Source organism: Burkholderia sp. WSM2232, assembly GCF_000472545.1.
In the GTDB taxonomy this organism is placed as follows: Bacteria; Pseudomonadota; Gammaproteobacteria; order Burkholderiales; family Burkholderiaceae; genus Paraburkholderia.
Genome location: NZ_AWZV01000003.1, coordinates 115,344 through 230,686, shown reverse-complemented (window position 1 = coordinate 230,686; position 115,343 = coordinate 115,344). Strand labels below are relative to the sequence as shown.

The 115,343-nt window shown below is 63.6% G+C and carries 95 protein-coding genes and 2 pseudogenes (2 of these 97 cut by a window edge); 32 read left to right on the top strand and 65 right to left on the bottom strand.

The features are described 5' to 3' along the window. Window positions 1-356, bottom strand: partial view of a hypothetical protein gene (locus F757_RS0101015; RefSeq protein ID WP_027209738.1) — the start only. 628 nt of this gene lie to the left of the window's left edge; only the first 356 of its 984 coding nucleotides appear in the window; the start codon lies at window positions 354-356; its stop codon lies off the left edge, out of view. Between the two features lie 389 nt (window positions 357-745). Here F757_RS0101015 and F757_RS0101010 point away from each other — a divergent pair, with 389 nt between their 5' ends. Further along, on the top strand, window positions 746-1,414 hold the full coding sequence (locus F757_RS0101010) for a hypothetical protein (protein ID WP_027209737.1): 669 nt from the start codon (window positions 746-748) through the stop codon (window positions 1,412-1,414). A gap of 58 nt (window positions 1,415-1,472) precedes the next feature. Next, window positions 1,473-2,639: a DNA polymerase IV gene (gene dinB, locus F757_RS0101005; protein WP_027209736.1), complete on the top strand. Its 1,167-nt coding sequence runs from the start codon at window positions 1,473-1,475 to the stop codon at window positions 2,637-2,639. Here the strand turns inward: dinB and F757_RS0101000 are convergent. From F757_RS0101000 to F757_RS0100975, 6 genes are all read right to left on the bottom strand, one after another. Beyond that, the gene (locus F757_RS0101000) at window positions 2,606-4,183 is read right to left on the bottom strand and encodes a heavy metal sensor histidine kinase (RefSeq protein ID WP_027209735.1); all 1,578 of its coding nucleotides are present in this window, start codon (window positions 4,181-4,183) and stop codon (window positions 2,606-2,608) included. The two genes, dinB and F757_RS0101000, sit on opposite strands and share 34 nt — an antisense overlap. Then, window positions 4,180-4,866: a heavy metal response regulator transcription factor gene (locus F757_RS0100995; RefSeq protein WP_027209734.1), complete on the bottom strand. Its 687-nt coding sequence runs from the start codon at window positions 4,864-4,866 to the stop codon at window positions 4,180-4,182. The genes F757_RS0101000 and F757_RS0100995 overlap by 4 nt, the downstream gene beginning before the upstream one ends. Window positions 4,867-5,017: 151 nt before the next feature. Beyond that, complete coding sequence (locus tag F757_RS0100990; protein ID WP_232221328.1) at window positions 5,018-6,478, bottom strand: efflux transporter outer membrane subunit; 1,461 nt, start codon at window positions 6,476-6,478, stop codon at window positions 5,018-5,020. Between the two features lie 56 nt (window positions 6,479-6,534). Next, window positions 6,535-7,758 carry an efflux RND transporter periplasmic adaptor subunit gene (locus F757_RS0100985; protein ID WP_027209732.1) on the bottom strand — a complete coding sequence of 408 codons (1,224 nt, stop codon included), beginning with the start codon at window positions 7,756-7,758 and terminating at the stop codon, window positions 6,535-6,537. 117 nt (window positions 7,759-7,875) lie between these two features. Further along, window positions 7,876-11,052: an efflux RND transporter permease subunit gene (locus tag F757_RS0100980; RefSeq protein WP_027209731.1), complete on the bottom strand. Its 3,177-nt coding sequence runs from the start codon at window positions 11,050-11,052 to the stop codon at window positions 7,876-7,878. Window positions 11,053-11,265: 213 nt separating this feature from the next. Continuing rightward, on the bottom strand, window positions 11,266-11,700 hold the full coding sequence (locus tag F757_RS0100975) for a VOC family protein (RefSeq protein ID WP_027209730.1): 435 nt from the start codon (window positions 11,698-11,700) through the stop codon (window positions 11,266-11,268). Between the two features lie 149 nt (window positions 11,701-11,849). On the opposite strand from F757_RS0100975, the gene F757_RS0100970 reads away from it, so the two are divergent. Next, the gene (locus F757_RS0100970; protein WP_027209729.1) at window positions 11,850-12,725 is read left to right on the top strand and encodes a LysR family transcriptional regulator; all 876 of its coding nucleotides are present in this window, start codon (window positions 11,850-11,852) and stop codon (window positions 12,723-12,725) included. Window positions 12,726-13,103: 378 nt separating this feature from the next. Continuing rightward, entirely contained in the window at window positions 13,104-13,742 is a 639-nt protein-coding gene (locus F757_RS0100965; RefSeq protein ID WP_027209728.1) for a LysE family translocator, read from the top strand. A 6-nt stretch (window positions 13,743-13,748) separates the two neighbouring features. Here F757_RS0100965 and F757_RS0100960 read toward each other — a convergent pair whose 3' ends face one another. The 3 genes from F757_RS0100960 to ftrA all read right to left on the bottom strand — a co-directional run bounded on the left by F757_RS0100960 (window position 13,749) and on the right by ftrA (window position 18,268). Further along, the gene (locus tag F757_RS0100960) at window positions 13,749-15,473 is read right to left on the bottom strand and encodes a SulP family inorganic anion transporter (protein WP_027209727.1); all 1,725 of its coding nucleotides are present in this window, start codon (window positions 15,471-15,473) and stop codon (window positions 13,749-13,751) included. Between the two features lie 562 nt (window positions 15,474-16,035). Further along, window positions 16,036-17,238 (bottom strand): DUF2252 domain-containing protein, encoded by a 1,203-nt coding sequence (locus tag F757_RS0100950; protein ID WP_027209726.1) that lies wholly within the window; start codon window positions 17,236-17,238, stop codon window positions 16,036-16,038. 64 nt (window positions 17,239-17,302) lie between these two features. After that, window positions 17,303-18,268, bottom strand: coding sequence for a transcriptional regulator FtrA (gene ftrA, locus F757_RS0100945; protein WP_027209725.1), 966 nt, complete (start codon window positions 18,266-18,268; stop codon window positions 17,303-17,305). A gap of 128 nt (window positions 18,269-18,396) precedes the next feature. Between ftrA and F757_RS0100940 the strand changes: the two genes are divergently transcribed. The 5 genes and pseudogenes from F757_RS0100940 (at window position 18,397) to F757_RS0100920 (ending at window position 24,884) form a co-directional block, all read left to right on the top strand. Further along, window positions 18,397-18,861, top strand: a complete 465-nt coding sequence (locus F757_RS0100940; RefSeq protein WP_084530668.1) for a rhodanese-like domain-containing protein — start codon at window positions 18,397-18,399, stop codon at window positions 18,859-18,861. A 186-nt stretch (window positions 18,862-19,047) separates the two neighbouring features. Continuing rightward, window positions 19,048-19,911: a KPN_02809 family neutral zinc metallopeptidase gene (ypfJ, locus tag F757_RS0100935; protein WP_027209723.1), complete on the top strand. Its 864-nt coding sequence runs from the start codon at window positions 19,048-19,050 to the stop codon at window positions 19,909-19,911. Window positions 19,912-20,290: 379 nt separating this feature from the next. Further along, complete coding sequence (gene oxlT, locus F757_RS0100930) at window positions 20,291-21,625, top strand: oxalate/formate MFS antiporter (RefSeq protein WP_027209722.1); 1,335 nt, start codon at window positions 20,291-20,293, stop codon at window positions 21,623-21,625. A gap of 202 nt (window positions 21,626-21,827) precedes the next feature. Beyond that, window positions 21,828-23,912, top strand: a pseudogene (locus tag F757_RS0100925) (putative bifunctional diguanylate cyclase/phosphodiesterase); the annotation flags it as partial. Window positions 23,913-24,077: 165 nt separating this feature from the next. Beyond that, window positions 24,078-24,884 carry a hypothetical protein gene (locus tag F757_RS0100920; protein ID WP_027209720.1) on the top strand — a complete coding sequence of 269 codons (807 nt, stop codon included), beginning with the start codon at window positions 24,078-24,080 and terminating at the stop codon, window positions 24,882-24,884. A gap of 282 nt (window positions 24,885-25,166) precedes the next feature. On the opposite strand, the gene dapA is transcribed toward F757_RS0100920, so the two are convergent. Then, window positions 25,167-26,057: a 4-hydroxy-tetrahydrodipicolinate synthase gene (gene dapA, locus F757_RS0100910; RefSeq protein WP_027209719.1), complete on the bottom strand. Its 891-nt coding sequence runs from the start codon at window positions 26,055-26,057 to the stop codon at window positions 25,167-25,169. Window positions 26,058-26,475: 418 nt separating this feature from the next. Between dapA and F757_RS0100900 the strand changes: the two genes are divergently transcribed. Continuing rightward, window positions 26,476-27,768 (top strand): aspartate carbamoyltransferase, encoded by a 1,293-nt coding sequence (locus tag F757_RS0100900; protein WP_013341603.1) that lies wholly within the window; start codon window positions 26,476-26,478, stop codon window positions 27,766-27,768. Window positions 27,769-27,860: 92 nt separating this feature from the next. Here the strand turns inward: F757_RS0100900 and F757_RS0100895 are convergent, their stop codons facing one another. After that, entirely contained in the window at window positions 27,861-28,637 is a 777-nt protein-coding gene (locus tag F757_RS0100895; RefSeq protein WP_027209718.1) for an NAD(P)H-dependent oxidoreductase, read from the bottom strand. A gap of 76 nt (window positions 28,638-28,713) precedes the next feature. On the opposite strand from F757_RS0100895, the gene F757_RS0100890 reads away from it, so the two are divergent. Continuing rightward, entirely contained in the window at window positions 28,714-29,622 is a 909-nt protein-coding gene (locus F757_RS0100890; RefSeq protein ID WP_027209717.1) for a LysR family transcriptional regulator, read from the top strand. Window positions 29,623-29,744: 122 nt separating this feature from the next. Here the strand turns inward: F757_RS0100890 and F757_RS0100885 are convergent, their stop codons facing one another. Then, a complete protein-coding gene (locus F757_RS0100885; RefSeq protein ID WP_027209716.1) occupies window positions 29,745-30,626 on the bottom strand; it encodes an aldo/keto reductase family oxidoreductase in 882 nt (293 codons plus the stop codon). Window positions 30,627-30,736: 110 nt separating this feature from the next. On the opposite strand from F757_RS0100885, the gene F757_RS0100880 reads away from it, so the two are divergent. Further along, window positions 30,737-31,633, top strand: coding sequence for a LysR family transcriptional regulator (locus F757_RS0100880; RefSeq protein ID WP_027209715.1), 897 nt, complete (start codon window positions 30,737-30,739; stop codon window positions 31,631-31,633). A gap of 106 nt (window positions 31,634-31,739) precedes the next feature. Continuing rightward, the gene (locus F757_RS0100875) at window positions 31,740-32,960 is read left to right on the top strand and encodes a sensor histidine kinase (protein WP_027209714.1); all 1,221 of its coding nucleotides are present in this window, start codon (window positions 31,740-31,742) and stop codon (window positions 32,958-32,960) included. 21 nt (window positions 32,961-32,981) lie between these two features. On the opposite strand, the pseudogene F757_RS34810 reads toward F757_RS0100875, so the two are convergent. Next, window positions 32,982-33,245: pseudogene (locus F757_RS34810) on the bottom strand (hypothetical protein); the annotation flags it as partial. 519 nt (window positions 33,246-33,764) lie between these two features. Here F757_RS34810 and F757_RS0100865 point away from each other — a divergent pair. Next, the gene (locus F757_RS0100865) at window positions 33,765-34,142 is read left to right on the top strand and encodes a DUF2917 domain-containing protein (RefSeq protein WP_027209713.1); all 378 of its coding nucleotides are present in this window, start codon (window positions 33,765-33,767) and stop codon (window positions 34,140-34,142) included. Window positions 34,143-34,262: 120 nt separating this feature from the next. Here F757_RS0100865 and F757_RS0100855 read toward each other — a convergent pair whose 3' ends face one another. The 9 genes from F757_RS0100855 to F757_RS0100815 all read right to left on the bottom strand — a co-directional run bounded on the left by F757_RS0100855 (window position 34,263) and on the right by F757_RS0100815 (window position 43,752). Next, window positions 34,263-34,859: a hypothetical protein gene (locus F757_RS0100855; RefSeq protein WP_027209712.1), complete on the bottom strand. Its 597-nt coding sequence runs from the start codon at window positions 34,857-34,859 to the stop codon at window positions 34,263-34,265. A gap of 286 nt (window positions 34,860-35,145) precedes the next feature. Continuing rightward, complete coding sequence (gene pcaF, locus F757_RS0100850; protein WP_027209711.1) at window positions 35,146-36,348, bottom strand: 3-oxoadipyl-CoA thiolase; 1,203 nt, start codon at window positions 36,346-36,348, stop codon at window positions 35,146-35,148. Between the two features lie 389 nt (window positions 36,349-36,737). Beyond that, window positions 36,738-37,718, bottom strand: coding sequence for a D-erythronate dehydrogenase (denD, locus tag F757_RS0100845; protein WP_027209710.1), 981 nt, complete (start codon window positions 37,716-37,718; stop codon window positions 36,738-36,740). Window positions 37,719-37,752: 34 nt separating this feature from the next. After that, the gene (gene otnI / locus F757_RS0100840; protein WP_027209709.1) at window positions 37,753-38,538 is read right to left on the bottom strand and encodes a 2-oxo-tetronate isomerase; all 786 of its coding nucleotides are present in this window, start codon (window positions 38,536-38,538) and stop codon (window positions 37,753-37,755) included. 80 nt (window positions 38,539-38,618) lie between these two features. Further along, entirely contained in the window at window positions 38,619-39,953 is a 1,335-nt protein-coding gene (locus tag F757_RS0100835; RefSeq protein ID WP_027209708.1) for an MFS transporter, read from the bottom strand. A 97-nt stretch (window positions 39,954-40,050) separates the two neighbouring features. Continuing rightward, window positions 40,051-40,737 (bottom strand): 3-oxo-tetronate 4-phosphate decarboxylase, encoded by a 687-nt coding sequence (otnC, locus tag F757_RS0100830; RefSeq protein ID WP_198021328.1) that lies wholly within the window; start codon window positions 40,735-40,737, stop codon window positions 40,051-40,053. Further along, window positions 40,734-42,044: a 3-oxo-tetronate kinase gene (gene otnK, locus F757_RS0100825; protein WP_027209706.1), complete on the bottom strand. Its 1,311-nt coding sequence runs from the start codon at window positions 42,042-42,044 to the stop codon at window positions 40,734-40,736. Before otnK ends, otnC begins: the two co-directional genes overlap by 4 nt. A 14-nt stretch (window positions 42,045-42,058) precedes the next feature. Continuing rightward, complete coding sequence (gene ltnD, locus F757_RS0100820) at window positions 42,059-42,949, bottom strand: L-threonate dehydrogenase (protein ID WP_027209705.1); 891 nt, start codon at window positions 42,947-42,949, stop codon at window positions 42,059-42,061. Window positions 42,950-43,047: 98 nt separating this feature from the next. Beyond that, window positions 43,048-43,752 (bottom strand): FadR/GntR family transcriptional regulator, encoded by a 705-nt coding sequence (locus F757_RS0100815; protein WP_027209704.1) that lies wholly within the window; start codon window positions 43,750-43,752, stop codon window positions 43,048-43,050. Window positions 43,753-43,965: 213 nt separating this feature from the next. On the opposite strand from F757_RS0100815, the gene F757_RS0100810 reads away from it, so the two are divergent. After that, entirely contained in the window at window positions 43,966-44,790 is an 825-nt protein-coding gene (locus tag F757_RS0100810; protein WP_027209703.1) for an IclR family transcriptional regulator, read from the top strand. A gap of 72 nt (window positions 44,791-44,862) precedes the next feature. Here the strand turns inward: F757_RS0100810 and F757_RS0100805 are convergent, their stop codons facing one another. From F757_RS0100805 to F757_RS0100790, 4 genes are all read right to left on the bottom strand, one after another. Continuing rightward, window positions 44,863-46,053, bottom strand: coding sequence for a M20 aminoacylase family protein (locus F757_RS0100805; protein ID WP_027209702.1), 1,191 nt, complete (start codon window positions 46,051-46,053; stop codon window positions 44,863-44,865). Window positions 46,054-46,119: 66 nt separating this feature from the next. Further along, window positions 46,120-46,671: a phosphonate metabolism protein/1,5-bisphosphokinase (PRPP-forming) PhnN gene (gene phnN / locus F757_RS0100800; RefSeq protein WP_027209701.1), complete on the bottom strand. Its 552-nt coding sequence runs from the start codon at window positions 46,669-46,671 to the stop codon at window positions 46,120-46,122. Between the two features lie 148 nt (window positions 46,672-46,819). Continuing rightward, complete coding sequence (locus F757_RS0100795; RefSeq protein ID WP_027209700.1) at window positions 46,820-48,643, bottom strand: diguanylate cyclase domain-containing protein; 1,824 nt, start codon at window positions 48,641-48,643, stop codon at window positions 46,820-46,822. Then, on the bottom strand, window positions 48,643-49,791 hold the full coding sequence (locus tag F757_RS0100790; RefSeq protein WP_027209699.1) for an extracellular solute-binding protein: 1,149 nt from the start codon (window positions 49,789-49,791) through the stop codon (window positions 48,643-48,645). The genes F757_RS0100795 and F757_RS0100790 overlap by 1 nt, the downstream gene beginning before the upstream one ends. Before the next feature lie 619 nt (window positions 49,792-50,410). On the opposite strand from F757_RS0100790, the gene F757_RS0100785 reads away from it, so the two are divergent. Both F757_RS0100785 and F757_RS0100775 read left to right on the top strand, forming a co-directional pair. Beyond that, entirely contained in the window at window positions 50,411-51,193 is a 783-nt protein-coding gene (locus tag F757_RS0100785; RefSeq protein WP_027209698.1) for an ABC transporter substrate-binding protein, read from the top strand. Window positions 51,194-51,555: 362 nt separating this feature from the next. After that, window positions 51,556-52,671: a succinylglutamate desuccinylase/aspartoacylase family protein gene (locus F757_RS0100775; RefSeq protein ID WP_027209697.1), complete on the top strand. Its 1,116-nt coding sequence runs from the start codon at window positions 51,556-51,558 to the stop codon at window positions 52,669-52,671. 83 nt (window positions 52,672-52,754) lie between these two features. On the opposite strand, the gene F757_RS0100770 is transcribed toward F757_RS0100775, so the two are convergent. After that, the gene (locus tag F757_RS0100770; protein WP_027209696.1) at window positions 52,755-53,570 is read right to left on the bottom strand and encodes a MetQ/NlpA family ABC transporter substrate-binding protein; all 816 of its coding nucleotides are present in this window, start codon (window positions 53,568-53,570) and stop codon (window positions 52,755-52,757) included. Window positions 53,571-53,875: 305 nt separating this feature from the next. Between F757_RS0100770 and F757_RS0100765 the strand changes: the two genes are divergently transcribed. Beyond that, window positions 53,876-55,039: a porin gene (locus F757_RS0100765; protein WP_027209695.1), complete on the top strand. Its 1,164-nt coding sequence runs from the start codon at window positions 53,876-53,878 to the stop codon at window positions 55,037-55,039. Between the two features lie 143 nt (window positions 55,040-55,182). On the opposite strand, the gene F757_RS0100760 is transcribed toward F757_RS0100765, so the two are convergent. The 3 genes from F757_RS0100760 to F757_RS0100750 form a co-directional block, all read right to left on the bottom strand. Further along, complete coding sequence (locus F757_RS0100760) at window positions 55,183-55,797, bottom strand: pyridoxamine 5'-phosphate oxidase family protein (protein WP_027209694.1); 615 nt, start codon at window positions 55,795-55,797, stop codon at window positions 55,183-55,185. 121 nt (window positions 55,798-55,918) lie between these two features. Continuing rightward, window positions 55,919-56,302, bottom strand: coding sequence for a VOC family protein (locus F757_RS0100755; protein ID WP_027209693.1), 384 nt, complete (start codon window positions 56,300-56,302; stop codon window positions 55,919-55,921). Between the two features lie 52 nt (window positions 56,303-56,354). After that, window positions 56,355-57,269 carry a LysR substrate-binding domain-containing protein gene (locus F757_RS0100750; RefSeq protein ID WP_027209692.1) on the bottom strand — a complete coding sequence of 305 codons (915 nt, stop codon included), beginning with the start codon at window positions 57,267-57,269 and terminating at the stop codon, window positions 56,355-56,357. 109 nt (window positions 57,270-57,378) lie between these two features. Here F757_RS0100750 and F757_RS0100745 point away from each other — a divergent pair, with 109 nt between their 5' ends. From F757_RS0100745 to F757_RS0100710, 7 genes are all read left to right on the top strand, one after another. Beyond that, window positions 57,379-58,500, top strand: coding sequence for a tartrate dehydrogenase (locus tag F757_RS0100745; RefSeq protein WP_027209691.1), 1,122 nt, complete (start codon window positions 57,379-57,381; stop codon window positions 58,498-58,500). A 155-nt stretch (window positions 58,501-58,655) separates the two neighbouring features. Next, window positions 58,656-59,963: an MFS transporter gene (locus F757_RS0100740; protein ID WP_035466019.1), complete on the top strand. Its 1,308-nt coding sequence runs from the start codon at window positions 58,656-58,658 to the stop codon at window positions 59,961-59,963. 88 nt (window positions 59,964-60,051) lie between these two features. Continuing rightward, on the top strand, window positions 60,052-60,585 hold the full coding sequence (locus F757_RS0100735; RefSeq protein ID WP_027209689.1) for a DUF4142 domain-containing protein: 534 nt from the start codon (window positions 60,052-60,054) through the stop codon (window positions 60,583-60,585). Then, on the top strand, window positions 60,578-60,934 hold the full coding sequence (locus F757_RS0100730; RefSeq protein ID WP_027209688.1) for a cupredoxin domain-containing protein: 357 nt from the start codon (window positions 60,578-60,580) through the stop codon (window positions 60,932-60,934). Before F757_RS0100735 ends, F757_RS0100730 begins: the two co-directional genes overlap by 8 nt. 13 nt (window positions 60,935-60,947) lie before the next feature. Then, complete coding sequence (locus F757_RS0100725; protein ID WP_027209687.1) at window positions 60,948-61,661, top strand: RNA polymerase sigma factor; 714 nt, start codon at window positions 60,948-60,950, stop codon at window positions 61,659-61,661. A 329-nt stretch (window positions 61,662-61,990) separates the two neighbouring features. Further along, window positions 61,991-63,001, top strand: a complete 1,011-nt coding sequence (locus F757_RS0100715) for an ABC transporter substrate-binding protein (RefSeq protein ID WP_051376639.1) — start codon at window positions 61,991-61,993, stop codon at window positions 62,999-63,001. A gap of 114 nt (window positions 63,002-63,115) precedes the next feature. Then, window positions 63,116-64,822 (top strand): GMC family oxidoreductase, encoded by a 1,707-nt coding sequence (locus F757_RS0100710; protein WP_027209685.1) that lies wholly within the window; start codon window positions 63,116-63,118, stop codon window positions 64,820-64,822. Here the strand turns inward: F757_RS0100710 and F757_RS0100705 are convergent. The 6 genes from F757_RS0100705 to F757_RS0100680 form a co-directional block, all read right to left on the bottom strand. Further along, window positions 64,810-66,237, bottom strand: a complete 1,428-nt coding sequence (locus F757_RS0100705; RefSeq protein ID WP_027209684.1) for an aldehyde dehydrogenase family protein — start codon at window positions 66,235-66,237, stop codon at window positions 64,810-64,812. The genes F757_RS0100710 and F757_RS0100705 overlap by 13 nt on opposite strands. A gap of 33 nt (window positions 66,238-66,270) precedes the next feature. After that, complete coding sequence (locus F757_RS0100700; RefSeq protein WP_027209683.1) at window positions 66,271-67,065, bottom strand: ABC transporter permease; 795 nt, start codon at window positions 67,063-67,065, stop codon at window positions 66,271-66,273. After that, the gene (locus F757_RS0100695; protein WP_035466012.1) at window positions 67,062-67,973 is read right to left on the bottom strand and encodes an ABC transporter permease; all 912 of its coding nucleotides are present in this window, start codon (window positions 67,971-67,973) and stop codon (window positions 67,062-67,064) included. Before F757_RS0100695 ends, F757_RS0100700 begins: the two co-directional genes overlap by 4 nt. After that, window positions 67,970-69,319, bottom strand: coding sequence for an NAD(P)/FAD-dependent oxidoreductase (locus F757_RS0100690; protein WP_027209681.1), 1,350 nt, complete (start codon window positions 69,317-69,319; stop codon window positions 67,970-67,972). Before F757_RS0100690 ends, F757_RS0100695 begins: the two co-directional genes overlap by 4 nt. A 4-nt stretch (window positions 69,320-69,323) precedes the next feature. Next, entirely contained in the window at window positions 69,324-70,034 is a 711-nt protein-coding gene (locus F757_RS0100685; RefSeq protein ID WP_027209680.1) for an HAD-IA family hydrolase, read from the bottom strand. Window positions 70,035-70,105: 71 nt separating this feature from the next. Beyond that, window positions 70,106-71,191, bottom strand: a complete 1,086-nt coding sequence (locus F757_RS0100680) for an ABC transporter ATP-binding protein (protein WP_027209679.1) — start codon at window positions 71,189-71,191, stop codon at window positions 70,106-70,108. A gap of 100 nt (window positions 71,192-71,291) precedes the next feature. Here F757_RS0100680 and F757_RS0100675 point away from each other — a divergent pair, with 100 nt between their 5' ends. Further along, complete coding sequence (locus F757_RS0100675) at window positions 71,292-72,263, top strand: LysR family transcriptional regulator (RefSeq protein ID WP_027209678.1); 972 nt, start codon at window positions 71,292-71,294, stop codon at window positions 72,261-72,263. 245 nt (window positions 72,264-72,508) lie between these two features. Here F757_RS0100675 and F757_RS0100670 read toward each other — a convergent pair whose 3' ends face one another. Further along, window positions 72,509-72,829, bottom strand: coding sequence for a hypothetical protein (locus tag F757_RS0100670; RefSeq protein ID WP_027209677.1), 321 nt, complete (start codon window positions 72,827-72,829; stop codon window positions 72,509-72,511). A gap of 673 nt (window positions 72,830-73,502) precedes the next feature. Between F757_RS0100670 and aspT the strand changes: the two genes are divergently transcribed. Further along, window positions 73,503-75,185 carry an aspartate-alanine antiporter gene (gene aspT / locus F757_RS0100665; RefSeq protein WP_027209676.1) on the top strand — a complete coding sequence of 561 codons (1,683 nt, stop codon included), beginning with the start codon at window positions 73,503-73,505 and terminating at the stop codon, window positions 75,183-75,185. A 273-nt stretch (window positions 75,186-75,458) separates the two neighbouring features. Here the strand turns inward: aspT and F757_RS0100660 are convergent, their stop codons facing one another. The 4 genes from F757_RS0100660 to F757_RS0100645 all read right to left on the bottom strand — a co-directional run bounded on the left by F757_RS0100660 (window position 75,459) and on the right by F757_RS0100645 (window position 79,140). Next, window positions 75,459-76,319 (bottom strand): anti-sigma factor family protein, encoded by an 861-nt coding sequence (locus F757_RS0100660; protein WP_027209675.1) that lies wholly within the window; start codon window positions 76,317-76,319, stop codon window positions 75,459-75,461. A gap of 131 nt (window positions 76,320-76,450) precedes the next feature. After that, complete coding sequence (locus tag F757_RS0100655) at window positions 76,451-77,524, bottom strand: catalase family peroxidase (protein ID WP_051376638.1); 1,074 nt, start codon at window positions 77,522-77,524, stop codon at window positions 76,451-76,453. Window positions 77,525-77,632: 108 nt separating this feature from the next. Then, window positions 77,633-78,595 carry an anti-sigma factor family protein gene (locus tag F757_RS0100650; RefSeq protein ID WP_027209673.1) on the bottom strand — a complete coding sequence of 321 codons (963 nt, stop codon included), beginning with the start codon at window positions 78,593-78,595 and terminating at the stop codon, window positions 77,633-77,635. Continuing rightward, complete coding sequence (locus F757_RS0100645; RefSeq protein WP_027209672.1) at window positions 78,592-79,140, bottom strand: RNA polymerase sigma factor; 549 nt, start codon at window positions 79,138-79,140, stop codon at window positions 78,592-78,594. The genes F757_RS0100650 and F757_RS0100645 overlap by 4 nt, the downstream gene beginning before the upstream one ends. A gap of 401 nt (window positions 79,141-79,541) precedes the next feature. Between F757_RS0100645 and tssA the strand changes: the two genes are divergently transcribed. Beyond that, window positions 79,542-80,627, top strand: a complete 1,086-nt coding sequence (tssA, locus tag F757_RS0100640) for a type VI secretion system protein TssA (RefSeq protein WP_027209671.1) — start codon at window positions 79,542-79,544, stop codon at window positions 80,625-80,627. 619 nt (window positions 80,628-81,246) lie between these two features. On the opposite strand, the gene F757_RS0100635 is transcribed toward tssA, so the two are convergent. From F757_RS0100635 to tssB, 19 genes are all read right to left on the bottom strand, one after another. After that, the gene (locus F757_RS0100635; protein ID WP_232221315.1) at window positions 81,247-81,669 is read right to left on the bottom strand and encodes a hypothetical protein; all 423 of its coding nucleotides are present in this window, start codon (window positions 81,667-81,669) and stop codon (window positions 81,247-81,249) included. Next, a complete protein-coding gene (locus tag F757_RS0100630) occupies window positions 81,666-84,578 on the bottom strand; it encodes a protein kinase domain-containing protein (RefSeq protein ID WP_027209669.1) in 2,913 nt (970 codons plus the stop codon). The genes F757_RS0100635 and F757_RS0100630 overlap by 4 nt, the downstream gene beginning before the upstream one ends. 10 nt (window positions 84,579-84,588) lie before the next feature. Next, window positions 84,589-85,305 (bottom strand): PP2C family protein-serine/threonine phosphatase, encoded by a 717-nt coding sequence (locus F757_RS0100625; protein WP_027209668.1) that lies wholly within the window; start codon window positions 85,303-85,305, stop codon window positions 84,589-84,591. Continuing rightward, on the bottom strand, window positions 85,302-87,020 hold the full coding sequence (gene tagF / locus F757_RS0100620) for a type VI secretion system-associated protein TagF (RefSeq protein WP_027209667.1): 1,719 nt from the start codon (window positions 87,018-87,020) through the stop codon (window positions 85,302-85,304). The genes F757_RS0100625 and tagF overlap by 4 nt, the downstream gene beginning before the upstream one ends. After that, the gene (gene tssM, locus F757_RS0100615) at window positions 87,017-90,580 is read right to left on the bottom strand and encodes a type VI secretion system membrane subunit TssM (protein ID WP_027209666.1); all 3,564 of its coding nucleotides are present in this window, start codon (window positions 90,578-90,580) and stop codon (window positions 87,017-87,019) included. Before tssM ends, tagF begins: the two co-directional genes overlap by 4 nt. 4 nt (window positions 90,581-90,584) lie before the next feature. Next, entirely contained in the window at window positions 90,585-91,925 is a 1,341-nt protein-coding gene (gene icmH / locus F757_RS0100610) for a type IVB secretion system protein IcmH/DotU (protein ID WP_027209665.1), read from the bottom strand. Beyond that, window positions 91,922-93,262, bottom strand: a complete 1,341-nt coding sequence (tssK, locus tag F757_RS0100605; protein ID WP_027209664.1) for a type VI secretion system baseplate subunit TssK — start codon at window positions 93,260-93,262, stop codon at window positions 91,922-91,924. The genes icmH and tssK overlap by 4 nt, the downstream gene beginning before the upstream one ends. Before the next feature lie 71 nt (window positions 93,263-93,333). Continuing rightward, on the bottom strand, window positions 93,334-94,974 hold the full coding sequence (gene tagH, locus F757_RS0100600; protein ID WP_027209663.1) for a type VI secretion system-associated FHA domain protein TagH: 1,641 nt from the start codon (window positions 94,972-94,974) through the stop codon (window positions 93,334-93,336). Next, window positions 94,971-95,519, bottom strand: a complete 549-nt coding sequence (locus F757_RS0100595) for a DUF6931 family protein (RefSeq protein ID WP_027209662.1) — start codon at window positions 95,517-95,519, stop codon at window positions 94,971-94,973. Before F757_RS0100595 ends, tagH begins: the two co-directional genes overlap by 4 nt. Next, a complete protein-coding gene (gene tssI / locus F757_RS0100590) occupies window positions 95,516-97,405 on the bottom strand; it encodes a type VI secretion system tip protein TssI/VgrG (protein ID WP_027209661.1) in 1,890 nt (629 codons plus the stop codon). The genes F757_RS0100595 and tssI overlap by 4 nt, the downstream gene beginning before the upstream one ends. 82 nt (window positions 97,406-97,487) lie before the next feature. Further along, window positions 97,488-98,168 (bottom strand): hypothetical protein, encoded by a 681-nt coding sequence (locus F757_RS0100585; RefSeq protein ID WP_027209660.1) that lies wholly within the window; start codon window positions 98,166-98,168, stop codon window positions 97,488-97,490. 175 nt (window positions 98,169-98,343) lie between these two features. Next, entirely contained in the window at window positions 98,344-99,354 is a 1,011-nt protein-coding gene (locus F757_RS0100580; RefSeq protein ID WP_027209659.1) for a TcdA/TcdB catalytic glycosyltransferase domain-containing protein, read from the bottom strand. Window positions 99,355-99,417: 63 nt separating this feature from the next. After that, window positions 99,418-102,240: a type VI secretion system ATPase TssH gene (gene tssH, locus F757_RS0100575; RefSeq protein ID WP_035466007.1), complete on the bottom strand. Its 2,823-nt coding sequence runs from the start codon at window positions 102,238-102,240 to the stop codon at window positions 99,418-99,420. Between the two features lie 91 nt (window positions 102,241-102,331). Next, window positions 102,332-103,348, bottom strand: a complete 1,017-nt coding sequence (tssG, locus tag F757_RS0100570; protein ID WP_027209657.1) for a type VI secretion system baseplate subunit TssG — start codon at window positions 103,346-103,348, stop codon at window positions 102,332-102,334. Continuing rightward, window positions 103,312-105,225: a type VI secretion system baseplate subunit TssF gene (tssF, locus tag F757_RS0100565; protein WP_027209656.1), complete on the bottom strand. Its 1,914-nt coding sequence runs from the start codon at window positions 105,223-105,225 to the stop codon at window positions 103,312-103,314. The genes tssG and tssF overlap by 37 nt, the downstream gene beginning before the upstream one ends. Before the next feature lie 5 nt (window positions 105,226-105,230). After that, on the bottom strand, window positions 105,231-105,734 hold the full coding sequence (gene tssE, locus F757_RS0100560) for a type VI secretion system baseplate subunit TssE (RefSeq protein WP_027209655.1): 504 nt from the start codon (window positions 105,732-105,734) through the stop codon (window positions 105,231-105,233). Window positions 105,735-105,788: 54 nt separating this feature from the next. After that, entirely contained in the window at window positions 105,789-106,292 is a 504-nt protein-coding gene (locus F757_RS0100555) for an Hcp family type VI secretion system effector (RefSeq protein WP_013341669.1), read from the bottom strand. 110 nt (window positions 106,293-106,402) lie between these two features. Further along, window positions 106,403-107,896, bottom strand: coding sequence for a type VI secretion system contractile sheath large subunit (tssC, locus tag F757_RS0100550; protein WP_027209654.1), 1,494 nt, complete (start codon window positions 107,894-107,896; stop codon window positions 106,403-106,405). 8 nt (window positions 107,897-107,904) lie between these two features. Next, a complete protein-coding gene (gene tssB, locus F757_RS0100545) occupies window positions 107,905-108,426 on the bottom strand; it encodes a type VI secretion system contractile sheath small subunit (RefSeq protein ID WP_027209653.1) in 522 nt (173 codons plus the stop codon). 505 nt (window positions 108,427-108,931) lie between these two features. Here tssB and F757_RS0100540 point away from each other — a divergent pair. Genes F757_RS0100540 through F757_RS0100530 form a run of 3 tightly spaced genes read left to right on the top strand, consistent with a single transcriptional unit; the run spans window position 108,932 to window position 112,277 of the window. Further along, entirely contained in the window at window positions 108,932-109,849 is a 918-nt protein-coding gene (locus tag F757_RS0100540) for a hypothetical protein (protein WP_232221314.1), read from the top strand. Then, window positions 109,846-110,766, top strand: coding sequence for a c-type heme family protein (locus F757_RS0100535; protein ID WP_027209651.1), 921 nt, complete (start codon window positions 109,846-109,848; stop codon window positions 110,764-110,766). The genes F757_RS0100540 and F757_RS0100535 overlap by 4 nt, the downstream gene beginning before the upstream one ends. Then, on the top strand, window positions 110,763-112,277 hold the full coding sequence (locus tag F757_RS0100530) for a serine/threonine-protein kinase (RefSeq protein ID WP_084530663.1): 1,515 nt from the start codon (window positions 110,763-110,765) through the stop codon (window positions 112,275-112,277). The genes F757_RS0100535 and F757_RS0100530 overlap by 4 nt, the downstream gene beginning before the upstream one ends. A gap of 67 nt (window positions 112,278-112,344) precedes the next feature. Here the strand turns inward: F757_RS0100530 and F757_RS0100525 are convergent, their stop codons facing one another. Further along, complete coding sequence (locus F757_RS0100525) at window positions 112,345-113,265, bottom strand: ketopantoate reductase family protein (RefSeq protein WP_027209649.1); 921 nt, start codon at window positions 113,263-113,265, stop codon at window positions 112,345-112,347. Between the two features lie 157 nt (window positions 113,266-113,422). Continuing rightward, the gene (locus tag F757_RS0100520) at window positions 113,423-114,091 is read right to left on the bottom strand and encodes a response regulator transcription factor (RefSeq protein ID WP_027209648.1); all 669 of its coding nucleotides are present in this window, start codon (window positions 114,089-114,091) and stop codon (window positions 113,423-113,425) included. 186 nt (window positions 114,092-114,277) lie between these two features. On the opposite strand from F757_RS0100520, the gene F757_RS0100515 reads away from it, so the two are divergent. Beyond that, on the top strand, window positions 114,278-114,616 hold the full coding sequence (locus tag F757_RS0100515; protein WP_027209647.1) for a hypothetical protein: 339 nt from the start codon (window positions 114,278-114,280) through the stop codon (window positions 114,614-114,616). A 110-nt stretch (window positions 114,617-114,726) separates the two neighbouring features. On the opposite strand, the gene F757_RS0100510 is transcribed toward F757_RS0100515, so the two are convergent. Both F757_RS0100510 and F757_RS0100505 read right to left on the bottom strand, forming a co-directional pair. Next, on the bottom strand, window positions 114,727-115,062 hold the full coding sequence (locus tag F757_RS0100510; RefSeq protein WP_027209646.1) for a DUF4148 domain-containing protein: 336 nt from the start codon (window positions 115,060-115,062) through the stop codon (window positions 114,727-114,729). A gap of 263 nt (window positions 115,063-115,325) precedes the next feature. Continuing rightward, window positions 115,326-115,343: the end of a M81 family metallopeptidase gene (locus tag F757_RS0100505; RefSeq protein WP_027209645.1), read on the bottom strand. 1,494 nt of this gene lie beyond the right edge of the window; 18 of the gene's 1,512 nt are visible here — the last part of the coding sequence; the start codon falls outside the window, past its right edge; its stop codon occupies window positions 115,326-115,328.

Here is a 115,343-nt window from a genome sequence, read left to right as displayed (position 1 = left end):
CCGACCGTCGCGGTTTCCCCGGTTTGCAGGCCGTTCTGACCAGCGCCCTGCGTGACGACGCTAATCGAGCCGCTCGCGGGACAGGCCGTCGTGGTATTGGCCGCGCCGGCCGTCACGTCCGTTACGAGCGATTGCACGACCGACGTATAGATCGCCGCGACGCCCGGCCCCGACAGCATGCCAAACGCGCCTGCGTAACGCGCGACGTGCTCGCTCTGCAGCGCGGACGACAACTTCAATACACTGCTCCCGCCGCTGCTGCTGCCCGAGCCGCCGCCGCCGCATGCGCCAAGCGCAACGGTTGCGGCAAGCGCGAGCGCGGCGCCGAATGATCGGAACATCGGGGAGGAAAACATAAAACGACTCCAGATTCGAAAAGGCCGCCGCGTCAGTCGCGGCGTGGGTAACGGATGTGGACGAGGCGCGAGGCGCCGCGTTGGTTCGGCTGGGTAAGAAGCGGTTGCACGCTCAGGGGCGCGGCGAAGTGCTCTTGAATGCACCCATTATCGAAGCGAGCCGAACTGCGCGATTCAACGAATAGCCCATGAAAACAGGGCTATTCTGTCGAGCCGCACCGCTTAGCCCTATTAATCGGCACAAGTTACGGGGCGTTTTTTCCGCTTTTCTCCGGCAACGAACTTGAGCGGGAAGAGCCGCCACAATTGCCCGTTATTCATGCATTTGAACGGCATGGTCAAACCGTAAAGTCCCCGCATGCAATTGATTTTTTGTCGGGAGACAAACGGTGTTGAAGGTGAAACGGCAGGTAAAAAGTGCGGCTGCAGCGGCGATTGCCGCAATTGCCGCGTTCGGTGGCGCGGCTCACGCGCAGGAAATTTATGTGCACGGCGGCACGCTCGGCGCAGGCCTTGGCGCAGCCATGCCGCTCAATTCATGGACGGGCGTGCATGCCGAATTGGAGGGGCTCGGCTTCTCGCATTCGGTCACCGTCAACGAAAATCAGTACGACGGCCACCTCAAGCTGCTGCAAGGCGGCCTCTATCTGGACGTGTTCCCGTTCCGCTCAAGCGGCTTCCGGCTCACGGCCGGCGCGCTGATCAACGGCGACGAACTGTCGGCCCATGCGGTGCCGAACGCGCAAGGCAACTACAAGATCGGCGACGACTACGTGCCGGCTGTCGGCCCGGCACCGTCGGCCACGGTTACGCTGCCGCGCGTAATGCCGTATGTGGGCATCGGCTACGGACATAAGCCGGTGGCGAAGGGTTTCGGCCTCACCTTCGACGTTGGCGTCGCGTATGGCCGCCCGCGCACGCACTACAACGTGCCCGCCATTTACTCGATGTTCACCTCCCAGGCGAACATCGACGAGCAGGAGCAGAAGATCAACGACAAGGTCGAGCGCTACAAGCTCTACCCGGTCGTGCAACTCGGCGTGACCTATCGCTTCTAGGCGGCACCCGGAAGGCCGGGCAAGGTACTATTACGGGTGCCATCCGTTCTAGCCTTCCATGAGTTCAGCAAGCCGCCGTATCGCGCATCTCGACATGGACGCGTTCTACGCGTCCGTTGAGCTATTGCGTTATCCGGAACTGCGCGGCAAGGCCGTGGTAATAGGCGGCGGCCGCAACAGCGCGCCCGAAGCCCTGCCAGACGGCAGCCGCCGTTTTGCGAGGCTGCGCGATTACGCGGGGCGCGGCGTGGTCACCACGTCCACGTATGAAGCGCGTGCGCTCGGCGTGTTCTCGGCGATGGGCATGATGAAGGCCGCGGTGCTCGCGCCGGATGCCATCCTGCTGCCTACCGATTTCGACTCCTATCGCCATTACTCGCGGCTCTTCAAGGCCGCGGTGGCAACGTTCACCGATCGTATCGAAGACCGTGGCATCGACGAAATCTATATCGACCTCACGGACTTGCCGGGCGAGGCGCGCGACATTGCCTCACGCATCAAGCAGGCGGTGAATCAGGCCACCGGCCTCACCTGCTCGATCTGCGTGGCACCCAACAAGCTGCTCGCGAAGATCGGCTCGGAACTCGACAAGCCAGACGGCCTCACGATTCTCACGCCCGCCGACGTGCCGCTGCGCGTGTGGCCGCTGCCGGTGCGCAAGGTCAACGGTATCGGCCCGAAGGCAGCGGAAAAACTCACGGCGCTCGGCATCGCCACGGTCGGCGATCTGGCGGCGGCGGACGCGGGGCTGTTGCAGGACCACTTTGGGCGCAGCTATTCCGCGTGGCTCACGCGAGTCGCGCAAGGCGAGGACGAACGCCCGGTGGTGGTCGAATCGGAACCGAAATCAATGAGCCGCGAAACGACCTTCGAGCGCGATCTGCACCCGCGTCACGACCGCCCGGCGTTGTCGAGTTCATTCACCGGATTGTGCGTGCGGGTCGCCGAAGATCTCGTGCGCAAGGGCTATGTGGGCAAGACGGTCGGCATCAAGCTGCGCTATGACGATTTCCGCACGGTCACTCGCGACCTGACGCTCGATATGCCCACGGCCGACGCCGCCGAAATACGCCGCGCGGCCACCGAATGCCTGCGGCGCGTGGAGTTGAACCGCAAGCTGCGCCTGCTCGGCGTGCGCGTGAGCGCACTGAGCCTCGCCAGCGCGCAGCCGCCGCAGCGGCGTCTGCCGGTTCAGGCGGACTTGCCCTTTACCAGCGACGAGTAGGAAGCCGGGGCTGGACCGCAGGCGCCGGCCGGGTTCACAGCACTTGCTGCTGCATTTCCTGTTGCATTCGATGCTGCATTTGCTGCTGCCTTCACAGGCGCATTCACAACCGCACTTTCAGGCGCACGCGCAGCCGCACTCACCGCCGCATTCGCACGCACAGGCTGCGTAGCGCCCTCGTCGCGCGAAGCGGCAACCGAGAACGCAAACGTGTTCACGCCATTTTCGCTGCGCACGGACACGCTGCCCCGATGCATCTCCGCAATTGCCTTGACGATGGCAAGGCCCAGGCCGTGATTCTCGCGGCTATTGGTGCGCGACGCTTCCGCGCGATAGAAACGGTCGAACAGATGCTCCAGCACGGCCGCCTCGATAGGCTCACCGGGATTCGCGACCTCTATGCACACCTGCTGCGCTTCGCGTACGATCCTCACGCTGATCTGCGCGCCCGGCTGGCAATGCTGGATCGCGTTCATCAACAGATTCGCGCAGGCGCGCCCGAACAGCGACCGGTTCACGTGCGCGACGGCGTCGCCATGCAGACGCGCATGCACTCGCGCTTCTTCGAGCGGAATCTCCAGAAACTCCAGCGTATGCGCAACCTCCGCTGCGAGCGACACTTCCATCAGGCCCGTAGCGCGTTCGCCCTGGTCGGCGCGCGCGAGGAACAGCATGTCGTTGATGATCGCGCGCATGCGTTCGAATTCCTCCAGATTCGATTGCAGCGTGTGGCGCAAATCGTCGACGGAACGATTGCGCGTCAATGCGACTTCGGTCTGGCCGATCAGAATGGTCACGGGCGTGCGCAGTTCATGCGCGACGTCGGCATTGAACGATTCGAGCCGGCAATATGCGCCGTCGAGCCGTTCGAGCGCGCCGTTGAACGAATTCGCGAGATCGTTAAGTTCGAGCGGCAACGACGCGGTGTTGAGCCGCTGCGAGCGATTGTTGGGACTGACAGCGGACGCGTCGCGCGTGAGGCGCGTGAGCGGCGCAAGGCCGATGCGCGTGACGGAATAGCTGAGCAGCAGCACGGCGAGACTGCCGAGCGCCGACAGCGCCGCGAGCGCGAAGCCGAAAGCCCGCATGGTGCGAATGTTGGGCAGGTAGCTCGACGCCACCTGCAACTGCATTGGCGGACGCGTCGAATAGCCGGGAATGAACACGGTGGTGGTGAGCATGTCCGCGCCGCCGCCCGCCGGCTTCACGCGCGCGTAACCGCCAGGCAAGGTCTTGACTGTCGTGCCTTCGATCGGTTTGCCGTAGTTGTACGACGGCTCGATGCTGGTCACCGCGTAGACGGTACTGCGGTCGTGCGGCGTCATGTCGGTCAGTTTTTCCCGCGACATACGCCACTTTTCGGGCGTCAGCCCGTGATTGCAGATGAGCCGCGCGATTTGCGCGCGGTCGTCGAGCGACTCGCGCAAGTGGCTTTCGAGCTGCGAGCGCAACACGGCAAAAAGCCCCGCGCCCACGATCGTAAACACCGAAAGCGCGACGAGCGCGAACATCAATGCGAGGCGCCGCGCAATGGAACGGTTCATGACTGCTCCGCCTCTTCGCGCACTTCGAGCACATAGCCCATGCCGCGCACGGTATGCAGCAGCTTCGAGGGAAACGGGCCATCGAGCTTCGCGCGCAGTCGTTTGATTGCCGTCTCGACCACGTTCGTATGGCTGTCGAAGTTCACGTCCCACACGAGTTCGGTGATCGCCGTCTTCGACAGAATATCGCCTTGCCTGCGGGCCAGCACGCTTAACAACTGGAATTCCTTCGCTGTCAGATCGAGCCTTATGCCGTCACGCGTGGCGCGCCGCCCGATCAGATCGACAAACAGATCGCCGACGGAGATCAGCGTGGATTCCTGCGAACGCGTACGGCGCGCCAATGCATGCAGACGCTCGACCAGTTCGAGGAAGGAGAACGGCTTGGTGAGGTAGTCGTCGGCGCCTTCGCGCAGGCCGCGCACGCGGTCGTTCACATGATCGCGCGCGGTCAGCATGATGACCGGCGTCGACTTGCGCATGCGCAGCGCCTTCAGCACGCTGAAGCCGTCGCGCTTTGGCAGCATCACGTCGAGCACGATGACGTCGTAGTCGAATTCGGTAGCCAGGTACATGCCCTCCTCGCCGTCGAGCGCGACATCCACGACCCAGCCCTGCTCTGTCAAACCGGAGCGCAGGTAGTCCACCACCTTGTGCTCGTCTTCAACGATCAGCAATTTCATGCGCGCCTCCTCGTGTCTGCATTATACGAAACGCCCTGCATGGCTTTTTCGACCGGTTTTGTCGACCGGCTTTTGTCGACCGGCTTTTGTCGACCGGCTTTTTTGACCGGCTGTTTCAAAACGCTTCATGCCTCTGCCATCGTGCCGTTTGTCACGGCGCCGCCGCGCGGGCCTGCATCGTGCCGCCCGTGTGCGCTTCTTGCCGGTCGGTACCCGGTGCGGTATCGGCAACGCCGGCGTCCGCTTGCCAGCCGCCGCCCAGTGCCTTGACGAGCGCGACAGACAGCGTCATCTGCTGGCCGCGAATCTGTGCGTCCTGCCGCTTGCTGTTGAGCAGCGACTGCTGCGCCGTAATCACGTTCAGGTACGCGACAAGGCCGCCCGAATAGCGGTCGTTAGCGAGCCCGAGCAGGCGTTGCGCGTCCGCCACCGCGTCTTCCGACTGCTTCGCCGCGCCGTCCAGCACCGCAAGCCCCGTAATGCCGTCCTGCACCTGCTGGAACGCGTTCAGCACCGTCTGACGATAGTTGGCCTCCGTCTCCTTGTAGCCTTCGCTTGCGAATTGCACGTTGGCCGCGCGGCGGCCGCCGTCGAACAGCACCTGGCTCGCTGCCGCGCCGAGTGTCCACATCAACGTCGGCGCGCTCAGCAAGCTCGCGAACTGCGTGGCTTCCCAGCCGATGCCCGGCGTCAGCGTGAGGCTCGGAAAGAACGCCGCCTTCGCCACGCCGATCTGCGCATTGGCAGCCGCCATCGCGCGCTCCGCCGAGGCAATGTCGGGCCGGCGCTGCAGCAGGTCGCTCGGCACGCCGAGCGCAATGGCCGGCACCTGGAAGCTCAACACCTTCGGTTCGATCGCGAATTGCGGAGCGGGCACGCCGACGAGCGCGGCGATTGCGTGCTCGTATTGCGCGCGCTGGTTCAACAACAGTTGCGCCTGCACGCGCGTCGTGTCGAGCAGCGACTTCTGCTGCAATACGTCGAGGCCCGATACAGCGCCGAGATCGTGCTGCGTGTTCACGTAATCGAGCGCTTTTTGCTGCAGCGTCACCGATTGGTTCAGCACGTCGATCTCGGTGTCGAGTTCACGCAACGCGAAGTAGTCGGTGGCAACCTCGGTGGTGAGAATGAGCCGCGCGTTCGCGAGATCGTCCGCCGCCTGGCCCGCGGAAGCCGTCGCGCCTTCCACCTGGCGGCGGATGCGGCCGAACAGATCCGTGTCGTAGTTGATCGTGGGGCCGATTTGCAGGTTGTTCTGCACGGTCGAGACAGTGGGCGTTGCGTAATTGGTGCGTGGCCTGTCCTGCGAGATGCGAAAGCGCGCTGCCGAAGCCGCGAGGTCCACCTCGGGAACCTGTTGCGCGCGCGTGTTGGCGAGCGTCGCCTTTGCCTGCTGATAGTGCGCATTGGCGGCGACGAGCGTCTGGTTCTGTGCGAGCGCCTGCACTTCCAGCGTGGCAAGCGTGGCGTCGTGATACACATTCCACCAGTCGGGGTCCATCGGCGCATGTGAGGGCGCGGCAACGCGCCAATACGAATCCGTGTTCCATGCCGGCGGCACCTCGGCCTGCGCTCGGGTGTAGTCAGGCCCCACGGCACAGGCGGCCAGCATGACCGCGCTCGCCGTCACGGCTAGTACAGGTGCGGCCCGAGCGACGCGTGGCAGCTTCACGACGCCCCCCTGGTGTTCTTCTGAGGCTGTGCGATCTCCACGTGATCGCCGTCCGCAATCGAATCGCTCGGGTTGATGATGACTTTGTCGTTGCCGTCGATTCCGCTTTCTATTTCGAGCGTCTGTCCGAGATCCTGGGCGATCACGATCTTGCGCAACTGCACGTTGCCGTTCGCGTCGACCACGGCAACCCGCGGCCCCTCGGCGCGAAACAGCAATGCGTTGCCGGGCACCATCCATTGTGCGCGGGCGACAGAAGGCAGAGCGACTTGTACATATGCGCCGGGACGCAGCGTATTCTCAGGGTTCGGCAAGGTCACCTCGACCTGCAACGAACGGGTGGGTACGTCGATCGCGCCCGAAATGTGCGTGACGGTGCCATGAAACTGCTGACCGGGCAGTTCGGCCTGCGTGACGACTACCTTCTGCCCCACCGAAACATTCTGCGCATACGCCTGCGGCAACTGCACATAGACGCGCAGCGGGTCTGACTGCGCGAGTGCGAACAGCGCGCGGCTCGTGCCGCTGCCAGCGTCGATGAGGTCGCCCACATCCACGTTGCGTTGCGTGATCACGCCCGCAAACGGCGCGACGATCCGTTTGAACGATTCAAGCTGACGCAGGCGCTGCACGTTCGCGTCAGCGGCTGCGAGATTGGCGACGCCTTGCGTATAGGTGCTTTGCCGCTCGTCGAGCTCCTGCTGCGATACGGCATCGCGCTGACGAAGCTGCTGCCAGCGCTCGAGCGAGCTCTTCGCCAGTGCGAGGCTCGAACTGGTCTGCTGGCGCTGCGCCAATGCCTGCGCGAGCTCCTGGTCGATTTCGGGCGTATCGAGTTCTGCCAGCAACTGGCCCTGCTTCACCCGCGCGCCGATGTCCACATACCAGCGCAGCAGATAGCCGGTGGAGCGCGCATAGATTGGCGATTCGACGCTGCCGCGCAGCGTGCCCGGCAGTGTCGTGGTGCCGCCGCCCTCGGCGGGCGTCGGGCTCACCACGTTCACGTACTGTGTGGCGTTGAGCTTCGTCGTTTGCTCGACGGCGCGGTTTTCCATGAGGTTGGCGATCACGGTGCGCAACGCGCCGAGTGCGAGCAAGCTCAGCACGATCCAGATGGCGATCTTCGCGCGCTTCCATTCGCGATTGCGCGGCGGCAGTGCGTGGCCGCTTTCCGTCTCTCGCGATGGAATCGCCAGCGATGCATGAGTTTTTTCGGTCATCTCAGTTAGCAATCTCGGTTAGCCAGCTCCGTCAGTGCGGGCAGCCGTTCTGTTCGGGTGGTCTTTCGCTGTGTGTTTTGCTTGTTTCGCTGCATGTTTCGCAGTCTCTATCGAGCCTCAGGCCGGCTCGCCGACGCTGCCTTCATGATCGTTGCGCTGCCGCCGCGCGAGCCGCGTGTGAATGCCCGCGAACACCAGCGGCACGAAAAACAGCGTGGACACTGTTGCAAACAGCAATCCGCCAATCACCGCGCGGCCGAGCGGCGCGTTTTGCTCGGCGCCTTCGCCCAGACCGAGCGCCATCGGAATCATGCCGATGATCATTGCGAACGCCGTCATCAGCACCGGGCGGATGCGGCTCGCTCCCGCTTCGAGCGCGGCCGTGAGCGGCGGCGCGCCGGCAGAGAGCCGCTGTCGCGCGAACGCGACCATCAGAATGCTGTTCGCCGTGGCGACGCCCATCGTCATGATCGCACCCGTGAGCGCAGGCACGCTCAGATGTGTGCCGGTCAGAAACAGCATCCACACGATGCCGGCGAGCGCCGCGGGCAACGCGCTCACGATGATGAGCGGATCGACCCACGACTGGAAATTCACCACGATCAGCAGATACACCAGCACGATGGCCATCGCCACGCCGAGCCCAAGGCCCATGTATGAGGTGCGCATGGTCTGCACCTGGCCGCGCACCGTGATCTGACTGCCGCGCGGCAGCGTTGCCCGTGCTTGCTGCACGAGCTTGTCGACCTGACTGGCGACGCTGCCCAGGTCGCGCTTGTCGACGCTCACGTACAGGTCGATCACGGGCCGGATGTTGTAATGCGTCACCACCGCGAACTGGTTTTGCGCAGCCACGCGCACCAGGTTGCCGAGTAATTGCGTCGGGCCCGTGGCAGTTGCCGATACCGGCGTGCGCAACAGATCGTCGATGGAAGAAATGCGGTACTGCGGCGTTTGCACCGCGACGTTGTACTCGACGCCGTTGCGGTCGTTGTACCAGAAGCCGGGCGAAGTCTGTGAGCTCCCCGATAGCGAAACCAGCAGGTTTTGCGCCACGTTGCTCGCGGTGAGATTGAGCTGCTGCAAACGCGTGCGGTCCATCTGCAGGTTGATGGCGGGCTCGTCCAGTCTCTGCTGGATGTGCGTGTCGACGGTGCCCGGAATCAGGCGCACCTGCTTGAGCAGCTTGCGCGCGACTTCGAAATTGCCTTGCTGGTCGGCGCCGGATATCTGCACGTCGACGGCGGCGGGCAGGCCGAAGTTGAGAATCTGCGTGACGATGTCGGCCGGCTGGAAGAAAAACTCGACGCCCGGAAAGCGCTGCGGCAGCAGCGCACGCAGCTTTTCGACGTAGCGCTGCGTGGGCTCGTGCCCTTCCTTCAGTGCGATCTGTATTTCGCCGTCGAGCGTGCCGATGGTCCCCGAGTTGCTATACGAGAGATTGATGCCGCTGTACGGCAAACCAAGATTGTCGAGAATGGTGCCGAGTTCTTTCTCGGGCACCACTTCGCGAATCACCTTCTCGACTTCGTCGGCGAGACGCGCGGTTTCTTCGATGCGCGTGCCGGTCGGCGCACGCATATGCAAGCGGATATTGCCCGCGTCGACGCTGGGGAAAAAGTCTTCGCCGAGTGCGAATGCAAGCGCCATCGACACCACGCAAAAGCCGAGAAAAATGCTGCCGAAGCGGCCGCGGCGCACCAGCAGACTACTGAGTATCACGATATACGCGGCCCGCATGCGCTCGAAGCCATTGTCGAAACGCCGATAAAGACGCTGGAACGGACTCGCCTTTGCCTCGGGCTTCGGCTTGTGCGCGTGGCCCATCAGCAGCATGGCGAGTGTGGGCACCAGCGTGCGCGAGAGGATGTATGAAGCCAGCATAGCGAACACCACGGCCTGCGCAAGCGGCACGAACAGGTAGCGCGCCACGCCGGTCAGAAAGAACATCGGCACGAACACGATACAGATGCACAGCGTGGAGACGAGCGCGGGAATCGCGATTTCGCCGGCGCCTTCGAGAATCGCATCGTGCAGATTGGTGCCCATATGCAGATGCCGCTCGATGTTCTCGATGGTCACCGTCGCATCGTCGACCAGAATACCCACCGCCAGCGCAAGGCCGCCGAGCGTCATGATGTTGATGGTCTGCCCGAGCGCATGCAGTGCGATCAGCGAAGAGAGAATCGACAGCGGAATCGAGATTGCGATGATGCAGGTGCTGCGCCAGTTGCCGAGAAACAGCAGGATCATCGCGGCCGTTAGCGCGGCCGCGACGACTGCCTCGCGCACCACGCCCTCCACTGCCGCCCTGACGAACACCGACTGGTCGAAAAGCGTCGTGATGTTAAGGTCCGGTGGCAAGGCCGCGCGCGCGGCAGGCAGCAGACCATGCAACGTGTTGACGATGGAAAGCGTCGATGCACTGCCGTTTTTCAGCACCGAAATCAGCACGCCGCGATGGCCGTTCTGCCGCACGATATTCGTTTGCGGCGAGAAGCCGTCGCGCACGTGAGCGACTTCACGCAGATAGGTCGTCGCGCCGTTCACGGTGCGCACCGGAATATCGTTGAGGCCCTCCAGCGTAGACGGCGAGCCGTTCATGTTGATCGTGTATTCCTTCGGCCCGATTTTCGCTGTGCCGGTGGGCAGGATCAGGTTCTGCGCGTTGAAGGCGCTGACCACGTCAAGCGGCGTGAGGCCCTTGGCGAGCAACGCACGCGTATTGAGGTCGACGGAAATCAGCCGCGATTTGCCGCCATACGGATAGGGCACGGCCGCGCCGGGAATCGTCACGAGTTGCGGGCGCAGAAAGTTCAGCGCCGTGTCGTTGAGCTGCTGCTCGGAGAGCTTCGTGCTCGACAGGCCCAGTTGAATCACCGGAATGCTGGAGGCCGAATAGCTGATGACGAGAGGCGGCGTGGCGCCGGGCGGCATCTGCTTGAGCTGGGCTTGCTCGACGGCCACCGTTTGCGCAATGGCGCTCTGGATATTCGCGTCCGGCTGCAGAAATACCTTCAGGATCGTAATGCCCGCGAGCGATTGCGACTCGATATGCTCGATGTCGTTCACGGTCGTGGTGAGACTGCGCTCGTTGACGGAGGCGATCCGGTGCGCCATGTCTTCGGCAGACAGGCCGTTATATGTCCAGATAATGCTGACCACCGGAATGTTGATTTCCGGCAGTACGTCGACCGGCGTGGTGAACAGCACGAAGGGCGTCGCCAGCACGATCAGAATGGCCATTACGATGAACGTATACGGCCGCTTAAGCGCAACGTTGACAATCCACATGAAACGCGCCTGGGTGAAGTGCGGGTGACTGCAAGTGAGCAGAGGGACGATGAACTGGCGCTTATGCTAGATCGCTCGTGCCAACACCTGCATGGCGCGAAAATGGCACGCTTGTCAGGAAGGAAGTTGTAAGGCAAAAGCCTTGCAAGGCGGCCATGCGCCAAGCGCAGGCCGCCACTTTTATTTCAGTTTGCCTACGAATTTCGTGCGCTTTTACTTCGCGAACAGCGACGCCATGTCGGCAAACGCTTTGAATTCCAGTGCGTTGCCCGACGGGTCCAGGAAGAACATGGTGGCCTGTTCGCCTACTTCGCCCTTGAAACGCACGTGCGGCTCGATGATGAAGTCGATGCCCGCCTGTTGCAGCTTGTCGGCCGCAGCCTGCCATTGCTCCATGGAAAGCACGGCGCCGAAGTGGCGCACCGGCACGGCGTCGCCGTCCACCTTGCTGGTTTGCCGGTGGCCGACTTCTTCCGGCGCGAGATGCGCGACGATCTGGTGCCCGTAGAAATTGAAATCGACCCACTGCTCCGAGCTGCGGCCTTCGGGACAGCCGAGCAGTTCGCCATAGAACTCGCGCGCGGCGGCAAGGCTGTGGACGGGAAACGCCAGATGGAACGGCGGCAACGCGGTTTGAGTAACGCTCATGATGTAAGGGACTCGCTGTGAGTGATGCGGTTGACGGATACGGCGCTTCGTTGCGGCGCTTCATTTCCGCAAAGTCTAACCACAAGTAAAAATGATGGAAAACGATATATATTGGAGCTGACCATCACCAGAATCGATTAATCCAAAACATGCTTGCCGAGCTCAGAACCCTGATCGCCGTCAGCCAGTACGGCACGTTTTCCTCTGCGGGTGCGCGCATCGGACTCACTCAATCGGCAGTGAGCGCGCAGATGCAGCGGCTCGAAGATGAACTGGGATTTGCGCTCTTCGACCGCACCGGCCGCTCCGCGACGCTCAACGAGGCCGGGCGCGAAACGCTCGCGCTCGCCGAGGAAATCATCGCGATGTACGCGCGCCTCTCGCAGCGCGGCGCGGTCGCGGCGGAGAGCGGCATGCTGCGCGTGGGCGCGATCGCGTCGGCGCAAGTGTCGTTTCTCGCCGACGCACTGGCGCGTTTTCGCGAGGACCGTCCAGGCTGGCGCATTCGTGTGGTGCCTGGCGTGTCGCTCAACCTGCTCGGCCAGGTGGACTCAGGCGAGCTCGATCTTGCCGTCATCATCAAGCCGCCGTTTGCGTTGCCCTCAGAACTGGAATGGCGCACGCTCGTCACCGAACCGTTCGTGCTGCTGGTGCCCAAAGCGCTCGCGCGCGGCAAGCGCTCGTGGCGCGAGCTGCTGAAAAGCGAACCGTTTATCCGCTACGACCGCACTTCGTTCGGCGGGCGGCTCGTCGAGCGCTTTTTGCGGCGCGCGCGGCTCAACGTACAGGACGTGCTGGAGCTCGACGAGTTGCAGGCTATCGCGCAACTGGTCGCGCGCGGTGTCGGCGTGGCGCTGATTCCGGACACCGCAGGCCTCGGCAAGTGGCCCGCCGGCGTGGCGGCGTTACCGCTGGAAGAGGCGACGTTTCATCGCGAGATAGGGCTCGTGCAGCGCCCGCGGCACAACCGGCAAGCGGTGGCCGAAGCGCTGGCCGATTGCATTGTGAGCGCGGCGCAGCAGTGAGGACGGCTGGGCCGTTGAGCCGTTGAGCCGTTGAGCCGTTGAGCCGTTGAGCCGTTGAGCCGTTGAGCCGTTGAGCCGTTGAGCCGTTGAGCCGTTGAGCCGCTGAGCCGCTGAGCCGTTGAGCCGTTGAGCCGTTGAGCTAGCGTAACGTTGTAGCGCTTCTGCCTCTTCTGCCTCTTCTGCCTCTTCTGCCTCTTCTGCCTCTTCTGCCTCTTCTGCCTTTTCTGCCCTTCTGCCTCTTGCGCCCCTTCTGCCCCCACTGCCGCTTTTCACCCCAACCGCCGAATTGTGCCGACCGGCGCTCGCGCAACTGTATCTGTGCGCTCGCCACGGCGGCGCGCAGAATCGTCATTCCCTGCCCGCCCGCGAGCTTAGCCCATGACGCCCACCGCCTTTCTCACCGCCGACGTTTTGATCGCCTACAGCGCCTACTTCGTCGGCACGGCCAGTCCCGGTCCGAGCAATCTGGCCATCATGTCCCTCGCGATGAGCGCGGGCCGCCGCCCGGCGCTCACGTTTGCGTTGGGCGTCGTGTCCGGCTCGTTCTTCTGGGCGCTGCTTGCGTCGCTCGGATTGTCGGCGGTGCTGGCCGCTTACTCCGGGTGCCTCGTCGCCATCAAGATTGCGGGCGGGCTTTATCTGCTGTGGCTCGGCTTCAAATCGGCGCGTTCAGCGCTTGCGCCTGCGAGGCTGCCGGATGCGCACGCGCGAGCGGACGAACCGCTCAAGCGGCTCTATCTGCGCGGCCTGCTGCTGCATCTGACCAATCCGAAGGCCATTCTGGTGTGGATGTCCATCGTGTCGCTCGCCATGTCCCCGGCGGGCGGCCGCACGCATACCGCGCCCGTCGTGCTGGGCTGCATGTGCATCGGCGTGTCGGTGTTCAGCAGCTATGCGCTGCTGTTTTCGACGGCCTCGGCGCGACGGGCTTACATGGCGGTCCGCCGCTGGCTCGACGGCTCGCTCGCAATCATGTTCGGCATTGCCGGCATCAAATTGCTGAGTTCGAAAAGCTAAAGCGCGCTATTTGCTGACGGGGTCCGCCACTCCCGCCGCACGCAGCGCTTCGTGCAAGGTGCCGAAAATACAGCTTGCGCCGATAATCGGCGTGATGCCGTGCCGGTCCATGTCGGCGCGCAAATAGCCGTTCGCGCGCGCGAAAATCACCCTGATGCCGCTGCGTTGCAACAGGCGGCACAACTCGCCGACCGAGCGCGCCGCCGAATAATCGAGATCCGTAATCGCGCTTGCGTCGATCACGAACCAGCGCACCTGGCTCGGCGCGTGGTCTATCAGGTTGCGCGTATCGTCGACGAAAAAATGGTCGTTCGCATAGAACAGGTCGGCCCCGAAGCGATACACGATGAGCCCAGGCGCGGTCTGCGTGCCGGCAACCGCGGGCACCGGTACCCACATGCCGTCGTCGCCCGGCGCAAGAATCATCGTATGCGGGCGGTAGCTGTGGCGCACGTGCCGCAGCAGCGACACGGCCACCGCAATCAGAATGCCGTGCTCTACGCCGATCAGCACCACGGCCGCGGCGGTGAATACGGCGAGTGCGAATTCGCCCGGACTTTCTCGGCGAATCGCAAAGAGCGTCTTCAGATCGACGAGGCCCACGGCAATCGTGAATACGATGCTCGCCAGAATGCAGCGCGGCAAATACTGCAGAAAGCGGCTGAAAAACAGCAGCACGACAACCACCACCAGCGCGAACACAATCTGCGCGAACTGGCTGCGCGTGCCGGCGCGGTCGGCCATTGCCGTCTGCGTCGGGCTGCCGTTCACGACAAAAGCGCCGGAAAACGCGGCTGCGGCGTTGGCCGCCGCAATGCCTAGCAAATCCCGATTGGTGTCGGCCGCTTCGTGATGCCGCTCGGCGAATACGCGGCTCGCGGCGGCGCTCTGCGCGACGATCATCACGAAACACGAGGCGGCAACCGGCATGAGGTCGAGAAACTGTTGCCACGTGACGGAAGGCACGCGCAGCGCGGGCAGGCCGCCCGCCACCGGACCCAGCACGGCAATGCCATGCGCGGCCCAACTGTACATATCGCTGGCAGCGATTCCCGCCACGACGGCAATCAACGGCACCGGCAGGCGCGGCAAGATGCGTTTGCAAAACAGCACGGCGGCCACAACCAGAACCGAAACGAGCAGCGTGGGCACGTTCACTTGCGCTGCCTCGCGCACGACCAGAAGCAGTTGGTCCATGCTGCGCGACGCATGACCGGGTAGGCCGAACATATCGCCCAGCATCGCGATACCCACCTGCACGCCGACTCCGGCAAGAAAGCCCACCAGCACCGTGCGCGACAGGAAGTCGGCGAGAAAGCCCAGTTTGAAAATGCGCGCGACGAGCAGCAGCGCGGCGGTCAGCAATGCGACCATCGCGGCAAGCGACGCATAATCGGTGCTCGAAACGCTTGCCATGCTCGACACGCGGCTGGCGAAGATGGTGGCGGTGGCAGAATCGGCCGCGACCACGAGGTGCCGCGACGCGCCGAACAACGCGAACGCGACAAGCGGCAGAAAGACGGTGTAAAGGCCCGTAACGGCAGGCATGCCGGCAATGCGGGCGTAACCGAGCACCTGGGGAATGTCCATCGCGGCGAGCTGTACACCCGCCAGCGCGTCGCGCCATGCAGCGGCGCTGTTTAAAGGCAGCACGCCCTTGAGCATACCGGCGCGCGCCGTTCTCTTGAGCAGGTCCGCCCGCGCCGTCCAATTCGCCAGAAAGTCTCGCATACGCGATGCCGCTTCAAACCCGGGTTGTTGCGCATCGTGCCGCGCCACGGCACTTCAACGCAAGACCTGCGGCCGCGGGCGGCGATGCACGAAGGAAACCGGCAGCGCCATTCGGCTGCCGGCTGTGCGCGAAATTGCAACGTTGAAAATCAACGCTTGAAATGACCTGTCTGCGGATCGACATGCCGCGCGAAACCGAAGAGCGCCGCAATGCAGATCGGACAGGCGATGAAGAAAACGGCCAACATCCCGCACCCCGTAACCATTTGTTGTTACTGGCAAGTCTACGCCATAAGAAGGTGAATTGAATGAGGGAAAACCGCAAAGCACTGTTGCTGGTTATTACACCATCGTCAGGCAGCGGCGCGTTTCAGGCGCTGAAATAGCGGGTAAAAGCAATGAACCCGGAGGAAAGCTGTGAGCGGCAAATGCCTCGTTCGGATGCGCAAACGTTGTCGTGCCGTTTTGCTTTGAAGCTGCCACCGCTTCGTGCAAGGCGACAGTCTCGCCTCGCATGTGTCGATGCCTGCTCGACGAAGCCTCGCGCCCGCCACGCACGGTGCTACACCGCGAACGCACCGCTATCGTAAGCCTCGCAATAACTTTTCCAGTCCACCGCAACTTGCGCCGCGCAGTGCGTCGCCAGTTCGATCAACGGCGCTTGCCAGTCCGCGCGATTGCCGAACGCAATCATGTCGTCCGCAATCGACGAATTTTGCCGGCCGCCACTGCGCAAATGCGCCCAGGCACTCAACTCCGCCATGCTGCCGACCACGCCTTCGAGCCTCGGCAACTTGCCGTTCCAGTCACGCAACGCGACGCGGTCCTCCGACGGCTGCAGGCTGCGCAGCACATACGAGCGCTGATTGAAGTCCACCGCGTGCAAGAACGCCTGCGAAACCGCCTGATTACGCCGCTGGATTTCGACCACGCGCTCGGCTTCGCTACGCCATGCCGGTTGCGGCGTGCGCAGATGCGGCACGAGCGAAGAAGGCAGCGCTTCCTTCAGGTCGATCAGATAGTTGCCGTCCGGCGAGCCCTTGCCTTCCACCAGAATCACATAACGGTCTACGCCAAGGCTTCCTGTACCCGCAATGCGGCGCGCAACGTCGAGCACACGGTAAAAGTCCGGATCGCTTTCGCCGGCCGCGAACCGCTGCATGAAGAACGTGACCGCGGCGCGCCGTTCATCGCTTACGGGCAGTGCTTTTTTGCCGTCTACCTTTAGCTTGCGCGTTTTGCCTTTCAGAACGGTGCGGCGCTCGAGGTGGGCGACGCGCGTGCGGCCGGCCAATGCATCGAACAGATCGCGCACCATGCCCGAGGACGTCTCGCGCTCGACCCAACGCGCCTTGCCGTAGGCGAGCGCCGCACCATACGCGTGCGCGGCTGTATGACAGAGCGCGAGCGCCTGCGCGCGGCTCAGTTCGAGATCGGCCGCGCCGACCTGCACGCTGGTCAGCAAACGCACCAGTTCGTACAGATTGGGCGCGAGGCACGCTTCGTCGAAATCGTTGTTGTCGAAATAGACAAGGCCGTTGTCCGCCTTGTAACTGCCAAAGTTCTCCAGATGCATGTCGCCGCAGATCCACACGGGCGGCGCGGCGTCGAATAGCGGATCTTGCCGCAGGCGCTCGTAGAACAGATGACACGTGCCGCGCAGGAGCACGAATGGCGAGGTGCGCATCGCGTTGTACTTCATGGTCAGCCGTTCGGGATCGCGGCCTGCGTTAAAGCGTGCGATGGTCTGTGCGATGTCGGTCATCTAGATTCCTTGCAGACGGCATGGTGCGTCATCGCGCCGGGAAGAATGCGGCACGCCGGCGCCGTTAGGCGACTGGCGGCGCGCCGAACTTCTTGCGATACGCCCCTGGGCTCGTGAGCGCAATGCGCCTGAAATGACGACGCAGTGACTCTTCGGAGCCGAAGCCCGCGAGTGCCGCGACGCGTGCCATCGGCAACGGTTTGGGCGTCTCCAGCAACTCGCGCGCCACGGCCACGCGCTCGCGCACCAGCCACTCGTACGGCGCCATGCCCGTGGCGTCATGAAACTGCCGCTGCAACGTGCGCGGACTCATAGCCGCGCGTTCGGCCAGGGAGCGCAGCGTGTGCGGCAATGCCGGATGAGCGCGCACCCAGTCCATCAGACGCGCGAGGCGGCCACTTTCGTCTTGCGGCATGGGACGCGGCACGAATTGCGCCTGACCGCCCTCGCGATGCGGCGGCACCACGAGGCGCTGCGCGACGCGGTTTGCGACGGCGCTGCCATGATCGCGCCGCACGAGATGCAGCAGCATGTCGAGCCCCGCCGCCGATCCCGCCGACGTGATGATCTGCTGCTCGTCGACATACAGCGCGTCGGGCCGCACTCGCAGATGCGGATAGCGCTCCTGCAACCTGGCGGCGTAACGCCAGTGCGTGGTGACCGTCTTGCCGTCAAGCACGCCCGCAGCCGCGAGCACGAACACGCCTGAACAGATCGAGCAGAGACGCGCGCCGCGTTTGTACGCGGCGCGGATTTTCTTCAGCAGCGGCTCGGGCGGCAGTTCGTCTGCATCGCGCCAGCCGGGTATCACGATGGTATCGGCGCGATCGAGCAGCCTGAGCGTATACGGCGCTGCAATCGTAATGCCGCCCGCCGCGCGAATCGGCCCCGCCTCTGCCGCGCAGACGGCGAAGCGATACCAGTTCACGCCGAGCTCCGGCCGTTCGAGCGCGAACACCTCGGTCACGCAGCCGAATTCGAAAGTGCAAAGCCGGTCATAAGCCAGCGCGACGACAAGATGATTGTGCATGGCGTGATGTTACCGAAGATTGACGATTGCGCCACTTACCCGTTGCAGGCCCAGGCAACACAATGGGCTGCCTCAATTGCAAAGCAGCCGGCACACTTCACTCACACGCCTTCAAGGGAGACCCCATCATGTCGGAGTTCAACGCCATGGACACCATCGGCAAGGTAGATGCGGACCGCCACACCAACGCCGTGACTGCCGTGCCCGCCGCGCCAGGCCCCGTAGCCGTTGCGCATTTCGAGGCCATGTTTGCGTTCGAAACCGATTGCGCCGACGTATTCGCCGCGCTGCAAAGCGGCACGCCGGGCTTTGTGCTGCTCGACGTGCGCAGCCCCGCGCTCTTCGCAGCGGGGCACGTGCCTCGCGCGGTTAACCTGCCGCATGGCAAGATCGTCGCGTCAAAGCTCGCCGGCTATCCGGACGATACGCTCTTCGTCACCTATTGCGCGGGTCCGCATTGCAACGGCGCCGCCCGCGGCGCGCTACGGCTTGCGCGCCTGGGGCGCCCCGTCAAGCTGATGGCCGGCGGCGTCACCGGCTGGCTCGACGAGGGCTATACGCTCTCGTCCGCTGCGTGCGAAGAGAACCGCTAGCCGGTCCTGCATGGACGCGCGTCTTCAGGGTCGACCAACTTTTTAGTCAGGTCTGAGCCAACCATCGCTATCCGGAACGTGGGCGAGCGCACATAGCGACGCCGCGCAGGTATGCTAACTGCTCCATTGCGGCAGTAGACCGCAATGGGTCACAACCTGTCGCGAACGGATCACGGAGAACACGCCATGCGCCTTGATGATGAAGTGGAAAGCCAGAACGTCGAAGACCGGCGCGGCGGTGGAATGCGCGTGGGCGGCGGCATCGGCCTTGGAACGATTGTTATCGCGCTGGCGGCGTCGTACTTCTTCGGTATTAATCCAATGACCATTATCAACGGTGCGCAAGTGCTGCAAGGCAATGCGCCGCAGGCCAACACGCCGACCAACGCGCGTCCCGCCGACGACCCCGGCAGCCACTTCGTGCGCCGCGTGCTCGGCAACACGGAGCGGACCTGGCAGCACATCTTTCGTACGCAGTTCAATCAGGACTATCCGGCGCCCAAGCTCGTGCTGTTTAGCGACGCGACGTCGACTGCCTGCGGCACCGGCCAGTCCGCGATGGGCCCGTTCTACTGTCCTCCGGACCGCACCGTCTATATCGACCTGTCGTTTTACCGTGAACTGCGCGAGCGTTTCGGCGCGGGTGGCGACTTCGCGCAAGCCTATGTGATCGCACACGAGGTGGGACATCACATCCAGAACGTGCTCGGCATCTCGGACAAGTACGAAGCCGCGCGTGCGCGCGTATCGCAGGCGCGCGGCAATGCGTTGTCCGTGCGCCTGGAATTGCAGGCCGACTGTTTTGCGGGCGTGTGGGCCGCGGTCGCGCAACAGATGAACGCGAAGCTCATGGAACCGGGCGACTTCGAACAAGGACTGAACGCAGCCGGCGCGATCGGCGACGACCGGTTGCAGCGGCAATCGCAAGGACGCGTGGTGCCGGAGGCATTCACGCATGGCACGAGCGAGCAGCGTCAGCGGTGGCTCAGGCGTGGCATGACCACGGGCGACGTCCGCCAGTGCGATACGTTCTCTGCACAGTCGCTGTGAGCTTCGCCTCGCGCCGATTCGCGCAATGAGCGCCCTCGTACAATCACTACCCACAAAAACCTAACATTACATTCAACTTTCAGCTATAAAGGCGAGACATGCGGTGAACAGCCTTGTCTCGCTGCATGCCTCAGCCCGCCGGCCTTGTCGGCGGGCTTTTTTTGACTCTTTTGCATGAGTCGCACGCACTCCTTCATTTCCCTTTCATATCAGGAAAGTTGTCAGCAAACGTCGGGTTTCTTTCGCTTGACTTACTTGATATATCACATACTGTATCGATTCGACCACCGACTTCAACACGCATCGAAGACGTCCAAAGGTCGTTGCGAAGCGTCATCGCTTCGCAATCACAAGACAAGGCATGTCAAAGGAGACAGTGATGGAAACGGATCGTCAGGAAGGAGCGTCGTGGGTAGCGTCACCGTGGGTGCAACTCGTATTCGGCGTCATCTGCATGGCAATGATCGCCAACATGCAATACGGCTGGACTTTGTTCGTCAATCCGATCAACGAAAAATACCAATGGGGCCGCGCGGCAATTCAGGTCGCGTTCACGATCTTCGTGGTGACCGAAACGTGGCTTGTGCCCATTGAAGGGTATCTCGTCGACAAGTACGGGCCGCGTCCGGTGGTGGTCGGCGGCGGCCTGTTGTGTGCGCTTGCGTGGGCGCTCAACTCGGTGGCGTCGTCGCTGCCCCTGCTTTACGTAGCGGCGGCCATTGGCGGCGTCGGCGCAGGCGCGGTCTACGGCACCTGCGTGGGCAACGCGCTCAAGTGGTTTCCCACCCGTCGCGGCCTTGCAGCGGGGATCACGGCAGCCGGCTTCGGCGCTGGATCGGCGGCGACCGTCATTCCGATTTCGAACATGATCAAGAGTAGCGGCTACGAAGCGACCTTCCTGTGGTTCGGTCTCGGCCAGGGGGTGATCGTAATCGTGCTGGGACTCGCACTGCTCGCGCCGCCCGCCAGCCTGCTCGCCACCGCAAAGAGCGCCGTGCGTCGCGTCGTGTACAACGCGACGCCGCGCGAAGTGGTCAGCTCGCCGGTGTTCTGGGTGATGTATCTCATGTTCGTGATGATGGCTGCCGGTGGTTTGATGGCGACCGCGCAACTCGGGCCCATCGCCAAAGACTTCGGCTTGCACGAATCGCCCGTTTCGTTGCTCGGCCTGACCTTGCCGGCGCTCACCTTCGCGTTGACAATCGACCGTGTGCTGAACGGTTTGACCCGGCCGTTCTTCGGTTGGATCTCGGATCGCATCGGCCGCGAAAACACCATGTTTCTTGCCTTCGCGATCGAAGCAGTCGGGATTCTGGCCTTGTCGAAATACGGCCATAGTCCAGTGGCGTTCGTCGTGCTGACCGGCATCGTGTTCTTTGCATGGGGCGAAATCTACAGCCTGTTTCCGGCGACCTGCGGCGACACCTACGGGCCGAAGTTCGCGGCTACCAATGCAGGCTTGCTGTACACGGCAAAAGGCACGGCCGCGCTGCTGGTCCCGTTCACGAGCATCATTACAGCGGCAACCGGCAGCTGGCACGCGGTGTTCATGCTCGCGTCGGGTATGGCGGCCGCGGCCGCCCTGCTCGCGCTCTTCGTGCTCAAGCCGATGCGCCGCGCCCATGCTGCGCGTCACGCGAGCCCGGTTAGCGAAAGCCCTTATAGCAGCCCGATTATCAGTGAATCGGCGCGTGTTTCTGTCGACGGAGGTTGATGGAATGTGAGCCGACGGGCGGCAGCAGCGATGGCAGGAACTGCACGCTCGCTGCCGCGCGGCTTCGTGGTTCGTGAATCGTGAGTTCTGATTCGTGACCGCGGACGGCAGCGTGTATCGACCGCTAACATATTGAAAATCAATTAAATAAACGCGCTGAAGTGTCGATAACAAGTTCAACCGCTTCTCCCTCGCGGTTGGACTTCACATGCAGAGCTCATACAACCCCTGGCTGGTCGTCATGTCGTTTTTCGTGGCGACGCTCGCGTCGTACACGGCACTCGATCTGACCGGCCGCATCTTCGTGCTGGCGTCGCCGCGGTTGCGGCACATCTGGCGTATGGGCGGCGCGGCAGCGTTGGGCATTGGCATCTGGTCGATGCATTTCGTCGCCATGCTCGCGTTTTCCCTGCCTATTCCGCTCGGCTACGAGTTCGCGGACACAGCGTATTCGCTCGCGCTCGCCATCGGCGCATCGTATCTGGCGCTCTGTCTGACCACACACGCACGTTTGACGGCCACACGCCTTGTCGCCGGCGGCGGTTTCATGGGCCTCGGCATTGCGGGCATGCACTACAGCGGCATGGCTGCGTTGCGCATGTCGCCTGGCATCAGCTATCGGCCGACGTGGTTTGCGGCCTCGCTTGCGATCGCGATTGTCGCCGCGACTGCCGCGCTGTGGATGGCCCGCGCGCTCAGCAACGACGACGCGCGGCATGTGCTGCAAAAGCGCTTCGGCGCGGCGCTCGTGATGGCGGTTGCGATCAGCGGCATGCATTACGCGGGCATGGCCGCGGCCAAGTTCGCCCCCGGCGCCATCTGCGGCGCGGCGGCCAGTGTGCATGCCGGGTGGCTCGCGACCTCGGTGATTCTCTTCACACTCGCGATTCTGATCGTCACGTTGCTGCTGTCGCGTTTCGACGCGCGCACCAGTTTCCTCGTTGGCGCCGTGTCGAAGCTCAACGGGCAGATCGTGCGGCTTGCCACGCTCGACACACTGACCGGACTACCCAACCGCGCCACGCTGACAGAGCGCATGGAGCGCGCGATTCATGCAGGACGTCGCCAGCGGTCGCTCGTTGCGGTCCTCTTCATGGACATTGACGGCTTCAAGACGATTAACGATTCGCTCGGTCATTCGGCCGGAGACCAGGTGCTGTCCGCGTTCGCGCAGCGTCTGCTGAAATGCGTGCGCGCGGGCGACACCGTCGCGCGCCTCGGCGGCGACGAATTCGTCGTGCTCACGGAGCAACTCGCATCGCGCAAGGACGTAGCAGCACTTGCGGAAGGCGTGCTCGAACGCATGCGGCGCGGCACATGGGCCGATTCGCAGCCTTTGCAGGTCATGCCGAGCATAGGCATCGCATTGTTTCCGGAAGACGGCGATACGGTCGAGACGCTGCTCAAGCACGCGGACGCCGCGATGTACGAAGCGAAGCGCGCGGGCCGCAGTACGTACCGCTTTTTCGAGCGACGCATGAACGAAGCAGCGATGCGTACACTGCAGATCCAGAACGCCTTGCGCGAGGCGCTTGACGAGCGACATTTCACGCTGCACTTCCAGCCTAAATTTCATGGCAGAAACGAGTCGCTCGTGGGCGCCGAGGCGCTGATCCGTTTGCATGATCCGCAACTTGGCACGCTTGCGCCACTCGAATTCATTCCAATTGCCGAGCGTTCCGGACAGATCGTGCAGATCGGCTACTGGGTATTGCGCGAGGCGTGCCGGCAGATTCGTCGCTGGACCGCGCAGGGTCTGCCTGCGATCAAGGTGGCGATTAACCTGTCGCCGCGCCAGCTGTTGCAGGCCGATCTCGTGCCGACCATGCTCGGGATAGTGAACGACGAGGGCATCAGCTGCGAACAGATCATGTTCGAGATTACCGAAACCGTGGCGATGCAGGACGCTGCGAGAACGATCGAGATGCTGCGCGAATTTCACGCAAGCGGCTTTGAAATTGCCATTGACGATTTCGGCACCGGCTATTCGAGCCTCGCGTATCTGCAACGATTCCGCGTGAAGCAACTGAAGATCGACCGCTTCTTCACCAACGGTCTGGACGCGCACGGACCGGAAGGCAGCGCGATCGTTTCGGCGATCATCGCGCTCGCGCACTCGCTCGAAATGGATGTGGTGGCCGAAGGCGTGGAAACCGAATCGCAGCTTCATATGCTGAAGGCCATGCGGTGCGACGAAATGCAAGGCTTCCTGCTGGGCAAGCCGCTAACCGCGGAGGCCTTCGGCGATCTGCTGAGAGGACGGACCATGACTGCAGACGCCTGCTGACTGTTTGCGCAGGCACGGCGACACGATCCGGGACGCACCGCACCACATCGCACAACATCGCGACGCGTTGGGCACGCGCGAGTCCCGCGCAATCGCGCAAACGTTATCGCGCGGCCGTCCGGTCGAACAATAAACAATAAAAGCTGCATAGGTGCTGGAGACTTCATGAAATTCGACGTAGCAACGTTTACCTCGTTGTGGCTGATTACGTTTCTGTGCTGCGCACTCATCGCCACGGTGCTTGCGCGAATGTTTGCGCAAGTCGGCGCATTCCGCTTGTGGGCGGCCGCGTTCTACCTGGTCGCCGCGGCCGCAGCATGCTTTGCGTTGCATCTGACATGGCAGACCAACATCCTTCTTTTTGCAACCGCGACGCTGGCGCTGCAAAGCCGCATTCTGATCTGGCTCGGCACATGTGCGTTATTCGGCGTCCGAATCAAATGGCGCGGCGCGCTCATCGTCATGTGCCTGTTTTGCGTGATGTACGGCGGTGCGCTGCTCCTGAAACTGCCAATGGGCGCACGCGCCGTGCTGCTCGCGCTGTTCTTTGCGCCGTACCGCGCAGCCACGCTATATGAGGTCTGCCGCCGACGCCGTCCACACCTGGGCCTCGCGCGAACCATCGCCGTGATCGGCGCCGGCATCGCTACACTGAGTGCAATTGTGCCGCTCACGCTTGTGCTGCTCGACCGCGCGAATCTTGCGCTGCTGATCGGCAACCCGCAGACCACGTCCGCGGTTTACGCGGTGGTGTTCGCGGGCGACGTGCTGCTCGCGAGCGGACTGATCGTGCTGGCATTCAAGCTGCTGATTCTCGAACGCGACATGCTAGCGACGCTGGACCGCAGCGCGAGCGAACGTCTTGCCCTCTCCTGGAAGACGCGGGCCGGCGCGGGCCACGCAGCGGCTCGCGACACATTGCCGGGTCAAGACGAACCCGCGCAACGCCGGTCGCTGTCGGGCATGGTATGAGCCTCGCATGCGGCGGCGCTCGCGCGCACTGCGGCGCGCCCGGGCTGTCGCTGGCTCTTGCTGCTTGCGTTGGCTGCGGCTTGCCTGTGCTGCCGTTCGCCTGTGCTGCCGTTCGCCTCGGCTGCCGCTCGCCACGGCTGCCGCTCGCCTCTGCTGCCGCTCGCCTCTGCCGCCGCTTGCCTCTGCTGCCGTTCGCCTCTGCTGCCGCTCGCCCCTACTGCCGCGCGCCTCCGCTGCCGCCCGCCAACGCAGCCATCGCCGCCCGCGCGCCGGCCGCTTCGCTCAGGCGCGCTTCCACTCAGCAAGACGCTCCACTAACGTATCGCTTGCACGTGTCATCGGCAGACGAAGTCCGTCGCGTATCAGACCTTGCTGCGCGAGCCACGCTTTGACCGGCGCGGGATTCGGCTCGGCGAACAACGCGTGGATCAGCGGCACAAGCGCCTGAAAAATGCGCCGCCCTTCGTTGAGCGCACCTGCCGTGAGCGCGCGATAAAGCGCCACGAACTGTTCCGTACACACGTGAGCAGAAGCAGCAATCGCGCCACTGCCGCCGAGGCAAAGCGTGTTGAACATCTGCACGTCTTCGCCTGCCAGCACCTGCAAGCGGCCGTCATGAATCAGCGCGAGCGTGGTGTCGAGGGAACCGGCGCAATCCTTTACCGCCTGAATCCGTGGATGCGCGGCTAGCGTGAGCAGCGTATCGAGTTCAAGCCGCACGCCGGTGCGATACGGAATGTCGTAGAGCACCACCGGCTTTTCGCTGGCATCGGCAAGTGTCATGAAATGACTGACTATGCCGGCCTGCGAGGGCCTCACGTAGTACGGCGCGGCCATCAGCACACCGGCAATGGGCAGCGCATTCAGTTGCTCGATGCGATTGCGCATGCTGTCCGTGTGATTGCCCGATACGCCCACCACCACCGGCAACGCCGGCTTGGGCTCAGCGCTTTGGTTGCTCTCTGCCCCAGCCGCCTCAAGAATGGTTGCGAGCACAGCGTCCTGTTCGCGAGCGTCGAGCGCGGCCGGCTCCCCGGTCGTGCCCAATGCGACGATGCCGGCGACACCCGCGTCGGCATAGCGGCGCACGAGCGCGCGCAACGCGGCATGGTCAACCGCGCCGTCGGCGAAAGGCGTGATGAGCGGAATCCAGATACCCGAAAAAATAGACATGTCCTTCCTCTTGCGTCGATGAGCGACCGTATCGATTCCGGCAGCGTGCGAAGGAGAAAGACAGGAAAGACCGCCGAAGCGCGTGACCCGCTGTTCCGTCGCATCTGACGGAACAGCGTGCTCCGGTCAGATGAGCGGCTGTTTTTTGGCTTTGGCGCCGAACGCCGGGCGGCAGTGCGCGTCGCGCTCCGTAGCGGTGAGCGAAGCGCGCGCGCGTGCAGCCACGCGTTCTGCAGATACAGAACGAGGCGCGGTAGACAAGCAGAGTCGGAAAACGGGGCCGTAGAGCATGAAGCGCAGTGTAACCGCGCCCGATGTGCATTGGCAAAGTGCATCCCGAAATTGCTTGACTTCTGTGGCAGTCGAACTAATATACGCACCGCGTATATCCGGCGCATACATTTCGGCAGGTACCCTCATGAGCGTCCCCCAGCAAGCCTTCCTCCGCGACGCCATGCGGCGCCTGAACATGACCCGCGACACGTTCGCCGGCCGCATCGGCGTGTCCCGCCGGGCGCTGGATACATGGCTGCTGCCCGACGATTCGCAGGAATCGCGCGCGATGCCCGAGATTGTGGAGCGCTTTGTCTCCGAAATCGTCGTGCACGGCGAGCCGGGCGAAAAGTATACGCAAAGCGTAGACTCGCAGTCTCTGGCGAGTCAGATGCTGTGGGAAGGCAAGCCGCAATTACTGTCCGTCGACCAGTTCTCGCGCGACTCGGTGGAAGCGCTCTTTCGTGTCGCGGACATCATGCAGCCCATCGCGCGTCGCCGCAAAATCTCCCGCGTACTGGAAGGCGCGGTGCTCGGCAATCTGTTTTTCGAGGCCAGCACGCGCACCCGCGTGAGTTTCGGCGCGGCGTTCTGCCGGCTCGGCGGGTCCGTGTGCGACACCACGGGCTTCACGTTTTCGTCTATGGCCAAGGGCGAATCCATCTACGACACGAGCCGCGTGATGAGCGGCTACGTGGATGCGCTGGTGATCCGCCATCCGGAGCAAGGCTCGGTCGCCGAATTCGCGCGCGCGACCAACGTGCCCGTGATCAATGGCGGAGACGGCCCGGGCGAACACCCGAGCCAGGCCCTGCTCGACCTGTACACCATTCAGCGCGAGTTCTCCCGGCTCGGCAAGATCGTGGACGGCGCGCACATCGCACTGGTCGGCGATCTGAAATACGGGCGCACGGTGCACTCGCTCGTCAAACTGCTGGCGCTTTATCGCGGCATCAAGTTCACGCTGATCTCGCCGCCCATGCTGGAAATGCCGGGCTACATCATCGAGCAGATTTCGCGCAACGGCCATGTGATCGAACAGACTCACGACCTGCCGAGCGGACTGCGCGGCGCCGACGTGGTGTACGCCACGCGCATCCAGAAAGAGCGCTTTACCGACGAATCGTTCGAAGGCTACACACCCGACTTTCAGATCAATCAGGCGCTGGTGGACAGCGTATGCGGCAGCGATACGCTAATCATGCACCCGCTGCCGCGCGACAGCCGCCCAGGCGCCAACGATCTGAGCGTGGACCTCAATCACGATTCGCGGCTCGCCATTTTCCGGCAGACCGATAACGGCATTCCCGTGCGGATGGCGATATTCGCGGTGCTGCTCGGCGTCGAAAAACTGGTTCAGCATTCAATGCGCGACGCGGCCTGGCGCCCGCCCGCGTATCTCGGTCCGGACGACGCGGTGTTTCATGGCATCGACTGAAGTTTGTTCAATCAATCCGCTTATCGAAATAAAATGCGGCAGCGTCCAGGCCTGCACGCTGCCGCCGTTGCTTGTGTGCGTTCGCGCCACCACTATCTGACGTGTACGCCCAGGCCCTCGCGGCCTGGCGCGATGTCCTCCTTCAGCGTCAGTTCGGGAATCCGGTAGTCGCCGCCGTTTTGCGGACGGAATGGTATAGGCTGCGTATTCCACAGATTGTCGAGGCGCTCGCCGAGCGCGTCGCGCACCTGCAGGTACTTCTGTTCGTCAATGCGGCTCGTGCGATACACCACGAACGGCGGCAGCACGTCAAAGCCCGGGTAATACAGTATGCCGTGCTGGATCGGGAACAACACGTCGTCAATCGGACCGTTGATGCCGCGCGCACTGTAGTGCGATTCCCAGCCGCCCGTGGTGACCAGCAGCATCGCACGCTTGCCGGCGAAATTGCCCTCGCCATAGCGGTCGCCCCAGCGCGCATCGGAGTGCTCGCCCACGCCGTACGCGAACCCATACGCGTACACACGCTCCACCCAGCCTTTCATGATGGCGGGCATTGAGAACCACCAGAGCGGAAATTGCAGAATGAGCGCATCCGCCCATTTGAGCTTTGCCTGTTCAGCGGCGATGTCCGGACTTTGCAGCCCGTTTTCGAACGCATGCTTCGACGCGCGCGAGGGCTCGAAGCGCTCGCCGGTTACGGGCGCGAGGCTGTCGTGCGCATCGAGTGAGGCCTTCCAGTTCATTGCATACAGATCGGAAACCTGAACCGTGTGCCCCGCCTCCTGCAGACGCTTGACGGAAAAATCTCTCAGCGATCCATTCAACGAGCGTGGTTCAGGATGAGCATAAACAATCAGAACGTTCATTTCGGCTTGCCTTCAATCATGTGGGAATAAACACACGATAGGCGCCGTCGCGGTATATTGGAAATGAATTACGGAAATGGCAGGTATAACCGTGAATAATCTGCGCAAACTCGACCTGAACCTGCTCGTCACACTGGACGTATTGCTCGCGGAACTCAACGTGACGCGTGCTGCGGAACGTTTGAATTTTTCGCAGCCTTCGGTGAGTGTGCATCTTGCCAAATTGCGCGAAGTGCTTGGCGATCCGCTGCTGCTGCCGGGGCCGCGAGGCATGCGCCCGACCGCGCGCGCCGAGGCGCTACGCGAGCCGCTGCGGCAGGCGCTCGAAGCATTGGAGCAGGCCGTGGCGCCCGCGCGAGCCTTCGATCCGGCAGAGGCCACGCAAACGTGGCGCATTGCCGCGACGGACTACGCAGAGTCCACGATCATTCTTCCGGTGCTGCCCAGGCTGCGCGCGGCAGCGCCTGCCACGCGGCTCGCGGTTGTGGAGGCCGCGCCGCCGCGCCTCGCGAAGCAGGCCGAAAGAGGCGAGATAGACCTCGGCTTTCATACGAGCGAGGGCGCGCCCGTCGGCCTGCGCCGGCGAGTGCTGTTTGCAGAGCGTTATGTGCTGGCGTGCCGCGCGGACCATCCGCGTCTGAAACGGCGCCCTACGTTGGCGCAGTTCTCGAAGTTCGAGCACGTGATCGTTTCGCCGGACGGCGGCGGCTTTGCGGGCGTGACAGATGAAGTTCTCGCCAAAGCCGGTCTCACGCGCCGGGTCGTGCTGTCCGTTCCGCACTTTCTCTTCATGATCTCGGCGCTTGCCAGCACCGATCTGATCGCGATGGTGCCCGCCCGGCTCGTGCGCAACCACCCCGCGCTACGCGTGGTCGAGCCGCCCGTCGAGGTGCCCGGCTATGAAATGGCCATGCTGTGGCATGAGCGCTCGCATCGCGATCCGGCGCATCAGTGGTTGCGCGCGCAGATCGCGGACGCGGTGTGAGGCGTCATGCCGGGCCGATCCGACGGCGGGCCTGAGCCTCTGCATGCGCGCCTGCTTATGTGCGGGCATGTGTGCGGCTCGCATGTCGCCTTGCGGGCCTCCTTGCGTGCCTCGCCCGAGCGTCATGCCTGAGCGTCGGCACGCCCAACCGCGTCCAGTCGCGCGAGGATCTCGCCGCTCAGCTCGAGCCTTGCCGCCGCGAGATTCTCACGCAAGTGCTCGACCGATGACGTCCCCGGAATCAACAGAATATTCGGCGCGCGCTGCAGCAGCCACGCGAGCGCCACTTGCATCGGCGTGGCGCCGAGGGTTTGCGCAATGTCAGTAAGCGTCGAAGACTGGATCGGCGTGAAGCCGCCAAGTGGAAAAAACGGCACATAGGCAATGCCCTTAGCTGCGAGGTCGTCGATCAGCGAGTCGTCGGCGCGGTGCACGAGGTTGTAGTGGTTCTGCACACAAACGATCTTCGTGATGCGCTGCGCCTCGGCAATCTGCGCAGAGGTCGCATTGCTCAGGCCGATGTGGCGAATCAAGCCGCGTTGCTGGAGCTCGGCAAGCGCAGTGACCTGCTTTTCGATGGAGCCTTCGCGAGGCGCATGCACGTCGCCCATCAGCCGCAAGTTGACGACCTCCAGCGCGTCGAGGCCGAGGTTGCGCAGGTTGTCGTGGACGCCGCGCTCCAGATCCTCGGGCGCCTGCGCGGGCAGCCACGCACCGTCGCTGCCGCGCACCGCGCCCAGCTTGGTGACGAGCACGAGATCGGCGGGGTACGGGTGCAACGCCTCACGAATCAGCTGGTTGGTAATGTGCGGGCCGTAAAAGTCGCTTGTGTCGATGTGATTGACGCCTTGCGACACCGCTTCGCGCAGCACGGCAAGCGCGGCGTTGCGGTCCTTCGGCGGGCCGAATACGCCGGGTCCCGCGAGTTGCATTGCGCCGTAGCCCATGCGCCGAACCGGGCGCCCGGCGAGAGGAAAAGTCTGGGTGATGTTCGGATTCGGCATGTTGCTCTCCTTGCTGTTAAGACCAAGCCCAGTATGGCCGGGATTGCATCGTTCAATAAAGAGGACTAACGTGCACGGGTTGTTCAAATTTTCGAACAGTCAAGAGAGCTATGGAATTAAACGACCTCACGGCCTTCATTTCCGTTGCGCGCGCGGGCGGCTTTCGCGACGCGGCGCGCAGCAGCGGCGTTTCCGCGTCGAGCCTGAGCGTCGCCGTGCGCCGGCTGGAAACCCGGCTCGGTTTGCGCCTGCTGAACCGCACGACGCGCAGCGTCGCGCCCACCGAAGCGGGACTGCGTCTGCTGGAAAAACTGACTCCGCTCTTCAGCGAAATGGAAGCGGCGCTCGACGTGCTCAACGTATTCCGCGAGCAACCGAGCGGCACGCTCAAACTGAACGTACCGGCAAGCGCCGCGCGCATCGTGCTGCCGGGTATCATCGCGCCGTTTCTGAAGGCCTATCCAGACATTCGCGTCGAAGTGCTCGTCGAGGACGGCTTTGTCGACGTGCTGTCCATAGGCTGCGACGCCGGCATCCGCTACGACGAACGGCTCGAGAAAGACATGATCGCCGTGCCGATCGGCCCGCGCGTGGAGCGCTTCGCGACCGCCGCCGCGCCCGGCTACCTCGACGCTCGCGGACGCCCGCAACATCCGCGCGAGCTGCTCGCGCATGCTTGCGTGCGCGTTCAATTCGGCGGCGGCGCGACGCCGACCTGGTACTTCGAACGCGACGGCGAAGTGGTGCAAGTCGATCCGTCGGGGCCTCTCGTCGTGCGGCCGGGCGCCGCGATGGAACTGCTGATCGAAGCGGCCGTCGCGGGCGTGGGCGTGATCCAACTGTTCGAAGACATACTCCGCCCACATCTCGACAGCGGGGCCCTCGAGCCAATACTGGAGCCGTGGTGGCAACGTTTTTCCGGCCCGTTTCTTTACTACCCCGGCCACCGTCACGTGCCCGCGCCGCTGCGCGCGTTCATCGATTTCGTGAAAGAGCGCAACGGATGACCTCGCCAGTCCGCAAATTCGACGCCACGCCGTCGATTTGCGGTGATAATGAATTGCCGTTTTATGGGCACGCGCACAATTCCGAAACTTCATCCACCGCGCTACTATGAATGAGACACGCGTAAGCCCGCTTCGCAACTTCGCCGATTTTGTTCGTGCCGAGCGGGTTCAATTGACCGAGCAATGGATGGACGCGGTTTTTGGCGACGTAGACCTCGTGGAAGCCGACAAGCTCACTTACCAGCAACTCGCCGACCATCTGCCGGAAATTCTCGAGGGCTTGTGCTCGGCGCTCGATGTCGAAGACCTGGAACGCGTCGAACCCGACATCGAACGCGATGCGCGCAAGCATGGCATGGTGCGCTGGCGCCAGGGCTACCGCATCGAAGAACTCGTGCGCGAGCTGGATCTTTTCCACCAGGTGCTTGCCGACGCGCTCGACACTTATGCTGCGCGCGACAACGCGTTCACGCGCCGCCACGAAAGACGCGCGCGCCGCATGATTGCGGAAACGCTCAGCGTGGTCACGCTGACGTCGATCAGGGAAGTGGTCAGCGAACGCGACCGCAAGATCGACGAATACACGGGACGGCTCGAGCGCGCCAATCATGAGTTGAAGCTGAAGCAGCGGCTTGTCGGCGAATTGTACGAGTCGCGCATGCACATCACGCGCAGCGTGGTTCATGATCTGCGAAACTTTTTGAATGCGTTTTCGATGGCGCTGCAACTCATTGCTCGCGCGCCCGCGAAAGCCGACACCGCGTTGACGCTCGCCAACCGGCAGGCGGAGGACATGAAAGCGCTCGTCGAGCAGATGGTCGAGTACTCCGTGGTACTCGGCGACGGCGCACCGCTCACGCTCGAACAGGTCGATCTGCGTGAGCTCTACGAGGAACTCGTGGCGTCGTCGCGGCTCTCTATCGAGGCGAAGGGACTGACGTTGCGCACCGCGTTCGATCCCGCGCTTTCTGCGGTAACGTCGAACCGTTTGAAGCTCAAGCAGATCGCCGTGAATCTGCTTTCGAACGCAATCAAGTACACGCAATCGGGCCGGGTCGACCTGCACTTCGCCATGGCCGGTCCGGAACATTGGTCCATCCGCGTGTCGGATACCGGCGTGGGCATCGCGCCGGCGGATGCGGACCGCGTGTTCCATGAATTCGAGCGCGCCGCCGACGAGAATATTCCTGGCACGGGGCTCGGACTCGCCATCGTGAAAGAACTGTGCCGCGTGCTGGGCGGACACATCGACTTCGCGTCGCGCGAGGGCGTGGGCACCAGTTTCACGATCCGCTTTCCGTTGACGCTCGCGGCGGAGCCGTCGTAGCGGCGTGAGCGCGTGGGCGCGTGAGCGCGTGAGCGTGCCGGTGTTCGTCGCGAGACCGTCGTAGGGACCGACGACGCCTCCCGCATGCGAACAACTGCCGCCGCCACAAGAGCCGACATGGCCTTAGTAATAGACACCGCGCGACGTGTAAGCGGTGCCGTGCTGCGACCAGGCAAATGCGGACGCGCTGCCGAAGGCGAGCATCGCTGCGCCCGCACCGAGCACGAGCTTGCGCAGCGCGCGCTGCGCGCCCAACGAGGTGACGGCCGCGCGGTGCGCACCGATGGCTGGGACTGCGAAGGATTGAGTTTCACGGTATGTCCTTTCGATTCGGGCCACCTGCTGCGCTGCGTGGCGATGAATGGACTATAGAAGGACGCGCCGTAACAATCATCAGCGAAGATATGTCGCGCTATTTCACCGCGAAAGAAGCTTTCTGGATAAGACTTCGCGAGCGATTGTCAGGTGCCGTGACATAAACCGACATGGTTTGTTGCGGGGGAACGCGCAGGGTGCGGATCTCTGCGCGAGCAAAGCGCCCGGCGCCACAGCTACGGAAAAACAGCGTCTGAATTCTGTTGACAAGGTGTGCGGCAAAACGGCACACTCAATTCATGTTGACGCACACCTCCATCGCCGTAGCGATTAATCACCCGAAGCGAGCCTTGATCGGCTGGCCTATGGGAGCATGTGCGCGTTAGCAGTCTGAGTCTGTAAAACAAGACCCCCAAGGCCCCGCCGGTAACGGAAGGGGCCTTTTGTTTTGTGGGCGCCTCCGCCAGCCGGCTCATATCGGAGAGCATGATGGATCAGGCAAGCCCGCAGTGCATGGACGACGAAGCACCTCTGTTTGCGTATCCGCAAAACGGGCGTCTACCAAAGGTGGTGGTGCATTTCCCCGTCGCGTCTGGCGCGACGCTGACCTGGCGCGTCGAGGCGGACAGCACGCTGGCGGTGAACGGTGCGCGTCTTTGGCTCACACGCATCAGCTCGCCATATGATCACTGGCTCGTGCCGGGTCAGACAATCAGCCTGCAGCGCGGCGAACGCATCTGGTTGAGCACGGACGGCGAGCGCACCGCGCATGTCTCGTTGACTTACCTGTTGCCCGCGCCAGGCTTTTTCAGGCGTTGCTTGAGCCGGCTCGCGTCCCTGAGCCTCGGACCACCGGCGCCGCGTTGAGAGTTGTCAACCGCCCAAGGGCATGTAACGGGTTTCTCGTCGCATGCCCTGCGAACTCATGAACGAAATCCACGGCGCGGCGGCAAGCAAGGCGATCGCGCCGTGGAAGCGAACGGTGCCCTACTGAGCCGCGCCTTGCGCCGCCGCTTGCGGTGTGATCTGCACGGCCGCAGCGGAAACGAAGACCGCGTGGATCGTGTCGCCTACCTTCACGCCGCTAAGGTCGACTTGCGGACCTGCTTCGAGCGTCTGCGTCTGGTACGCGCCGCGCAGGGTGACGAGGCGCCGCTTGCGGTCGATTTTCTGCACGGTGGCCAGCACTTCGACCTGGCGCGCCGATTCAAAACCACCGGAGGCCGGCGTGTATGTCTGCGTATCGACCCGCTCGCGAACGCCCTTACTCTTGCCGGTGACACGCTCGGCCTTTACGAGCAGTGCATTCTTATAAAGCGCATCAACACGGTCGCCCACTTTGAGCTGATCGAAACCGGCAACTTGCTGGCCCACGAGCACGATCACCACGTTGCCGCCCTCGCCTTTCAGCGTCAGCGCGCGGCTTCCCGGATCGATGCCCACAATCGTCGCCTTCATATGTACCGGCTCGACTGCGCCGACAACGCCTTGCGCGGCGCTGGCCAGCGAATCTTGCGCCCATGCGGGCTGGGCCGTGGCGAGCACCGCTGTCACCCATGCTGCTCCAATTGTCGCTGCCTTCATTTACGCTCTCCTTGATGAGTCGCCGTGTATGAGTGCAGACTCGCATTACGCCGAACCTGCACTTATTGAGGACGCTTGAATAAAGGTAAGGCGCTTAATTCTACATGTCTGGTGAGGCGTGCCAATCCCGCGCATCGTCGCATGCGGATTGAGTAGTTCTACCGCGTTGATCGAATCAGGGCAGCGCAAAAAACAAACAGCCTCTTCGCTTTCGCGAAGAGGCTGTTGCCCGTTGTATTGCATGACGCCGTATGCAGATGCATTCAACCGCATCTGCGGGGCACTCTTAAACGCGTTCGATGGCGATCGCGATGCCCTGTCCCACGCCAATGCACATAGTGCACAGCGCAAAGCGCCCTTGCGTGCGCTGCAATTGATACATCGCCGTAGTCACGAGCCGCGCGCCGCTCATGCCAAGCGGATGGCCCAGTGCAATCGCGCCGCCGTTCGGATTGACGCGTGCGTCGTCGTCGGCCACGCCGAGCGTACGCAGCACCGCAATGCCTTGCGAGGCAAACGCCTCGTTCAGCTCGATCACGTCGAACTGATCGATGCTCATGCTCAGGCGCGCCAGCAGCTTTTGCGTGGCCGGCGCCGGACCCATGCCCATCACGCGCGGCGCGACACCCGCGGTTGCAATGCCCAGCACGCGGGCGCGCGGCGTGAGGCCGAAGCGCTTCGCGGTCTCTTCGTTGGCGAGCAGGAGCGCGGCCGCGCCGTCGTTGACGCCCGACGCGTTACCTGCCGTCACCGTGCCATCCGGGCGCACCACGCCCTTGAGTTTCGCGAGCGCCTCGAGGCTCGTTTCACGCGGATGCTCGTCTTGCGACACGGTAATCGGATCGCCCTTCTTCTGCGCGATCGTCACGCCGACAATTTCCTGCGCGAGCGTGCCGTCCTTCTGCGCGCGGGCCGCTTTCTGCTGGCTGCGCAGTGCAAATGCGTCCTGATCGGCACGGCTGATCTTGTAGTCGGTGGCCACGTTTTCGCCGGTCTCGGGCATCGAGTCGACGCCGTACATCTGCTTCATCAACGGGTTGACGAAGCGCCAGCCAATGGTCGTGTCGTAAATGTCGGCCTGGCGCGAGAATGCGCTCGCCGCCTTGCCCATTACGAACGGCGCGCGACTCATGCTTTCCACGCCGCCCGCCACCATCAACGCGGCCTCGCCCGACTTGATTGCCCGCGCGGCGATGCCGACCGCGTCCATGCCCGAACCGCACAGACGGTTCACCGTCGAGCCTGGCACGCCTTGCGGCAAGCCGGCCAGCAGCAGCGACATGCGCGCGACGTTGCGGTTGTCTTCGCCGGCCTGGTTCGCACAGCCGTAGATCACGTCGTCAACGGCGTTCCAGTCGACGTTCTGGTTGCGCTCCATCAGCGCCTTGAGCGGCACCGCGCCCAGGTCGTCGGCACGAACCGACGACAGCGAGCCCGCATAGCGGCCAATGGGGGTGCGAATCGCGTCGCACAGAAATGCTTCGGTCATGTGTGTCTCCAGTGATGTGCTGCTTGCGCCGCGTCGTCAGCATGGGATGCGCGCGCCACGCGCCGCTTCGGACGGACGAGTCGGGCATCGGCCGGACGGGCTCGACGAGGGGTGGCCTCATACGGTTTCAGCTTAGCGCAAGACACTGAGCGATGCGCTTGCGCCGCCGGGCGATTTGTTCTTTATACGAACAATAGGTCGTATATCGAACATCAAGGCTCGATAATAGGCGTGTGGCGGAAACGTTGTCAAGCGTGCGCTTGTCCAGAGCAGGCAACGTCAGGACAGACGCGCAAGATGCCGGCAGTGCCGTAAGGCGTCGGACGAAAGAAGCGCTCGCGCCGCGCGCCTTGTCCACCAAGGCCGCGGCGCGAGGCTGGGGGAAGTTTTCAGCGCGTCTGAATGCCTTCGTCGGCGATATAGCCGCGAATCACGTCGGCGAAATTGCGGTCGCCGCGCAGGCCGAGCTGCTCGGCGCGCGAGGTATCCCAGCGGCCGGGCCAACTGCCGACAATTTTTGCCACGCGCGCGTCCGGCTGCCAGACAATGCGTTTCGCGACTTCGTCGCCAGCTACTTCGCGCAGCGCCGCGACCATTTCGTCGACGCTGACGGAAATGCCCGGCAGGTTCAGCACGCGCTGGTTGCCGAGCGCGGCGGCGTCCAGTTCGAGTCCTGCGATCAGACACTCAATTGCTTGACGCGGCGACAGCAGCCACAGGCGCGTCGCGCCGTCGACAGGACACACGGCCTCTTCGCCGTTCAGCGGCTCGCGGATAATGCCGCTCGCAAACGAGGACGCCGCTGCGTTGGGTCGGCCCGGCCTCACGCTGATGGTGGGCAGACGCAGCACGCGCCCGTCGACAAACCCGCGCCGCGAGTAGTCGTTGAGCAGCAATTCGGCAATCGCCTTTTGCGCGCCATAAGACGACTGCGGATTGAGCGCCGTATCGTTCTGCACGACCTCGGGCAGGTTGCCGCCATATACCGCGACCGAACTGGTGAACACAACGCGCGGCCGATGTCCGCGATGGCGGCATACATCCAGTAACAGGCGCGATGCGTCCAGATTGATGCGCATGCCGAGATCGAAGTCCGCTTCGGCCTGGCCGCTGACAATCGCGGCCAAATGAAAAATGGCTGCCGTATCGCCGTCGATCACGCGCTCGAGCACGCTGCGCTCCGCGATATCGCCCACTTCGGTCCGCACGCGGCTGTCGCCGAAATCGTGCGCCTGCACGACGTCGAGCAACACCAGTTCCGTGAGTGCTTGCGGCGTGCCTTGCGCGTCTTTCAGCGAGCCGCGCGCGAGCAGTTCACGTGCGAGGCGCTGGCCAAGAAATCCCGCGCCGCCGGTAATCAGTACTTTCATGATTCGATTGTGCCCTCGTGTTGGTCGTTTGCTGTCACGCTGCGTTCAGATAGGGCTTGAGCCAGCCGAGTCCCGCCGAAGTCGCGGCGCGCGGCCGGTATTCGCAGCCGATATAGCCGTCGTAGCCGAGAGAGTCGATCACCTCGAACAGATACGGATAGTTGATCTCACCCGTGTCAGGCTCGTGCCGCTCCGGCACGCCCGCAATCTGAATGTGGCCGATGCCCGCGTAATCGCGCCTGAGTTTCATTGCCAGATCGCCTTCGACAATCTGGCAGTGGTAACAGTCGAACTGCACCTTCAGATTCGGCGCGCCGACCTCCGTGCAGATGGCCTGTGCTTCGTCCTGCCGGTTGAGGAAAAAGCCCGGCATGTCGCGTGTGTTGATAGGCTCGATCACGATCGTGATGCCCTCGGCTTGCGCGACTTGTGCAGCATGCGCGAGGTTGCGCAGATAAACCTCGCGATGCCGCTCGCGGGACTGGTCCGCAGCGATCAGACCCGCCATGACATGCAGTTTGCGGTTGCCGATCACTCGCGCGTAGTCGAGCGCCGTGTCGATGCTGCGGCGAAATTCGTCTTCGCGCCCTGGCAGCGTTGCAATGCCGCGCTCGCCGCTTGCCCAGTCGCCCGGCGGCGCGTTGAAGAGCGCCTGCGTCAGGCCGTTCGCATCGAGCCGTGCCTTGATTTCTTCGGCACGAAAATCATACGGAAACAGGAACTCCACTGCTTTGAAGCCATCTTTCGCGGCAGCGGCAAAGCGGTCGAGGAACGCGTGCTCGTTGTACATCATCGAGAGATTCGCGGCGAAGCGAGGCATGGCGGCAACTCCTATGAAGCGAGGTTCGGGGCGCGGCACGCAAAGCCGTGACAGCTATGCGTACGCCGCGCGCCACGTGATTAACGGTTGACCATTTTCGCAGGCGTGAGCCACGTGGCAAGCGCGCCGATTACCAGCATGCCGGCCAGCACATACATGCCGGTTTGCGTGCTGTGCGTGAGGTCCTTCAGATAACCGATCATATAAGGGCTTGCGAAACCCGCCAGATTGCCGATCGAGTTGATGATCGCAATGCCGGCTGCGGCAGTCGCGCCCGACATGAACGCCGTCGGCAGCGACCAGAAGAGCGGCGCGCAGGTCAGCACGCCGGCTGCGGCAAGCGAGAGAAACGCAATCGACACGACCGTGTTGCTCGCAAACGATGCCGCTACCGTGAAGCCCACCGCGCCGAACAGCGCCGGCACGATCAGATGCCAGCGGCGTTCGCGATGTTTGTCGGCGCTGTGGCCGAGCACGTTCATCACGACGATCGCGCAGACAAACGGAATGGCGCTTAGCAAGCCGATGTTGAATGCGCCGCTCACGCCTGTCGATTTGATGAGCGTCGGCATCCAGAACGTGAGCCCGTATTGGCCGGTCACGAACGCGAAGTAGATCAACGACATCCACCACGTGCGCGGATCGCGGAACACCGCGCGCAGCGAATGCGCGTTGGCCTTTTCCTTCGGCTGCGAGGCGGCGATTTCGTCGCTGAGCAAGCGCTTTTCCGGTTCGCTCAGCCATTTCGCGCTGGCAATGCCGTTGTCGAGATAGAGGATCGTCGCAATGCCGATAGCGACCGCCGGCACCGCTTCGATCAGGAACATCCACTGCCAGCCCGCGAGACCTGAGCTATTGTGGAACGCCTGCATGATCCAGCCCGAGAGCGGATTGCCGAAAATGCCCGACACCGGAATCGCCGACATGAACACCGCAATGATTTTCGCGCGCCGATGCGACGGAAACCAGTAAGTCAGATACAGAATCACGCCAGGATAAAAACCGGCTTCGGCGAGCCCGAGCAAAAAGCGCAGGATATAGAACTGCGCCGGCGTCTTGACGAAGACGAACAGCGCCGACATTACGCCCCACGTAATCATGATGCGCGCAATCCAGATACGCGCGCCGATCTTGTGCATCAGAATATTGCTTGGCAGTTCAAACAGAAAATAACCGATGAAAAACACACCTGCCCCCAGACCGAACACCGTCTCGCTGAACGCCAGATCTTGCGACATCTGCAGCTTGGCGAAACCCACGTTCACGCGATCAAGATAAGCGACCACGTAGCACAGCATGAGGAACGGGACGATGCGCCAGAACACTTTCCTGTAGGTACGCTCGACTTGCGCGGCGCCGGGTTGTCCCACGGCCGCCGCGATCGGCTGGCCCGATACGGCCTGATACGAACTCATGCAATGTCTCCTTGACTGGAAGGGTGATACGTCGCCTGCGGCGATCTGGGTTTGTGTGGCTCGAACGTGACCGATTGTGCTAGTCGACCGCGGGCAGCTACCAGCGTGCGCCGAACACGTTGCGTAGTTCTGCAAGCGCGGCTTCGTCGAGCGGTGCGGGCCGCGGGTTCGTCATGAGCCACAAACGCGCGGTTTCCTCGAGCTCTTCGAGCGCATAGGAGGCATGCGCAACCGACCGCTCCCACACCACCGGACCCAGGCGTTCGAGCAGCACGGCACGCACGCTGTCGGCCAAAGCCTCGATTTGCGCGGCGACCTGCGGATCGCCCGGCCGGCTGTAACGAATCAGCGGGACGTGGCCCACTTTCATCACGTAGTAGGGCGTAATGGGCGGCAGTACGTCATGCTCGCTCCAGACGCCCGCGAGCGTCAGCGCAACCAGATGGGTCGAATGCGTGTGGACGATGCCGCGCGCTTCTGCGTTGCGGGCATAGATGCCGCGATGCAGTGCCAGCGTTTTCGACGGCTTGCCGCCCGACACCGCATTGCCCGCGAGATCGACCTTGGCGATATCGGCCGGATCGAGCCGGCCGAGACAGGCGTCGGTTGGCGTGATGAGCCAGCCGTCGTCCAGCCGTGCGCTGATATTGCCCGCGCTGCCCACCGTATAGCCGCGCTCGTAAAGACTCGCGCCGCTCACGCAGATTTCCTCGCGCACGCGCGCTTCCTGCGTCGCGTGGATGGCCGGCGTGCCTGCCTTTGCGCTGTCCATTGAGTTGCTCATTGAGCGCCTCCGTTCAGATGGCGCAGCGCTTTTTCGAAGAAGTCAGTGGTGCCGAAGTTGCCTGACTTGAGCGCAAGCGCGAGCGGCTGTGCGCCGGTTGTCGCCGTAGCGGGCACGCCCGGATCGATCTGCGCGCCGATGCGCAAGCTGCGCACGTTCAGCGCCTGCACCACGGCCCCCGAAGTCTCGCCTCCCGCCACCACGAACTTGCGCACCCCGCGCTCATGCAGGCCGCGCGCAATGGAAGCCAGCGTGGCTTCGACCAGATGCCCTGCCCGATCGACGCCGAGTTGGTTCTGCACCGCCTTCACCTCGTCGGGCGTGGCGGTGGCGTAGATCAGCATCGGCTCGGCTTTGTCGAGATGCGTCTGCGCGAATGCAAGCGCCTGTTCGACCACTGCTTCGCCGCGCGCCGCCGCGAGGGGATCGACGCGAAACGCGGGCCGCGTTTCGCGCCATGCCGCCACTTGTGCATTGGTCGCTTTCGACGCGCTGCCCGCCAACACCGCAGACAAGCCCTCGACACGCGGCAGTTGCGCCGCATTGTCATGTGACTGAAGCAAGCCCGCGCGGCGAAAGTTGCCCGGCAAACCGAGCGCGATACCCGAACCGCCTGTGATCAGCGTGAGGTCGGCGCATGCTTCGCCGAGCACGTAGAGGTCCGCGTCGCAGACCGCATCGGCAATAGCCATGCGGACCCCGTCGTTGCGCAATGCGTCGAACGATTCGCGCACCGCATTGACGCCCCTCGCGACGGCGTCATAACGTACGAGCCCGACCTTCGATTGCGTCTGACGCTGCAGCACACGCACAAGGTTCGCGTCACGCATCGGCGTGAGCGGATGGTTTTCCATCCCCGACTCGTTGAGCAATGCATCGCCGACGAACAGATGCCCGCGAAAAATCGTGCGGCCGTTCTCGGGAAACGCCGGACACGCAATTGTGAACGCGCTTGCCTCGTCGCCGTCGGCGAGCGCATCGAGCAGCGCATCTGTGACAGGGCCGATGTTGCCCGCGTCGGTGGAATCGAAAGTGGAACAGTATTTGAAAACGAACTGGCGGCACCCTTGCGCACGCAACCAGTCGAGCGCCGCGAGCGATTGCGCGACTGCTTCGGCAGCAGGGATGGTGCGCGACTTTAGCGCGACGACGATTGCGTCGGCCTCGATCCCTTCGCCCTGCCCGGGCACGCCGATAGTCTGAACGGTACGCATGCCGCCGCGCACCAGCATGTTGGCGAGGTCGGTTGCGCCGGTGAAGTCGTCGGCGATGCAGCCTAGCAGCGCGCGTTGTGTGGAAGCCGTCATGGCAGCGCGCTCCGTTACTTCGCCGCCGGCACATCAATGCCGGGGAAAATCTTGATGACCGCGGAATCGTCCTCGCCGCCGTGACCGGCCGTGGACGCCATCATGAACATCTGGTGCGCCGCCGCTGAAAGCGGCAACGGAAACTTCGAGCGGCGCGCGGTATCCAGCACGAGACCGAGATCCTTGACGAAAATGTCCACGGCCGACAGCGGCGTGTAATCGCCATTCAGTATGTGCGGCACGCGGTTTTCAAACATCCATGAATTGCCCGCGCTGTGCGTGATCACGTCATAGAGCGCAGCCGGGTCCACGCCTTCGCGCAAGCCGAGTGCCATCGCCTCCGCCGCCACCGCGATATGCACGCCCGCGAGCAACTGGTTGATGATCTTTGCCTTCGACCCGGCGCCGTGCGCCGAGCCGAGGCGGTAGACCTTGCCGGCCATCGCCGCCAGCACGTCTTCGCACGCCGCGTAAGCCGCTGCGGGGCCGGAGGTCATCATCGTCATTTCGCCGGACGCGGCGCGCGCCGCGCCGCCGGAAACCGGGGCGTCGAGCATCTGCAAGCCGGCGGCCTCGATGCGCTTGCCGAGTTCGATCGCGAAGTCGGGCGCCACCGTCGCGCTTGCGATCACGAGGCCGCCCGGCTTCATCGCCGCCACAGCGCCCTGTTCGCCGAACAGCACGGCTTCGGTTTGCGCTGCATTCACGACCAGTGTGACGACCACCTCGCATTGCGCGCCGAGTTCCGCAGGCGATGCACAACCCACGCCGCCCTCGTTGACGAACGCCTGCAGCACCTCGTCGCGCAGGTCGCAGGCGTGAACGCGAAAGCCCGCGCGCAGCAACGAGCGCGCGACGCCCAGGCCCATTGCGCCAAGACCGATGACACCGACATTTCTGGACATGCTTGAACCTCTCTGGAATCTGTTACGCACTAGCACCGACTAGCGCGAGGCGTGCGGGAAGCGCGGCGTGCGCAGCTTGTATGGACCGTGGCGACCCATCAGCGAATGCCTGCTTCCGCAAGCCGCCGCGCCGCGTTGTACATGTGGGTGCGCGCTGCATTGCGCGCGGCCATCGGGTCGCCCGCGCGGATCGCGGCGGCAATGGCCGCGTGCTCCTCACGCACCTGGCGCGAGAAGTCCTCGCGCAATGCCTCGTTGCGACGGGTAACCACCGTGCCCGCCTCGAGATACTGGTTCAGGAACGTCAGCGTCTTGAGGAAATACGGATTGCCGGTGGCCGCCGCAATCGCACGGTGGAACGCGACGTCTTCAGTCACGCCGTCCTCGCCTTCGGCCACGGCCTCATCGATCTTTGCGAGCGCCGCGTCGATGGCGACCATGTCCGCGTCGCTACGGCGCATCGCGGCCTCGGACGCGACCTCAGCTTCGATCGCCCGCCGCAGCGCAAGAATCTGCACGACCGAGCCCGGCTCCACCGCTTCCGCGTAGTCGATGCGCAGCGGCCGGACGGTCCCGTGCGCCGCGACGAACACGCCGCTGCCCTGGCGCGGCTCGACCACGCCCTCGTTCTTCAGCCGCGAGATCGCCTCGCGAATTACCGTGCGGCTCACGCCGAACTGCTGCGCGAGCACTGCTTCGGTCGGCAGCTTGCCGCCGCGCTCGAAGGCGCCCTTGTCGATCTGCTTGAGAAGCTGCTGCGCGACCGTGTCGCTCAAGGCGCGCGCTGGAATCTTGTCGAACATCCCATGCCTCATTGTCATGTCATCGGGTCATCATACAAATTTTGCATGCGTGCTGCATCCGCGCAAACCCTGGGTTTGGCGCTCCGGCGTCCGAAGGCCGGCGAAGTTGGCGAAACTGAGGGCTTAAGCTATCGTCACGCCTTCATGCACCGCTGTGACGATCCCGTCGGCCCCAGCGGTGTCCGAGTTCTCCGAACGCATTCTTCCAGGTCCATGAGCAAAGCCTTGCCGCCGTCTTCCGACGTTCCCGCCAACGCCGAACCGGCCCCGGACAAACCGGGCGACTCCTACGTCCAATCGTTCGCGCGTGGCCTCGCGGTGATCCGCGCGTTCGACGCGAAACGCCCGGAACAGACGCTCACCGACGTGGCCGCCGCCACTGGCCTCACGCGAGCCGGCGCGCGCCGGATCCTGCTGACCTTGCAGACGCTCGGCTACGTGGAAGCCGAGGGGCGCCTCTTTCGCCTCACGCCGAAAATTCTCGACCTGGGCTTTGCGTATCTGACGTCGATGCCGTTCTGGAACCTCGCCGAACCGGTCATGGAAGAGTTGTCCGCGCAGGTGCACGAAAGCTGCTCGGCGGCCGTGCTGGACCGTACCGAGATCGTCTATGTGCTGCGCGTGCCGACTCACAAGATCATGACGATCAACCTGTCGATCGGTAGCCGCTTGCCGGCCTATTGCACGTCGATGGGCCGCGTGCTGCTCTCCGCACTCGACGACGACACGCTCGACGCCACCCTGAACTCGTCACCGCTTTATGCGCACACGCCGCGCACGGTAACCGACAAGGAAGAGTTGAAGAAGCTGATCGCGCAGGTGCGCCGCCAGGGCTGGGCTATCGTCGATCAGGAACTGGAAGGCGGTTTGATCTCGCTGTCCGCGCCGATCCGCAATCGCCAGGGGCGGGTGATCGCGGCCATGAACATCAGCGGCAATGCGCAGCGCAATTCCGCGAAGCAAATGGTCAAGGCGTTTCTCGAGCCGCTGCAACAGGCGGCGCAAACCGTGTCCGAGATGGTGGCACGGCGCGGTTGATGTCGCCGCGGTCTGCCACGCCAAAACGAAAAAAGCGCGCGCGCACGGCCGGCGCCGCGGCCGTCGCACGCTTTAACGGCTGAGATACCGCTCCACGAGCCGCGTCCAGAACGCGGCGCCCACCGGCAGGTTGCGGTCGTTGAAATCGTAATGCGGGTTGTGCACCATGCAGCCGTCCTCGCCCACGCCATTGCCGATACGCAGAAAGGTCCCCGGCCTTTTTTGCAGCATGAACGCAAAGTCTTCGCTGCCCATCAGTAGGTCGGTCTGTGCGACGACCTTGTCATCGCCCACCAGTTCGCGCGCAACCTCAATCGCGAAATCTGTTTCGTCATCCGAATTAATGACGACCGGATAGCCTTCGATATATTCGACAACGGCTTTGGCGCCGTAACTCGCGGCCTGTGACTCGGCAAGCTCGGCAATGCGCTTTTTCAGCAGCGCGCGTACTTCCGCGCTGAACGACCGCACGCTCAACTCGAGCGTTGCCGTACCGGCGATCACGTTGCTAGCCGTGCCTGCATGCATAGAGCCAACCGTCACCACCGCCGGTTGCGACGGATCGACATTGCGCGCAACGATCGTCTGCAATGCCATGACAATGCTCGCGGCCACCACGACCGGATCGACCGTCAGATGCGGGCGCGCCGCATGGCCGCCCACGCCTTCGATCGTGATGACCGCCTTGTCGCCCGCCGACATGAACGGCCCCTTGCGGAACAGCAGCACGCCGGGCTCCGCGCCCGGATGATTGTGCAGACCGAACACGGCGTCGCACGGAAAGCGCTCGAACAGGCCGTCTTCGATCATTTTCTGCGCGCCGCTGTCTACGCCGCTCTCTTCCGCCGGCTGAAAGTACAGATGCACCGTGCCCGAAAAGTTGCGCGTGTGCGCAAGGCGTTGTGCCGCGCCCAGCAGCATGGTGGTATGGCCGTCGTGGCCGCACGCGTGCATCTTGCCGTGCGTGCCGCTCGCATAAGGCAGGCCGGTCTGCTCGACGATCGGCAAAGCGTCCATGTCCGCTCGAATGCCGATGCTGCGCTGGCCGTCGCCTACCTTCAGCGTGCCCACCACACCGGTTTGACCGACGCCGCGCGTGACCTGCCAGCCCCATTGCTCGAGCCGTTCGGCCACGAGCGCAGCGGTTTCCAACTCTTCGTAAGCGAGCTCGGGATGGCGATGAATGTGATGGCGAATCTCGCGCAGGCTTTCGGCGGCGGGAATCAGGTCGGCTACTTCAGTGAAACGCGCGGTTTCGCTCATTTTGCAAAAGACTCCGTAATGGGAAGCTCAAGGCTGGCAGGACGACACGACGACACAGGCACACGCCTAGCGCCTTCCTGCGGCCTGGAGAAAGGCGATAAACGCATGGCCCGCGTCTTCCAGCTCGCCGGAATTGTCGATGGATTCGCAGCGCACACCGTCGGGCAACGAGAATGGCGCGTGGCGCGCGAGCCTTGCGGCCACCTGTTCGGCCGATTCGCGAGCCCGCGCGCCGAGACGCGCCTCGAGAATATGCGGCGCGGCATCCACATGCACGACTTCGGCGCGCGGATAGCGTGCGAGCGCGTGATGCAGATACTGGCGCGAGCCGTTCACGACCACCGTGCAGCCGCGCGCGAGCCACGCGTCGAGTTCGATACCGATGCCGTAGCGCAGCGAATGGCTCGACCACTCGAGCGCGAAGAGACCGAGCAGCGAGCGGGCGGCGAACTCTTCGACACTAAGCGCGATATGTTCCTCGCCATTTCCGCTTGGCCGCGTAATGTAGCGATGCACGAACAGAATCGGCTCGCCCGCAAGACGCTTGCGCGCGAACCCAAGCAACGCGTCTTTGCCGGCGCCGGAAGGCCCCATCACATAGACCAGGCGACCTGTCATTGGCCCCTCACCTCGTGGCTGTAAAACGGCACACTTTGCCACAAGACGGTGTTTTTTGGGCCTCTTCATTGCAAGCCGCAGCCGCTGCAAAGCCCGCGCGCGCACAGCGGCAGCGGACTTGCACCTACTCGTGAGACGCGGCGCGTCTTCAAGCCGTGGGCTCGGCTTCCTGTCCTTCGGTTGCTCCCTCGCCGGTCTGCGCGTGCACCGCTTCGGCACGCTCGGCCTGCTCCCGCCGGCGCGCTTCGAGCACGTCCTGATAACGCAGATAGGCGCACCGTCCCCCGGATTTCGCCACGTACATCGCAGCGTCTGCATTGAGCAACAGTTCTTCGGCCGTACCGCTGTCGTCGGGAAACTGGCTGATGCCGATGCTCGCGCCCACCGTCATGCCCTGGCCGTCCATCACGATTTCTTCGTTGAGCGTCGTCATGATGCGCGACGCGACGCCCGGCGCCGCTTCCGCCGAACGCGGCCCTTCTATCAGCACGATGAATTCGTCGCCGCCGAGTCGCGCGACAACATCCGCGGAATGGAGCACCTGTTTGAGCCGCCGCGCCACCGCAACGAGCACCTTGTCGCCGACGGAATGGCCGAACTGATCGTTGATCTGCTTGAAGCGGTCGAGGTCCACGAACAGCACCGCGAGTCCCTCGCGGCGGCGCGTCGCGTCCTGAATCGCACGTTCGAGCTTCTCCATGAACAGCGTGCGGTTCGGCAATCCGGTCAGCACGTCGTGCGTGGCCAGATGCACGAGCTCGCGCTGCTTGACGTGCAGCGCGTCCATTTGCGAGCGGATTTCACGGCGCAGGCGATCAAAGCAGCGCGCGAGCACGCCGATTTCGTCAGTGCGCTTGAGCGGCAGCGTTTCCATCGCATGTTCGGCGAACAGATGAGTCGCCGCGTACGCGAGCATATGCAGCGGCCTCGTGAGCGCGCGGGCGAAGAGAATCGCGAGCAGCACGGCCAGCACGCTGAAAATCAGCACCATATGGACGATGCTGTCGCCCAGCAGGTGCGCGCCGGACAGCACGTCCTGGAGCGGCTTGCCGAGCCCCAGCACGATGAAACGGTTGCCCTCGGATGCGCCGAACGGTCTGCGTACAAAGGCGAGCACCTGACCATCCGTCTGCCGGGGATGCGCCATGTCGTCCACCAGTACCTCGCTTTCCTTCTGATCGAACAGCGGCCTGGTGACAGCGAAGCTATCCTGCATCAACACGCGGCGGCCCACGTCGAAGCCGAAGGTTTTGGCCGGGTCGGGATGAACGAGAAAGTCGCCCCATTCGTTCGCGAGATAGACCTGATAATCGCTCGGCAGATCGCTTTGCAAGCGCTTTAACAACTCCCCGAGATCCACGTCGATCACCACGACGCCCACCACCACACCCTGCGCATTCGTCACGGGCGTGGCGACCCGCAGCGTCGGCCTGCCTTGCGCCGCGTGCGCGCCGTATTCGTGATTGACCAGAATAGGCGACGTGTAAATGCGCCCCGGAGAAAATGCGAGCGGCTCGAATACGTATGGAAACTGTCCTTTTTCCTGCAAATCGACGCCTTGCACACGCATGAGTCCGTCGGCGTCGCGGTCGAATCGAATGATCTCCAACCCATGATGCGCGCGGCTGATCAGACGGACTTGCAGGTATTGAGCGTGATGAACCATGATGCTCGAATACACCTGCGCGAGCCGCTCGCGCAGCAGGTTCTTGCCGAAGCCGTCGTCGCTCGCCGCGACTTCCGCCGACGAGGGGAGACTCGCGAGCACAAGCGCGTCCGCGCCGACATCGTCGATGGATGCGGAAATGCGCTCGCCGAGCAATTCCGTCGAGGTCAGCAAGCTGCGCCCGGCCTCCTTCACGAGCATGGTGCGATTCGAGTGGTACGCGTAATAGCCGGTCGCGCCCGATGCCAGCACCCCGATGCAGGCGAGCAGCACAGACAGTTTGAAGGTGAGGCCAGGGCGGAACATCAGAAGCGCTCCGAGCGGTCACCGGACGCAATTCTGGCCCACAGGTCCTCGCGCCGCTGAATGTTCTCGACCGGACGGATCCACACGATGCGCGCGTTATCGTTACTCGCGGTGGGCGCGGTCAGTGTATTGGCGAGCCCCTGCCGCTGCGTCAGCAGCCGGCTTACGTCCGGTTCGAGCATGTAGTTGATCCATGCGAGCGCGAGCGCGGGATCGGCCGCCGCGCGCGTCATCGACCAGCAGTCGAGCCACGCGAGCACACCTTCGTCTGGAATCACGTAGCCGACATCGGCGCCGGCGCGGCGCAGCAGTTCCACTTGCTGCGTGCCGTAGTTGCCGAACATCAACGCGACCTTATGCTGGATGAAAAACGCAGTGGCCTCTTCGGGCAACGTGTAATACGTCAACAGATTGCGGCGCAGTTCGACGAGCTTGTGAGCGATCGCCCGCATCTGCTCGTCGTTCAGATTGAAGGGATCGCGATAACCCAACGCCAGCGCCGTGAAAGAAAAGTTGTGCTGCGCGCTGTTGAAATCGAGCACCTTGCCGCGGTAGCGCGGGTTCCAGAGTTCGCGCATGGAGCGCGGCGCAACCGGCACCTGCTTGCGGTCGTAAATGAGGCCCATCGACGAATAGGTAAACGGAATGGCGTAGACCTTGCCGTTTGTCACGAGTCCCTGGATCGCCGCGCGCGCCTGGAATCGCGGCAACTGTCTTGCCGTATTCGGCAAGCTTTGCAGATCGAGCGGCGCGAGCAGATTGGCGCGCGTATAGCGCTGTACTTCGGCCGTGTTCGCAGCGAGTACGTCGAAAGGCGGGGCGTTTTTCGCATGCAGTTGCGCCCACAGTGCTTCGTCGGAATCGACGAGCGTAACCTCCACCCTCACGTTGTAGCGCGATTCGAAAGTTCTGACCACGTCGGCATCGGCGTAACCGGGCCATGCGAGAACATGCAGGACTTTTTTCGTGGCCTCGGCCGACGCTGCCGAAAACATCCCAACGCAAAGAAGCACGCTCAGCAGGAGTCGCAGCAAGACGCCGCAGCAGCGAGGCGCCGCCGACCGCGAGCGCCGCGCAGCCGCCGTCATTCGCCGCTGGCCGCGCCGCGCGTTGCAGCACTTTTTATCTGCCGTCGAAATCTTGTGCATACAACACCGTTGAGCAGAAGGCAGTTCGGGCGAGCCTATGTCCGCGTAATGAATCGCGAATGAATACCGGAGAACGTTTCCTCAGACAGGACTGCTGTGTTTTTGCGCCGCATGGCGAACGAGAGGAGCAACGATGATAGCGCCAAGCAATATGTTTTTGGTTTCCTTACTGCCTGAATGCCCAGAAATAACTCGGCCTAGGCGGGACACGGCGAGCAATCATCACGTCTTAACGGCACGCACTTTAACTTTCTTTAATCTTGCGATGAATTAAATAGACGCTGCCAACGCAAACACTATTTAACGATTCGTATTCAGGGTGGTATCACAGCATGATGGAATGCGGCATAACGTCCTGCGTCGATGGCGGCATATTGATGCGGCATACATCGCCTGCGGCGGCAAGCAGGCAGGAGCGCCTTTGTTTTAGAGGCGTCCGTCGTCCGCCATCCGGTGTTTCACTAACTACCCAATCTTTTTGAACTGATAAGCTTGGCGCGCGTTGCTGGCCGCCCCGGCCGGCAGCTTCAACCCAGGCCCGGTCGTGAGTCGCGCCGGGTTTCCCGCCAGCGGCACAACCGCATGTGGGAGTATTTGAACTACACCGAGGAGTTAAACAGTGAAAAAACTGCTAGCGGCTTTGACGGTTGCTCTGCTTGCCACCGTCTCGATTGGCGCACACGCTAAAGATTGGTCCACCATCCGTTTCGGCGTCGATGCCAGCTATCCCCCGTTCGAGTCCAAAGGCTCCGACGGCAAGCTCGTTGGCTTCGATATCGACCTCGGCAACGAAATTTGCGCGCGCCTGAAAGCCAAGTGCGTGTGGGTGGAAAACGACTTCGACGGCATGATTCCGGCGCTGAAGGCCAAGAAGTTCGACGGCGTGCTGTCGTCGATGTCCATGACGCCGCAACGCGCCGAACAGATCGCCTTCTCGTCGAAGCTGTTCAACACGCCGACGCGCCTCGTCGCGAAGAAGGGTTCGGGCATCCTGCCGACGGCTGAATCGCTGAAAGGCAAGACGGTCGGCGTCGAACAGGGCACGATCCAGGAAACCTACGCGAAGGCTTACTGGGAACCGAAGGGCACCAAGGTCGTGCCGTATCAGAACCAGGACCAGGTGTACGCGGACTTGCTGTCGGGTCGCCTCGACGCAGCGCTGCAGGACGCCGTGCAAGCTGAAATCGGCTTCCTGAAAACGCCGCGCGGCGCAGGCTTCGACTTCGTCGGCAAAAACCTGGACGATCCGAAGATTCTCGGCAACGGCGCGGGTATCGGCATGCGCAAGGAAGATACGGACCTGAAGGCGAAGGTGGACAAGGCCATCGCCGACATCATCAAGGACGGCACGTACAAGAAGCTCGAGAAGAAGTACTTCGACTTCGACGTGTACGGCAGCTAATACGCCGGACTCCACGTCCACGCGCCCGCCACGCGTCTAGCGGCGCGCTGAACGGCCCCGGAACGGGCTCCGCCACACGCGGAGCCCGTTTTGTTTTGTGCCTGCCTGATGATCTGCCTGATGATCTGCCTGGTGTTCTGCCTGGTGCCACGCTATTGCCGCGCTATTGCCGCGCTTTCGCCCCGCTTTGCGCCCCGCTTTGCGCCGGGCAAACACGCGCATCGCCGTATCGGCTAAGATCGTGCGATCGAGGTGCCGCGGGTCTGCCGCCAGTTTGTGCCGCCGGCGCCTCGCGCCCTGCAAGCTTCTCCCTGTAATCAACGACATAGCGGCGCGCCGCCTTCCCCGCGAAATCGACAACCATGCAAACCCAATCCCATCCGCTGATTGCCCCGACACTCGGGACCGCCCGCAGCCTGACCAGTTTTCATTACGGTCCGGCCGGCGGACAAAAGATTTATATCCAGTCGTCCCTGCATGCCGACGAACTGCCGGGCATGCTCGTTTCGTGGGCACTGCGTCGCAAGCTCGCCTCGCTCGAAGCTGCCGGCAAGCTGCGCGGCGAAGTCGTGATCGTGCCGGTAGCGAACCCGATCGGCCTGAACCAGCACTTCCTCGGGCACCTGACGGGGCGCTTCGAAACCAACACCGCGCAGAACTTCAACCGCAATTTCCACGATCTGTCCGCGCTGGTGTTGCCGGTTATCGAGGAGCGCCTCACCGATAACGTCGACGCAAACCGCACGGCGATCCGCACGGCGATGCGCGAGGCTCTCGAAGCGCAACAGCCCGCGACAGAACTCGAATCGCAGCGTCTCGCGCTGCAAAAGCTCTCGTACGACGCGGACGTGGTGCTCGATCTGCATTGCGACTGGGAAGCCGCCATGCACCTGTACACGAATCCGGACCTGTGGCCGGAGGTGGAGCCGCTTGCGCGTTACCTCGAAGCAAAGGCGTCGCTGCTCGCGCTGAACTCCGTCGGCAATCCGTTCGACGAAATTCACAGCTTCTGCTGGTCGGATCTGCGCGGCCGTTTCGGCGAACGTTTCCCCATTCCGAACGGCTCCATTTCGGTCACCATCGAATTGCGCGGCCAGCGCGAGGTGTCCTACGAGTACGCCGAGCGCGACGCCCAGGCGATCATCGAATATCTGACCGGGCGTGGCGTGATCGAGGGTACGGCGGCGCCCTTGCCGCCGCTCGAATTCGCGGCCACGCCGCTCGCCGGCGCGGAGCCGATCGTGGCGCCCATCAGCGGTGTGCTGGTGTATCGCTGTGAAGTGGGTACATGGATCGACGCAGGCACTGAAATCGCCGACATTGTCGATCCGCTGACCGACCGCGTCGTCACGTTAAAGAGCAGCGTGGCCGGCGTGCTGTACGCGCGGCACCTGACGCGCTTTGCCACCGCCGGCATTGAGTTCGCACGCATTGCAGGCGCAACCGCGTTTCGCAGCGGCTCGCTGCTGAGCAATTGATTGGGCCGCAGCAAATAAAGGAGGCGCCGTAAGGGCGCCTTCCGCACTCGCTTCGCGTCAGAACGAAGCGTCAAAGCGAAGCATCAGAACGCGGGAACAATCGCGCCCTTGAACTGCGTGTCGATGAACTTGCGCACTTCATCGGACTCGTACGCGGCAACCAGTTTTTTCACCCACGGCTGGTTGCGGTCCTGATCGCGCACGGCGATCAGGTTCGCGTAAGGCCCTTTCAGGTCTTCGATTGCAATCGCGTCTTTAGTCGGCTGCAGTCCCGCCTTCACGGCATAGTCGGTATTGATGGATGCCGCGTCCAGGTCACCCAGCGCACGCGGCAGTTGCGCGGCGTCCAGCTCGACCAGTTTGATCTTCTTCGGATTTTCGGCCACGTCGAGCGGTGTCGCATTGACGCCGTTCGTGCCGACGCCCGGCTTCAGCCGGATCACGCCGTACTTCTGCAGCAGCAGCAACGCGCGGTTTCCGTTCGAGGGATCGTTCTGAATGCCCACCTTCGCGCCCTCCGGCAGATCTTTCAGCGATTTGAGTTTCTTCGAATAGAAGCCCATGGGCGACACATACGTCAGCCCGACATTGACAATCTTGTAGCCGCGCTGCCTGATCTGGCTATCGAGAAACGGCTGATGCTGAAAGCCGTTGGCGTCGAGATCGCCTGCATCCAATGCGGCGTTCGGCTGCACGTAGTCGTTGAATTCGATCACTTTGAGGTTCAGCCCTTCGCGCGCCGCCACCTTTGTCACGACCGACCAGATTTGCGCGTCCGGGCCGCTCATCGTGCCGACCTTGAGCTGCTTGCCGTCGGCATGTGCAAACGTTGTCGTCAACGAAAGAGCGGCGGCGCTCGCCACGGCAAGCAGATTCCTGATGATGATCCGGCGTTGCATGCATTTCCCCATAAACGGTTGGATTGACAGGCGCGCATCGTCGCACGCGGCGGCGGCGCTCTGAAACCAATCGTTTTTCACAGGCTTATATCGGCGAAGCAGAAAAAGCTTATGCACGCGAGGCAGCGCTCAATGCCGCGCAATGATTCGCCGCATTAACTGGACTGTGGCGTATGCGCGACACATCTAAAAATGAATGTGCCTGTCATATGCCTTACCCAGCGTTCCCTTAAATTTCCGGCCATCGCGCGACCTTGCCAAAGAGCATGGCGCCGCGATCGCTTAATTTTTAATCGGAGAACGTTTTGAACAAGAAACTATTGACCGCCGCTACCCTCGCAGTCTTCGCAAGCGCAGCACATGCACAAAGCAGCGTCTCGCTGTATGGCGTGATCGACGCCGGCATCAGCTATGTCAACAACTCAAAGACCACCACGGGTCACGACAATCTCTTCAAGTACGACGACGGCGTTGCTCAAGGCAGCCGTTGGGGCCTGCGCGGCACGGAAGACCTCGGCAACGGTCTGAAGGCGCTGTTCGTGCTGGAAAACGGCTTTAACAGCGGTAACGGCACGCTCGGCCAGGGCGGCGCGCTGTTCGGCCGTCAGGCGTATGTGGGCCTGTCGCAAAACAACGTCGGCTCGCTGACGTTCGGCCGTCAATACTCGTTCTCGACCGATTACCTCGGCGGCGCGTATTCGACCGGCGGTCAAACCGTTGCAGGCAACTACGCCTATCACATCAACGACATCGACCAGTTGACGTCGAGCCGCATCAACAATTCGGTCAAGTTCAGCAGCGCGAATTTCGCGGGCCTGACTTTCGGCGCAATGTACGGCTTCTCGAACCAGGCGGGCGCATTCGCAGGCGCACCGGCATCGGGTACGACCGCTGCGCCGGTCGCGGGTTCGTCGCGTGCGTACAGCTTTGGTGTGAACTACGCGAACGGCCCGTTCGGCGTGGGCGCGGCATACACGGACATCCACTACCCGAGCCAGGCTACTCCCGCATTCTCGACGACCATCGCGAACGTGACGACGGGCAACATCCGCGATCTGCGCACGTTCGGCGTGGGCGGCCGTTACACGATTGCAGCGGCCACGCTGTGGGCGTTGTACACGAACACGCGCCTTGCACCGATCACGGGCGGCGCGACCACGTTCGCTGCGTATGAAGCGGGCGCCAAGTACGCGTTCACGCCGGCGCTGACGGCAGGCGCGGGCTACACCTACATGCACCTGAGCAACGCCAACCGCGGCCATTGGAACCAGGTCGACCTGAGCGTCGACTATGCGCTGAGCAAGCGCACCGACGTCTACGCGCTCGGCATCTATCAGATTGCAGCAGGCCGCAACGGCACGCAGGATCTGCAGGCGCAGATCGGTTCGAGCACCAGCTACTTCAACACGTCGGGCACCGGCGCGGACAATCAGCTGGCGTTCCGCGTGGGCATTCGCCACAAGTTCTAAACGCGGCGTTCAGAACCCGCCAGGGTTTGTGCTGTAGACAGCGTGACCTGTACAAATGCCCCTGTTTTTCAGGGGCATTTTCGTTTACGTTCTCTGCGGCTGCGGCTGCGACTGCGGCCTCGGGCAGGTTTGCTCGCTATCGCTCAATAAAGCCCCTTCATGACCCGCTCCGGCGCCTCCTTATCGTACTGTGCGCCATCGAACGTGCCTCCGCTCAGACGCCTGTGCATATCGCCTGCGCTCGGCAAACTCGCGCGGTCAGCCTGCTTTTGCGGGTCCCACAGCGCGGAGCGCACCAGTGCCTTCGAGCAGTGAAAATATGCCGCCTCGACATGCACAATGAGCACCGTACGCGGCAATTTTCCGCGGACTTCGAACCGCTCGAGCAGCTCAGGGTCGATGGAAATCTCCGCACGCCCATTCACCCGCAACGTCTCGCCAACGCCCGGCACCAGGAACAGCAAAGAGACGCGCGGATCAGTCACGATGTTCTTCAAACTGTCGATGCGGTTATTGCCCGGCCTGTCCGGCAACGCTAGCGTGCGCTCGTCCAATACCTGAACGAAGCCGGCCGCATCGCCTTTCGGCGAGCAATCGGTGCCACCCGCGCCCACGGAAGACAGCACCGCGAAAGGCGAAGCGCGCACGAACGCCTGATAGTCGCTGTTGAGGCAGTCAATTTCCTTCCACACGGCGCGCTCGTGCGGCTCGCCGTAAATCTGCTCCAGTTGCTCTACGCTTTTCACCGTGAATGTCATGGCCGACGCTCTTGCCTGGAAACGGTTGATGAAATCGGAACATGCAGTATAAGCAGCGCAATCGTGGTGCGCCTGGTCGCTTTGCGCTGGAATCGCGCACATTCTGCCCGCTGCGGCAAAGCTAGCCGCCCACTGCATAAGGCCGCGTCATCAACTCCAGCAAATGACCGTCCGGGTCGTCGAAGTAAAGCCCGCGGCCGCCGTTGTGCAAATACGTTTCGCCCGCGCGTTGTTTGCCGGGGTCGGCCCAATACTGAATGCCTCGCTCGCGAATGCGCACGAACGCCCGCTCGAATTCTTCGTCGCCGATCAGAAACGCGTAGTGCTGCGAGGAAATCGGTTCATCGCTGTCGAAAAAATCCAGCGACACGTCATTGGCCATCTGCACGACCAGCATTTCTCCGAATGGAACGGGAGCCGGCAGATCGAGAATATCCTGAAGAAACCGGGTCGACGCCTGCTTGTCGCGGCACCAGACGATAGTATGGTTCAGTTGCACGTTCACAGTTGCGCCTCCATGCAGTAGTACTGTGCCAATCAATACAGGCGACACTGGGTCACCCCACCTCCGCCAGATCCCGCGCGACAAAATCCACGAACGCACGAATGCGGTTCGACATCTGATGCCGTTGCGAGTAAACGGCGAAGATGTCCGCATTCGGCGTGTCATAACCGGGCAGCACGACCACGAGCGAGCCATCGGCCAGGTACTGTTTGATATCCCACTCCGCGCGCAACAGAATGCCGTGCCCTTCGAGCGCCCACTTCACCGCTATCTCGCCGTCGTTCGTGGTCAGCGTGCCTTTGATGCGCACCGCTTCGGTCTTCTGCGACGCACCCTTGCCCGAAGTCAGACGCCACACGCCATATGCCTCGTCGCCCTGACGAATGCCGATGCAGTTGTGCCGCGTGAGATCGTGCGGCGTCATCGGCATGCCGTGCGAAGCGATGTATGAAGGCGCCGCGCACAACAAACGCCGGTTGCCCGCGAGGCGCCGCGCGATTACGCGCGTATCGGGCGGCTCGCCAAAACGGATGCAAACGTCGAACGTATCGTCCGTGAGCGGCGGCGGCGTGACCGACAACTGAAGCTGCACCGATACCTGCGGATACTTTGCGACAAAGCGCGAAATGGCGGGCCCGACATGGCTGCGCCCAAAGCCGAGCGTGGCATTCACGCGCAGCAGTCCCTTGGGGCTCTTCTTCGCCGAACCGAGCAACTCGGCGAGTTCGTCGATCTCGTCGAGAATCCTGCGCGCATGCTGCAGATACAAGTCGCCTTCGGGCGTGAGCATCATGCGGCGCGTCGTGCGGTTGACGAGCGCGACGCCCGCGCGGCTCTCCATTTGAGTGAGCCGCTTGCTCACGGCCGCCGCCGTCAAACCCAGTTCGCGCGCCGCCGCGCTCAGGCTGCCGGATGCCGCCAGCGTCGAGAAAAAGCTCAAATCGGCTGGCTGGACGGTATCTGGCATGGGCTGCACTTATGAATTGAAGTTAAAGATGCTTTGAGTCTAGCACCGGTTTTTGCGCGCAGATGTGCGTACAGTCGTCGCAATCGCACAACATTTCCGGAGACGCAGCATGAAGACCTATCGCATCGCTACCATTCCCGGCGACGGTATCGGCAAAGAGGTGGTGCCGGCCGGCGCCCAGGTTCTCGAAGCGCTGGCGAGAACCACGCAGTCGTTCGCATTCGAATTCGAAAATTTCGACTGGGGCGGCGACTATTACCGCAAGCACGGCGTGATGATGCCGGCGGACGGACTGGATGCGATCCGCGACAAGGATGCGATTCTGTTCGGCTCAGCGGGCGATCCGCACATTGCCGATCACGTCACGCTGTGGGGCCTTCGTCTGAAGATCTGCCAGGGTTTCGACCAGTACGCGAACGTGCGCCCCACGCGCATCCTGCCGGGCATCGACGCACCGCTAAAGCGCTGCAAACCCGAGGATTTGAACTGGGTGATCGTGCGCGAGAACTCGGAGGGCGAGTACTCCGGCGTGGGCGGCCGCGTTCACCAGGGCCATCCAATCGAAGCCGCAACGGACGTGTCGATCATGACCCGCGCCGGCGTCGAACGCATCATGCGCTTCGCGTTCCGGCTCGCGCAATCGCGTCCGCGCAAGCTGCTGACTGTCATCACCAAGAGCAACGCACAACGTCACGCCATGGTGATGTGGGACGAAATCGCACTACAGGTCTCGAAGGAATTCCCCGACGTCACATGGGACAAGGAACTGGTGGACGCGTCGACCGCGCGCATGATCAACCGTCCCGCCAGCCTCGACACCATCGTCGCGACCAACCTGCACGCCGATATTCTCAGCGATCTGGCAGCCGCGCTTGCCGGCAGCCTCGGCATTGCGCCGACCGGCAATATCGACCCGGAACGGCGCTTTCCTTCGATGTTCGAGCCGATCCACGGCTCCGCGTTCGACATCATGGGCAAGGGACTCGCGAATCCGGTGGGCACGTTCTGGTCGGTCGTGATGCTGCTCGAGCATCTCGGCGAAGTCGATGCGGCGAACCGCGTGATGCAGGCAGTGGAAACGGTGACCGCCGATAAATCGCTGCATACGGGCGACCTGGGCGGCACAGCGACCACCGCACAGGTAACCGCTGCGGTTTGCGCGTTCATCGAACAAGCCGCAGCGAACAGCGCGAACGCCTCGAAAGGAATGCCCTTGGGCAACGCCGCGTAAGCGGCGCAAGCCTTCACTGCGCGAAAGTTTTCGCGCCGCGCCGCCCGCCCGCCGGCCAGAAAAGAAACGGCCCACATACGGCGGCTGCGGCGCGCTTCGCACTCTGCCGCATTCACAAGAGCACAACGCTCGAGCCTCCAGAGGAGGAGACAATCATGACGGACCTCGAAACCCGGGTGTCCCGCAAGCTGATGCTGCGGATCATCCCGTTCGTGATGCTGTTGTATTTCGTGAGCTTTCTGGACCGTGTCAACGTGGGCTTCGCCGCGCTGACGATGAACAAGGCCATTGGCCTTTCGCCAACCGCATTCGGATTTGGCGGCGGCCTGTTCTTCATCGGCTACTTTCTGTTCGAGGTGCCGTCGAATCTCATTCTTCACAAGGTCGGCGCTCGCCGCTGGATTGCCCGCGTGATGGTGTCGTGGGGCATCGTTTCGCTGGCGTCGGCATTCGTCGTCGGGCCGAACAGCTTTTACGCGCTGCGCTTTCTGCTCGGCGTGGCTGAAGCGGGCTTCTTCCCCGGCATCATCCTGTATCTGAGCTTGTGGTTTCCAACCCGTCAGCGCGCCGTCGCGGCCGCGTGGTTCATGGCTGCCGCGCCCATCTCCACCGCCATCGGCTCGCCCATTTCCGGCGCGATCATGAAGCTGCCGTCGTTCGCAGGTCTCGCGGACTGGCAAATGCTCTACATTCTGGAGGCACTGCCGGCGGTGATCCTCGGCTTCTTGGTACTGAAGTACCTGACCGACACGCCGTCGAAAGCGCAATGGCTCGCGCCTGATGAACGCGAATGGCTGATCGCGAAGCTGAAAACGGAAGCCGACGCGCGGCAGTCCCATGCGGGGCACACTGCGGGCGCCTTGAGCGCGCTGCGCGACCCGCGCGTTCTGGCGTTGGCGCTGATTTACTTCGGCACCTCCGCGGGCTTGTACACGCTCGGCTTGTGGGCGCCGCTCATCATCAGGCAGTACGGCTTCGACGCGTTTCAGACGGGCTTGCTGGCGGGCATACCGAGCATCGTCGCAGTGGTCGTCATGATTCTGTGGGCGAAGCACTCGGACCGCACCGAAGAGCGCACCTGGCATGTCGTGATTCCATGCGTGCTGGCCTGTCTCGGCTTCGTGTTCGCCGGTAACGCGGCCTCTGCGCTGATGATCGTGCTTGCGCTCGTGGTCGTGAACGTCGGCATTAGCGCGGCCAAAGCGCCGTTGTGGGCCATGCCGAGCATGTTCCTGTCGGGCGCCGGGGCGGCGGCGGGAATCGCGATGATCAATTCGATCGGCAATCTCGGCGGCTTTGTCGGTCCGTTCGCAATCGGCTGGCTGAAGAACGTGACGGGCGGCTATTCAGCGGGCCTGTATGTGGTCGGCGCGACGCTGGCCGTGTCCGCCGTCGTCACGCTGATGCTGAGCCGGCAATCGAAAGAGGGGCCCGTCGCGGCCGGCGAGCGGCACGGCCACTAAAGGCACCGGCTTCATCTGGGAACAGGATCTTCCGTCGTGACATCCAACGCCGTATGCAACGCAGTGTTGGTCAAACGGGAGAATCCGCATGAAACTCATCCACCCACAGTGGCTCGGCGCACTGGCGCTCGTCAGCCTTGCCAGCTGGGCGCAGAGCGCCGGTCCGACCGATCCGCAGATCGCGGCCATCGTCGTCACCGCGAATCAGGTCGATATCGACGCGGGCAAACTCGCCGAGTCACGCTCGAAGTCGAGCAACGTCAAGGCGTTCGCCAAACAGATGGTCACCGACCACAGCGCAGTGAACAAATCGGCCAGCGACCTCGTGCACAAACTCAAAGTGACGCCCGAGGACAACGGCACGAGCCAAAGCCTCAAGCAAGGCGGCGATGCCAACCTCGCGGCGCTGAAAAAACTCAAGGGCGCCGCATTCGATCGCGCTTATATCGATCATGAAGTGACCTACCATCAAAGCGTGCTCGACGCGCTCGACAAAACGCTGATTCCCAGTGCGAAGAATGAGGAGCTCAAAGCGCTGCTGGTGAAGGTCCGGCCGGCCTTTGTCGCTCATCTCGAACATGCAAAGCATGTGCAGGCTTCGCTGGAGAAAAGCAGTGGTTAAGCGGCGTGCACCAGGCAACGGCGCGCTCCCGCGCGCCACGCTGGCCGGTGCGATACTGGCGCTGATGTTCGCGATTGCCTCGGCCGACGCGGCGCCGAAAAGCTACGTCGTCACGATAGAGAACATGCAGTTCAATCCGCCGACATTGACGGTGAAGCGAGGAGAGCGCGTCCAATGGATCAACAAGGACCTCTTTCCTCATACCGTGACCGCCGGCGGCACGCACGGGTTCGATTCGCGCAGCATTGCGGCCAGCGCATCATGGTCTTACGCGCCGGCAAAGGCCGGTAGTTACCCGTACGGCTGCATCTTTCATCCGACCATGCACGGTACGCTGACCGTCCAATGAGAGCCCGCACACGATGACCGAAGCAGCGAACCTACAGCCGGCGTCCGCGCTCGCGTATTGCTCCGACGACGACCGTGTGCTCGTGCAACGCGTGGTCGCAGGCGATCACGCGGCGTTCGAGTTACTGATGCGCCGCCACAACCGGCGCCTGTACCGGCTCGCGCGTGCCACGTTGCGCGACGACGCCGAAGCCGAGGACGCGCTGCAGGATGCGTACCTTTGCGCGTACCGGACGCTTGCCCAGTTTCGCGGCGAAGCGGCCTTGTCGACGTGGCTTTCGCGGCTCGTGCTGAATGAATGCTATGGACGGCTACGCCGCCATGCTCGCCGCGAGAACGTCGTTCCGATAGTCAGTTCGAACACCGCCGACATCGATATCGAAGCCATGCATCCGTCCGACTCCGAGCCCCCCGACAGCGCAGCGGCACGCGCGGAAATGCGCGCGCTGATCGAGCGCAAGCTCGACGAACTGCCGGAATCGTTCCGCACGGTGTTCGTACTGCGCTCGGTCGAAGAATTGAGCGTGGAGGAAACCGCGCAATGCCTCGGTATTGCCGAAGCCACCGTGCGTAGCCGGCACTTCCGCGCAAAGAGTCTGCTGCGCGAAGCGCTCGCTCGAGACATCGACCTTGCCGGTAGCGAACTCTTCGGCTTCGCCGGTGCGCGCTGCGACCGGATCGTCGCCAATGTGATGTCGCGAATCGACAAAGGCCGCGAAGGCAGTTAGGGCCAGCGACGCGGCGCAACTGGGCGAAGCGGCCAGGAGCGCCGCGCCGGCGACAGGACAATAGCAACGGCAACGGCAACGGGCAATGACCGCCTCACATGGTGCGCAACGCTACGCAAGGGTCTGATATAACACCATGTCATGACCACTCCAACAATTGCGGCGTTGCTCCAGTCAAATTGGCTCACTATATTTCCAGTCAAGCCTGCGCTCCCTGTCGCTTCGGTCGCAAGCCGCAGCAGCGGGAGCGCCGACCTGGATGATGTCTTTCGCTTCAACCGTATCGAGGAGAAGTCGTGATCAGCATGCCAAGGTTGCGCCCGTTAGCCATGACTCTGGTGTTGAGCCTCGCGAGCATGGCGCCCGCTCTCGCCGCGGGAAAAATCACTTTCGTGTCGCAAGGCGGCACGTATCAGGAAGCCCAGACCAAAGCCATCCTCGACCCGGCAGCGAAGGAGCTGGGTCTCACCATCAATCAGGACAGCATTCCGGACGCGTGGCCGCAGATCAAGGCGCAGGCCGCGACCGGCAAGCCGATCTGGGATGTGGTGGACACCCCCACCTCGAACTGTCTGCGAGGCGGCCGCGAAGGTCTGCTCGAGAAACTCGACTTCTCGAAGATACCGAACGCCGCCGCGATGCCGGAAAAGTACCGCACGCCGTATTCGGTCGCGTATGAGTTCTACTCGACGGTAATCGGCTACAACAAAAAGACGTTGAAGAAGACGCCGCAAAGCTGGGCCGACTTCTGGAACGTGAAGGCTTTCCCCGGCACGCGAGCGCTGCGCAACGATCCGCAAACGGTGCTGGAAGCGGCGCTGCTTGCCGACGGCGTGCCGCGCGACAAGCTCTATCCGCTCGACGTGGACCGCGCCTTCAGGAAGCTGCAACAGATCAAGCCTGACATTACCGTGTGGTGGACTTCGGGCGGCCAGTCCGCACAATTGCTGCACGACGGCGAAGTCGACATGACGATGATCTGGAATGGCCGCGCGAGCGCAGTGCGCAAGGACAACCCCGATGTCGATTTCACGTTCAACGACGGCATTCTGCAAAACACGCAGCTATGTGTACTGAAGAACGCGCCGAATCTGAACGACGCCGTGCGCTTTGTGAACGCCGCGATCTCGCCCGAACTGCAGGCGAACCTGCCGTTATATATCGACTACGGTCCCGGCAATCCGGCTGCGTTCAAGACCGGCAAGATCACGCCAAAGCGCGCAAGCGAACTGCCTAGCTCCCCCGAAAATGCCGCGAAGCAGGCGTTGATGTCGGAAGACTGGTGGGCATCCGACGCCGGTATCCAGGCCAAAGCGCGCTGGCTGAAGTTCATGCAGTGACAGGGTTTCTCATCCGCAATTGACGCGCCCGCGGGAAGACGGTTCATCGCGGGCGTTCTGCATTTCCGGGCTTGCGTGTTGTGGCGCGGCGAGCGCCGTTTCCATCTCTCGAACGTGATCGACTATCTGATTCTCGGCGGCGGCTCGGCCGGTTGCGTGCTGGCCTCGCGTCTTTCCGAAGACGCCAGTAAAACCGTATGTCTTGTCGAGGCGGGCCGCGACATCTCGCAGGCGACCATGCCCGCCGACATTCGCAGCCGCTACCCCGGACGGGCGTATCTGGATACCGCCAACATCTGGCAACAGTTGAAGGCACGCATGAGCGCGCCGGCCGCACTGCGCCGCTACGAACAGGCGCGCCTGCTGGGCGGCGGCTCGGCCATCAACGCGTTGATGGCGAACCGCGGCGCGCCTGCCGACTACGACGAGTGGGAAACGCTCGGCGCACAGGGCTGGAACTGGCAAGCGTGTCTGCCCTACTTCCGCAAGCTCGAAACGGACTGCGACTTTGCAGAGTCCGGCAACGGCGGCCTGCATGGCACGCACGGCCCGCTGCGCATCCAGCGAACAGCATGGCCACGCATCTCGCCGTTCGTGAAGAGTGTGCTCGATGCTTTGAAGCACGAATATCCGTTGCGCGCGGACCAGAACGGCCCCTGGGAGGACGGCAGCTTTATCGGCTCCATTGCGGTGAGCGCCAACGGCGAACGCATTCCAACCTCGGTGTGTTATCTCGACGAGGCCGCGCGAGCAAGGCCCAATCTAATCATCCACACCGGCGAGATCGCAGAGCGCATCCTGTTCGACAAGCAGCGCGCAATCGGCGCGCGCATGATCCGGCCGGACGGTACGCATCATGACTTGCGGGCCGGCTGCGTGATCGTCTGCTCGGGCGCGATCCACTCGCCCGCGCTGTTGCTCAGAAGCGGCATCGGCCCGGCCGATGACCTCTGCGCGTTGGGCATTGAAACGATCGCGCATCGGCCCGGCGTGGGCCGCAATCTGATGGAGCATCCGTCAATTGCAGTGTCGGCCTATCTGCCGCGCGCCGCGCGCACACCGTTTCCCGACGAGCATCATGAGCAGGCAATCGTGCGCTTTTCGTCAGGCGTGGCCGGCACCGTGCCAGGCGACATGCACGGCGCAATACTGGCGCGCTCGGGCTGGCATTCGGTCGGCTACCGTCTCGGCACGATGTTCTTCTGGGTCAATAAATCGTACTCGCGAGGCCACCTCAAGCTCAGGTCGGCCAGTGTATTTGACGAACCGGACGTCGACTTTGCGATGCTCTCCGATGCCCGCGATCTCGAACGGCTGAAACTCGCGCTGCGCTTCGGCGCGAGGACGCTCGCCGCACCGTCGATGGCGGCGCATCGCGGCACGCTGTTTCCATCGAGCTATTCGCCGCGCGTGGCGGCTGTTGCCGTGCCGGGCGCATGGAACGCATTGCAGCGCGGCACGCTCGCCGCGCTGCTGGACATTGCTGGACCGCTGCGGGCATGGCTGGTGCGGCGCGTCGTCACGCAAGGCGTGACACTCGACCAGCTGCTCGCCGACGACGCCGCGCTCACGCAATTCGTCACGCGTTCGGTGGGCGGCACATGGCACCCATCGGGAACATGCAGGATGGGCGCAGCCGGCGATCCGCTCGCAGTCACAGATAGTCGCGGCGCGGTCTATGGCGTAGAAGGACTGCATGTGTGCGACGCGTCGCTGATGCCGTCGATTCCATGCGCGAACACCAACGTGCCCACCATCATGATCGCCGAGCGTATTGCGGATCTGTTGCGGGGCGTGCAGCGCGCGCCCTACTCCCCATAACCCACAATCCCCTTCACCTCGAGAAACGCTTCCAAGCCCCACTCGCCATATTCGCGGCCATTGCCGGATTGCTTGTAGCCGCCGAACGGCGAGCCCGCGTCCCAGGCCGGATAGTTCAGATAGACACTGCCCGCGCGCAAGCGCAATGCGACGCGCCGCGCGCGCTCCTGGTCAGCGGACTGAACATAAGCGGCAAGGCCAAACGGTGTGCCGTTGGCGATTGCAATAGCGTCTTCCTCGTCGCGGTACGGAATGATGGCAAGCACAGGGCCGAAGATTTCTTCGCGCGCAATCGTCATCGACGGGTCGACGTTTGCGAACACCGTGGGCCGCACGTAGTAGCCCCGCGCGAGGCCGTCCGGACGTCCGGGGCCGCCCGCCGCGAGCAGCGCGCCTTCCTCGATGCCCTGTCCGATCAGCCGTTGCACGCGTGCGTACTGTACGTCGCTGACTACCGGGCCCATGGTGGTTTCGTCGTCCTGTGCAGGGCCGACACGCTGTGCGGCTGCCGCGTGCTGCGCGATGCGCACCGCTTCGTCGTGCTGCGCTGCGGGCACCAGCATGCGCGTGGGAGCGTTGCATGACTGGCCGCTGTTGCTAAAGCATGAGTTCACGCCCGAGGTCACGGCGGCTTCCAGGTCTACATCGTCGAGAAGAATGTTTGCGGACTTGCCGCCCAGTTCCTGATGCACCCGCTTCACGGTCGGCGCGGCAAGCTTGGCGATTTCCACGCCCGCGCGCGTCGATCCGGTGAACGACACCATGTCGACGTCCGGGTGACTGCATAGCGCGGCGCCTACAGTCGGGCCGTCGCCATTCACGAGATTAAATACGCCTGGCGGCACGCCGGCCGCGTCCAGAATCTCGGCGAACAGCACGGCATTAAGCGGCGACACCTCGCTCGGCTTGAGCACCATCGTGCAGCCGGCGGCAAGTGCAGGCGCCACCTTGCACACGATCTGATTGATCGGCCAGTTCCAGGGCGTAATGAGCGCGACCACGCCCACAGGCTCGTGATTGATGAGCGTCGTGCCCTTCTTGCGCTGCCATGCGAAGCGCTCGCAGGTGAGCAGTAGTTCTTCCAGATGACGCTTGCCGAGGGCGGCCTGCCACGCATGCGAAAGTTTTTTCGGCGCGCCGATCTCACGCGAGATGACCTCCGCCATTTCGTCATAACGTGCCATATACGCATCGAGTATGCGGCGTATCAGTGCGACGCGCTCCGCAGGCTGCGTCGACGAAAACGACGCAAACGCGCGCCGCGCGGCAGCGACCGCGCGCTCCACGTCGTCGTCATTGCCTAGCGCGATTTCAGCGAACGCTTCTTCCGTGCAGGGATCGACCACCGCGAGGCGCGCATCGCCCGAAGGTGCAACCCATGCGCCATCGATATAGAACTTCAGTGCATTGGACATCCGCTTCCCGATCGAGTGGAATCAAAAAACAGCCTACGCCCCCGCGCTGGCCGAACGCCGGCTCACGACCACGATCATCACGAGGCACAAGGTCAGTGCAGTCAGCATGGTGCTGATTGCAGCGATGGTCGGATCGATCTCGTCGCGCAGCGTGACGAACATGCGGCGCGTGAGCGTCTGATTGGTGCCGCCGGAAATGAACAGGGCGACCACGGTTTCGTCCAGCGCCTGGATGAACACGAACACCGCGCCGGAGATCACGCTCGCCTTGATCTGCGGCAGCGTCACCGTCAGAAAGCTGCGCAGGCGATTCATGCCGAGGCTGCGCGCGACCATCTCCTGCGTGCGGTCGAACGTGCGCAAGTCCGCGCCCACGGAAATCAGCACATACGGCAGCCCGAGCATCGTATCGGCGACAATCAGCCCGCCCAGCGTATTCACATAACCGGCCTGCGTGAAAACGAAAAACACGCCCACCGCGACGATGATTATCGGCACCATCAGCGGCAGCATCAGCAGCGTGCGCAGATAGCGCATGGACCAATGCGTGCCGTGCTGGATCGCGTAGGCCGCAGCAACGCCGAGCGGCGTGGCGACCAGCGCCGCGCAAACGGATGCGGTAAGCGTCACGCGCGCTGCCTCGATCCACGCGGGGTTGTCGAAGAATGCGTGATACCAGCGCAGCGAATACGCGGGCGGCGGGAACGTCATGAAGCGCGTATCCGAAAACGACAGCGGCACGACGATCAGCACCGGCAGCATCAGGAACACGAGAATCAGCACGACGAATGCGCCGAGTACGAACCTGCCGAACGGAATCCTGTTCATTTCGCACCCAAGGTCTTTTCGAGTGGAATCACGCGGCTCGCGGCATAGAAGATCGCGAACACGCACACGAGCAACACGACACTCACCGCGCTCGCCGCTCCCCAACTGTTATAGATCTCGACATTGCGGCTCACCACCATCGAAACCATGATCGACTTGCCTCCGCCCATCAGTTCAGGCGTGATGTAGAAACCGAGGCACAGCACGAAGACCAGCGTGACGCCCGCCACCACGCCGCTCATTGAAAGCGGCAGAAACACGCGCCAGAAGACGTGCCACGGCGAACCGCCAAGACTTGCGCCGGCCTGCGAGAGGTTCGCCGGAATCTTTTGCATCGCCGAATAAAGCGGCAGCACCATGAACGGCAGCAGGATATGCGCCATCGCGAGGACAGTGCCGAACTGGTTATAGGCAAGCTGTACCGGTCGATCCACCAGGCCCATTTCCAGCAGCGCCTTGTTGATGAGCCCGGTGCGTTGCAACAGCACGAGCCACGCGTAGGTTCGCACCAGTACGCTGGTCCAGAACGGCAGAATCACCATGCCGAGTATCAGCGCGCTCCAGCGCGGCGAAACGGAGGCCGCAAAGTATGCGACCGGATACCCGAGCAGCAGCGTCATGCCGGTCACAATCGCGCTGAGCTTGAATGTGAGCAGGAAGGTGTCGAGATAGGTGCCGGTGAAAATGCGCTGGTAGTTGACGAGCGTAAAGCCGCCGTCATGCCAGACCGACTGCCACGACAGCCACGCAAGCGGCACCACCAGCAGCACCACCACGACGAACAGCGCGGGGGCGAGCAACAGCAGCATCGCGCGATCCTCGCGTTGCTGATGGCGCACCGACGGGTCCAGCGCGGCGGTCTGCATCAAGGTAGGTTCCTGAAAAATCCGTTTGGCTGTTGTCATCATGCACCCACGGCGTCGAGAAACTGATACCACGCGGCGACCATCCGGACACCGGGCGCGCGCAGCGAATGAAACGGCACGGGCCGCAAGCCTTGCTGACCGAGCAATGCCAGCTCCGGCGTTTCGCCGAGGGCAAGCGCCGCGGCATGCTGACCGAGCAGGCTCGCCATGGCCACACCGGCTCCGTTATAGCCCAGACAAAAAGTCGTGACATCGTCGCTACGGCCAACATGCGGCAACGCGTTGAAGGTCATGCCCACATAACCCGACCACTGGTACTCGATTTGAACCTCGGCCAGATCGGGAAACAGCGCGACCATCGCGCGCCGCAATGCGTCGAAGCCCGTCGCCTGGCCTTCCTTGCCGAACGCGTCGCGTCCGCCGAACAGCATGCGGCCGTCCACCTTGCGGAACCACTTCATCATGCGGCGCGTTTCCGTATAGCTGCGGCGCTCTATCATCAAACGCGCATCGAGGTCCGCGGGCAGTCGCTCCGTCGCGATCATCGCGCTGCGAAACGGTACGAGCTCGCGCTGATAGGCTGCGGTGGCGGACGTGAGATCGGAATACGCGTTGGTCGCGACAATCACCTGCTTCGCGTGGACGGTGCCGCCAAGGGTCCGCAGCACCACACCACCGGAGCCACGCGCAGCACGCGTAATCTCGACAACCGGCGTCGCTTCATATATCGGCACCCCGCGCGCGGTGAGACCGCGCGCGATACCGCAGACATATTCGAGCGGCAGGATCGTGCCGGCGTCGGCGCTCAACACGCCGCCGACAAATCCCGCCGAGCCCGTCTCGCGCGTCACTTGCTCGCGCGACTGCACGCTCATCGACGTATCGCCTAGTTGCGTACGCACCCAATCGGCTTCCGCGCAAATCGCTGCCAACGCGCGCTCGGTGTGCGCGCAACGCAGGCCGCCCGTATGTTCGAAACGCGCGCGCTCGAGCCCGAACTCTTCGACGAACGATTCGACCACCCGCACGCCTTCGTGCGCGAGCCGGTGCATGCGCCTCGCGGTGTCGAGTCCGTGCAGCTTGTCGATCTGCGGAAACGACAAGCGGAATTTCGACGACACCACGCCGCCATTGCGCCCACTCGCGCCCCAGCCGACCGGATTGGCGTCGAACACCGCGCAGTCGACGCCCCGTTTCTGCAGCGCATATGCAGCCGCGAGACCCGAGTAACCGGCGCCGATCACGGCCACATCGACTGAAAGGTCGCGAGCGAGCGGCGCGCCCGTGCTGTGCGGCGCGCGCTTTTCCGGCGAACGCGCGGCCATTGCCCGCCATAAGGAATCGGGCTGGGGACGCTGCGAGGGGTGGTGAATCGCGGGCGCGAGCATGACTTCAGACAGCGCGCGCTTCGGCTTCGACGGCGTCCGCGAGCGCGCCGAGCGTCGCGAACCTGAAAGTGGGCGTCGTCACCGCTTCCGGGACCGGCGTCGCGCCGAAGCCGTTCATACCCTGACGGCGCTCGATCCAGCAGGTCGCGTAACCGAGCTTCGTCGCAATGCCGATGTCGTGATACTGGCTCTGCGCCGTGTGCAGGATCTCGTTGAACTTGAAGCCGAACGCAGCCTGACGTCCGCGGTTATACGCGAAAAATTGCGGGTCCGGCTTCGCGACGCCGGTTTCGTCACAGCACACGGTGTCGTCGAACGGATCGCCGAGCGTGTGCGCGTAAGCAGACAACGCGACGCGGTCCGCATTCGTCATCGCGACCAGCCGGTAATGTTTGCGCAGGCGCTTGAGCGCCTGCACCGAGTCGTCGAACGCGGGCCATTCCAGCACGTCGCGCTGAAACGCGGCGGCGGACTGCGCGTCGTCGGGCAAGCCAAGCTCCTTTGCGAGCGACAGATAGACGTTCGCCATTTCGTGGCTCGAACGGCCCGGGTATTTCGCGCGCCCGCGCATGTACGGTTCGAAGATCTGATCGTCCGTGAGGTCTTTGGCCGCCGCGCCGCCAAGGCGCCGCACGGACGCCAGCACGCCCTGTTCGAAGTTGATCAGCGTGCCGACGACATCGAACGTCAGGACCTTGAAATCGGTGAGCTTCATTGCATCATCCTTTGCGGGTTGCGCGAGTTTCGAAAGACATACGCCCAAGGCGGGCAGCAAGAAAAGAAAAGTCAGGCGGGCACGACGATGGTGTCCTGCGGATCGAGCACCACGGTCATCGGCTCGCCCGGCGAGGGAATGCGCCGGCGCGCATCGTGATTGCCGGGCTGGCGCAGGCTGATGGAAGTACCGTCGGGCAGCGCCGCAAATACGCGCAGGCTCTCGCCCTGGTACAGCACTTCGGTCACGCGGCACGACAGCCGGTTCGTGGTCGGGGTCGGGGTCGCGGCCGCACCGCCGTCGATCACGAGCTTTTCGGTTTGCACGGCAAGCAGCAGACGCTCCCCGCGCGGCAAGGGGTGCGCGGTGCGCAGCAGCGCGTCGCCAAGGCGCACGGCGTCGTCGCCGGCGCGGCTCACGTCGAGCAGCGTCGCCTCGCCGATGAAACTCGCGACGAACGCGTCGCAAGGCCGGTCGTATAGATGCTCCGGCGTATCGATCTGCACCAGCCTGCCGTTTTTCAGCACGGCCACGCGGTCGCTCATGGTGAGCGCCTCGCGCTGATCGTGCGTCACGTAGACAATCGTCGCGCCAAGCTTGCGGTGCAGTCGCCGCAGTTCGATCTGCATGGTTTCGCGCAGTTGCTTGTCGAGCGCGGAGAGCGGCTCGTCCATCAAGATGAGTTGCGGCTCGAAGACCATCGCCCTTGCAAGCGCAACGCGCTGACGCTGACCGCCCGACAGCTGGTTGATGTTGCGCGCCTCGAAGCCGCTTAGCTCGACCATTGCGAGCGCGTCGGCCACTTTCTTCGCCCAGCCGGCTTTCGGCTCGCGGCGCGCGCGCAATGGGAACGCGACGTTCTCGCCGACCGTCATGTGAGGAAACAGCGCGTAGTTCTGGAACACAATGCCGATATTGCGTTTGTGCGGCGGCGCAAATGTAATGTCACGCTCGCCGACCCAGACGGAACCCGAACTGGGCTGAACAAAGCCGCCGAGAATGCCGAGCAGCGTCGTCTTGCCCGAACCGGACGGCCCGAGCAGCGAGACGAATTCACCGGGCTCGATGTCCAGCGAAACCTCGTCCAGCGCGACCACCGGACCGTAACGCTTGCCTGCCGACCGGATGGAGACTCCTGTTTTCGCTCTTGCGTCCATTGCGTTCTTTCTCGCTGAAGGGCCTGCGTTAGGGAAAATATAGGTGGCAAACTTTTTGGCGGCAATTCCCAAATTGTTGGATCAGGCATAACATCAGGTCATGCCGAATCTACGCAAAAAACTGCCGAGCGCGAATGCGCTGTTCGTCTTCGAAGCCGCAGCCCGTTGTGGCAACTTCACACGTGCTGCGCAGGAACTCTATGTGAGCCAACCCGCCGTGAGCCGCATGCTCGCGCGCATGGAAGACCATATCGGAGTGCGGCTTTTTGAGCGCGTGCGCGGCGGCATCGAGTTGACCGAAAACGGGCGCATTCTCTATCGCAAGATCTCCGAAGGATTCAACGGCATAGAAAGCGCGATACGCGAAATCGAGGCGCGCGCCACAGGTGTCGAATCGGTCACGCTGTCGGTGTCAACAGGGTTTACCACGCATTGGCTGATGCCGCGCATGAGCCGGCTCAACCAGGCGTTTCCGTCGATTGATCTGAGGTTTCAGCTTATTTCAGGGCGCATTGGCGGGCCACTAGTCGACGTCGACCTCGGCATGCGCTTTCTGCACGCGGACGAAATCGACGAGAACAGCGTGCTCGTCATACCTGAAACGCTGCTGCCTGTGTGCAATCCGCGCTACCACCAGACGGCGCAAAGCGAGGCGGGCCGCGAGCATGGCGATACCGTCATCGTGATGGACGATGAAGAGCGCGGCTGGCACCACCGTTTCGGTGCGTTCGAGCAGCACGGCCGCCGTGTCGCGAGCATGCTCAGTTTCAACGACTACGCGATCGTGGTGCAGGCTGCGCTGCTCGGCCAGGGCATTGCGCTCGGCTGGCTGAATGTGGTCTCGCACTGGCTCTCGCAGCGCGCGCTGGTGCCCGCCGAGGAGCAGATCATCGTGACCAACCGGCGCTGCTGCCTGGTCTCGCCGCCTAACCGGCCTTTGCGGCCCATCGTGGCGAACGTGCGCGACTGGATCGTCGAAGAAATGCGCGCCGACCTGCGCACGTTGGAGAGCGCGTATCCGCAGTTGGGATTGCGAGGGGCGCTCGAGGCGTGCGGTGTGGCTATTGTTTGATGCGGTGGGTGTTGGGGCTGTTTGTTTTGCGCCGTTTGTTTGGTGCTGTTTGTTTGGTGCTTTCCCGCTTGGCGGCCGCTGCGGTTGCATGCGCAACGCAGCGCCGCGCGAGAGCATCAGTGATCGGTTAGTCCGTCAGCGCCGCACGAGGGCCGCTAGCCGTGTCAAATTCGTCATGGAGTGGCAGCAGCGGCAATTCCGGGCGTGTTTGGATGACCAACCGGGCGTGTGGCTGGCCCCGGTTGTCAGAGGTCTTCTTTCATCCTGTTCAGCAGGTCGCCGAAAGACTGCCGCGTGTTGATTGCGTTGATCGTATCCGCGAGGAACCAGGGGAGAATCAGTTGCGTGTTGGGGTCGGTAACGCCGACGGTCAATGCTGGCCGGCTGGCTTTCGGCGCGGCGTACTGGGGAGTTTGAGCCGCGAGTGCGCGGTGCTCTACCGTGCTCGTTGAACGTTGATACGCCGTTGAGTCACCCGGTGGCGGCCAAGCTGTGGAACAGGCGCTCAGCAGGACGGTAACGGCGGTAATGGCGGCGGCAGTGGCGGCAACGCGGAACAGGTTCATGATGTGGGCTCCGATCAGATCGGTCGGTCACATCGGTTTGACAAGGTTGAACGGTGTCGGTTTCGTTGCTGCGGCGGAGGTCGATCCGGCGCGGCGTGCAAACATAATCTGTGCTCCTGACCAGCAGTCGGCTTTTAGCTCTTTACGACGTGATTTATCGGTCTCGCGCCGACGCTTAAGAAACCGCCCGATGTGGCCGTGACAGCTAAGGGCCCGTCTAGCGCTACGTTAAGCGCCACCTTTAGCCCCACGTGGTTAGCCCACCTGAAGCGCCTAACTGGGCGCCACGTTGAGCAGCAAATACAGTTGACAGAGGTGGCAAACTGCCATATCACTAAGAAGCATTCGAAAGCCGCCCCGTACAGAATTGCTGCAAGCAGCATAACAACAGCACATCCGTTTTTCGCCAAGGCTGGCGTACTTCGCGAAAAGATAATGTCGTGGGGGATATTCCCCGGCCTATGCTTGCGGGCCGCGCCACCCCGAAGTACCCGGCCGCGGCCGCAGGCGCGCGGAGTCTTCCATAAGTGCATTTCTGCGGCGTGCTACCGGCTATTCGTTCGGCACGCATCGCGTTGTGCACGGCGGATCATCGTGTCCCGTATGAGCAGACGCTCTTATTGGTCCTGAGCGGTTATTTCGCCTTAATCAACGTGCCAATTGGCGAGGCTACATGATCGGTGCATTGCTGAGGTCTCAACCCGAAATTGCGCTTTTCGCATGTCTCGCCATTGGCTATTTCATTGGCTCGTTTCGTATCGGCCCAATTCAGTTGGGCGGCGTGTGCGGCACGCTGATTGCCGCGCTTCTGCTTGGGCAGAGCGGCGCGCGCATCTCGCCCGATCTGAAAAGCATTGCATTTGCGCTGTTCATTTTCGCTCTCGGCTTTACTGGAGGCCCGCAGTTCTTCGCGAATATTGGGCGCGGCTGGCGCTATGGCGTGCTCTCGCTGGTAGAAATCGTCTCGGTGCTGGTTCTGATCATGATCGCTGTCTCCGTGATGCGGCTCGACATGGGCACGGCGGCCGGACTGCTCGCGGGCGCGGCAACTGAGTCGGCGGTGATCGGCACCGCGTCCGAGGCGATCACGAGGCTGGGTCTGGACGCCGCGCAAACACAGCGCCTGCAGGCCAATATTGTGACTGCTTACAGCGTGAGCTACCTGTTCGGCCTGATCACGATCGTGCTGTTCACGAGCCAGGTCGCACCGCTGCTGCTGCGCGTCAACCTGCGCGAAGAAGCGGAGCGCGCGTGGCGCAAGCTCGGCGGCGAAGGCGCGTTCAGCGAGGGGCAGCGTGAGGCCGCGCCAGCGCTCGTCGGTCGCGCGTTCCGCATCGGCAAGGCAGGCGGCGTGACGGTACGCGAACTCGAAAAACAGCATGACTACAACCTGACCATCGAGCAAATCCGGCGCAACGGCGCGAACCTGCCCGTCGCCCCGGACACACGGCTCGCGGTGGGCGACGTGGTGCTCGTCGCCGGACGCCGCGCCGAGGTCGTCGCGGCTGCGACCGGCCTCGGCGAGGAAGTGGCCGGCACTGACTTCGGCCAGGTGTTCGCGCAACGGCTCGACGTGGTGCTGACGCGGCCCGACGTCAACGCAATGACCGTCGCGCAACTGCACACGCAGGCCGAACCGGAGGACGCGCGCGGTGTGTTCATCGCTGCTGTCACGCGGCTCGAATCGACCATTCCCGCGTTGCCCGGCACCGAACTGTATCGCGGCGATGTCCTGACGCTGGTGGGTGCGAAAGCCGATGTCGAACGTGGCGCGAAGCGGCTCGGCTACGTGCTCCCGCCGACGCAAAAGACCGACTTTGTCTATCTCGGCCTCGGCGTGCTGGCCGGCATGGCGATCGGGCGGCTCGGCGGCAGCATCGGCGGCGTGACGCTCGCACTCGGCACGGGCGGCGGCTGTCTGCTATCGGGGTTGCTGTTCGGCTGGATCCGCTCGCGCCATCCGCTCGTCGGTTCGCTACCGTCCGCGGCCGCGCAGATCATCAAGGACTTCGGACTGGCTACGTTCATCGCTGCGGTCGGGTTGTCGGCCGGGCCGGACGCGATCAGACTGGTGCGCGAGTACGGCCTTGCACTGCCGCTCGCGGGCATTCTGCTGGTGCTGGTTCCGGGTTTGCTGTCGCTATGGATCGGCCGTGCGCTGCTGAAGCTCGAAGCCCCGATGCTGCTCGGCGCGATCGCGGGCCAGCAGTGCAGCACGCCGGCAATCAGCGCGCTCGTCGGCGTAACGGGCAATTCGACGCCGGTAATCGGCTACACGATCACCTACGCACTGTCGAACATTCTGTTGCCTCTGATGGGTCCCGTAGTCGTGGGGCTCGCCGGCAAGCTCGGTTAGCCGGATCTGCCAAGGACGCCCGAGCGTCTTGTATCGGGTCGGCGTGCGATAGCGCAGCGTGCCTTGCCGCGCATTGCCGATTGGATTGCCGATTGGATTGCCGATTGGGTTGCCGATTGGATTGCCGATTGGGTTGCCGATTGGGTTGCCGATTGGGTTGCCGATTGGGTTGCCGATTGGGTTGCCGATTGGATTGCCGACTGGGTTGCCAACCAGGTTGACAACAAAGCTGTCAACCAGACCGCCAACCACGCCGGGAATCAAAGCCGCAAATCAGCCCACCGCTGGACGATCTGTAGCGAGCGCGGAGAACATATCGTCGACATTGCCGTTGGAAATCTCCCGGGCTATGGCCGGCAAGTCGGCCGAGTCGGGCTTGCCGATCAGCGCATAGGACAGTTCGTTCTGCCGCCACGAAACGACCTTCATACCGTCCATCTCGCGCTGCGCGATGGACTCGTCAGGCCGCGAGTCCTTCATCACGCACAGCGCCACCGGCATGCCATGCTCGGGGAGATAAACCATCTGGACGAGCGGCTTGCCGTTGTAGCGCAACCGCTCCACCGTTCTGAACGATAGCCCGGCCGCCTGCAGATCGGGCATACGCAAGTGGATGCCGTCCACCTTGCGAATCGCATCCACAGTTCGGGCGGCAGCGGCGCCATCAGGAACGACATGGGCGACCGTCTCGCGCGTGTACATGCGCTGATAATCCACGGCGACGCTGATCCACGGGCGCGTCTGGACGGCTGCCGTGGATACTGCGCGCTCGCCCCACGCACCGGGCCATCCGCCCAGGTGCTGAATCAGGCCTGCACAGAAAGCGCCTGCCACGAAGGCGGCGGCAAGCCAGATGCGGCGCGCCGAGCGCTGTTCTTGCGGCGCAAAATCGCTCGACGCTTGCTGCCCCGCCGCCTGCGCCATTGACTCGATGCGGCGCCGAAGTTCATCGGGCAGCGGCGGCAATTTCTGCGCAGCAAACGCTTCGCGATAAGGAAGCCGCGACGCTTGCAGCAACGCCACGCTCTCTCTCAGATCAGCGGATTGCGCCAGAGCACGCTCGACCGGTGCAGCTTCGCGAGCGCTCAGTTCGCCATCGGCATACGCGATCAGTTGGCTGTCGTCGGGCTTCATTGGACGATAGGCTAAGGAGAGAAACGGCTGTGTGAGTGAGTAGCGTCAAGGCAGGCACGAACGCCTGCGCTGCCGAGGGCTTCTATGATACCCGGACTGGCGGCGTGTTCCCACCTGAGGCGTGGGGCGCGTCAATGCGCGCGGGCACGCGCCGCGGCTGCTTCGCTCAGGCGGCGCTGCAACGACACGGCGTAGGCGGCGGGCCGTGCGGCAAGCAGCGGGTCGGCGGAAGGCACGATGCCGTCCGGTAGAACCGTTGGATCGAACGCAATATCGCGGCACGGACCGTCGATCTGCGTTTGCGCGCTGTCTATCACGAGCGTGCCGACATCGATTCGAGGCCGACGCGGCGAGCTCACCCATTGCCGGGTGGAGTCGTCGGTCGTGTCGCCGGGCATGGCGACGTTCAGGATCAGATGCCAGCGCAACGGCCCCTTGCGCAGACTTTTCGACAGGTCGTAGAACAGAAAGTCCGGGTCGCGCAGATCGCCGGCATAGACCGCACGATAGGGCCTCTCCGGCACGACTTCCCAACGGACGAAGCGACGGATACCGTGCGCGTCGATAGCCTGGAATGCGCTAATGCCGTAGTACGTAGCATTGTCGTAGCCGGACGACGGCGGATGCTGTTCGACGAAATGCCTGAAAGCGCGAGCCTCGGGATGACCGTCCAGGAACGCCTGCATTTTCGCAGGATCGCGGCGGCCAGTGCGCGGATCGCGCGCGTCCGCTTGCAGTTGCTCGAGCAACGCCTCGGGCGTACGCACCGGAAAGACGGGCGTGGAGTTCATCGCAAGACGCCATTGCTCGGCGTGCGGCAGCGTCATGCGCAATGCGAGGCTGCGCACCATGGCGGAGGCGTCGTCCTCGGCGGGGTCGCCGCCGGGTATCGACAAGCGCCCGACAACCGGATAGCGCCCTCTCGCAAATACGCTGGCACGCGACAGCAACGCACCTTCTCCGTTGCTATCAAAGTGCCCGGTCACGCAAATTCCTTTCGCATGATTGCGCCTGAAACCGGGGTGCGGCGTGGTGGTCGCCTCGAAAGCATTCACGATGCGCCGTGCGCTAAGCCGTGGAGAAAGCCAGCCCACGCACGAAAGAAACAACGCGGTGAGCGCCGCCGGTAGCGCGCAAATGGCGAACCAGCGCAACGCGCGATGCCGTGATCGCGCCTGCACGTCGTGCGAGTGTCCGAACCTCATGCGTTCTGCGGCCGGCGACGCGTCCGGTCCAGCGCGGCGTGTTCAGGCCGCTTTGCGCCAGCGAATGCAGAGAGACGGGCGAGGCACGCCGAACCGCTACTGTTGCGTTCAACTACGCTGGACATCGGCACCGGTGCGGTTGTCGCTGACGATCGCCGACACGCGGCCATCGTAAAGCTGTCTGCCAAGGGCATCCAGATCGACTGTACCCGGCGTGCCGATCAGCGCATAGCCCAATTCGCCGCGTCGCCAGGCGACCACATTCATACCTTCGACCTTCGCGTTCGACGGCGCTGCATCGGCTTTGGGTTCTTTCAGCACGCACAGCGCGACGGGGTCGCCCTTCTCCGGCAAATAGACGATCTGCACCAGCGGCTTGTCATGAAAGCGCAGCCTTTGAACGCGCTTGAAGGTCAGCCCCTGGCTGCGCAAATCGGGAATCTGCATGGGCAGGTTGTCGACGTGCTGGATGTCGGCAACAGTCGTCGCCGTGGTGCTCATGTCGGGTTGCAGCAAGGCGACCGTGTCCCGCGTGTACAGTTGCTGATAGCCGGCCGCCGCCTTGATCCACGGCGTCATGCCCGAGTTGTCGGAGGCCGTGGTGAGCGCGCCGCCAGCACCGGCCAGTTGCGGCACAAGCCGCAGTGCGAGGCCGCAGCAGAACGCGCCAGCGACGAACGCCACCGCCAACCTCGGCCACGTCGGCCACTGCGGCAGCAAGCGCCACTGCCGCCACTTCGCGCGCGGCCTGGGCCGCCGCGCATTCTCGCCAGGCTGTGTCTCGGCAACGCGCGAGTAGTCCGGTTCGGTTGCGTCTGCGCTGCGCTCTGCGCCCTCGCGCTGAGCATGCTGACGGATCAATGCCTCGACGCTCAGGCCCAGAGATTCCGGCATGGGCGGCAACGCCTGCTGCTCGAACGCTCTTCGATAAGGCAGTTGCGAGGCGCGCAGCATCGACACGCGGGACGCGAGGTCTTCCGATTCGCGGATTGCCTTTTCCACCTGCTCGCGCTCGGAGTCCGACAATTCACCGTCGACATAAGCCAACAGGCTGGCATCATCGATCTTCATTGCGCCGCTCGCTGGGTTTTCGACGGCCGTGCCGAAGACGTATCGTGGTCGCTGAATTGCGCGCCGATTGTCTGGCGCGCGCGAGAGAGCCGGCTCATGATGGTGCCGATCGGCACGCCGAGCACCTCGGCCGCTTCCGCATAGCTGAACCCTTCGACCGCTACGAGCAGCATCACCGTGCGCTGCGCGTCGGGCAGACGCTCCACCGCCGCGATGATCTCGCTCACGCTGTCAGCAGGATTGCGCGCCGCTGGGTCGGGCACGGTTTCGAGAAAGTTGTCGTCCCACTCCATGCTCGAGCGGTTGCGTACATTGCGCGCACGGAGTTCGTTGATCCAGGTGGAATGAACGATGGAAAACATCCAGCTCAGAGGCGAGGTGCCCGCCTGCAACTGATGTGCACGTTCGAGCCCCCGCACGCATGCGCGCTGGAGCAGATCCTCGGCGTCGTGCTGGTTCCCGCACAGGCGCAGAGAGAATGCCCAGAGTCGCGGCAGCATGCCCGGTAGAAGACTGGGCAGATTCTCGACATCTGCTGTTGACATGGTTGACTGGCTCAAAGCACGGTTACCGTCCGGCGCGCCGGACGCTGACTGACCGTTCCTGCAGGTGGATGGGTTCGCGGATTGTACAGCCTACGTCAAACGTTTGCTGCGGAGCCGCTACGCCGGTTTGCCGCGAAGAGCCGCCGCTCTGCGCGAATGCCCAAGGGTACGACTAAACACGCTGAAACGCGCACTAAACAGCTGACCGGGAGCTTTCGCCCTGCCGCTCGAACATGCATCGCCGCATCGGTCCGGCGGCGCAACCGGCGCCTCGCCTTCGCGATGGAATAACCGCTCGCGGCCAGTTGTTCTGTCATAAACAGCAAACACCAATCTGCATCGCGCGAGCGCGCCCGCTGCTTCCGCGCGCGCTCGCGCACGCTCTCTTCTTCCAGTCCGACATGACCGACTCCTACGCAACGAACGCCCTGCTTTCTCCCATCGACGATGCGGCGCCGGCCGGGCTTAACCTCGAATACGATCCCGCCTTCACCGAGCTCGAACTGCTCGCGACACCCACGCCCGAGCGCGCGATGGGCGACAGTCTGAAAGCCGCTCAGGAACCGGACTGGGACAAGGTGGCAAGCGCCGCCGGCGCGCTGCTCACACGCACCAAAGATCTGCGCGTTGCCGTTCAACTCTGTTGCGCGCAAACCCATACCGAAGGTCTTTCCGGATGGGCAGCGGGCCTCAGCCTCGTTCGCGGGTTGCTCGAACGCTACTGGGACCATGTGCATCCGCAGTTGGACGCCGACGACAACAACGACCCAACCGCCCGCGCCAATGCGCTGATGCCGCTTGGCGATCCGCAAAGCGCGCTGGGCATTTTCAGGCTTGCTCCATTCGTGCAGTCGCCGCGTCTGGGCCGCTTTGCACTGCGCGATCTGCGCGTGGCAACCGGCGCGATTAACGCATCGCCGTCGCAGGACGGCGCGCCGGCTCCGACGCTCGTCGACCTCGAAGCCTGCTGCATGGATTGCCCCGAAGACCAACTGCCCGAATCGGCCGCAACGCTCGCACAAGCGCAGGAACATGCCGACGCCATCGTCGCGCTGGTGCGGGAAAAACTCGGCACGGCCGGCCCCGACATGGCGCTGCTGTGCGGCGATATTGCAGAGCTGAAAAAATTCGTCGATGCGCAACTGCTGCGCCGCTTCCCAGGCCGAGCGGACGCGGGTGTCGCCGCACCGTTGGCCTCGCTGTTGGACTCGTCTTCGTCGTCACCGTTGTCGGTCCACGGGAGCGGCGATCCCGCAGGCGCTATGCATGAGCCTGCGAACGCCGGAATCTCCGGCCAGGCTGATGTACTTTTGCGGCTCGACGAGATTTGCGACTACTACGAGCGTGTCGAACCTTCGAGCCCGTTACCGATCCTGCTCAAACGCGCACGGCGCCTCGTCGGCAAGAGCTTCGCCGACGTGCTCAAGGACATCGCGCCAGGCGGGCTGTCGGAGCTTCAGGCGTTGTCGGGCCCGGAGAGCGAATAAGCACTCGGAGACCGGCCTGACTCCTTGAGCCGCTTTTTGCGCGACTTGTTGAGCGATACCATCGGCAACGGCACTTCAGCCGCCGCTGGATAGATGCTTCTGCGCATGGACCTCGGCGCGTGATCTTCGACGCGTGCTCTTTGAAACGTGCCCTTCGACGCATGCTCTTCGACACGTGCTCTTCGACGCGTGATCTTCGACGCGTGCTCTTCGACGCGTGCTCTTCGACGTGTGCTCTTCGACGTGTGCTCTTCGACGTGTGCTCTTCGACGTGTGCTCTTCGACGCGTGCTCTTCGACACGTGCTCTTCGACGTGTGCTCTTCGACGTGTGCTCTTCGACGTGTGCTCTTCGACGTGCGCTCTTCGACGTGTGCTCTTCGACGTGTGCGCTTCGACACGTGCTCTTCGACGCATGCCCTCCGACGCGCGACCTTGATGCATGCCCTTCGACGCATGCCCTTCGCCACATGACCGCCATCGCATAGCCACCGACGCGCAACCTGGCGAAACGCAACCTGGCGAGACGCGAGGTGCAAGCCAGCGACCGGCGACGCCTACCCCCGCGATGCACCCCGCGCCCCCGCCTTCATCAAACCACGCCCCCACCACACGCGGCCATCACGACGCCAGCATCAACCAGCCGGCGGCAAGCGCCCCGACCACCACGACCAACAGCAGCATCCACAGCGCAACCCGGCGGCCTCGCATCCTGGGCATCCGCGTACTGCCCGCATCGCGCCGCCGAAACGGCACCGGCTCGCGTCGTGTGTCGCGCGCAGGCACGCGTCGGCGCACCGTATCACGGTCGTCGGAAGGCGCTTCCCCGCCGAGCGATTCAAGCAGCCGTCGCCGCCGCTGCCGATACTCGTCGCGTTCGATGCGGCCGAGCCGGTGCATTTCATCGAGCATGCGCAACGCGTCGTTGACTTGCCGCTCGCGCACACCCGGCTCCTCGTGCGCAGTCACTGCAAGGTCCGGCTGCATGTCGCGTCGCGCCGCCCGCGTGCTCTGTGCGGCCGGCCGCATATCGCTGCCCGTCATGCGTTCGCCTGGCTGTGCCGGTCGCTGCGCGCGGGCGGTGCCATTGAAACCGATGCGGGCGCGCTCGCCGCGTCGCCGCTTTCGACGCGCGCCTTGATCTGGTCGAGCACCGCGTTCAAGCCGCCTTCCGGCAACGCGATACTCGCGCCGATGTCGCGCTCCATCTGCTTCATGGCTTCGGGGTCGGCTGCCTGCGCGGTGTCAAAGCGTGCCTGCAGCGCCTGTAGGTCCGGGTCGGCCATCGGCTGATCGCGCGCGTCAAGAATGGCTGCGGCGAGAAGATAGCGTTGTGCCGCGTCGCCGAGTTTCGGGTCGCCGGAAAGCGCCTCGGCGCCCTGTGCGGCGACGCGCGCGGCTTCGTGCAGATTGCCTGAGCGGCCAAGCGTGCGAGCGTTGCCGAGATACGCGTTGACAACGAGCTGCGGCGCGCCGCTCGCGAGAAACGGGTTGCCGGGTTGCAACGCGCGCATCCGGTTGAGCGCCGCGAGCGCCCGCGCTCCGTCGTTGGCGGCAGCGGCGAGCCGCAGCGCGTCCATTTGCGCAGCCGCGTCGCCGCTCGCTGTTAGCTGGTCGATGCGCTGCTGCTGCAACAACTGAAGCATCCGGTCACGCTGAGCGGATAGGCCCGGCGAATGCGGCGCGTAACGCAACCCGACCTCGATCACGTCCAGCGTCCGATGCGCCAGCAGCGGGTCCGTCACGCGCGATGCAGCGGCGACGATGCCGTCGGCGAGCGCGTCTATCGCCGTACCGGTTTCCGGTGACGGGTCGTTTTGCAGCGCGGTCATCGCCCGGGTCACGCCGTCGAGCCACGCTGCACTTGCGGACGGAGCAGCCGCCAGTTCCACGAGCGAGCGGCGCGCATCGGGCACGCTCATCGCGGCGGCGGGCGACTCATGCTTTTGTGTCGCCGCTGCCGCTGCGGCCGACAGTTGTCCGCGCCGCCGCTGCAAGCGCGAGGAGTCTGGAAACAGTTGCAGGGCCAGCGCGATCCGCGCGCGCGCTTCATCGAACCGGGCCGAGTCGAGCGATTGCCCGATTGCAGCGTCGTATCGCGATTCGATCTGCGGACTCTTCAGCAACGCACTGCCTGGGTCCAGCAGGCGAATCCGGTGCAGGACATCCGCCGCGCTGCCTGGCTGGTCCTCGAACAACGCGTCCCGATCCAGCGCTTCGTCGAGGTTGCTGGCGAGCTTCGCGAGCATGTCGGCGCGCTCATCGTCAATCTGCTTGCGCCGCACGTCGAACTCGGGCGAAAACAGCTTCAACTGGTCGCGGATCTGGAACACGTGCTGGGCCGCCGCATAATCGATCCGCCCAAGCGGTGGGCTCCAGTATGCGTCGAGCCGGCTTGCGAGAAAGCGCTGAATCAGATCGTTCTGGTTCAGCACGAGGCGTTCGCGCTCGTCCACGCCGAGCAGCGCGAGCGCGGCGACTGCCTGGTCTTCGTTCGCGTAGTGGCGCAGATCGCTATCGGCAAAGCGCGCGATGGTTGCCTCCAGTTGCCGATGACGATGCTGGCTATGCCATGCAAAGGCGCCCGCCGCGAGCACCGCCACCGCGAGAGCGCCCGCACAGTACGGCAAGAGGCGTTCGTGCATTTTCCTCGGCCGCAGCCCTTCGACGAGCGCGCTCACCGTCTGCAATCGCTCGCCGCCGCGAAACGTCACCGCCTGGCACAGCGTGCGGTATTGACGCCGCCCGAGACCGGGCACAGGCGGCGGCACAGCGCTCTCGCGCAACGCCACGTCGGCGCTGTGCCGGTTGAACGGATGACGGCCGGTCAACAGCTCGAAGATCACACAGCCGAGCGCGTACACGTCATCACGCATCGACGGCGCGGCACCCTCGATCATGTCGAGGCTTGCATAGGCCGGTGTCATCGCGCCGAGCGTGCCGGCATCGAACACGGTCTGCTCACCGGCCGCGCCGGCGGCAGCCAGCCCCGCGCGCGCGATGCCGAAGTCGAACACCTTCGGCACGCCGTCGCGCGTCACCATGACGTTGCCCGGTTTGAAGTCGGAGTGCACGATGCCGCTCGCATGCGCCCGCTGCAGCGCGCGCGCCATCGCGTCGATCAGCGGCCACGCCTGCCGGAACGGCATGCCGGAAGGACGTTCGCGAATCAGCGTGCGCAGGTCCGTGCCGTCGATGTACTCCATCGTCATGAAAACGATCGTGCCGTCCTTGTCGAAGTCGTAGACGTGCACGATGTTGTCGTGAGCGAGCCGCTGCGCGCGGCGCGCTTCGCGTTGCAACGCAATCAGCGAATCCGGGTGGCGGCGGAACTCGTCGTTGAGCACTTTCACGGCCACGTAGGGATCGCGGTCGCGAGCCTCGACCTTGCGCTCGTCGCGCGCCAGATAGACGACGCCCATGCCGCCGCGCCCCAGTTCGCGCTCGAGCAGAAAGCGTCCTTTGAGCAGCTTGCCGACCGATGCATGGTCGCCGCTTCGCGCCCGGGCAACCCGCTGCCAGGTATCGCGGTTCAGGCTGCTGTCGCTGGAGCTGCTGTCGCCGATGCTGCTGTCGTTTATATGACTATCGTTCACATGACTGTCGTTCACATCATTGCTTCGGACTTCTGCGGATTCCGCGCGGCCGGCGGAACGGCTCGCGAGTTTGACGACCGTCGCGTCGTCCCGTGCTGCGCGCGACGCGCTGTCCTCTTGTTCCGTCCGGCCGTCGTCGCGCGACGACACCCCCAGTGCGGGTTGCACGACTGTGAGGCCGTCGTCGGCCTGGGTGGGCTTCGCGTCGAGCGCCACGACCACGCCCCGCTGCATGGAGACAGACGTAACCGGCGCAGCGTGCCGCGCGAACAGGCGCCGTGCATGGGCCTCGATCAGGAGGAACAGTTTCCGTGCGCGCGTGCCGCCGGCGCCGAGGCGTGAGTAGATGTCGTTCATCGGAGGTCTGTCAGGCTGCGTCGAGCCGTACGATCACGGCGGAGAGGTTGTCACGGGCGCGGCGCGCAAGCGAAAGCGCGAACAGGTGGTCCACCAGTTGCTGCGGAGACTGCGGATGGCGGCATGCGTCGGCCAGCTCGCCGTCGCTCAGTTCCTTGTTGATGCCGTCCGAACAGAGCAGAAACAGCATGCCGGGACGACTGCCCGCCACCGCCCAGTCGACGAACAGCTTGTCCTCGACGCCGACCGCGCGCGTCAGCACACCCGCCCCCGCTGCCGGCGCGCGCGAGCCGAACTGGGTGATGTCGGCTGGCTGACCATGCACGTGATCGCGCGTGAGCTGAACCAGCGTGCCGTTTTCTTGCACATAGACACGGCTGTCGCCCACCCAGCCGCACAGCACGAACGCCGGGGCGTGGACCATGAGTGCGAGCGTCGAGCCGATTACGTCGACCTGTCGCGCAGCGGCTGCCGCGCGCAGTTCGGCGTTGACCTGCTGCAACGTGTCTTCGATGGCCGCAATGAAGTCGTTCACGTCGGCGTCGCGGGTCAGCGCACCCAGCCGCTCGACGATCAGCGTGCTGGCGTAGTCACCGGCCGCGTGGCCGCCAAGTCCATCGGCGACGACCCACAGCCCGAGGTCCTCGCGCACCAGGATTGCGTCCTCGTTACGGCGGCGCACGTTGCCCGTCTCGGTGTGGCCGGCTGAGCGGCAAATCGTCGTCATGCGCCGATCTCCACGACGGCGAGCGGCCATTCTGACGGCGGCGCGCGAAGCCCCGCCACGCTCGCGAGATACGCGCGCGCGTCGTCGCAGGTTGGCAGCGCGAGCGCTGTTGCGAGACAGTCGCGCGAGAGCCGCGTGAGTTGACGTGTGGCGAGCAGAAGCAGACGGTCGCCGCGCTGCAGCGACAGCGCGGCTTCGTCGCAGCCGGGGTCGCCGCCGGCACCGATGCCGGGCATGTCGAGCCACGCGTCGCCGAAGAGCAGATCGTCGAGCTCGCCGCCCGCCCCGGCCGCACGCTCGACGAACGGCGCGAGCAATCGGCCCGATCGCCAGTGCCACGCCGCCGCGGCGCCGACGCGCAGCACGCTGGCGGACGCGCCCTCGAAACAGACGAGGACAGCGGCGCCGTTTTCGATCACCGCCCTGCTCGGTTCGCGGCTCGAGTGGCGGCTCAAGTCGCGGGGCATTTCGTGGCTCGTTTTGTGGCTCGTTTCGGGGCTGAAGTCGCGGCTCAAGTCGTGACTCAAGTCGTGACTCAAGTCGCGGCTGAAGTCGCGGCTCAAGTCGTGACTCAAATCGTGGCTCAAGTCGCGCAGCCGCTCATGCAGCGACATGAGCCCGGCCCTGAGCGTTCGGGTGTCCGGCCCATTGCGCAGCACCGTCTCGCGAATACACCGCGCGGCCACGCGGCCCGGATCAGGCGGACCGTCGTCGGCGCTCACGAGCAATGTATTGCCGTTGTCGAGCCACATGATCGCGCTGCCAGTCGCGGCGGTGCGCAGAGCCAGGCCCGCACTGTCTGACGAGGGCAACATTGAAGGTCCGCTTGCCAGGGCTGAGGGTGTCGTTGCCGTCGCGGCGTCGCTTGCATGGATGCCAGGCGCGCTGAAGGCGTCCGACGCGGCCACGTTGCGCCGATCGTCAGCGCGCGGAAGGTGCTCGTGCCGTTGATAGGGTTGATACTCTTGATGCTGTTGATACTGCTGATACTGATGCTGCGGTCCCTGCAGCCCTTGCAGTTCATTCAGTTCGTGCAGCCCATATGCCTGCTGAACCGGCCGTCGAGAAGGCCCGAGCAGCGCCGCATAATCGCGCGGCAACCCGCGCGTCGCCAGCAACCGCGCCGCGCCTGCGGTCCACCACAGGCACCACGGACCCGGCCTCATGCAAAGCTGGCGCCATGCCTCGCTCAGAATCAGGCCGGCGCACGTGCTGTCCGCTATACCGAGTTCCCATTGCCCGCTGTCCCACGGCAATTCGCGCCAAAGCGCCGCCAGGTCGCGCGCGTCGCTGAATGGCCGGGGCAGCGCCACGACGCGCGCGTCGAATGTCTCGACGCTGACTGCCTCGCCCTGAGCGCTGCGGTACACGCGTTCGAGCGCATCGAACCAGCCGGGGTTGCCGAACAGCCGCGCGACGTCGCCGGAACACGGCGCCGCCAGCACGGTCGGGAATGCACGCCCGACACGGTCCACGGCCGGACCCGCGAGGCCGCACCACGAGCCGTTGCCGCATACCTGTGACGGCAGCACGAAACGCCATGCCGGGGCGTGCTGCCAGGCGTCCGTCCATCGCTCGCCGGTCTCGCGCCGCCCGATCTCCACCGCGCGCTGGAAATGACGATCCCATGCGTCGACGAAGTCCGCCGGCAGCCGGCGCCGCACGAAGTCGCCCGCGCCAGGCAGCTTGCCGTAAAAACCGACGGCGCCGCTCATCGGGGGCACCTGAAGCGCCGTACTTCATTGTTATCGAACGGATTGCGCAGACTCGCCGGCTGGATCGGCAGCCTGAGCGCATGGCCGTCGAAGTCGAAGGTCGCCAGATAGCGCAGATCGCCCTGCTTTTGCAGGCGAGCGGCGTCGAGCGCATGGAAGAACGCCCATTCGCCGTCGAGGCGCAACGGCGTGCCGAGCGGATGGCCAGCCACGTCGAATGCGCTGACCGACACGTGGCCCGGCTGCGGACCCGGCCATGCCATTGTCACGCTCGACGCCCCGTTAGCTGAATAGTCGTACTTCTGCCCGTCGATCTCGATCACGGCCCGCGCAATGGGCGGCTCGAACTGCGGTGCGAGCAGCGTGAAGCCAACCCGTGGCTGCGCACCGTTCGGAAAGAACATCTGACGGATGTCGTCCGCTGCCTGCGCGCCGGCCAGTACCGATTGCGGCCCCGGCGGCGCGCCCGGTTTCCAGCGCCATGCACGGCTACCCGTATCGACTCTCTGCGCAAGCGTCGATTTGAAAAAGCTGTCGAATCTGCCGCCGTTGCCAAACAGTTCGGCAAAGTTCTGCAACGGAATATCCGACCCGCCGCCCTGTGCAAACGGATAGCGTCCATCGACGAAGTTGGCGCAGTCGCTGCCCGCCGCCGCGCGGAACTGATCGGCAAGCGCCGCGCTGCTGCCGCTTGCAACCAGATCGGCGCTCTTGCCGGTGAGCCCCTGAATCAGCCCGGCCACCTGCGGCGGCAGTTGCCCCGCTTCCTGGCGCGCGGCAAGCAGCGCCGGACTATTCTGCGCGGCGGGGTCGCTCAGGTCGTTCATGGTCAGCAGGGTTTTGCCGAGCTGATCGAGGACGGCCAGGCTGTGGTCGAGCGGCGTCGCGCCGCTTGCGCCCGCGCCCAGCTGATTGATCTGCGCGAAGTGTTCTTCGATGGCGGCGCCCGGCTGGCGCGAACCGGCCGGGTTCGCATCGCCCGCCTTAAGCGTGACGCCGACGGGCAGCGGCGCGCCGGCGTTGCGCAACTCGCCCGCGAGCCGCGTGTTCAATGCGCGCTTTGCCGCGATGTTTTCACCGGCAAGCCTCGCCTGCGAGGCCAGCGAATCAGGGCTCGCCGCGCCGCCGCCTGCCGGCGCGCGCAACATGTCGCTCGTATTGTCGCGAACCAGGTTGAGCAGCGCCTTGAGCGGCGAACTCGGTCCCGACAGTTTCGCGGCCATCGCGCTCGCGTCCTGAATGCTGGTGACAGGCTGCAATTGCAGATCGGCGAGCAAGTCATCCCAGTTCCGGATGTAGTCCTGCTCATAGAGCGTCAGCACCTGCTGTTCGTAGCGCGAGCGGGCGAGCGGATCGACGCGCCCGCTGTCGAACACCCAGTAGTCCTTCACGAAGCGGTCGACGGAATGGTCCAGCCCGCCGCTCACCTCCGACTGGAAATACGGCCGCGTGAAGAGAACCGGCAAAGGCTCGGAGAGCGGCGTCCCGCTCTTGCGACGGAACACGTTGCCAAGCAAGCCGAGCGACTGGTCGAGCCGCACCGGCGACACACCCGAGCGCCCGGCGTCCAGTCGCACGCTGCCGTAGATCAGCGTGGCGACGTCCGCCGTCTTCAGTGTCGAGCGCGCCTGAGCGATCAGTGCTTGATCGAGCGGCAGCGCGCGGGGCTTCTGCGCGTCGCCGAGCCGGGCCGAGAAGTGCCTGTCGAGCGCAGTGCGAATCGCCGGGTCTTGCGGGAACAGCCGCTGCCACTCGACGCGTGCAAGCGCGGCCAGTTCGTCCGCGTCGAGATGCTGCGGCTCGCCGAGCATCAGGTAGCCCTTCAGATCGTCGTACAGCGCTTGCGGGTTGCTGGCGTTTTCGCCGAGACCTTCGCGAAACCGCAGATCCACGCCGGGCAGCAAGGTGCCGTCGAGTTCGCGCAGATACGCGCTGTGCGCCTGCGCGTAAAGCGCGTTGCCCTGATACAGGCCGAAGCGCATCGACCACGGCACGTGCGCGCGGTACTGGCCCGCGGCGTCCTGCGTTGCGGCGATCACTTCGAGCCGCGCAAGCGCCCGCGCGAAATACGACTTGATGTCGGGTACGCCGGCAAGCGTAGCGGCGTCGGGCAGGTCCTTCAGCGCGCTGTCGACTTCGGCGACGAACGCGCGGTTGCGTGCATAGCTGGTCGCGAATCCCCCGACCAGCACGAGGGTCATGACGACGAGGCCCGCATACGCGGCCGCCTGCATGAACAGCTTCTGCCGCTCGAAGCGCGGATTCGTGCCTGCAAGACCGGACTCGCGAAACAGCACGTCCTTTAGCAGGCGCTCGACGAAGTAGGTATGCCGCTGCCCGGCGCCCGCCTGCACTCGCGCGGCGTCCACGCCGAAAGTGCGCGCGACCGCTCCGAGGACCCGGTCGATCGGCGCGCCCTCCTGGGTGCCGGAGCTCAGGTAAGCGCCGCGCAGCATCGGCGGCGTGCCGTACTCGTGACGCCCGAACGCAGCCTCGACGAACTGCCTCGCGATCTCGCGAAACGCACCCAGTTGCTGCGGAAAGCTCAGCACCGCCGCACGCCGGCCACGATCGCGCTCGCCATGCAGGCGCTCGATCAGACGCGTGTTGAGACGGTTGAGCAGCAGATCGTATTCATCCGCGAAACGACTGCACGCGCTGCCGTCCAGGCTCGCGTCGAGGGGAAAAGTCATACCCCACACCTGGCTGCGCAACTGGGCGCCCAGGTCGTCGAAGAACTCGCCGAAGCCCGCCACCAGGTCGCACTTGGTGAACACGAGATACACCGGCACCGCGACCTTCAGGTGCTGCGCAAGCTCGTCCAGACGAAGTCGCACGGCGCGCGCGTGCTGTTCGCGCGCGGCGTCGTCGAAGCCGAGCAGATCGGACACGCTCATCGTCACGATCACGCCGTTCAACGGTCGGCGCCTGCGATAGCGGCGCAGCAGCGCGAGAAACGACTGCCATGCCGCCCCATCGGCTTGCGCATCGGAATCCTGGGTGGTGTAGCGGCCCGCGGTGTCGAGAAACACGGCCTCGTCGGTGAACCACCAGTCGCAGTTGCGTGTGCCGCCGATCCCGCGCAACGCGTCCTTGCCGAAGCGCTCAGACAACGGAAAGTCGAGTCCCGAGTTTTGCAGCAGCGTGCTCTTGCCCGAGCCGGGCGGCCCGATCACGACATACCACGGCAGCGCGTACAGGTTGTTGCCGTTACGGCGTGTCTTGCGCAACGTGTGGATTGCTTCGCGAAACCGTTGCAGCAGTTGCGCACGCTCCTCGCTGCCGGGCTCCGCGGCGGCGAGCTGCGTTTCCTGTCCCGCGAGGTCGCCGGAAAGCCGTGCGGTCTTGCGCTGCGCTTTCCATTGCATAACCTGCAACGCGATCACCCACGCGAGCACCACAGCGAGAATCAATGCGACCCGCGCCGCCGGGCTCGCGAGCGGTTCGCGCTCGCCAATGCCGACATACGGGCCGCCCAGCCAGATCAGTGCCGCGATCAGCAGCAGGCCGAGCGCGTGCGTGAACCACCGGGACTTGACCCAGGTTTTCAGCGTGTTCATGGGTTCAGTTCTCCGGGATAAACAGAATTTCCACGCGACGGTTGCGCGCCCGGTTTGCCGGCAGGTCGGCCGGCGTCGCGACCGGCTGTGACGAACCGGCACCGTTTGCCTCCAGCCGGCGCGGATCGTCGAGTCCTTGTGCAAGTACCGCCAGCGTGTTCTGCGCGCGCGCCGTCGAGAGCGCGAAGTTGTCCTTGAATTTGAGCGAGTGCACCGGTTGATCGTCGGTATGGCCCACCACGATCACGCGCCCGCGCACCTCGTTGAGCGCCGAGGCCACGCGGCGCAGCAGCGGGATCTCGTCGGGCGAAAGGTCCGCTCCGCCCGAGGGAAACAGTGCGCCTGCCGCAAGGCGTATCGTGTCGCGGCCGTCGGGCTGCTCGTCGACGGTCAGTGCGCCGGATTGTTCAAGCGGCGCAAGCAGCGCCTTCAGGCTGTTGCGCGCCGGCTTCGGTGCGGCGGCATTGCCAGGCGGCGGCGCGCTGCCGGGACCGATTGCGGCAAGCTGTGCGCCGACCGGCTCTGCAAGCGCGTTGAGCCGCGTGAAGAAATACAGGAACGCGCCAATCACGATGACTGCCGACGCGGTCGCCGCGATCCACAGCGGCACGTGACGCATGACCGGATTGCGGCGGTCGTCGACGCCGCGCCAATGCGGCGCCAGCTCGGCAGCAGGCGCTTCACGCAAGCCGCGAATCCGGCGATACAGATCGTCCTGAATGTCGGCAAGACGGCCGAGCCCGCCCGGCTCCACCAGATAGCGTCCGCCGAAACCGAGCGCGAGGCAGATGTACATCATCTCGATCAGATCGAGATGCCGCGAGAAGTCCACGCTCAGCCGGTCGAGAATCTGGAAGAACTTGGCGCCGCCGTAGGTCTCGCCGTGAAACGTCACGAGCAGCGTCTTTTGCGCCCAGCCGCTCAGGTCGCCCCACGGCGCATTGTTCACGGCTTCGTCGAGCATGGTGCACAGCACGTAGCGCGCGGCCACGACGGTTTGCGTGTTGACACCGGCGTCCTGCGCGTGACGCTCGAAGCTGTGCACATGTGCGACGGCCTGCTCGCGCAGCCGCGCGACGTCGGCGGGCGCCGCCACGCTGTGCCGCAACTGCACGCTGAGCAGCAGCAGCGGATTGGCGGCGCGCACGAGTGGATTGACGACGCCGCTCATCAGGTCGGCCAGTTCGATGCGCGGCGCGGCGGAAGCTGCCGGTTCGTGAGCGCGCGCAGGTGCCGGCCGCGGCATGATGCGCGTGGCGTCGTCCGCGCCGGCTTGCGGCTGCGGGCGGATTACCGTGGCGTCGAAACGCCCGGCCGGCTGATCGTCGCGATTGGCGGTATTCATGCGCGAACCGCCCACAGTTGCAGATCGAGACTGGGAAAGCCGCTGCCGAAATGCATTGCGATGCCGCCGGAGGTCTTCAGCATGCGCCACATCGCCGAGCCGCGGTCGCACTCGAAATACACGAAGCCGGACGTATAGGGCAACTGGCGCGGCGCAACCGCCATCGACGACACGCCGATGCCCGGCAGTTGCAGATTGACCAGATCGCGGATTCTTTCCACCGGGCCGATTTTCGATTGCGTGGGCAACTGCCGGCGCATGTCTTCCGCCTTCATGTCGGCTCGCGCCGCGAGCACGAACGTCGCCGTGTCGAGCAGCGTCGAATCGGGCACCACGCCGACCCACACGCCGTACTTGCGTTGTTGCAGCGGAATAGGCACCGCGCTCTGTTCGAGCACGGCGCTCAGCGCGATCCTCAATGCGCCGATCACCGGCTCGAAGCTCTCCCGCAGCAGTTCGTGCCGGTACGCGGGAAAGCTTTGCGCGCGCTTGGCGGGCGCGGTGAAGGTGGCCAGTTCGCCGGCCAGTTCGAGCAGCAGCTGGTACAGCGCTTCCGGATGCAATAGCGGCGCTTCGGCCAGATGCGCGACGAGCGGCTGATAACGGTTGATGACCTGAAGCATCAGGAAGTCGGCGATCTCCGCGGCACCGCCCCGATCCGTTTGCGTGACACGGATCGCGAGCGCTTCGCCGCGCTGGTGAAGCAGGCCGAGCAGTTCCGACAGAAACATCACCAGACGCTCGGCCGCCTGAGTCTGCAATGCGCTCGGCATAAAGCCGTCGTCGAGCGTCACGCGCCGGTCTGCCCGGCATTCGATCACGCGGGCGAGCGGAATCTGCATCAGTCCCTCGGCGGGCTGCGACTGCGGCATGAGCCGCGTGCTCATGCCCGCGACTTCGAGCACGGTGAGCCCTTCCATGCTGCCGGACGCGTCGTGGACTTCTGTCTCGCGAACCCGATAGCGCAATAGCTGATCGGCGCTGCCCGCGCCGCTCCAGCCGCTGTCTGGCCGCGTCGACGAGCGCAGCGGCAGGCTCAGATGAACGATCTGATCCCGCCAGTTCGGATCGATGTCGAGCGGCGCGGGCAACGGGTCGTCGCCCGGCATTGAAAACGGCGTGCCGTCGGGGAACACGCCACGCGCGCGCTTGATGCCGAGCTTGCCTATCGCGAGCAGGTCAGGTTCGAGTTCGAGTTCCTGGAAGCCCCAGCCATGCGGGCGCAGCGCGCCAGCGCGCAGTTCCACGTAGCGCTCGAAATAGCGCTCCTGCTGCTGCATGTGCTGCGGCCTGAGGAACAAGCCTTCGCTCCATATGACTTTGTTGCTGTGGGTCATGGTGTCGGTTCGATCAAAAGTTCTCTTTGCGCCGCCCGGCTGCGGACGGTGCGCTGACGCGGTGGCTGCGCTCACGCTTGCGGGTCGTCGATGGCACGGGCCTTGAGGTGCGCGAGCTGCTGCTCGTAAGCCCGCGCGAATTCGTCGCCGAACAGGCGCCGAAAGCATTCGTCGGGGTCGCGGGTGAGCGCGTCGAACTGCTCCTTGTAGCGCTCCCAGTGACGCGGCCGCCCACCGAGAGGCAAGCGTCGCGCGCGGCCTTCCGACTCTTCGATGCGCGCGGGATCGAACTGGGCCAGCATCGACTGGAACGCCGAGCGCACGCCCGCGAGCATTGCCATCTGATGGTTGCGGATGTCGGCGGCGGCATCGTTGAGCGCCGCGTTGCCGGACAGGAAGCCGCCGTCCGACGGCGCGAACAGCCTGCGGACCGCTTCCTGCGCGGTCGGCGCGAACTTGAGCGGGTTGTTCTCCGAACGCTGGATGAGCGTTGCGGGCAGCCGGAAGCGGTTCTTCAGTTCGGCGCGGGCGCGCAGCACGTCCATCATCGCGTCCACCGCGATGTGGAGCATGTCGGTCAATTGCTGCGACTGCGCATCGGCGGATGCCGGCGGGACCGCGCTGGTTGTGGTGGGGCCCGGAGTGGCCGTTGGTGGTGACGGCGGTGATGTTGGTTTGGCTGATGACGTTGATGACGTTGATGACGTTGCGGAACGCTCCGTAACCGGTGCCGCTGTCACCGGACCGATTTGCGAAACCACTGCGCCGGTCGCAACGGACGAGACCGGTGCAACGGACGAGACCGGCGCGACGGCGGAATCCGGAAGATCCGCGCTAGCCCGCGGCGAATGCTGCAAATCCGACGACTGCGGCGAGTTCGGCGTGTGCGACTGATCCGCCGATGCTCCCGCGACCTGCTCCTCATCGCCCGGCTCGGGTTGCTCCCCGGAGCCCGCTTCGACCCGGCTCGCAGTTGCATCCCAATCGTCCGGCAGCAGCGGGCCGCTCGCTCGCGGCTGTTCGACTTGCGGCGGGCGGAACCGGTCCGCGACCGCCGGCATGTGGTTCCAGTCCGGCGCAGCCGGACCCCCGGGCGCCGCCTCGTCGAAATACGAAGGGGGCGCGTCAAAGAGCGCGAGCGGATCGAGGCTCGACCCCGCCGCGGACGCATCGGCCGCACCGGGAATCAGACCTTCGGCAAAGCCTGCGCCGCCAGACGCGCCGGCGCCGCGGGACGGCAGCAGCACGCTCAGATCGAGCGGCTCGGCGTTCTGCACGCGATCCGCTGCCATGTCGGAGACAGGCGACGCTACCGCCAATGGTGCGGGCGCCGCCGTTTCGCGAACCTCTCTCGATGCATCGCGCGAGGTAGGGTCCTGCTCCACCGTCTCGCCGCCAACACGCACGGCGATCTCGAACGTATCGATCTGCAACCGGTCACCGTCTTTCAGCGCCGCCGGATCGCCCCTTTGCAGAGCGGCGCCATTGAGCAGCATGCCGTTGGTGCTGCGGTCCTCGACGAAATAGAGGCCGTTCAGATAGCGCACCAGAGCGTGCAGCCGCGACACACCTTCGGTGCCGAGTACCCAGTCGCAGTCTTCGGAGCGGCCGATGCTGCCGTCCCGACAGTCGAACACGTGCTCGCGCCGGCCTCCGAGACGCTCGCCCCGTTCGCCCTGCACCGAAAGAATCAGACTGTGCGCCGTTCTCATTGCGTCGCTCCGCTCGTACTGTTAGGGATGCCGAGCAGTCCCAGTGCGTCGCGCACGAACGCCGTACGGCGTGCGTCGATCTGCGCCGGGACCAGCGCGGCCATGTAAGTGACGGCCGCCATTGCCGCAATCGCGCTCAGGTGTTCGGGCGGCGGCGTGGGCTGCTCGTTGCGTGGATTCAGGTTGCCGCCGGTCCAGCCGGCTGACGCACATGCCCATGCGCCGATGGTCCGGTAGCGGTGCTCGCTGGCGAACAATGCCGCAGCGGCCCGCTGCGCCTCGCCCGGCGCACGCACCCATGCTTCGGCAAGCGCAACACCTTCGCGGTCGTGCGCGCCGAGGGCCTCGCGGCTCGCGCACTGACATACCCACGCAACCGTGTAGCGACGCGGCAGGAGGCGCGCGAGCAGACTGAGCGCGTCGGCGGCCAGTCCGTCGTCGAGCAGCGTCTGTACCGCGCCGCGCGGCGTCATGCCCGGTTCCAGGCGGGCGTTCGCCGGCGCGGAAAGCCGCATCTGCCGGGCAGCGTCGAAAAGCGTGGTCATAGCGGCAGGATCATCGGTGCCGCGCCGCCGAGTATTGCGCTGGCCGTGCCGATCAGTTGCAGGTTGGTGGATTGCACGAGGCAGTCGGCCTCGGACAGGATTTCCATCGCGGCAATCGAACTGATGTTCAGATTCGCTTTGGAATTGAGTTCCATCGCGAGCCCCGAGGTCATTGCCACGTTGAGTTCGCCGTTCACCGTGACGTTGGTGCCCTCGATCGCGATCTCGCCCGTGCTGTTTAACGTGATACTCGCGAGTCCGGTCACCAGCCTGATCTGCTTGCCGGCCGTGAGCGTGTAGTTGCGCGCCACCTGCACGTCGTGGTCGTGCTCCGATTCCTCGCGCAAATTTTTCTGCGCATGAATCAGCACCTCTTCGCTGCCCTTTTTGTCCTCGAAGCGGATCTCGTTGTAGTCCTCGGCGGAGCCGGTGAGGCTGCGGGTTTTCACGCCGCTTTGGGTGCGGTTTTCGGGCAGGCTGTACGGCAGCATGTTGTCCGCGTTATAGACGCTGCCGATAATCAGCGGCCTGTCCGGATTGCCGTCAAGAAAGCTGACCACCACCTCCTGCCCCACGCGCGGAATGAACTGCGCGCCCCAGCGCTTGCCCGCCCACATCTGCGCGACGCGCACCGGGCAAGAGCTCTGGGCGTTCGGCTTGGCCGGGCGGTTCCAGAAGAACGTGACCTGCACCCGGCCATACTTGTCGACCGCAATGTCTTCCGGCGTGTTGCCCTCTACTACCGCGGTCTGCAGGCCGGCAATCACGGGGCGCGGCGTGAGCGGCATGGTGCGAAACGGCTGACGGCTGCGAATCGCCCTGAACGCGCAGTGAAACGGCTCCTCGTCTTCGTCCGCGCCGCCGCCCGTCACGTAGTCCGGCTCGACGAGCCGCATCTCGGTTTCGATCACGAGATACTCCTGATTCGCCTCCGCAAGCGGAAAGTCCTTCAGCCTGAACAACGCACCGGTGGCGAGACCGCATGCGTCGGTGTGCCCGGCGCTCGTCAGCATCGGCACGTTGAGCGCGTCGACGCGCACCTGCGCGTAGCGCTGACCGTCCTGCAGGCGCTGGTCGTGGCCCACGTAGTCGTACGAGTAGTCGTAGATGTCCAGACCGCTCACGCTGTGGGCATCGTCCTTGTCGGTGACGTCCTCGGTGGCGAGCAGCGACGCTTTCGGTTTCAGATAGTCGTAGTCGTCCAGTTGCACGCGCGTTGCATTCATCGCACGCGCGGTGGTCCAGTCGCTGATAGACGCCTTCATGCGTTTGCCGCGTTCGGTAGGCGGCGCATAAGGGATCTGCTCGAAACCGGCTACAGGTGAGTGAGCGCCGAGCGCATCGGCCAGCACCATGGTGTGCACACCGTCCGCATGCGTGAAAAAGTAGTAAATGCCTTCCTGCTCCATCAACCGGCTAATGAAATCAAAGCCGCTCTCGCGGTATTGCACGCAGTAGTCGCGCGGAGCGTAGCTACCGCTTAGACTCAGTTTCAGGTCTACATAGCCGGCGTCGGCGAGCACCGACTTGACGATCTGCGGCACGCTCATGCTTCGATAAATGCGACAGTCGCGCCGGCGTGTCGCAAGCCACGGCTTCGGCACGACCCCGAACGTGTAGACGGCGTAACGCATGTTTTCGATGTTCACAAAGCCGCCCTGCTCGCACTCGTTGACCATACCGTTGAAGTACCGCGTATAGCCTTGCGGAGTGACGAGCTTGACTGTCATCGGCGTGCCAAGCAGCGCGCGCAAATCGATCTGCGGGTTCTTGCTGATCGCCTCGATCCGGTATGAAAAAAGACGGCCGAGCGATTCAGTCGCGGTCATGTTCGAGAACAACAGACTGGCGCCGAGGTTCGAGGCGAGCGTAATTGCGTGAGCCATGATGATTGACGGGAGCGGGTTGCGTGGAAAGTCCGGTCGGTGCGGCGCGCCAGGTTGTGCGTGGCGCGAGCGTCCAGGCGTGCTAAAGGACCACGTCCACGCTGAACCTGGGCAGATTCGCCGCCGACTTCACATTTCTCTCGACCTGCGTTTTGAGCGATGTTTTGAAGCTCTCGCGGATCTCGCCTTTGAAACGCGACACGGAGACCCACTCGTCAAGCATCTCCTTGAGTGCTTCGCTGGTGATCAAGCTTTCTTTTGCGGGCAGCGTCGAATCTTCTATCAGCTTCTTGCGTAGCGTTTCGAGGTTCGCGGCACGTTTGTCCCAACCGCCGTCGCTCGCCCCACCAATGTGGATCGACTCGGGTCCGACGTCGACCGTCACGCCGCTCTGGTGGATCGCGTCCTGCACACGCTTGCGCCGCACCGTCAGATGGAACTTGCTGACATTGATCTTGAGCGGCGAGGTCTTTTTCAGCTGACCGATTTTCAGCGTGGCGTTCACGTGCGCAGAGAGAAAAAGGACGTCCTCCGTACCGTCTTCTTCGCTCACTGTCCACGGAATCACGACGGCGTTCGAAATGAGGTTCACGGACTTCGACTTGTTGTCCTTCGCGTCGTCGGCCAGCACATTCTGGTATGTGAAGCGGGGATTCGATCCGTGCTCGAAGTTCTGGATGAGCCTCGTCACGAACTGCACGACATTCCTGTCGCTCAGTGTGGACAGTTCCGCGAATCCATCGTTGTTCTTTCCTGCTGGCATCGCCTTATCTCCCGACGCGGTTGGTTCGTCTTTCGAAGAACACAACAGCCGGGACTCGCGATCTATTCCTTCCTCGGAAAGCAAAAAATCGACAAACGCGGCGCACGGCAAGCGGGACAAGGCAGTGACGCGCGGTCGAACGCGGGGAAACTGAGCGGCACCGATGACGCAAGGCTCAAAGCCAGTCGTGGAAGTAGCTGTCTCTCACCTTGTGCATCGGGAAATACCAGTTATCGCGCATGAATAGCTTGTTCTCAAGGCTCTGATCCGGACTCTGCGAGCTAGCCAGGTCCGTGAACATCTGGTCGCGCAGTTTCGTGAAGCCGGAGCTCTCGGCCGCCGCGGTGGGGCCTGTCATCTTGATGGTGCTTCCGCGCACGTCGTTCAGGTACTGGGCGCGCAGGTCGTCGCTGGTTTTCAGCGAGCGAAACCTGCTATGGATGAGTGTCTTATACGACTTCAGGCCATTGCTGCGAGCGTGGCTGGCGATGATCGAGTTGCTGATGGGTGGCGGATCATCTCCGCGAATATTCGCTCGCCACCAGTCCGCACTTGTCCAGTCGTTTTCGCTCACGCCGTTGCGCCACACGGCATTCACGGCGGAAAAGCGCGGATAAGACTGGTGGCAGATAATGTCGCCGAGCGGACTCACGCAACTGACGTCCGTATCGACATAAATGCCGCCGTACTGCAAAAGAATCTCGATGCGCAGGATGTCGCTGGCCGAGCCGAAGTTGGCGCCGCGATTGACGAGTTCGCTGCGATAAATCGCTGCGTTCTTGCCCATCTTCAGGTCGCGCTGCACTTCGCGCAGCTTGATTCCGTTCGCCTCGCAAAAGTTGATGATGGAGTTGACCTGCTGCGCGCGCATACCTCGCAGAGTCTCGCCGCGCTGGTTCAGATAGTCTTTCAGATAGCTGATCGTGGCGGCATCGCCGCCGCTTTCCCCAAGGCTCCGCGCGACGTCTTGCCATTGCTCCACAGAAACGCGCCCACCGCTTTGCGCGCTGACGTGATCGCTGATCTGCCGGCGGCGTTCGCCGGTCAACAACTGGTTGGCGTCGATCCAGAGATTGACTTGCCAGTCGGGATTCATCCTCGGAAACGTGACGATGCAATCGCGGTTCCGCTGCGGTATATCGCCGCCGATCCAGATGATATGAATGACCTTTGGAATGGCTCTCAACTTTCTGAACTCCTCATATAGATCAGTTAACCCAAGCTCCTCGCGGCACGCGCGCCCTTCGCGCTATGCCAGCGCATTGGCAGGCGCATCGGCAGGCACAGTGACAGCCGGCGCGCAGGCGTCGAACGAATACGCGAAATCGCCCTGCTCTACGCTTACGCGAACCTGCCGGATCTCGCCGCCGTCGATCAACCGCGCCAGGAACTCGCGGCTGATTGCGGGCAACATGGTGTTGGTGAGTATTGCGTCTATCATCCGGCCGCCGGATTCGCTCTCGTTGCAGCGCCCGACGATCAGGCGAATAACCTCGTCGTCATAGTCGAACGACACGCGGTAGCGCTCCTCCACGCGACGCTTGATGCGGTTCATCTGCAGCGTGACGATTCGCGCCAGCATGTCAACGCTGAGCGGGAAGTACGGAATCGCGACGAGCCGGCCGAGCAGCGCGGGCGGAAACACGTCCAGTAACGGCTCGCGCAGCGCCTTCGCGAGCGCCTCGGCATCCGGCACGGCGGCCGGGCGGCTGCAAAGCTGCGCGATCCGTTCCGTGCCGATGTTCGTCGTCAGCAGAATCAGCGTGTTGCGGAAGTTGATCGAGCGGCCCTCGCCGTCTTCCATCACGCCCTTGTCGAAGACCTGAAAGAACAGTTCGTGCACGTCCGGATGCGCTTTCTCTATCTCGTCGAGCAGCACCACGGAATACGGCTTGCGACGCACCGCTTCCGTCAGCACGCCGCCCTCGCCGTAGCCGACATAGCCCGGCGGCGCGCCCTTGAGCGTGGACACCGTGTGCGCCTCCTGGAACTCGCTCATGTTGATCGTGATGAGGTTCTGCTCGCCGCCGTAGAGCGCCTCGGCCAGTGCCAGCGCGGTCTCGGTCTTGCCGACGCCAGAGGTGCCCGCGAGCATGAACACGCCAACCGGACGATCAGGATTGTCGAGGCCGGCGCGCGAGGTTTGAATGCGCTTTGCGATCGCTTCCATCGCATGGTCCTGGCCGATCACGCGCTCGCCCAGCACGGTCGCCAGATTCATCACGGTCTTCAGTTCGCTGCGCACCATCCGCCCGACGGGAATGCCGGTCCAATCCGAAACCACCGAGGCGACCGCCTGATAATCGACGCTCGGCAGGATCAACGGAGCCTCGCCCTGGAGTGCGGCGAGCTCGGCTTGCAGCCGCTTGAGCTCCGCAAGCATGTCCGCCTGCGCGGAAGGGTCGGGCGCGGGCACATCTGCGAACGCAGGCGCCGAGGCCGTGCCCGTTTGCGTGATCCGGTCCGCCTCGCCCTCTGCCGGCCGCGCGACATCTTCACTCGCTTTATCAACCGCGGCGCTACCGCCGCGCAGTTGCGCACGCAGCGTCAGAATCCGCTCCACCAGCGCTTTTTCTCCGGCCCATTCCGACTCGCGTTGTGAGCGGCGCGCGCGTGCTGTCTCGAGTGCGAGCGCGACGCGCGCTTCGCGCTCGGTCACGTCGATGCCCACGCTCCTTTCGCGCTCGATGATTTTCTGTTCGGTCTCCAGCGCCTCGATCCGCTTGGACATGTCGTCGATTTCGGCAGGCGTCGCATGCTGGCTGATCGCCACCCGCGCACAAGCCGTGTCGAGCAGGCTCACCGACTTGTCCGGCAACTGGCGCGCAGGAATATAACGATGCGACAGCGCGACAGCCGCTTCGAGCGCCTCGTCGAGAATCTGCACCCGGTGATGCTGCTCCATCGCGCTCGCGACACCGCGCATCATCAGAATGGCTTTTTCTTCATCGGGCTCGTCGACCGGCACCGTCTGGAACCGCCGCGTCAAGGCCGGGTCCTTTTCGATGTGCTTGCGATACTCGGCCCATGTCGTCGCGCCGATCGTGCGCAGCGTGCCTCGCGCGAGCGCCGGCTTGAGCAGATTTGCGGCGTCCGAGGTGCCGGCCGCGCCGCCCGCGCCAACCAGTGTGTGCGCCTCGTCGATGAAGAGAATCACTGGCCTGGGCGACGCCTGTACTTCGTCGATCACCTGCCGCAGCCGGTTCTCGAATTCGCCCTTCATGCTGGCGCCGGCCTGCAACAGCCCGACATCCAGCGTGCGCACCACCACGTCCTTGAGCGCCGGAGGCACGTCGCCGCGCGCGATCCGCAGCGCAAAGCCCTCGACAACGGCGGTCTTGCCGACTCCCGCCTCGCCGACCAGCATCGGATTGTTCTGGCGGCGGCGCATGAGTATGTCGATGAGCTGGCGAATCTCGCTGTCGCGCCCGACGACAGAATCGAGCCGGCCCTCGTGCGCCTGTGCGCTCAGATCCACCGTGAATTGCTGCAACGCCTGCTGTCTGCCCATCTGCGCCGGCGCAATGGAGCCGCTGCTTTCGCCGGGCGCAGGTGCGAGGCCCAGACGGAAACCGTCGGTCGCCTCAAGGCGCTCTTCCGGCGATCCCGCGACGATCTCGCCGAACGCATCCGCCAGCGCCTCCGCCTTCACCTTCGCGAACTCGGCGGACAACGCGTGCAGCGCGTTGCGCAAATGGCGCGTGCGCAGCGCGCCGACGAGCAGATAGCCCGTGCGAACCTGAGCCTCGCCGAACATCAGCGTGGCGAAGACCCAGGCGCGCTCGACCGATTCCTCCACGTCGGCGGAGAGATCGCTGATCGTCGTATTGCCGCGCGGCAGACGCTCGAGCGCCGCGGTCAGATCGCGAGCAAGATTCGACGGGTCCACGTCGAAGTGCCTGACGATACGGTGCAGGTCGGAGTCCTGCAATTGCAGGATCTGATGCACCCAATGCGCCATTTCGACATACGGGTTGCCGCGCAGTTTGCAAAACACGGTGGCGCTTTCGATGCTCCGGTAGGCAAGCGAATTGAGCTTGCCGAACAGCGCGCCGCGACTGATCTCGGCCATGATGACGATCCTTTCAAATAGAGTGGCCGGCTTGATGCCGCCGGTTGGAAGTCAGGACGCGAACGCGTCGGTGCAATGTATTCACCTGGTCTCAGTCGACCGGCGTCAGCACGACTTCATCCGCATCCACGGGCTTGCGGTAATGGCCGATCCATGTGCTGAACCCCATGCGTCCCATCTGGCCGAGATGGGTCGCGGGCACCTCTTCTTTCTTGAGCACGATCTGCAGGTCCCAGCGCTTTTCCCGGCCCACGTAGAGCTTTACCGCAGCCACCAGTTCGGCGAGCGCGTCGCCGCCCGGCAAAAACCGCTTGAACTCGCCAAGCGGCAGCGGCCCGATGCGCAAACGAAAGCGTTGCTGCGCGCCCCGCACATGTGCCCCGAGCGTCGCGTCGCGACCCAATGACGCCACCGCAACGCCCATTCGCAGGTGCGTGTCGCGCGGCAACTGCATCCAGCCCGTCATAAATTCGAGCACCGCAACGGGCACGCCGAAGTAGTGCGCAAGAAAGCCCCTGAGCCCCTCCGCATTGCGGGCCTGCGGCACCAGCCGCCCGGCGAAAAAGCGTTTGTACTGATCCGGCAGCGCGTCGCGTCCTGCCAGTTGCGGCGCCGCCATTCCAATCAGCGCGCCGACATACGTGCGAAAGCGGTCTTCGGTGGGACGATCGAGCTGAACCGTGGGCTGCGCATCGGCCCACGCGCGGTAGAAAAGACTCAGCATCCGGTGATGAAAGATGTCGGCAAACGCCACGAGTGACGTGTCCTTCGCGTTGCGCTGACGCTCGAGCGCATGCTCGGTCAGATGCAACGGCAACGGACCGTTCGGTCCGAATAGGCCGAAAAACAGCCCGTACAGCGTGCCTGGCGAGCCCGGCGCCCCGCGCTCGAAGCGCTCGATGCCGCGCGGCGCGAACTCGAGCGTCGCCGCATGAGCAAGCCGCACGGGATCGTCGGCAGGCTTGGTCGAATGGCCGAAGCGCGGATGGTCCGGGTACGCGCATTCGAGCCGGCGCATCGCCTCGAAAAACTCGAAGTCGAATGGCCGTTCGCTCAGCGCGACCTCGAGCGCTAAAGGATCGGACGCTTGCCGGGTGTGGCGGGCCATCGGGCTACCTCGTTACGTTCGAAGGTGCGCAAGACAGTCTCGGTGAACGAATTCAGCGAGACGTAGCGCGCGAAAAAGTGCTGAAGCACCGACGCGAGCAGAAACGCGCTGCTGCCCTCGAAGGCGGCGTCGCTGCAGGTCAGTGTGATTTCAAGGCCGCGTCCGTACGTGATCGGTCCGGGCACCGGCATCCGTCGCGTGGCGGGCCTTGCGGCGACCCGCTTGATGCCCTCGATCTTCCGGCGTGCCGCCGCGTCGAACTCGTCGCGATAGAGGCCGAGCATCTCGCGCAATGCCGCGGCATTCTTCTCGCCCTCGCTGTCGCGGTCGCCGTCACGGCTGTCCTCGAAGAGCGAGAGGTAATTGAGCTGCAGGTGACTGATCAGCCGCCATGCGGTCTCGCCGGTCGCGGTCGGCGCGCGTGGCCGGGTCGGACCGGCGATGCAGCGAATCGATGCGACCGGCGCGTCGGTGTCCAGCGTGAAATCGGTGTACGACTTGCCGACCGGCATGTGCAATGGCAGATCGCGATTCGTGCACAACACCCTCAAGCCGAGCTGACGCAGCGTGCTGGAGTACGGCGCGTCGTTGGCGTCGACGAGCGCAATAAACGTCTCGCTGCCCACATAGCTGGACCGCGCACCGTTCTGCAATTGCCTGCCCGAAAGAAGACGCGGCTCGCGGCGCAACGTATAGAACGCCGACTGCGCGTGATGCCAGGTGCGCGACGTGCCGCCATAGAACGGCAAGAAGCTTTGCTGCGGTTCCTGACTGTCGCCATAGCCCTGCACGTCGAGCACGCTGTGCACCTCGAAATCCATTGGACGCGTGCGGTCGCCGATCACGTGATACTCGCTCTTGCCTTGCTGCAGATGGATCCGGTCGGCCCGCTGCTCGAACAGGTTGACCGCCGGCGTGCAGAACAGCCTGAAGTTGCCGGCGTCGAGCGAATGATGCAGCCTGGCCACGCCACGACCGAGCCACACTATGATCTCGAACTCATTGCCCTGAGCCCGTGCGAGCGCGGAGCGCAAGCCTGTGAATTCCACAAAGCGAAAGCGCTCGGGGCACGCGAAATATTCCTGCAGCAGTCGGTAGCCGCTGAACGAACGGTCGCCGTATGGCAGCATCGCCTCGTGTTCGTCGAAGCCTGGCGCGCGCAGCGCCGCGGCGTCATGATGCTCGCTGACGAATTGGCCTTCCTGCGCGCCTCGCACCCGGACCGTATAGCCCGCACCGTTTGCGAGCATCTGCTCGTAGACGACGTTGGGTAGTTCGTCCGCGCCGGCAAGGTGAACCGGCAGGCTGTCGAGCGCCAGCATGTTGGTCTGCGCGCCGGACAAGGTGGACAAGCGCAGCCGCAAGCCTGCGCGAACTTCGCGCCCCGGCGGCGGCACGAGACCGGCAGCGGCAAGCGCGGCCGGCGTGTCGAAATAGCGCGCCTCGGTGAGTTCGAGCGGCCACAGCGTGACTTCGTGCGCGGTTCGATACTCGCATGCTGTGCGGTCGCCGAAACCCTTCAGGCTGCGCAGCACCGTGTGCCGCGCGACCGTATGACCGCCAACGGGCAGATCCTGGGTGCCGTCGGGATGCATTTGCACCACCGCCATCGACGGAATCGGCAGCAGATAGTGCGGATAAATCATTTCCAGCAAATGCTGGGTGAACACCGGGTACTGCGCATCGAGTTTCAGTTGCACCCGTGCGGCGAGAAACGCGAAGCCTTCCAGCAGCCGCTCCACATAGGGATCGGCGCATTCGAAGCCCTCCATGCCGAGGCGCCCCGCGATCTTCGGATAGGCGCTCGCGAATTCCGCGCCCATCTCGCGAACATGCTGCAGTTCGCGGTTGTAGTAACTGAGAAGACGTGGGTCCATGGTAGTCAACCGAAATGTTGCGAGACCCGGAATTCTCCGGTCTCGAGATCGACGTCGGTATGCAGATAGAGCGCAAGCGGCATGGGTTGCGCCCACATCTGCGACTCGATACGAAAACTCAGCGAGCGTGCGTTCATCACCGCGTCGTCGACTTTCACGGCCACTTGCACCGTGTCCGCAATCAGGCGAGGCTCGAAGTCGATAAGCGCTGTGCGGATACGCTCCTGCAACATGCCTGCGTCGATGCCGGACAACGGCGCGCCGGCCAGGTCCGGGATACCGAAGTTCAGGACGGAGTTGGCGACGTGATCCAGCCCGGGAAGACCGTCGCTCTCCCACTGCCGCGTGCAGTTCAGGAGCGCGGCAATGTCACGCGTCACGTACTCGCGCAGGCGAGCCGCCGTGATGACCCGCTGCTCGCGGCTCTCGTCTGGCTCGCCCGGCGCCATGTCGGTGAGCCGGTCGAGCAACGAGGGCTGCAAGCGCTCCTGAGGGGTTAACTCCGCCATCCGTTCGGCATCCTTATCGTAAGAAGCACCTTACCGTCGTGCAGCCAGGCCCGCTTACTGCTTCGCGACCTGCTGAATGTCGAACGTGAAGTCCTTCGTGCCGCCGCTTGCCTTGCCTTCGTCGTCCTGGGGCTGGAACGAATACTTGAACTTGCCGAAGTGGAGTGTGATGTTTTCGGTCAGACGCTCGTCGCCCCCGCTGCCGCCGGTCGCGACCGAGGTGATCAGCACGCCTTCGCTCAGTTCGATCGTGAGGAAGTCCGTTTGCTGACCGGTCGCATTAGTCACGTACAGATTGGCGGTTTCAAGCCGTGCGCCCGTGCAGCAGGCGTTGAGGATCGCGTTCGAGCAACTGTCGACGTACTTGGTGATGGTGATGTCCTGGATGTTCGCCTTGCCGCCCGACGCGTAGCCCGCGCCTGTGTGCAGGTTGCCGGTGTTGCTGACGCCCCACGACCACGCGATGATCGGCACCTCGTTCTTGTGCTTCGAATGATTGGACGCGCCCTGGATCGTGACCGAACCGGAGCCGAATTTCAGGTGCATATCGAATGCCATATTGACCTCTTCCCGTTGCTAATAAGTGTGCTCGCCACCAGGGCGAACGTGGAGCCCGTAGCATTTGCGCTGCGGACAGGTTCTTTGCATGGTGCCGCGGTGCCGCACCCCTACGCCGCGAGTGCGGAGGGCAGGCGCGATACGAGCCGCAGCGACACCGTCAGGCCTTCCAGCTGGTAATGCGGTTTCAGGAAGAACTTGGACGTGTAGTAGCCGGGGTTGCCCTCCACTTCCTCGACCACCACCTGCGCGGCGGCGAGCGGCTTGCGCGCCTTGGTTTCTTCGCTGGAGTTCACCGGATCGCCGTCGACATAGTTCATTACCCAGTTCGACAACCAGCTCTCCATCTGCTCACGCGTACTGAACGAACCGATCTTGTCGCGCACGATGCACTTCAGGTAGTGCGCAAAGCGGCAGCACGCGAACATGTAAGGCAACCGCGCCGAGAGGTTCGAATTCGCGGTCGCCGACGGATCGTCGTACTCTTCCGGCTTTGCCACCGACTGCGCGCCGATGAACGCGGCGACATCCGAGTTCTTGCGGTACACGAGCGGCATCAGGCCCATTTTGTCGAGTTCCGCCGAGCGCCTGTCGGTGATCGCAATTTCTGTAGGACACTTTATGTCGACGCCGCCGTCGTCGCTCGGGAACGCGTGAACCGGCAGGTTCTCGACCGCGCCGCCCGACTCCACGCCACGAATGCGTGTGCACCAGCCATACAGCTTGAACGAGCGGTTGATGTTCACCGCCATCGAATAAGCCGCGTTCTGCCATGTGTACTTGGACGAATCAGCACCTTCCGTGTCTTCTTCGAAATCGAACTCCTCGACGGGATCGGTCTTTGCGCCGTAAGGCAGGCGCGCAAGCGTGCGGGGCATCGTCAGCGCCAGGTAACGCGCGTCGTCCATTTCGCGCAGCGAGCGCCAGCCGGCGTAGTCCGGCGTCGTGAAGATCATCGACAGGTCACGCGGGTTGGCGAGCTCGCTCCAGTTTTCCATGCCGAGCAGGCTCGAATCGGCGGCAGAGATGAACGGTGCGTGCGCGGCGGCGGCAATCTGCGAGATGCCGCGCAACATTTCAATGTCCTGCGGACTATGATCGAAGTAGTAATCGCCGATCAGGCAGCCGTACGGTTCGCCGCCGAGCTGGCCATACTCCTCTTCGTAGATGCGCTTGAACACCGGGCTCTGGTCCCATGCAACGCCTTTGAAGCGCTTGAGGTTCTTCCCCAACTCCTTCTTCGACACATTCAGCACGCGAATCTTGAGCATCGGATCGGTCTCCGAATTCGTGACCAGATGATGCAGGCCGCGCCATGCACCTTCCAGTTTCTGGAATTGCTCGTGATGCATGATGCGATTCAACTGCTCTGTGATCTTGCGATCGATCTCCGCGACATACGCATTGATGGTTTGCGTCACGTCGTCGGAGACGATGTTCGAATCTTGCAGCACCTGCTCGGCGAGCGTGCGCACCGCCGCCTCGACCTCTTCCCTCGCGCGTTCGTTCTTCGGGCGAAACTCCTTGTTGAGCAGCGCGGCGAAGTCGCTCGTAACGCTCAGCGTGCCTTGTGCGGCCGCTTCCAACTGCTTCTGGCTTTCCATGATCGCGCTCACTCCTGTCCGGCTTCGGTGTCGGCAGGCTTCGGAGCGGCGCTTAGCGATTGCAGCAGCGCCGGGTCCTTCAGCGCCTCGGCAATCAGTTTCTCCGCGCCGGCCTTGCCGTCGAGATAAGTACCAAGATTCGCCAGTTGCGTGCGTGCCTGGAGCAGCCGCGCGAGCGCATCGACCTTGCGCGCGACTGCGGCGGGCGAAAAGTCGTCCATGCTTTCGAAGGTCATGTCGACTTCGAGATTGCCTTCGCCTGTCAACGTGTTGGGAACGTTGAAGTTCACTCGCGGCTTCATCGATTGCATGCGGCTGTCGAAGTTATCGACATCCACCTCCAATGCCTTGCGTTCCTCTATCGGCGGAAGATCGCCGCTGTTGGCGCCGGACAGATCCGACATCACGCCCATTACAAACGGTATCTGCACTTTCTTTTGCGCACCGTACAGCTCGACGTCATATTCGATCTGTACGCGCGGCGCACGATTTCGCGCAATGAATTTCTGACTGCTCTGTCTCGTTGCCATACGCTCGTTCCTCTGGATGCATTCGGGTTCGGGATTCGAAGGAGCCGGGGTGTTTGCGACCGGCCGGCTCGCCAGACGCGGCGTGCTGTGCCCGCGCATCGTCCACGCTCACACAACAGCGCAGAGCCGCGATCTATTCCATGGTTTTTGAATCGATCCGCCTGAGCGCTCGCACATCGACACAGCCGCCTTCCGCACCAACAACATCTGGGCCGGCGTGAATATTCCATCGCCGGATTCAGTGCGCGAAAAATGCGCGGGTTGCACGCTGCGCGCCACGCCGCAACATTCGTCACGACATGCCGGAATAAATTTGGGTAGCCGGCTGTTCAGTCAGCAACAGTGGTTAAGGAACCGTGGCTTCAGTACCCGGCACGCAATGACATTTTCCGAAGATCCCCTACGCTTGTGGCCGATCGCACCGTTGCGCTTGTTACCCCTTTGCCTGCTTGCGCTCGCACCCTATGCGCACGCCAGCTGGACTATTGTGCAAACCGGCGCACCAGTGACCACGATCCACGAAAGCAGTGTGTATTTGGCCGGCTCAGGTCAACGGCTCGCGCCGGACGATATAGTCGAAACGCAGCCGAGCCCCAATGGAATCGTTCAGATGCAGGACCAGACGGGCAATGTGCTTGCGCTCGGAGGCGACACACAAGTGTTGCTCGCGCGCGATGGCCGCGTCGCGCTGCTGCGTGGCTGGCTGAAGGTGCAGCACGTCTGCACTGCGGCCAATTGCGCGGTGCCTGTCGTGGAAACCGAGCGTATGCGTGTGACGCCGGCCGAGCGCAGCGCGCTCGTGATTGCTGCGTCCACGCCGGCTTATGCTGACGCTAACGCGAACGCCGTGTTCTGCGAAAACGGGTCCGCACAACTGGTCACGCCAGGCAAGCCGCATGGGAAGCCGGCGCAAACCGGAATGTCCGTCCATGAGTTCGCGCAGCTTTCGAAAACGAACGCCGGCATTGCCGTTTCGGCGCGTCTTGACCCCGCGTTCGTGGCCGCGATGCCGCTCGCGTTCCGCGACGCGTTGCGGCCTTTGCCGTTGCCGCCTGCGCCCGCCGCGCCCACCACGCCACGCCTCGCAACCGCATCGGCACCCGCCTCGCGCCCCGTGACTTACGCGGACGTGTCCGACTGGCTCCACAGCGCGCTTGCGGTGCGAACAGAGCCTGGCACGCGCTTTACTCAACGCTTTGGCGCTCGTTTGTCAGACCCGGCCTTTCGCCGCGACATCCGGCGAAACCTGCGCGATCTGCCGGACTGGCGGCCGCTCCTGCTGCCGCCTGTCAAGCCGTCTATGAAGCCGCTGATGAAGCCGCTTGCGGACCCACTTACCCCGCCACACCCGGCACCTGCCCGGTGGTCCGGCATAGCCGCTCCCGCCTCTCCGTCCTTCGCATCCGTATGGGCTCGACCATGAAGCTATCACTCGCCATCAAGTTCAATCTCGTGTTCATCACCATCTTCGCGATTGGACTGAGCGCGGCGGGCATCGTCGCAGACCATGTGCTGCAGCAACAGTCGCTCGACGAAACCCGCCACGACGCCAATGTTTTGATGAGCGCCGCCGAGGCGATGCAGGACTACACCGCGAAGCACATCACGCCGTTACTCTCGACACAGATTCAATATTCGTTCGTGCCTGAGTCGGTGCCCGCGTTTTCGGCAATAGAAATGCTGAATACGCTGCAGGGCGCGTTCCCGAACTTCTCGTACCGTTCGACGATGCTCAATCCGACCAACCCGCGCGACCGCCCGACCGATTGGGAATCCGAAGTGATTGCGCATCTGCACGACAAGCCCGCGTTGAAGGAGGTGACCGGCGAGCGGCGCACGCCCGGTGGCGAACATCTGCTCTTTCTGGCGCGTCCCAGCAAAATCACGGATGCCGCCTGCATGCAGTGTCACAGCACGCCGTCTGCAGCGCCGCGCACCATGCTCGACAAGTACGGACCGGCGAACGGATTTGGCTGGGCCATGAACGACGTAATCGGCGCGGAGTTCGTTTCGGTGCCGATGTCGGAATCGATCGCGCGCGGCCGGGCACTGTGGCGCAGCTTCATGACGGCGCTCAGCGTGGTGTTCGCAGTCGTGCTGGTGGTGTTGAACGTGATGGTGCACGTACTCGTCACGCGGCGCCTGCAGGCTCTCTCCCGTGCCGCCGACGAAGTAAGCCTCGGCAAACTCGGCGAGGTCGACTTGCCCACGCGCGGCAGCGACGAGATCGCCTCACTCGCGGTGTCGTTCGGACGAATGCGGACCAGCCTCGTAACGGCCTTCGAGATACTCGATGAAACCGGTGCAGCCGCTACGGTGCCGCACGGCTTGCAACCATGAGCACGATGAATGCGATGAGCGCAGTGCCGCGGCAGATCGGCCGCTATCTGGTTGATGGGGTACTCGGCCGCGGCGCGATGGGCACCGTCTACCTCGCGACCGACCCGCATATTCAGCGGCAAGTTGCGCTCAAGACGATCAACCCCGAGTTGCTGCGCGATTCGCACGAAGCGGGCAGCACAGCCGACGCGGAACTGCCCGCGCGCTTCATCAACGAAGCGCGGGCGGCCGGGCGGCTCGTGCATCCGCATATCGTCAGCGTGTTCGACTATGGAGAGGCCGACGGCGTCCCGTTCATTGCGCTCGAATATGTACGGGGAGAAACGCTCGCCGCGCGACTCGCAAAAGAAGCCGTGCATGGCACCAGATTGCCGCTTGCGCGCACGCTGACGTGGTTCGCGCAGTTGCTGGACGCGCTTGCGTACGCGCACGACGCCGGCGTGATCCATCGCGACATCAAGCCCGCCAATCTGCTGATCGCGCCGCGTGGCGAATGCAAGATCGCCGACTTCGGCATCGCGCAACTGGACACCGGCCGTCTGACACAGATGGGCATGATGATCGGCACGCCTGCCTATATGTCGCCCGAGCAGTACACGGGCGCGCCGATCGACGCACGCAGTGATCTCTTTTCGGCGGGCATCGTGCTGTATGAGATGCTGACCGGCAAGTGCCCGTTTGCGGGCTCGTCGGCAGCTGTGATGCAGCAGGTGCTGAACGGCGTGCCGCCCGCGCCGTCGAGCGAAACGCCCGGCCTGCCAGCCTCGCTCGATGCGATGGTGCGAAAGGCGCTCGCAAAGCAGCCCGAGGCGCGCTACCTATCCGCGCAAAGCTGGCGCGTCGAGTTGCTGAGCCTGCTGGATACGCTTGCGGCGGAACGCGATCCCGACCAGACGGTGGTCGCGACGCCGGCAAACCGGGAAGCGCTTTTGCCACCGCTGCCCCCGCCGCATTTACCGCCGCATTTACCACCGCTTCCACCACGGGTCGCCACCGCTACTGGTCACGCGGCGTCCGCCGGCTCCGTTGTCTGGCCGCCGGAATTGCTCGCGCAGATCGAAGCGCGGCTTGCGAGCCACGTCGGGCCTGTCGCTTCGCTGCTCGTGCGGCGGGCGGCGGCGCACGCAACGAATCCGCGCATGTTGGCGGCGCAACTCGCGCGTCATCTCCCCGACGAACAGACACGTCATCAGTTCGACACCCTGCTGCAACGGCACACTGCCGTGCAGGGAGCCGCGTCTCCGCGGCCGGCGAGCGAGAGTATCCAACCTGCGGCACGCGTCACTTCCTCCCAGGCACCTGTGCCCGATGCGGCGCATATCGAAGTAGCCGCACGGCAGCTTGCAACGCATATTGGTCCCGTCGCCCGCATTGTCGCGCAGCGGGCCGCGCTGGGCGCCGACACCGCGACCTTTCACAACCGGCTCGCCGACGCACTTCCCGCCACTGTCGACAGAACCGCGTTTCTCCGTGCGCTGAGCGAGCGCCTTGCAGACGCTCACGGGCGCTGAACCGGCGGCGTTGGCGTGAGCGTTCGCCTTGACGCTCGCACGCAAACGGCGGCCCAACGCGAACGGCTTATGCCGGCTCGCCTCGGGCAGAACGATTGTCGAGCGTCTTCACCAGCAACAGCAGCAGATGATTCACGGGGGTGGGAATACCAAGCGCAGCGCCGCGACGCGCGATATGTCCGTTGAGATGTTCGATTTCACTACGCCTGCCCCGCGACAGGTCTTGCGCCGTCGACGAATACTGGCCGGCCGGAATTGTCTCCATGATGGTTCGCACGGTCTGGTCGGCATTGCTCGAAATGTCGACGCCGTCGGCATGGGCAACCGCAATGCATTCCGCGACGATATCGCGCATGGCTATTTCGACGCCATCTCCGCCGCGGCGGCGCAATTCGCCAAAAGGCAATTGCGTTAGCGCGGACATTGCGTTGTACGCGCAATTGAGGATGAGTTTCTCCCACAGCACGCCGCGAACATTGGTGGACAGCTCAGTCCCGATTCCGGCGCTGTTCAATACCTGTGCGATATGCTGGCTCGCAGTCATTGTCTTTTCAATGATCAGCTCACCGCGACCGTGATGCCGTACGTGGCCCGCACCGGCCATCTCGCACGCGACATAGACTGCTGCCGATGAGACTTGCTGCGGTATCACACTCCGTAGGCGCTCGGCGTTGTCCACGCCGTTCTGTAACGTCAGCACGAAAGCGCTGCTTTCCAGATATGGCCGCATGGCAAGCGCGGCCTCTTCCGTATCGGATGATTTGACGCAGAAAAGTACGAGATCCGCATTCGCCACGCCCTCTGCATGGGTGCTGGCCGACACAGGAACATAGTCGTCGAAGCGCGCGCTTTCGAAACGCAGGCCACGCTGTGCGATCGCCGACACGTGGTCCTGCCGGCCAACCAACGTGACAGCGTGCCCGGCGCGGGCGAGCATGCCGCCGTAATAACAACCCACTGCCCCCGCGCCCATGACTGCTACTTTCATTCAATCCTCGAATGGCATGTTGAACTACATTTAATGGAGCGTCACGCGCGCTTGCCGCACGGCTTTGTGCAAAACACCCGTTACACCCGCTTATTCCGTTGCTTACGCGCATGCGTTGACGCCCCGGAGAACACCTCTGCGAACTACACCGTTCTATTCATGGTGCATTGTCAGGAGCGCGGAGCGCGTCCATCATGCGTACGAGATCGGCGACCGAGCGGCATTTCATCTTGCGCATGGCCTGGCCACGATGAATCTTCGCCGTGATCTCCGCAATTCCCATAGCAGCCGCGATCTGCCTGTTCGTCAGGCCGGCCACTACGTGTTGCATCACTTCCCGCTCGCGCGGCGTCAGGGTTGCCCAACGGCCGCGCAGTTCCGCCAGCGCGCGATTGCGCGCGAGACGCGCCCGGTCCCAGTCCAGCGCACCAATGACTGCATCGATCATGTCCTGATCGCGAAAGGGCTTTGACAGAAAATCCATCGCTCCGGCCTTCATTGCCTTCACTGTCATTGCAATGTCACCGTGCCCCGTCATAAAGATAATGGGCATGTGCGGCTTGCCTGCCTTCGCCACCGAGCTCTGAAATGCAAGGCCGCTCTGTTCAGGCAGTCGTACATCGAGCACAAGACAGGACGGCCCGGCGCTGCGCGGGGCCGCGATGAACGCCTCGATCGAGGCGAACGCATGAACTTTCAGGTTCATCGTGCGCAGCAGGCGCGCGAGCGCCTGGCGGACCAGCTCTTCGTGGTCGACGATATAAACCGAACCGTCGTCCTCTTCCGTGATTGATGGAGCCGTCGGCAAGGTCATCAAGTCGGGCATTGCGGCGTCGAAATTGTCAGTTGCGAGCCGCAATGCGGCCCAAGGTGGCTAGTCGGGGACATTCCGAGGCTAGGACGGGCATCCTTGTCATTGGAACGCATAGCGATTATTATGGACCAAATGATCCATAACTCACAATCGTCCTGCTGAACGGGGACTCAACTAGCAGCCACTCCGGGGGTTACCATGACAATCGATTTTTCAAACTTGAATGCATCGGCCGCAAACGGCGTTTCGTCGAATGGAAATGCGGCGCAGTCCACGGCGGGCAATCGGGCCAAGCCGTCGTTCCAGGCGCTGCTGGCAGAGCTCACCGACTATGTGAACGGCACGCCCGGCGAGCGTATGGAGAAAATGATTCTGGCGAAGCTCGGCGTAACGGAAGAAGAGTTGAAAAAGATGCCGCCCGAAGAGCGCGAAAAGATTCTCGCAAAGGTTCGCGAAATGCTGAAAAAGGAAATGGAAGCGCAGCGCGAGATTGAGCAGCAGAAAGCTTCCGGCGTGCAGGTCAATTTGTCGGCATGAACCAGGCGTGCGGCGCGGGCAAGGCAACGCGAAGCATCCACGCAGGTTAGAACCCGCGTCGATACCGGCATACGTGCGGCGGCGCTACCAGCGCGCCGCCGTCGCCGGAATTACGAATGGGCATAGATCGGGCCCAGACCGATGATGTTCTGCTGCGTGTCAGGCGTTTGAGTTACCGAAGCGCGTGCGCCCGCGGCCGAACTACCTTTTGCGACGCCACCGTAAGCGGCGGCGGCCGAGCCGTTCTGTGCGTCAAGACGCATCTGGGCGGCTTCGATGTTCTTCGGGTATTGCGCGTTGTCGCTGGCCGGGTTGTAGCCCGCCTTTTGCAACTGGACCAGTTCCGCGCGCACGTCGGCGCGCGTCAACGGTTGATTCGACTGGGCGAACGAAAGGGCCGGCACGGCAACGAGCGCTGCAACGACGAGCGATTGAACGAGTTTCATGAGTCTTCTCCAGAAAGAACAGTGGTAATCAGAGGTCGATGAGTTCAGGCGCAACACCTGGCGCGCGAAGCCTGCGAACCATGGTGTGGTCTGAACCGGACGCAGTGTTGCGAATCAACCTTGCGTGTCGATATTTGAACCCGCCGACGTATCTGGAATGTGTTCGTCCACCCCTCGTCATGCAAGCCAGTTTATCCGGGCGCGGCGCAGGTACACTGCGATACAAATCCGCGCCACGGACACGCCCAACGCACGGCACCGCACTATTCGACGGACTCGGT

Coding starts and splice junctions, on each gene's coding strand:
- dinB (WP_027209736.1), top strand. CDS start 1,473: ATGAGTTCAGCAAGCCGCCGTATCGCGCATCTCGACATGGACGCGTTC.
- F757_RS0101000 (WP_027209735.1), bottom strand. CDS start 4,183: ATGAACCGTTCCATTGCGCGGCGCCTCGCATTGATGTTCGCGCTCGTC.
- F757_RS0100995 (WP_027209734.1), bottom strand. CDS start 4,866: ATGAAATTGCTGATCGTTGAAGACGAGCACAAGGTGGTGGACTACCTG.
- F757_RS0100990 (WP_232221328.1), bottom strand. CDS start 6,478: ATGCTGGCCGCCTGTGCCGTGGGGCCTGACTACACCCGAGCGCAGGCC.
- F757_RS0100985 (WP_027209732.1), bottom strand. CDS start 7,758: ATGACCGAAAAAACTCATGCATCGCTGGCGATTCCATCGCGAGAGACG.
- F757_RS0100980 (WP_027209731.1), bottom strand. CDS start 11,052: ATGTGGATTGTCAACGTTGCGCTTAAGCGGCCGTATACGTTCATCGTA.
- F757_RS0100975 (WP_027209730.1), bottom strand. CDS start 11,700: ATGAGCGTTACTCAAACCGCGTTGCCGCCGTTCCATCTGGCGTTTCCC.
- F757_RS0100970 (WP_027209729.1), top strand. CDS start 11,850: ATGCTTGCCGAGCTCAGAACCCTGATCGCCGTCAGCCAGTACGGCACG.
- F757_RS0100965 (WP_027209728.1), top strand. CDS start 13,104: ATGACGCCCACCGCCTTTCTCACCGCCGACGTTTTGATCGCCTACAGC.
- F757_RS0100960 (WP_027209727.1), bottom strand. CDS start 15,473: ATGCGAGACTTTCTGGCGAATTGGACGGCGCGGGCGGACCTGCTCAAG.
- F757_RS0100950 (WP_027209726.1), bottom strand. CDS start 17,238: ATGACCGACATCGCACAGACCATCGCACGCTTTAACGCAGGCCGCGAT.
- ftrA (WP_027209725.1), bottom strand. CDS start 18,268: ATGCACAATCATCTTGTCGTCGCGCTGGCTTATGACCGGCTTTGCACT.
- F757_RS0100940 (WP_084530668.1), top strand. CDS start 18,397: ATGTCGGAGTTCAACGCCATGGACACCATCGGCAAGGTAGATGCGGAC.
- ypfJ (WP_027209723.1), top strand. CDS start 19,048: ATGCGCCTTGATGATGAAGTGGAAAGCCAGAACGTCGAAGACCGGCGC.
- oxlT (WP_027209722.1), top strand. CDS start 20,291: ATGGAAACGGATCGTCAGGAAGGAGCGTCGTGGGTAGCGTCACCGTGG.
- F757_RS0100920 (WP_027209720.1), top strand. CDS start 24,078: ATGAAATTCGACGTAGCAACGTTTACCTCGTTGTGGCTGATTACGTTT.
- dapA (WP_027209719.1), bottom strand. CDS start 26,057: ATGTCTATTTTTTCGGGTATCTGGATTCCGCTCATCACGCCTTTCGCC.
- F757_RS0100900 (WP_013341603.1), top strand. CDS start 26,476: ATGAGCGTCCCCCAGCAAGCCTTCCTCCGCGACGCCATGCGGCGCCTG.
- F757_RS0100895 (WP_027209718.1), bottom strand. CDS start 28,637: ATGAACGTTCTGATTGTTTATGCTCATCCTGAACCACGCTCGTTGAAT.
- F757_RS0100890 (WP_027209717.1), top strand. CDS start 28,714: ATGGCAGGTATAACCGTGAATAATCTGCGCAAACTCGACCTGAACCTG.
- F757_RS0100885 (WP_027209716.1), bottom strand. CDS start 30,626: ATGCCGAATCCGAACATCACCCAGACTTTTCCTCTCGCCGGGCGCCCG.
- F757_RS0100880 (WP_027209715.1), top strand. CDS start 30,737: ATGGAATTAAACGACCTCACGGCCTTCATTTCCGTTGCGCGCGCGGGC.
- F757_RS0100875 (WP_027209714.1), top strand. CDS start 31,740: ATGAATGAGACACGCGTAAGCCCGCTTCGCAACTTCGCCGATTTTGTT.
- F757_RS0100865 (WP_027209713.1), top strand. CDS start 33,765: ATGGATCAGGCAAGCCCGCAGTGCATGGACGACGAAGCACCTCTGTTT.
- F757_RS0100855 (WP_027209712.1), bottom strand. CDS start 34,859: ATGAAGGCAGCGACAATTGGAGCAGCATGGGTGACAGCGGTGCTCGCC.
- pcaF (WP_027209711.1), bottom strand. CDS start 36,348: ATGACCGAAGCATTTCTGTGCGACGCGATTCGCACCCCCATTGGCCGC.
- denD (WP_027209710.1), bottom strand. CDS start 37,718: ATGAAAGTACTGATTACCGGCGGCGCGGGATTTCTTGGCCAGCGCCTC.
- otnI (WP_027209709.1), bottom strand. CDS start 38,538: ATGCCTCGCTTCGCCGCGAATCTCTCGATGATGTACAACGAGCACGCG.
- F757_RS0100835 (WP_027209708.1), bottom strand. CDS start 39,953: ATGAGTTCGTATCAGGCCGTATCGGGCCAGCCGATCGCGGCGGCCGTG.
- otnC (WP_198021328.1), bottom strand. CDS start 40,737: ATGAGCAACTCAATGGACAGCGCAAAGGCAGGCACGCCGGCCATCCAC.
- otnK (WP_027209706.1), bottom strand. CDS start 42,044: ATGACGGCTTCCACACAACGCGCGCTGCTAGGCTGCATCGCCGACGAC.
- ltnD (WP_027209705.1), bottom strand. CDS start 42,949: ATGTCCAGAAATGTCGGTGTCATCGGTCTTGGCGCAATGGGCCTGGGC.
- F757_RS0100815 (WP_027209704.1), bottom strand. CDS start 43,752: ATGTTCGACAAGATTCCAGCGCGCGCCTTGAGCGACACGGTCGCGCAG.
- F757_RS0100810 (WP_027209703.1), top strand. CDS start 43,966: ATGAGCAAAGCCTTGCCGCCGTCTTCCGACGTTCCCGCCAACGCCGAA.
- F757_RS0100805 (WP_027209702.1), bottom strand. CDS start 46,053: ATGAGCGAAACCGCGCGTTTCACTGAAGTAGCCGACCTGATTCCCGCC.
- phnN (WP_027209701.1), bottom strand. CDS start 46,671: ATGACAGGTCGCCTGGTCTATGTGATGGGGCCTTCCGGCGCCGGCAAA.
- F757_RS0100795 (WP_027209700.1), bottom strand. CDS start 48,643: ATGTTCCGCCCTGGCCTCACCTTCAAACTGTCTGTGCTGCTCGCCTGC.
- F757_RS0100790 (WP_027209699.1), bottom strand. CDS start 49,791: ATGCACAAGATTTCGACGGCAGATAAAAAGTGCTGCAACGCGCGGCGC.
- F757_RS0100775 (WP_027209697.1), top strand. CDS start 51,556: ATGCAAACCCAATCCCATCCGCTGATTGCCCCGACACTCGGGACCGCC.
- F757_RS0100770 (WP_027209696.1), bottom strand. CDS start 53,570: ATGCAACGCCGGATCATCATCAGGAATCTGCTTGCCGTGGCGAGCGCC.
- F757_RS0100760 (WP_027209694.1), bottom strand. CDS start 55,797: ATGACATTCACGGTGAAAAGCGTAGAGCAACTGGAGCAGATTTACGGC.
- F757_RS0100750 (WP_027209692.1), bottom strand. CDS start 57,269: ATGCCAGATACCGTCCAGCCAGCCGATTTGAGCTTTTTCTCGACGCTG.
- F757_RS0100745 (WP_027209691.1), top strand. CDS start 57,379: ATGAAGACCTATCGCATCGCTACCATTCCCGGCGACGGTATCGGCAAA.
- F757_RS0100740 (WP_035466019.1), top strand. CDS start 58,656: ATGACGGACCTCGAAACCCGGGTGTCCCGCAAGCTGATGCTGCGGATC.
- F757_RS0100735 (WP_027209689.1), top strand. CDS start 60,052: ATGAAACTCATCCACCCACAGTGGCTCGGCGCACTGGCGCTCGTCAGC.
- F757_RS0100725 (WP_027209687.1), top strand. CDS start 60,948: ATGACCGAAGCAGCGAACCTACAGCCGGCGTCCGCGCTCGCGTATTGC.
- F757_RS0100715 (WP_051376639.1), top strand. CDS start 61,991: ATGACTCTGGTGTTGAGCCTCGCGAGCATGGCGCCCGCTCTCGCCGCG.
- F757_RS0100705 (WP_027209684.1), bottom strand. CDS start 66,237: ATGTCCAATGCACTGAAGTTCTATATCGATGGCGCATGGGTTGCACCT.
- F757_RS0100700 (WP_027209683.1), bottom strand. CDS start 67,065: ATGAACAGGATTCCGTTCGGCAGGTTCGTACTCGGCGCATTCGTCGTG.
- F757_RS0100695 (WP_035466012.1), bottom strand. CDS start 67,973: ATGATGACAACAGCCAAACGGATTTTTCAGGAACCTACCTTGATGCAG.
- F757_RS0100690 (WP_027209681.1), bottom strand. CDS start 69,319: ATGCTCGCGCCCGCGATTCACCACCCCTCGCAGCGTCCCCAGCCCGAT.
- F757_RS0100685 (WP_027209680.1), bottom strand. CDS start 70,034: ATGAAGCTCACCGATTTCAAGGTCCTGACGTTCGATGTCGTCGGCACG.
- F757_RS0100680 (WP_027209679.1), bottom strand. CDS start 71,191: ATGGACGCAAGAGCGAAAACAGGAGTCTCCATCCGGTCGGCAGGCAAG.
- F757_RS0100675 (WP_027209678.1), top strand. CDS start 71,292: ATGCCGAATCTACGCAAAAAACTGCCGAGCGCGAATGCGCTGTTCGTC.
- F757_RS0100670 (WP_027209677.1), bottom strand. CDS start 72,829: ATGAACCTGTTCCGCGTTGCCGCCACTGCCGCCGCCATTACCGCCGTT.
- aspT (WP_027209676.1), top strand. CDS start 73,503: ATGATCGGTGCATTGCTGAGGTCTCAACCCGAAATTGCGCTTTTCGCA.
- F757_RS0100660 (WP_027209675.1), bottom strand. CDS start 76,319: ATGAAGCCCGACGACAGCCAACTGATCGCGTATGCCGATGGCGAACTG.
- F757_RS0100655 (WP_051376638.1), bottom strand. CDS start 77,524: ATGAGGTTCGGACACTCGCACGACGTGCAGGCGCGATCACGGCATCGC.
- F757_RS0100650 (WP_027209673.1), bottom strand. CDS start 78,595: ATGAAGATCGATGATGCCAGCCTGTTGGCTTATGTCGACGGTGAATTG.
- F757_RS0100645 (WP_027209672.1), bottom strand. CDS start 79,140: ATGTCAACAGCAGATGTCGAGAATCTGCCCAGTCTTCTACCGGGCATG.
- tssA (WP_027209671.1), top strand. CDS start 79,542: ATGACCGACTCCTACGCAACGAACGCCCTGCTTTCTCCCATCGACGAT.
- F757_RS0100635 (WP_232221315.1), bottom strand. CDS start 81,669: ATGACGGGCAGCGATATGCGGCCGGCCGCACAGAGCACGCGGGCGGCG.
- F757_RS0100630 (WP_027209669.1), bottom strand. CDS start 84,578: ATGAACGACATCTACTCACGCCTCGGCGCCGGCGGCACGCGCGCACGG.
- F757_RS0100625 (WP_027209668.1), bottom strand. CDS start 85,305: ATGACGACGATTTGCCGCTCAGCCGGCCACACCGAGACGGGCAACGTG.
- tagF (WP_027209667.1), bottom strand. CDS start 87,020: ATGAGCGGCGCCGTCGGTTTTTACGGCAAGCTGCCTGGCGCGGGCGAC.
- tssM (WP_027209666.1), bottom strand. CDS start 90,580: ATGAACACGCTGAAAACCTGGGTCAAGTCCCGGTGGTTCACGCACGCG.
- icmH (WP_027209665.1), bottom strand. CDS start 91,925: ATGAATACCGCCAATCGCGACGATCAGCCGGCCGGGCGTTTCGACGCC.
- tssK (WP_027209664.1), bottom strand. CDS start 93,262: ATGACCCACAGCAACAAAGTCATATGGAGCGAAGGCTTGTTCCTCAGG.
- tagH (WP_027209663.1), bottom strand. CDS start 94,974: ATGAGAACGGCGCACAGTCTGATTCTTTCGGTGCAGGGCGAACGGGGC.
- F757_RS0100595 (WP_027209662.1), bottom strand. CDS start 95,519: ATGACCACGCTTTTCGACGCTGCCCGGCAGATGCGGCTTTCCGCGCCG.
- tssI (WP_027209661.1), bottom strand. CDS start 97,405: ATGGCTCACGCAATTACGCTCGCCTCGAACCTCGGCGCCAGTCTGTTG.
- F757_RS0100585 (WP_027209660.1), bottom strand. CDS start 98,168: ATGCCAGCAGGAAAGAACAACGATGGATTCGCGGAACTGTCCACACTG.
- tssH (WP_035466007.1), bottom strand. CDS start 102,240: ATGGCCGAGATCAGTCGCGGCGCGCTGTTCGGCAAGCTCAATTCGCTT.
- tssG (WP_027209657.1), bottom strand. CDS start 103,348: ATGGCCCGCCACACCCGGCAAGCGTCCGATCCTTTAGCGCTCGAGGTC.
- tssF (WP_027209656.1), bottom strand. CDS start 105,225: ATGGACCCACGTCTTCTCAGTTACTACAACCGCGAACTGCAGCATGTT.
- tssE (WP_027209655.1), bottom strand. CDS start 105,734: ATGGCGGAGTTAACCCCTCAGGAGCGCTTGCAGCCCTCGTTGCTCGAC.
- F757_RS0100555 (WP_013341669.1), bottom strand. CDS start 106,292: ATGGCATTCGATATGCACCTGAAATTCGGCTCCGGTTCGGTCACGATC.
- tssC (WP_027209654.1), bottom strand. CDS start 107,896: ATGGAAAGCCAGAAGCAGTTGGAAGCGGCCGCACAAGGCACGCTGAGC.
- tssB (WP_027209653.1), bottom strand. CDS start 108,426: ATGGCAACGAGACAGAGCAGTCAGAAATTCATTGCGCGAAATCGTGCG.
- F757_RS0100535 (WP_027209651.1), top strand. CDS start 109,846: ATGAAGCTATCACTCGCCATCAAGTTCAATCTCGTGTTCATCACCATC.
- F757_RS0100530 (WP_084530663.1), top strand. CDS start 110,763: ATGAGCACGATGAATGCGATGAGCGCAGTGCCGCGGCAGATCGGCCGC.
- F757_RS0100525 (WP_027209649.1), bottom strand. CDS start 113,265: ATGAAAGTAGCAGTCATGGGCGCGGGGGCAGTGGGTTGTTATTACGGC.
- F757_RS0100520 (WP_027209648.1), bottom strand. CDS start 114,091: ATGCCCGACTTGATGACCTTGCCGACGGCTCCATCAATCACGGAAGAG.
- F757_RS0100515 (WP_027209647.1), top strand. CDS start 114,278: ATGACAATCGATTTTTCAAACTTGAATGCATCGGCCGCAAACGGCGTT.
- F757_RS0100510 (WP_027209646.1), bottom strand. CDS start 115,062: ATGAAACTCGTTCAATCGCTCGTCGTTGCAGCGCTCGTTGCCGTGCCG.